This window comes from Microbacterium sp. GXS0129 (assembly GCF_044769785.1).
Classification (GTDB): Bacteria; Actinomycetota; Actinomycetes; order Actinomycetales; family Microbacteriaceae; genus Microbacterium; species Microbacterium nymphoidis.
This window is the reverse complement of the sequence record NZ_JBIZVZ010000003.1, coordinates 335,564-450,644: the sequence shown is the minus strand read 5'-3', so window position 1 is coordinate 450,644 and position 115,081 is coordinate 335,564. Positions and strand designations below refer to the sequence as shown.

The 115,081-nt window shown below is 68.6% G+C and carries 96 protein-coding genes and 4 tRNA genes (2 of these 100 cut by a window edge); 70 read left to right on the top strand and 30 right to left on the bottom strand.

Annotated features, from left to right (window positions below):
- Positions 1–116 carry the 3' end of a PPK2 family polyphosphate kinase gene (locus tag ACIQJ5_RS12330; RefSeq protein WP_402844311.1) on the top strand. It extends 748 nt beyond the left edge of the window, so the window shows 116 of its 864 coding nt (coding positions 749–864); its start codon lies beyond the left edge, outside the window; the stop codon is at positions 114–116.
- Positions 117–132: 16 nt separating this feature from the next.
- Here ACIQJ5_RS12330 and ACIQJ5_RS12325 read toward each other — a convergent pair whose 3' ends face one another.
- The 3 genes from ACIQJ5_RS12325 to ACIQJ5_RS12315 form a co-directional block, all read right to left on the bottom strand.
- Positions 133–1,368 carry an MFS transporter gene (locus ACIQJ5_RS12325; RefSeq protein ID WP_402844308.1) on the bottom strand — a complete coding sequence of 412 codons (1,236 nt, stop codon included), beginning with the start codon at positions 1,366–1,368 and terminating at the stop codon, positions 133–135.
- Between the two features lies 1 nt (position 1,369).
- The gene (locus ACIQJ5_RS12320) at positions 1,370–1,939 is read right to left on the bottom strand and encodes an ArsR/SmtB family transcription factor (RefSeq protein ID WP_402844305.1); all 570 of its coding nucleotides are present in this window, start codon (positions 1,937–1,939) and stop codon (positions 1,370–1,372) included.
- A gap of 147 nt (positions 1,940–2,086) precedes the next feature.
- Positions 2,087–3,325: an isochorismate synthase MenF gene (locus ACIQJ5_RS12315; protein ID WP_402844302.1), complete on the bottom strand. Its 1,239-nt coding sequence runs from the start codon at positions 3,323–3,325 to the stop codon at positions 2,087–2,089.
- 59 nt (positions 3,326–3,384) lie between these two features.
- On the opposite strand from ACIQJ5_RS12315, the gene ACIQJ5_RS12310 reads away from it, so the two are divergent.
- Complete coding sequence (locus ACIQJ5_RS12310) at positions 3,385–3,921, top strand: DUF402 domain-containing protein (RefSeq protein WP_402844299.1); 537 nt, start codon at positions 3,385–3,387, stop codon at positions 3,919–3,921.
- Positions 3,922–3,997: 76 nt separating this feature from the next.
- On the top strand, positions 3,998–5,233 hold the full coding sequence (locus ACIQJ5_RS12305) for an MFS transporter (RefSeq protein WP_402844295.1): 1,236 nt from the start codon (positions 3,998–4,000) through the stop codon (positions 5,231–5,233).
- Here ACIQJ5_RS12305 and ACIQJ5_RS12300 read toward each other — a convergent pair.
- On the bottom strand, positions 5,119–6,036 hold the full coding sequence (locus ACIQJ5_RS12300) for an AraC family transcriptional regulator (protein ID WP_231091673.1): 918 nt from the start codon (positions 6,034–6,036) through the stop codon (positions 5,119–5,121). The genes ACIQJ5_RS12305 and ACIQJ5_RS12300 overlap by 115 nt on opposite strands.
- Positions 6,037–6,112: 76 nt before the next feature.
- On the opposite strand from ACIQJ5_RS12300, the gene ACIQJ5_RS12295 reads away from it, so the two are divergent.
- The 4 genes from ACIQJ5_RS12295 to ACIQJ5_RS12280 all read left to right on the top strand — a co-directional run bounded on the left by ACIQJ5_RS12295 (position 6,113) and on the right by ACIQJ5_RS12280 (position 10,442).
- Entirely contained in the window at positions 6,113–6,844 is a 732-nt protein-coding gene (locus tag ACIQJ5_RS12295; RefSeq protein WP_308070839.1) for a class I SAM-dependent methyltransferase, read from the top strand.
- Positions 6,845–6,853: 9 nt separating this feature from the next.
- A complete protein-coding gene (locus tag ACIQJ5_RS12290) occupies positions 6,854–7,915 on the top strand; it encodes a polyprenyl synthetase family protein (RefSeq protein ID WP_231091674.1) in 1,062 nt (353 codons plus the stop codon).
- A gap of 49 nt (positions 7,916–7,964) precedes the next feature.
- Positions 7,965–9,341, top strand: a complete 1,377-nt coding sequence (locus ACIQJ5_RS12285) for an FAD-dependent oxidoreductase (protein WP_231091675.1) — start codon at positions 7,965–7,967, stop codon at positions 9,339–9,341.
- A gap of 63 nt (positions 9,342–9,404) precedes the next feature.
- Positions 9,405–10,442 (top strand): alpha/beta hydrolase, encoded by a 1,038-nt coding sequence (locus ACIQJ5_RS12280; protein ID WP_231091677.1) that lies wholly within the window; start codon positions 9,405–9,407, stop codon positions 10,440–10,442.
- A 141-nt stretch (positions 10,443–10,583) separates the two neighbouring features.
- On the opposite strand, the gene ACIQJ5_RS12275 is transcribed toward ACIQJ5_RS12280, so the two are convergent.
- The gene (locus ACIQJ5_RS12275) at positions 10,584–12,647 is read right to left on the bottom strand and encodes an LPXTG cell wall anchor domain-containing protein (protein WP_402844288.1); all 2,064 of its coding nucleotides are present in this window, start codon (positions 12,645–12,647) and stop codon (positions 10,584–10,586) included.
- Positions 12,648–12,905: 258 nt separating this feature from the next.
- Between ACIQJ5_RS12275 and ACIQJ5_RS12270 the strand changes: the two genes are divergently transcribed.
- Complete coding sequence (locus tag ACIQJ5_RS12270; RefSeq protein ID WP_231091680.1) at positions 12,906–13,379, top strand: META domain-containing protein; 474 nt, start codon at positions 12,906–12,908, stop codon at positions 13,377–13,379.
- 63 nt (positions 13,380–13,442) lie between these two features.
- On the opposite strand, the gene ACIQJ5_RS12265 is transcribed toward ACIQJ5_RS12270, so the two are convergent.
- On the bottom strand, positions 13,443–13,934 hold the full coding sequence (locus ACIQJ5_RS12265) for a YajQ family cyclic di-GMP-binding protein (protein WP_231091682.1): 492 nt from the start codon (positions 13,932–13,934) through the stop codon (positions 13,443–13,445).
- Between the two features lie 75 nt (positions 13,935–14,009).
- On the opposite strand from ACIQJ5_RS12265, the gene ACIQJ5_RS12260 reads away from it, so the two are divergent.
- The 7 genes from ACIQJ5_RS12260 to ACIQJ5_RS12230 all read left to right on the top strand — a co-directional run bounded on the left by ACIQJ5_RS12260 (position 14,010) and on the right by ACIQJ5_RS12230 (position 20,684).
- On the top strand, positions 14,010–14,528 hold the full coding sequence (locus ACIQJ5_RS12260; RefSeq protein ID WP_402844284.1) for a PadR family transcriptional regulator: 519 nt from the start codon (positions 14,010–14,012) through the stop codon (positions 14,526–14,528).
- On the top strand, positions 14,525–15,547 hold the full coding sequence (locus tag ACIQJ5_RS12255) for a BtrH N-terminal domain-containing protein (protein ID WP_402844281.1): 1,023 nt from the start codon (positions 14,525–14,527) through the stop codon (positions 15,545–15,547). The genes ACIQJ5_RS12260 and ACIQJ5_RS12255 overlap by 4 nt, the downstream gene beginning before the upstream one ends.
- A gap of 65 nt (positions 15,548–15,612) precedes the next feature.
- Complete coding sequence (locus ACIQJ5_RS12250) at positions 15,613–17,502, top strand: glycoside hydrolase family 13 protein (RefSeq protein WP_402844278.1); 1,890 nt, start codon at positions 15,613–15,615, stop codon at positions 17,500–17,502.
- A gap of 39 nt (positions 17,503–17,541) precedes the next feature.
- Complete coding sequence (locus ACIQJ5_RS12245) at positions 17,542–18,021, top strand: FBP domain-containing protein (protein WP_402844276.1); 480 nt, start codon at positions 17,542–17,544, stop codon at positions 18,019–18,021.
- Positions 18,018–18,938, top strand: coding sequence for a carbohydrate kinase family protein (locus ACIQJ5_RS12240; protein WP_402844273.1), 921 nt, complete (start codon positions 18,018–18,020; stop codon positions 18,936–18,938). The genes ACIQJ5_RS12245 and ACIQJ5_RS12240 overlap by 4 nt, the downstream gene beginning before the upstream one ends.
- Positions 18,939–19,038: 100 nt before the next feature.
- Positions 19,039–19,122: transfer RNA gene (locus ACIQJ5_RS12235), tRNA-Tyr, on the top strand.
- Positions 19,123–19,466: 344 nt separating this feature from the next.
- On the top strand, positions 19,467–20,684 hold the full coding sequence (locus ACIQJ5_RS12230) for a hypothetical protein (RefSeq protein WP_402844270.1): 1,218 nt from the start codon (positions 19,467–19,469) through the stop codon (positions 20,682–20,684).
- Here the strand turns inward: ACIQJ5_RS12230 and ACIQJ5_RS12225 are convergent.
- Positions 20,574–21,434, bottom strand: coding sequence for a GIY-YIG nuclease family protein (locus ACIQJ5_RS12225; protein WP_402844267.1), 861 nt, complete (start codon positions 21,432–21,434; stop codon positions 20,574–20,576). The two genes, ACIQJ5_RS12230 and ACIQJ5_RS12225, sit on opposite strands and share 111 nt — an antisense overlap.
- A gap of 835 nt (positions 21,435–22,269) precedes the next feature.
- Here ACIQJ5_RS12225 and ACIQJ5_RS12220 point away from each other — a divergent pair.
- The 13 genes from ACIQJ5_RS12220 (at position 22,270) to ACIQJ5_RS12160 (ending at position 39,047) form a co-directional block, all read left to right on the top strand.
- Positions 22,270–23,892, top strand: a complete 1,623-nt coding sequence (locus ACIQJ5_RS12220) for a hypothetical protein (RefSeq protein WP_402844264.1) — start codon at positions 22,270–22,272, stop codon at positions 23,890–23,892.
- A gap of 640 nt (positions 23,893–24,532) precedes the next feature.
- The gene (locus ACIQJ5_RS12215) at positions 24,533–24,901 is read left to right on the top strand and encodes a VOC family protein (RefSeq protein WP_402844262.1); all 369 of its coding nucleotides are present in this window, start codon (positions 24,533–24,535) and stop codon (positions 24,899–24,901) included.
- 156 nt (positions 24,902–25,057) lie between these two features.
- Positions 25,058–25,849 carry an inositol monophosphatase family protein gene (locus ACIQJ5_RS12210; RefSeq protein WP_402844259.1) on the top strand — a complete coding sequence of 264 codons (792 nt, stop codon included), beginning with the start codon at positions 25,058–25,060 and terminating at the stop codon, positions 25,847–25,849.
- Between the two features lie 199 nt (positions 25,850–26,048).
- Complete coding sequence (locus tag ACIQJ5_RS12205) at positions 26,049–27,188, top strand: M23 family metallopeptidase (RefSeq protein WP_231091699.1); 1,140 nt, start codon at positions 26,049–26,051, stop codon at positions 27,186–27,188.
- Between the two features lie 63 nt (positions 27,189–27,251).
- A tRNA-Thr gene (locus tag ACIQJ5_RS12200) sits at positions 27,252–27,323 on the top strand.
- Positions 27,324–27,344: 21 nt separating this feature from the next.
- Positions 27,345–27,418 (top strand) — tRNA-Met (locus ACIQJ5_RS12195).
- 219 nt (positions 27,419–27,637) lie between these two features.
- Positions 27,638–28,273, top strand: coding sequence for a hypothetical protein (locus ACIQJ5_RS12190; RefSeq protein WP_402844256.1), 636 nt, complete (start codon positions 27,638–27,640; stop codon positions 28,271–28,273).
- Positions 28,274–28,451: 178 nt separating this feature from the next.
- Positions 28,452–29,765, top strand: a complete 1,314-nt coding sequence (locus tag ACIQJ5_RS12185; protein WP_402844253.1) for an MFS transporter — start codon at positions 28,452–28,454, stop codon at positions 29,763–29,765.
- Between the two features lie 407 nt (positions 29,766–30,172).
- On the top strand, positions 30,173–30,787 hold the full coding sequence (locus ACIQJ5_RS12180) for a TetR/AcrR family transcriptional regulator (protein WP_402844250.1): 615 nt from the start codon (positions 30,173–30,175) through the stop codon (positions 30,785–30,787).
- On the top strand, positions 30,777–32,210 hold the full coding sequence (locus ACIQJ5_RS12175; RefSeq protein ID WP_402844247.1) for an MFS transporter: 1,434 nt from the start codon (positions 30,777–30,779) through the stop codon (positions 32,208–32,210). The genes ACIQJ5_RS12180 and ACIQJ5_RS12175 overlap by 11 nt, the downstream gene beginning before the upstream one ends.
- A gap of 3 nt (positions 32,211–32,213) precedes the next feature.
- Positions 32,214–33,407: a M20 family metallopeptidase gene (locus tag ACIQJ5_RS12170; RefSeq protein WP_231091704.1), complete on the top strand. Its 1,194-nt coding sequence runs from the start codon at positions 32,214–32,216 to the stop codon at positions 33,405–33,407.
- Between the two features lie 257 nt (positions 33,408–33,664).
- Positions 33,665–34,666, top strand: coding sequence for a hypothetical protein (locus ACIQJ5_RS12165; protein WP_402844244.1), 1,002 nt, complete (start codon positions 33,665–33,667; stop codon positions 34,664–34,666).
- Between the two features lie 79 nt (positions 34,667–34,745).
- On the top strand, positions 34,746–39,047 hold the full coding sequence (locus ACIQJ5_RS12160; protein WP_402844241.1) for an Ig-like domain-containing protein: 4,302 nt from the start codon (positions 34,746–34,748) through the stop codon (positions 39,045–39,047).
- Between the two features lie 67 nt (positions 39,048–39,114).
- Here the strand turns inward: ACIQJ5_RS12160 and ACIQJ5_RS12155 are convergent, their stop codons facing one another.
- Positions 39,115–39,420: a zinc-ribbon domain-containing protein gene (locus tag ACIQJ5_RS12155; RefSeq protein ID WP_231091707.1), complete on the bottom strand. Its 306-nt coding sequence runs from the start codon at positions 39,418–39,420 to the stop codon at positions 39,115–39,117.
- 172 nt (positions 39,421–39,592) lie between these two features.
- On the opposite strand from ACIQJ5_RS12155, the gene ACIQJ5_RS12150 reads away from it, so the two are divergent.
- The 7 genes from ACIQJ5_RS12150 (at position 39,593) to ACIQJ5_RS12120 (ending at position 47,619) form a co-directional block, all read left to right on the top strand.
- Entirely contained in the window at positions 39,593–40,903 is a 1,311-nt protein-coding gene (locus tag ACIQJ5_RS12150) for an ABC transporter substrate-binding protein (RefSeq protein ID WP_231091708.1), read from the top strand.
- Positions 40,903–41,811: a carbohydrate ABC transporter permease gene (locus ACIQJ5_RS12145; protein WP_402844238.1), complete on the top strand. Its 909-nt coding sequence runs from the start codon at positions 40,903–40,905 to the stop codon at positions 41,809–41,811. The genes ACIQJ5_RS12150 and ACIQJ5_RS12145 overlap by 1 nt, the downstream gene beginning before the upstream one ends.
- Positions 41,808–42,707 carry a carbohydrate ABC transporter permease gene (locus ACIQJ5_RS12140; RefSeq protein ID WP_402844235.1) on the top strand — a complete coding sequence of 300 codons (900 nt, stop codon included), beginning with the start codon at positions 41,808–41,810 and terminating at the stop codon, positions 42,705–42,707. The genes ACIQJ5_RS12145 and ACIQJ5_RS12140 overlap by 4 nt, the downstream gene beginning before the upstream one ends.
- Positions 42,708–42,801: 94 nt before the next feature.
- Positions 42,802–44,100: a sugar ABC transporter substrate-binding protein gene (locus tag ACIQJ5_RS12135; protein ID WP_231091711.1), complete on the top strand. Its 1,299-nt coding sequence runs from the start codon at positions 42,802–42,804 to the stop codon at positions 44,098–44,100.
- A complete protein-coding gene (locus ACIQJ5_RS12130; RefSeq protein WP_231091712.1) occupies positions 44,100–45,056 on the top strand; it encodes a carbohydrate ABC transporter permease in 957 nt (318 codons plus the stop codon). Before ACIQJ5_RS12135 ends, ACIQJ5_RS12130 begins: the two co-directional genes overlap by 1 nt.
- Positions 45,053–45,988, top strand: coding sequence for a carbohydrate ABC transporter permease (locus ACIQJ5_RS12125; protein ID WP_402844231.1), 936 nt, complete (start codon positions 45,053–45,055; stop codon positions 45,986–45,988). The genes ACIQJ5_RS12130 and ACIQJ5_RS12125 overlap by 4 nt, the downstream gene beginning before the upstream one ends.
- Positions 45,985–47,619, top strand: coding sequence for an amylo-alpha-1,6-glucosidase (locus ACIQJ5_RS12120; protein WP_402844228.1), 1,635 nt, complete (start codon positions 45,985–45,987; stop codon positions 47,617–47,619). Before ACIQJ5_RS12125 ends, ACIQJ5_RS12120 begins: the two co-directional genes overlap by 4 nt.
- Before the next feature lie 61 nt (positions 47,620–47,680).
- On the opposite strand, the gene ACIQJ5_RS12115 is transcribed toward ACIQJ5_RS12120, so the two are convergent.
- A complete protein-coding gene (locus tag ACIQJ5_RS12115; protein WP_231091715.1) occupies positions 47,681–48,337 on the bottom strand; it encodes a GntR family transcriptional regulator in 657 nt (218 codons plus the stop codon).
- Positions 48,338–48,468: 131 nt separating this feature from the next.
- On the opposite strand from ACIQJ5_RS12115, the gene ACIQJ5_RS12110 reads away from it, so the two are divergent.
- From ACIQJ5_RS12110 to ACIQJ5_RS12090, 5 genes are all read left to right on the top strand, one after another.
- A complete protein-coding gene (locus tag ACIQJ5_RS12110) occupies positions 48,469–50,526 on the top strand; it encodes a beta-galactosidase (RefSeq protein WP_402844224.1) in 2,058 nt (685 codons plus the stop codon).
- Between the two features lie 72 nt (positions 50,527–50,598).
- On the top strand, positions 50,599–51,969 hold the full coding sequence (gene gcvPA / locus ACIQJ5_RS12105) for an aminomethyl-transferring glycine dehydrogenase subunit GcvPA (protein ID WP_402844221.1): 1,371 nt from the start codon (positions 50,599–50,601) through the stop codon (positions 51,967–51,969).
- Positions 51,970–51,982: 13 nt separating this feature from the next.
- Positions 51,983–53,575 (top strand): aminomethyl-transferring glycine dehydrogenase subunit GcvPB, encoded by a 1,593-nt coding sequence (gene gcvPB / locus ACIQJ5_RS12100; protein ID WP_402844219.1) that lies wholly within the window; start codon positions 51,983–51,985, stop codon positions 53,573–53,575.
- Positions 53,575–54,771: an ATP-NAD kinase family protein gene (locus ACIQJ5_RS12095; RefSeq protein ID WP_402844217.1), complete on the top strand. Its 1,197-nt coding sequence runs from the start codon at positions 53,575–53,577 to the stop codon at positions 54,769–54,771. The genes gcvPB and ACIQJ5_RS12095 overlap by 1 nt, the downstream gene beginning before the upstream one ends.
- A gap of 25 nt (positions 54,772–54,796) precedes the next feature.
- Positions 54,797–55,555 (top strand): SDR family NAD(P)-dependent oxidoreductase, encoded by a 759-nt coding sequence (locus tag ACIQJ5_RS12090; RefSeq protein ID WP_402844214.1) that lies wholly within the window; start codon positions 54,797–54,799, stop codon positions 55,553–55,555.
- Between the two features lie 80 nt (positions 55,556–55,635).
- Here ACIQJ5_RS12090 and ACIQJ5_RS12085 read toward each other — a convergent pair whose 3' ends face one another.
- The 3 genes from ACIQJ5_RS12085 to ACIQJ5_RS12075 form a co-directional block, all read right to left on the bottom strand.
- Positions 55,636–58,848, bottom strand: a complete 3,213-nt coding sequence (locus ACIQJ5_RS12085; RefSeq protein ID WP_402844211.1) for a LamG-like jellyroll fold domain-containing protein — start codon at positions 58,846–58,848, stop codon at positions 55,636–55,638.
- Between the two features lie 21 nt (positions 58,849–58,869).
- Positions 58,870–61,062, bottom strand: a complete 2,193-nt coding sequence (locus ACIQJ5_RS12080; RefSeq protein WP_402844209.1) for an alkaline phosphatase family protein — start codon at positions 61,060–61,062, stop codon at positions 58,870–58,872.
- A 149-nt stretch (positions 61,063–61,211) separates the two neighbouring features.
- On the bottom strand, positions 61,212–61,976 hold the full coding sequence (locus tag ACIQJ5_RS12075; protein WP_402844206.1) for a GntR family transcriptional regulator: 765 nt from the start codon (positions 61,974–61,976) through the stop codon (positions 61,212–61,214).
- Positions 61,977–62,059: 83 nt separating this feature from the next.
- On the opposite strand from ACIQJ5_RS12075, the gene ACIQJ5_RS12070 reads away from it, so the two are divergent.
- The 5 genes from ACIQJ5_RS12070 to ACIQJ5_RS12050 all read left to right on the top strand — a co-directional run bounded on the left by ACIQJ5_RS12070 (position 62,060) and on the right by ACIQJ5_RS12050 (position 65,723).
- Positions 62,060–62,854 (top strand): sulfite exporter TauE/SafE family protein, encoded by a 795-nt coding sequence (locus tag ACIQJ5_RS12070; RefSeq protein ID WP_231091884.1) that lies wholly within the window; start codon positions 62,060–62,062, stop codon positions 62,852–62,854.
- Positions 62,855–62,950: 96 nt separating this feature from the next.
- Complete coding sequence (locus tag ACIQJ5_RS12065) at positions 62,951–63,667, top strand: HAD family hydrolase (RefSeq protein WP_402844203.1); 717 nt, start codon at positions 62,951–62,953, stop codon at positions 63,665–63,667.
- Between the two features lie 57 nt (positions 63,668–63,724).
- A complete protein-coding gene (locus ACIQJ5_RS12060) occupies positions 63,725–64,174 on the top strand; it encodes a MaoC family dehydratase N-terminal domain-containing protein (protein ID WP_231091725.1) in 450 nt (149 codons plus the stop codon).
- Entirely contained in the window at positions 64,171–64,578 is a 408-nt protein-coding gene (locus ACIQJ5_RS12055; protein ID WP_402844198.1) for a MaoC/PaaZ C-terminal domain-containing protein, read from the top strand. Before ACIQJ5_RS12060 ends, ACIQJ5_RS12055 begins: the two co-directional genes overlap by 4 nt.
- 2 nt (positions 64,579–64,580) lie before the next feature.
- Positions 64,581–65,723, top strand: a complete 1,143-nt coding sequence (locus ACIQJ5_RS12050; RefSeq protein WP_402844195.1) for a UDP-N-acetylmuramate dehydrogenase — start codon at positions 64,581–64,583, stop codon at positions 65,721–65,723.
- A gap of 64 nt (positions 65,724–65,787) precedes the next feature.
- Here ACIQJ5_RS12050 and ACIQJ5_RS12045 read toward each other — a convergent pair whose 3' ends face one another.
- The 8 genes from ACIQJ5_RS12045 to ACIQJ5_RS12010 all read right to left on the bottom strand — a co-directional run bounded on the left by ACIQJ5_RS12045 (position 65,788) and on the right by ACIQJ5_RS12010 (position 74,816).
- Positions 65,788–66,558: an ATP-binding cassette domain-containing protein gene (locus ACIQJ5_RS12045; protein WP_402844193.1), complete on the bottom strand. Its 771-nt coding sequence runs from the start codon at positions 66,556–66,558 to the stop codon at positions 65,788–65,790.
- Positions 66,555–67,733 (bottom strand): ROK family transcriptional regulator, encoded by a 1,179-nt coding sequence (locus tag ACIQJ5_RS12040; protein WP_231091729.1) that lies wholly within the window; start codon positions 67,731–67,733, stop codon positions 66,555–66,557. The genes ACIQJ5_RS12045 and ACIQJ5_RS12040 overlap by 4 nt, the downstream gene beginning before the upstream one ends.
- 37 nt (positions 67,734–67,770) lie before the next feature.
- Positions 67,771–68,949, bottom strand: coding sequence for a multiple monosaccharide ABC transporter permease (mmsB, locus tag ACIQJ5_RS12035; RefSeq protein WP_402844190.1), 1,179 nt, complete (start codon positions 68,947–68,949; stop codon positions 67,771–67,773).
- Complete coding sequence (gene mmsA / locus ACIQJ5_RS12030; RefSeq protein WP_231091731.1) at positions 68,946–70,487, bottom strand: multiple monosaccharide ABC transporter ATP-binding protein; 1,542 nt, start codon at positions 70,485–70,487, stop codon at positions 68,946–68,948. Before mmsA ends, mmsB begins: the two co-directional genes overlap by 4 nt.
- Positions 70,488–70,572: 85 nt before the next feature.
- Complete coding sequence (chvE, locus tag ACIQJ5_RS12025; RefSeq protein WP_231091732.1) at positions 70,573–71,751, bottom strand: multiple monosaccharide ABC transporter substrate-binding protein; 1,179 nt, start codon at positions 71,749–71,751, stop codon at positions 70,573–70,575.
- A 216-nt stretch (positions 71,752–71,967) separates the two neighbouring features.
- A complete protein-coding gene (locus ACIQJ5_RS12020; RefSeq protein ID WP_402844185.1) occupies positions 71,968–73,170 on the bottom strand; it encodes a pyridoxal phosphate-dependent aminotransferase in 1,203 nt (400 codons plus the stop codon).
- Between the two features lie 138 nt (positions 73,171–73,308).
- Entirely contained in the window at positions 73,309–74,070 is a 762-nt protein-coding gene (locus ACIQJ5_RS12015) for a TIGR00645 family protein (RefSeq protein WP_231091734.1), read from the bottom strand.
- A 35-nt stretch (positions 74,071–74,105) separates the two neighbouring features.
- A complete protein-coding gene (locus ACIQJ5_RS12010) occupies positions 74,106–74,816 on the bottom strand; it encodes an amino acid deaminase (protein ID WP_402844183.1) in 711 nt (236 codons plus the stop codon).
- 122 nt (positions 74,817–74,938) lie between these two features.
- Here ACIQJ5_RS12010 and ACIQJ5_RS12005 point away from each other — a divergent pair, with 122 nt between their 5' ends.
- From ACIQJ5_RS12005 to ACIQJ5_RS11960, 10 genes are all read left to right on the top strand, one after another.
- Complete coding sequence (locus ACIQJ5_RS12005) at positions 74,939–75,616, top strand: HAD family hydrolase (protein WP_402844180.1); 678 nt, start codon at positions 74,939–74,941, stop codon at positions 75,614–75,616.
- 23 nt (positions 75,617–75,639) lie between these two features.
- Positions 75,640–76,629: a phosphate/phosphite/phosphonate ABC transporter substrate-binding protein gene (locus ACIQJ5_RS12000; RefSeq protein ID WP_402844177.1), complete on the top strand. Its 990-nt coding sequence runs from the start codon at positions 75,640–75,642 to the stop codon at positions 76,627–76,629.
- Complete coding sequence (gene phnC / locus ACIQJ5_RS11995; protein WP_231091738.1) at positions 76,630–77,454, top strand: phosphonate ABC transporter ATP-binding protein; 825 nt, start codon at positions 76,630–76,632, stop codon at positions 77,452–77,454.
- Positions 77,451–78,269: a phosphonate ABC transporter, permease protein PhnE gene (phnE, locus tag ACIQJ5_RS11990; protein WP_402844174.1), complete on the top strand. Its 819-nt coding sequence runs from the start codon at positions 77,451–77,453 to the stop codon at positions 78,267–78,269. Before phnC ends, phnE (ACIQJ5_RS11990) begins: the two co-directional genes overlap by 4 nt.
- Positions 78,266–79,093 carry a phosphonate ABC transporter, permease protein PhnE gene (gene phnE, locus ACIQJ5_RS11985; RefSeq protein ID WP_402844171.1) on the top strand — a complete coding sequence of 276 codons (828 nt, stop codon included), beginning with the start codon at positions 78,266–78,268 and terminating at the stop codon, positions 79,091–79,093. Before phnE (ACIQJ5_RS11990) ends, phnE (ACIQJ5_RS11985) begins: the two co-directional genes overlap by 4 nt.
- Entirely contained in the window at positions 79,077–79,952 is an 876-nt protein-coding gene (locus ACIQJ5_RS11980) for a MurR/RpiR family transcriptional regulator (protein WP_402844168.1), read from the top strand. The genes phnE (ACIQJ5_RS11985) and ACIQJ5_RS11980 overlap by 17 nt, the downstream gene beginning before the upstream one ends.
- Before the next feature lie 170 nt (positions 79,953–80,122).
- Positions 80,123–81,232 (top strand): ABC transporter substrate-binding protein, encoded by a 1,110-nt coding sequence (locus ACIQJ5_RS11975; protein ID WP_402844165.1) that lies wholly within the window; start codon positions 80,123–80,125, stop codon positions 81,230–81,232.
- Positions 81,229–82,023: an ABC transporter ATP-binding protein gene (locus ACIQJ5_RS11970; RefSeq protein ID WP_231091743.1), complete on the top strand. Its 795-nt coding sequence runs from the start codon at positions 81,229–81,231 to the stop codon at positions 82,021–82,023. Before ACIQJ5_RS11975 ends, ACIQJ5_RS11970 begins: the two co-directional genes overlap by 4 nt.
- A 62-nt stretch (positions 82,024–82,085) precedes the next feature.
- Positions 82,086–82,937 (top strand): ABC transporter permease, encoded by an 852-nt coding sequence (locus ACIQJ5_RS11965; protein WP_231091744.1) that lies wholly within the window; start codon positions 82,086–82,088, stop codon positions 82,935–82,937.
- 33 nt (positions 82,938–82,970) lie between these two features.
- A complete protein-coding gene (locus ACIQJ5_RS11960) occupies positions 82,971–84,326 on the top strand; it encodes an NtaA/DmoA family FMN-dependent monooxygenase (protein ID WP_402844161.1) in 1,356 nt (451 codons plus the stop codon).
- Positions 84,327–84,658: 332 nt separating this feature from the next.
- Here the strand turns inward: ACIQJ5_RS11960 and ACIQJ5_RS11955 are convergent, their stop codons facing one another.
- Entirely contained in the window at positions 84,659–85,252 is a 594-nt protein-coding gene (locus ACIQJ5_RS11955) for a PadR family transcriptional regulator (RefSeq protein ID WP_231091746.1), read from the bottom strand.
- A gap of 98 nt (positions 85,253–85,350) precedes the next feature.
- Here ACIQJ5_RS11955 and ACIQJ5_RS11950 point away from each other — a divergent pair, with 98 nt between their 5' ends.
- Both ACIQJ5_RS11950 and ACIQJ5_RS11945 read left to right on the top strand, forming a co-directional pair.
- Positions 85,351–85,869 (top strand): flavin reductase family protein, encoded by a 519-nt coding sequence (locus tag ACIQJ5_RS11950; protein WP_231091747.1) that lies wholly within the window; start codon positions 85,351–85,353, stop codon positions 85,867–85,869.
- Positions 85,866–87,464 carry a PfkB family carbohydrate kinase gene (locus tag ACIQJ5_RS11945; RefSeq protein WP_402844158.1) on the top strand — a complete coding sequence of 533 codons (1,599 nt, stop codon included), beginning with the start codon at positions 85,866–85,868 and terminating at the stop codon, positions 87,462–87,464. Before ACIQJ5_RS11950 ends, ACIQJ5_RS11945 begins: the two co-directional genes overlap by 4 nt.
- Before the next feature lie 136 nt (positions 87,465–87,600).
- On the opposite strand, the gene ACIQJ5_RS11940 is transcribed toward ACIQJ5_RS11945, so the two are convergent.
- From ACIQJ5_RS11940 to ACIQJ5_RS11925, 4 genes are all read right to left on the bottom strand, one after another.
- Positions 87,601–89,625: a fructose-specific PTS transporter subunit EIIC gene (locus ACIQJ5_RS11940; protein ID WP_402844155.1), complete on the bottom strand. Its 2,025-nt coding sequence runs from the start codon at positions 89,623–89,625 to the stop codon at positions 87,601–87,603.
- A gap of 28 nt (positions 89,626–89,653) precedes the next feature.
- The gene (locus tag ACIQJ5_RS11935) at positions 89,654–90,598 is read right to left on the bottom strand and encodes a 1-phosphofructokinase family hexose kinase (RefSeq protein WP_402844153.1); all 945 of its coding nucleotides are present in this window, start codon (positions 90,596–90,598) and stop codon (positions 89,654–89,656) included.
- Positions 90,595–91,380 (bottom strand): DeoR/GlpR family DNA-binding transcription regulator, encoded by a 786-nt coding sequence (locus tag ACIQJ5_RS11930; RefSeq protein ID WP_402844150.1) that lies wholly within the window; start codon positions 91,378–91,380, stop codon positions 90,595–90,597. The genes ACIQJ5_RS11935 and ACIQJ5_RS11930 overlap by 4 nt, the downstream gene beginning before the upstream one ends.
- Before the next feature lie 192 nt (positions 91,381–91,572).
- Complete coding sequence (locus tag ACIQJ5_RS11925; RefSeq protein WP_402844147.1) at positions 91,573–93,102, bottom strand: PucR family transcriptional regulator; 1,530 nt, start codon at positions 93,100–93,102, stop codon at positions 91,573–91,575.
- 136 nt (positions 93,103–93,238) lie between these two features.
- Here ACIQJ5_RS11925 and gabT point away from each other — a divergent pair, with 136 nt between their 5' ends.
- The 6 genes from gabT (at position 93,239) to ACIQJ5_RS11895 (ending at position 101,393) form a co-directional block, all read left to right on the top strand.
- Entirely contained in the window at positions 93,239–94,597 is a 1,359-nt protein-coding gene (gene gabT, locus ACIQJ5_RS11920; protein ID WP_402844144.1) for a 4-aminobutyrate--2-oxoglutarate transaminase, read from the top strand.
- A 100-nt stretch (positions 94,598–94,697) separates the two neighbouring features.
- On the top strand, positions 94,698–96,056 hold the full coding sequence (locus ACIQJ5_RS11915; protein ID WP_402844141.1) for a flavin monoamine oxidase family protein: 1,359 nt from the start codon (positions 94,698–94,700) through the stop codon (positions 96,054–96,056).
- Positions 96,053–96,928, top strand: a complete 876-nt coding sequence (locus ACIQJ5_RS11910) for a universal stress protein (protein ID WP_231091756.1) — start codon at positions 96,053–96,055, stop codon at positions 96,926–96,928. The genes ACIQJ5_RS11915 and ACIQJ5_RS11910 overlap by 4 nt, the downstream gene beginning before the upstream one ends.
- Before the next feature lie 3 nt (positions 96,929–96,931).
- Positions 96,932–98,515: an APC family permease gene (locus ACIQJ5_RS11905; protein ID WP_231091757.1), complete on the top strand. Its 1,584-nt coding sequence runs from the start codon at positions 96,932–96,934 to the stop codon at positions 98,513–98,515.
- 27 nt (positions 98,516–98,542) lie between these two features.
- A complete protein-coding gene (locus ACIQJ5_RS11900) occupies positions 98,543–100,006 on the top strand; it encodes an NAD-dependent succinate-semialdehyde dehydrogenase (protein WP_402844136.1) in 1,464 nt (487 codons plus the stop codon).
- Between the two features lie 16 nt (positions 100,007–100,022).
- Positions 100,023–101,393, top strand: coding sequence for an NAD-dependent succinate-semialdehyde dehydrogenase (locus tag ACIQJ5_RS11895; protein WP_402844133.1), 1,371 nt, complete (start codon positions 100,023–100,025; stop codon positions 101,391–101,393).
- A gap of 388 nt (positions 101,394–101,781) precedes the next feature.
- Here the strand turns inward: ACIQJ5_RS11895 and ACIQJ5_RS11890 are convergent, their stop codons facing one another.
- A complete protein-coding gene (locus ACIQJ5_RS11890; RefSeq protein ID WP_402844130.1) occupies positions 101,782–104,568 on the bottom strand; it encodes a hypothetical protein in 2,787 nt (928 codons plus the stop codon).
- Positions 104,569–104,586: 18 nt separating this feature from the next.
- Entirely contained in the window at positions 104,587–106,386 is a 1,800-nt protein-coding gene (locus ACIQJ5_RS11885) for an HSP90 family protein (RefSeq protein WP_402844128.1), read from the bottom strand.
- Positions 106,387–106,681: 295 nt separating this feature from the next.
- Here ACIQJ5_RS11885 and ACIQJ5_RS11880 point away from each other — a divergent pair.
- The 5 genes from ACIQJ5_RS11880 (at position 106,682) to rplA (ending at position 109,665) form a co-directional block, all read left to right on the top strand.
- Positions 106,682–106,754: transfer RNA gene (locus ACIQJ5_RS11880), tRNA-Trp, on the top strand.
- A gap of 37 nt (positions 106,755–106,791) precedes the next feature.
- Positions 106,792–107,055 carry a preprotein translocase subunit SecE gene (gene secE / locus ACIQJ5_RS11875; protein ID WP_231091762.1) on the top strand — a complete coding sequence of 88 codons (264 nt, stop codon included), beginning with the start codon at positions 106,792–106,794 and terminating at the stop codon, positions 107,053–107,055.
- A 64-nt stretch (positions 107,056–107,119) separates the two neighbouring features.
- Positions 107,120–108,184: a transcription termination/antitermination protein NusG gene (gene nusG, locus ACIQJ5_RS11870; protein ID WP_231091763.1), complete on the top strand. Its 1,065-nt coding sequence runs from the start codon at positions 107,120–107,122 to the stop codon at positions 108,182–108,184.
- A gap of 349 nt (positions 108,185–108,533) precedes the next feature.
- Positions 108,534–108,965 (top strand): 50S ribosomal protein L11, encoded by a 432-nt coding sequence (gene rplK / locus ACIQJ5_RS11865; protein WP_231091764.1) that lies wholly within the window; start codon positions 108,534–108,536, stop codon positions 108,963–108,965.
- 13 nt (positions 108,966–108,978) lie between these two features.
- Entirely contained in the window at positions 108,979–109,665 is a 687-nt protein-coding gene (gene rplA, locus ACIQJ5_RS11860; RefSeq protein WP_231091765.1) for a 50S ribosomal protein L1, read from the top strand.
- A gap of 500 nt (positions 109,666–110,165) precedes the next feature.
- Here the strand turns inward: rplA and ACIQJ5_RS11855 are convergent, their stop codons facing one another.
- On the bottom strand, positions 110,166–110,834 hold the full coding sequence (locus ACIQJ5_RS11855) for a LysE/ArgO family amino acid transporter (RefSeq protein WP_231091766.1): 669 nt from the start codon (positions 110,832–110,834) through the stop codon (positions 110,166–110,168).
- Between the two features lie 70 nt (positions 110,835–110,904).
- Here ACIQJ5_RS11855 and ACIQJ5_RS11850 point away from each other — a divergent pair, with 70 nt between their 5' ends.
- Positions 110,905–111,828 carry a LysR family transcriptional regulator ArgP gene (locus ACIQJ5_RS11850; RefSeq protein WP_231091767.1) on the top strand — a complete coding sequence of 308 codons (924 nt, stop codon included), beginning with the start codon at positions 110,905–110,907 and terminating at the stop codon, positions 111,826–111,828.
- 59 nt (positions 111,829–111,887) lie between these two features.
- Positions 111,888–113,597, top strand: coding sequence for an AMP-binding protein (locus ACIQJ5_RS11845; protein ID WP_231091768.1), 1,710 nt, complete (start codon positions 111,888–111,890; stop codon positions 113,595–113,597).
- A 62-nt stretch (positions 113,598–113,659) separates the two neighbouring features.
- Here the strand turns inward: ACIQJ5_RS11845 and ACIQJ5_RS11840 are convergent, their stop codons facing one another.
- Together ACIQJ5_RS11840 and ACIQJ5_RS11835 are read right to left on the bottom strand one after the other, a co-directional pair.
- Positions 113,660–114,148, bottom strand: a complete 489-nt coding sequence (locus tag ACIQJ5_RS11840) for a MarR family winged helix-turn-helix transcriptional regulator (RefSeq protein WP_231091769.1) — start codon at positions 114,146–114,148, stop codon at positions 113,660–113,662.
- A gap of 9 nt (positions 114,149–114,157) precedes the next feature.
- Positions 114,158–115,081, bottom strand: the 3' portion of a protein-coding gene (locus tag ACIQJ5_RS11835) for an MDR family MFS transporter (RefSeq protein ID WP_231091770.1). It continues 804 nt past the right edge of the window; 924 of the gene's 1,728 nt are visible here — the last part of the coding sequence; the start codon falls outside the window, past its right edge; the stop codon is at positions 114,158–114,160.

The following is a 115,081-nucleotide window of genomic DNA, read 5'->3' as shown; positions in this document are numbered from 1 at the left end:
TCGCTCGCCTGGCCGTGCAGGAACTGCTGGTCGCCACGCTCACGGACATCGCGCCGGCGTGGCCGAAGGCGGACTACGACGTCGACGCTGAGATGGCGCGCCTCGCAGCGAGCTGATCAGCGGGCGGTGTGATCAGCGGACGGTGTCGATCGATCGCCAGCGCCGGCCTGAGCCCAGCGCGAGGATCGTGACGAGGTATGCGGCGCCGCCCACGGCATAGGCCCCGGTCAGCCCCAGCAGATCGACGCCGGCTCCCGCGAGCAGGGTGCCGATCGGCATGCCGGCGGCGACGCCGGTGCTCACCGCGCCGAGGGTGCGGGCACGGATCGCGGACGGGATCACCCGCAGCAGCGCTGTGTCCAGGATCGGGTTGAGGGGACCGGCCAGGAGCCCCGCCATGGCGGTTCCGGCGAGCAGGACGGGAAGGGGCGGACGCAGGGCGAACAGCCCGAACATCCCGGGTCCCACGACCAGGAAGAGCACGAGGATGACCGTGCGTCGGGGCCACCGCGCCGGGATCAGCGTCGACAGGGCCGCTCCCGTGAGCGCCCCACCGGCAAAGAAGGCGGTCATCGCGCCGTACGCTGCGCCATCGGGGGTATAGGCCGTTGCGGTGATCGGGTTCAGCACCGAGAAGGCGGCGATGTCGAGCAGGTTGGTGATGATCAGCAATCCCACGATCGCGCGCACCACCGGCGTGGTCCAGACGAACCGGATGCCGGCGGTGACCCCGCGCCAGCCGAGCCCGGAATCCTCCGGCACCGAGTCCAGCCGATCCAGCGCCATCACCGGGACGCACAGGATCGTCACCGTCACCGCCGCCGCGAAGAGTGCGGTGGTGACGAGCAAGGTGGGGCCGGCGCCGGCGAGCGCGACGAGACCACCCGCCGCCGCAGCTCCGATCATCATGCTCATGCGGGACACCGTCGCGTCGATCGCCGTCGCCTTCTCCAGGCCGAGTCCGGCAAGCGCGCTCAGCTCCGGCACCTGGCTCGCGCGTGCCGCACGACCGGGGGCATCCAGCAGGTTGGAGAGGAACACCAGTGCCAGAAGCAGTCCGAAGGGCAGCGCGTCGAGGGCGAGCAGTGCGGGAATGGCGGCGATCGTCGCTCCGCTGGCGGTGTCGGCGATGATGCTCGCCCGGCGGAAGCCGAGTCGATCCACCACGATCCCCCCGAGCGCCCCGCCGATGAGCAGCGGCGCCGTCGCCGCCGTGCCTGCCAGACCCGTGGCCCAGGCGGATCCGGTGGTCTGCAGCACAATCAGGGGGATCGCGATCGTCGTGATCGCGTTGCCGAGCTGGGACAGCGCACCGGCCGCGAAAAGGGCGACCAGGGGGCCGCGACGCCGGACGGCGGTGCCGGTCACGTCATCGCCGCCCGAAGCTGGCGTAGATGAAGCGCACGGGGCGGACGTCGGCGTCGTCGCGTCGTTCGTATCCTCGTCGGGACCAGCGTGCGGCGAGCTCCTCCACCTCCCGGCGCAGCTCGTCCGCCTCGTCGGCGGTGAGCCAGGAGATGATGTCGCCCAGCGTAGCCGCCTCGATCCACTCCGGTGCGTCACCGTCTTCCCGGTCGAGGTGCTCGAGGAGTTCGGCCTCGTAGGACTGCACGATGGTGCGGCGAAACGCCCAGCTCGCCTCCCGCTGCTCCTGGTCCTCTTGCAGTTCGGCGGGCACGTAGTGCGTGGTGTCCGCGGTGGCACGCCACCAGCGTTCGCGTCCGTCACGGGCGAGGTCGGGTGCCGGTGCCACGAAGCCGTGCGTCGCCAGGGTGGCCAGGTGATAGCTCACAGAGCCGGGCGCGGCGGACAGGGCCGCAGCGAGCTGACCCACCGTCATGGCTCCCCGGGTGCGGAGCTCGCCGATGATCTTCAGCCGCAGCGGATGGGCCAGCGCGCGCAGAGCGGAGGGATCGTTCACCCGGATCGCATCGGTCATGGTCCGAGTGTAGGTATACAAGAGTTATTGCACAAGAAATCTTGTCTAATCTGACGTGCGAGCAGTTCAGAAGTCCGTCTGGCGAGGTGGGCTACTGCCCTCGCGGAGCTGAAATCGGCGTTCGCGCCTGAAGACTGACGACCCTCGTCAGGCAAGCGCCTCCACGATCGGGCGGAACTTCACCCGTGTCTCCAGCATCTCCTTCTCCGGGTCCGATTCCGCAACGATGCCGGCGCCGGCGTGGGCGGTGAGGGCGAACGATCCGTCCTCGTTCGCCGAGACCTGGACGCAGCGCAGAGCGATGGCCCACTCTCCGTCCCCCTGCGCGTCGATCCAGCCGACCGGGCCCGCATAACGACCGCGATCCGACGGTTCCAGCCGTGCGATCAGGTCCATCGCCGTCGGCGTGGGCGTTCCGGCCACCGCGGCCGTCGGGTGGACGGCGCCGACGAGATCCAGGCTTGACGCCGCGTCCGACAGCGTGCCCTCCACGTCCGTCGCCAGGTGCCAGACGTTGGGCAGCTTCAGCGTGAACGGTTCCTCACCTGCCACCAGCGCGGTGGTGTGCGGCTCCAGCGCGCTCAGCAGGCTGCGCACGGCGTATCCGTGCTCGTCCTGGTCCTTCGTGCTGGTGCGGAGGGCGATCGCCGCGGCGTTGTCGGCATCGGCATCGGCGCCGCGGGCGATGGTGCCGGCGAGCACCCGTGCGGTCACGGTGCCGCGGGAGACGGTGACGAGCGTCTCGGGGCTTGCGCCGATGATGCCGTCGACGGCATACGTCCACGTGTCGGGATAGGCATCATGCAGTTCGCGCGCCAGGCGGCGAAGATCCGCGCCCGGGGGAGCGGATCCCACGAGGTCGCGCGCGAGGACGACCTTCTCCACCTGGCCGGCGGCGATCGCCTCCAGTCCCGCGGTCACCGCGAGCTGGTAGCCGGCCGGATCCAGTGCGCCCGGGCCCAGGGTGGCGGACCAGTATGGTCCCCATGGCGACGGTGCTGGGGTATCCGCCGTGCCGACGGTGGTGAGCCACGCGTCCGGGCCGCGCCGGCCGATCACAGCCTGCGGCACGGTCAGCGTGGACGGCGAGGCGGAGCGGTCGTCGAAGGCGAGCGCTCCGAAAGCCACGAGTCCCGTACCGGCCACGCCGATCGGGTCATCGACGATCGCCGCCGCGGAGAGCTCCCGCCATCGGGAGGCCAGTCGCGCCGCGCGGTCTCCGCCGCTCTCGGAGAGCACCGCGACGGGGGAGCCCGCACCGATCAGAGCATCACCGCGGCGCATCCACACCAGGGGTGCAGCGGGGTCGGTGACAGCGAGGAGATCGTCGGGAGAATCGATGCGCCGGGTGGTGACCACCAGGCGCGGAACGGGCGATTCGATCACCCCTCCAGCCTAGATCGTGCGGGCGGGATCGACGTCTGAGCCGTGTCTAGACTGCGGTGATGGAGCGAATCGCGGGAATGCCGGTGCGAATGCTGTGGCAGAAGTGGAACGGGACGCCGCACTGGGAGCATGACTGCATCTACCTGGGCTCTGACCAGTGGGGTCACTGGGTCGGTCAGGAGATCGGCTGGCGCAGCGAGCGGCCCGGCGCATCCATGCCCGCCCGATCGCGGACGCTCAGCCTGATCCCGCCGTCAGCGGACCACGTTCCCACCTTCAACGCCCGCCCGCTCGACTATGCCGTCTATGTCGACATCGCCTGGGACGTGCGGTGGGACGGCGCCGATGTGGTTCGCGGCATCGACATGGACCTGGACGTCATCCGCGCGCGCGACGAGCGTGGCACCTGGATCGACGATGAAGACGAGTGGGCGGACCATCGCGTGCGATACGGCTATCCCGAAGACATCGTCCGCGAACTCGAGGAGCGGACCAGCGTCATCGCCGCGGATGTGCGAGCCGGACGAGCGCCCTATGACGAGGCGACGGTGGAGTTCTGGAACCAGCGGCTGGACGAGGTGCTCGCACAACGCTGATCGTTCGCGGACGATCGGCTCGGCGGTCCGGACGCTCTGCCCGGTGCGGTGCGGGGCGCCGGATGAGACTCAGAACATGACAACCCAGACCAGCCCGGTCCCGACGGCTCCCGGCATCGCCTCACCCGCATCGACTCGATCGATCGGCCGTGGGCGCGGACTGGCCGCGCTCGTCGCGATGGCCGTCACCAGCTTCATCCTCATCACCGCGGAGTTCCTCCCCGGCGGCCTGCTCACCCTCATCGCAGCGGACCTCGGCGTCACCGCGGGTCAGGCGGGTCAGGCCGTCACGGTCACCGCCCTCGCGGGTCTGCTGATCGCCCCGACCATCACGCTGATCGTTCCAGGACTGGATCGACGGGTCGTGATGACCGCGCTCGCGGCGCTCGCTGCGGTGTCCGACCTGGCCGTGGCATTGGCGCCGAACCTTCTCACCCTGCTCCTGTCGCGCCTGCTCATCGGTGCGGCCATCGGCGGATTCTGGTCGCTCTCGCTCGCTGTGGTGGCCCGGATCACATCGCCGAGCGGCGTCGCTCGCGGAATGATGATCGTCAATGTCGGCAACACGCTGGCGTCCGTGATCGGGGTGCCTCTCGGCATCTGGGCAAGCGGCACGCTGCCCTGGCGAGACGTCTTCGTGATTGCGGCCGGACTGTCCCTGGCCGTCGCCATCGCCCTCCTGTTCCTGCTGCCGGTCACCCCGGCGGGCCCCCACGCCGGCCTCGGCATCTTCACGCGCATGCTGCGTCGTCCCGGCATCACTCCGGGACTCATCGGGCATGTGCTCGTGGTGCTCGGGCACATGGGTGCCTACGCCTTCATCCGGGTGGGTCTGGAGCGCATCCCGGATCTGGACGCCGCTGGCGTCGGTGTGCTGCTGACCGCCTTCGGGGTCGGCGGGTTCCTGGGGAACCTGCTGTGCGGACTCGTGGCCGCACGCTCGCTCCGGCTGCTGTCCGCTGTGGTTCCCGTCGTGATGGGCATGATGATCGGCGCGCTTGCGCTCTTCCCGAGCTTCGGTCTGGGACTTGCCGCGACGGCGCTGTGGGGCGCGTCGTTCGGTGGCTGGCTGGTGGTCGTCAACGTCTGGATCGCGCGGGTCATGCCCGACGAGCTCGAGACCGGAGGGAGCCTAGTGGTGGTCGGCTTCCAGCTCGCCATCGTGATCGGTGCCGCAGCGGGCGGCTGGATCGTCGATCAGAGCGGCGCGTTCACACTCTTCCTCGCCGCGGGGGCCGCGGCGATCGTGGGAGGCATCGTGTTCGCGGCGTCCGCACGCTCGCGCCATTCGGACGGAGCCACACCGGTGTGACGACGGAAGGCGCGGCGGAAGCCCTCGTCGGAGTCGTACCCCACCGCGCGCGCCGCCAGGGACACCGGCTCTCCGATGCGCAGCCGCTGCGCCGCCGCCGTCATCCGTACGGTGGTGACGTATTCGGCGGGCGAGACGCCGAGGCAGGCACGGAACCGCTCGGCGAACGCGGAGCGCCCCATGGCGCTGCGGGCCGCAAGCTCTGCCACCGACCACGGATGGGCGAGGTCGGCGTGCACGGCATCGATCGCCTGTTGCAGGTACGGGTCGATGGCCGGTGCGGGCCACCCCTGCGGTGCGCACCCCTGAACCGCCCAGCGCCGGAGCGCCACGGTCAGCAGGGTGGTCACGATGCGGGCGCACACGAGCCCGTCCACTGGGGAGGGGGCGGCGTCGCAGCCGAGCATCGCGACGAGGGCCGACGCCGACGGCTCGCGCTCGGGCAGATCGGCGATGGAGATCGTCGTGGGCAGCTGCGCCGCACGTTCCGGCGCGCGGACGCGGACCACCTCGGCGACCAGCGCCGACACCGGTGAGAGCGCGTGCAGGCGGATGGCGCCGGACGAATCCAGCAGCAGGTGACCGGCATGCAGCCGGTCATGGGGGTGGCTGCCGGGGGCGGCCACCGTTCCCTCGTGCACGTACACCAGCGTGGTGGTGGGCCACGTCGGGAGGGGGTCGCCGTCGTCGAGGCGCACGCGTGTGGCCGTGCGGATCTCCCACTCGGAGTCGCTGAGGAACCGGTCCAGCGCCCGAAGGTCCACTCCCGGATCCGTCGAGCTGGCGATGGCGGTGGGCGTCATGACCTCTGCCAACGACCGCCATCACGCGCGTATTCCACCCGGACGACGCGCAGGTGCGGCCACGTAGACTCGTGGGGTGAGCACACCATCCCGGAACCGCGCAGATCTGCACAAGGACCCGGCACGCGTCAGCGGCATGTTCGATCAGGTCGCGGCGGCATACGATCGCACGAACTTCCTGCTCACGTTCGGGCTGGAGAAGTGGTGGCGCATCGCCACCACGAAGGCGATCGCTCCACGGCGCGGGCAGCGCATCCTCGATCTCGCGGCGGGGACCGGCGCCTCTTCCGTGGTGCTCGCCAACGCGGGCGCCGAGGTCGTCGCCGGTGATTTCTCCGCCGGCATGATCGCCGAGGGGCGTCGGCGCCACGGCACGGTGCCCAACCTCACCTTCCAGGAGGCGGACGCGCTGGATCTGCCGTTCGAGGACGACACCTTCGATACGGTGACGATCTCGTATGGCCTGCGCAACGTGAACGATCCGAAGAAGGCGCTGGCGGAGATGCTGCGCGTCACGCGCCCGGGCGGGCGCGTGGTCATCGCGGAGTTCTCCCAGCCGCCGTTCGCTCCGTTCCGCGCGCTCTACCGGTTCTACAACGCACGCATCCTGCCTGTCGTGGCGCGGCTGGTGTCCTCGAATGTCGAGGCTTACGACTACCTGAACGAGTCGATCGTCGACTGGCCTGATCAGCGCACTCTCGCCGGATGGATGCGCGAGGCGGGCTGGAGTGCGGTCGCCCACCGCAATCTCACCCTCGGTATCGTCGCTCTGCACCGGGCACGCAAGCCCGCAGCCGAGTCACGGTAGGCTGATCAGGTGACTTCGAGCCGTCCAGCCCCGGGCGCGCGGATCGCGAGCCGACTGGGCATCAGCGACCGCGTGTTCGCCGGTCCCCGCTCGCGGCGGCTGCTGGCCGCGGTCGATGCGGGCCTCGATCGCGTGGAGGCGGAGCTGGCGGACGACCTGCGCGTCACCTCGCCCGTGGCGGACTCGGCCAGCCGCTATCTGCTGGAAGCCGGTGGCAAGCGCATCCGCCCGATGCTGACGCTCCTGGTGGCGCAGCTGGGCGACGGCGGCACGGATCGCGTGATCGATGCCGCCAAGGCGCTGGAGATGACGCACCTCGGCTCGCTGTACCACGACGACGTCATGGACGGTGCAGACCGCCGCCGCGGTGTTCCGAGTGCGCACGCGGTGTGGGGGAACAACGTCGCGATCCTCACCGGAGACCTGTTGTTCGCCCGTGCCAGCCAGTTGATGGCCGGGGCGGGGGAGCGCGCCATCCGCCTGCAGGCCGACACGTTCGAGCGCCTCGTGCTCGGTCAGATGAATGAGACGGTCGGTGCCGGCGAGGACGATGACCCGATCGACTTCTACATCCAGGTGCTCGCCGACAAGACCGGTTCGCTGATCGCGGCGGCCGCGGCCAGTGGCATCCTCTTCTCGGGGGCTGATCTGGCACTGGAAGATGCGGTGCGCGAGTACGGCGAGAAGGTCGGCGTGGCCTTCCAGCTCCAGGACGACGTCATAGACCTCTCGGCCGATGCCGAGAAGACCGGCAAGGTCCCGGGAACCGACCTGCGCGCGGGCGTTCCGACCATGCCGTCGCTGCTCCTGGACCGGTCGGAGGATCCCGCCGACCGCGATCTCGCCGACCGCATCCGGGCGGGTCAGGCCCGCGTCATCGCGGGTGAGGACCCGAGAATCCTGGATGAGGAGATCGAGCAGCTGCGCGACAGCGCCGTGACCCGCCAGACGCAGGCACTCGCCGCGCGGTGGGCGGGGGAGGCGAAGTCCGCACTGGACGCACTTCCCAGCGGTGCCGTGCACGAGGCGCTCATCCGCTTCGCGGACGCGGTCGTCGACCGCTCCGCCTGACGCTTTTCACAGAACCTCGACGCCGCCTGGCAACGAGACGGAGGACATCATGAGCAAGCTGCGCCTGGCGATCGTCGGTGCCGGACCCGCGGGGATCTACGCCGCGGACATCCTGCTGAAGGCAGAACGCGACTTCGACGTGTCGATCGACCTGTTCGAGAGCCTGCCCGCGCCTTATGGGCTGGTCCGCTACGGTGTGGCCCCCGACCACCCCCGCATCAAGGGGATCATCAACGCCCTGCGGGACGTGCTGGATCGCGGTGACATCCGCATCTTCGGCAACGTCCACTTCGGCACCGACATCACGCTGGAAGACCTCAAGAAGCACTACAACGCGGTGATCTTCGCCACCGGCGGCCAGCGCGACGCCTCGCTGGACATCCCGGGCATCGACGCCGTGGGCTCGTACGGTGCCGCGGACTTCGTGAGCTGGTACGACGGTCACCCCGACGTCTCGCGGGAATGGCCGCTGGATGCCACCTCGGTCGCTGTGATCGGTAACGGCAACGTGGCGCTGGATGTGGCCCGCGTGCTCGCCAAGCACGCCGACGACCTGCACGTCACCGAGATCCCTGACAACGTGTACGCGGGGCTGAAGGCGAGCCCCGTGACCGACGTCCACGTCTTCGGCCGCCGTGGCCCCACCGCCGTGAAGTTCACGCCGCTGGAGCTTCGCGAGCTGGGCGAGCTGAACGATGTCGACATGGTCGTCTACGACGAGGACTTCGATTACGACGAGGCCGCCGAGGCCGCGGTGAAGTCCAACAAGCAGATCATGGTGATGGACCGCGTCCTCCAGTCGTGGCGGCAGCGTCCCGGTGTCAACAACGCCGGCGGTGAGGCCTCGCGCCGACTGCACCTGCACTTCTACGCCAAGCCGCACGAGGTGCTCAGCGATGAGGACGGACGCGTGCGTGCACTCGTCGTCGAGCGCACGGCCTCCGACGGCGCGGGTGGCGTCGTGGGCACCGGGGAGTACCGCGAGATCCCGGTACAGGCCCTGTACCGCGCCATCGGATACTTCGGCTCTCCGCTGTCGGACATCCCGTTCGACGAGAAGCGCGGCGTGATCCCGAACCACGAGGGACAGGCGATCGATCCGGCGTCGGGCGAGCAGATCCCCGGCATCTACGCGACCGGCTGGATCAAGCGCGGACCGATCGGCCTGATCGGCCACACGAAGTCCGACGCGATGGAGACCGTCACCCACCTCATCGCCGACCAGAGCACCTGGTGGCAGCCGGAGGATCCCTCCGAGGAAGCGATGCCGGCGCTGCTGGCCGAGCGGAACGTGCAGTGGACCGACCTTGAGGGGTGGCACCTGCTGGACGCGCACGAGATCGCGCTCGGCCAGGACTCCGGGCGGGCGCGCGTCAAGGTGGTGCCGCGCGAGGAAATGGTGCGGATCTCCCGCGCCGACGGCTGACACGACGACCAGCGCCTTCCCGCCTTCGGCGGGGAGGCGCTGTCTGTTGCCTAGGCTGAGGTCATGAGCGAGCAGACGTGGATCCCCGACGTTCTCGGTGACGGGTTCGAACAGCTCACGATTCCCCTCGGGGCCGATGATGAGGGTGAGGTGGTGGCGACGCTGGTGCGGTTGCTGCCGGACTCCCCGACGTTCTGGGATCGCCTCCGAGGCCGCAGGCCCCTGTTCCACGACGTGGACGTGCTGTACGTGCACGGGTGGTCGGACTACTTCTTCCAGAAACGCCTGGCGCGCTACTGGGCGGGCCTCGGAGCCCGCTTCTTCGCCCTGGACCTGCGCAAGTACGGGCGCAGCCTTCGCGCCGGACAGACCGCGGGCTACGTGACGGATCTCGCGACCTACGACGAGGACATCGCCGCGGCCCTCGCAGCGATGGGGTGGGATGCCGCGCGAGGCCGGGCCGACCGGCGTCTCGTGCTGCTCGGGCATTCGACCGGGGGACTCACCCTTTCCCTGTGGGCTGCGCGCCATCCCGGCGTAGCGACCGGGGTCATCCTGAACAGCCCGTGGCTGACGCTACAGCTTCCCGCGACCACCCGTGCGCTGGTGGCATCGGTGCTGAACTGGTCTTCCCAGCACTGGCCCACGGAGCCGGGTCCGCAGTTGGACGGCGGCTTCTACACGCGTGCGCAGCGAGAGGTGGCCGAGCCCGATGATGAGCCCGTCAACCTGAACTGGCGGCCCGAGCAGACGATGCCCGTGTACGCCGGCTGGCTGCACGCCGTGGTGCAGGGGCAGACCCGGGTGCAGGCCGGACTCGACATCGACGTGCCGGTGTGCGTGATGACCTCCCGTCGCAGCGCGGTTCCCCTGCGGTGGAGTGAGGAGCTCACCTCGGTGGACAGCGTGCTGGTCGTAGCCGACATCGTGCAGGCCGCCACGCACCTCGGCCGTACGGTCTGGCTGGAGCGCATCGAGGGTGCATTGCACGACGTCTTCCTGTCGCGGCACGATGCTCGCGAGGACGCGTACCGGCGGCTGGATCTCACCGCGCGCCGGATGCTGACCGCGTCGCTGCCCGGGCCGGCAGCGAACGTGTGACGATCTTCTCGTGCATGTGAGGATTCTCATGCACGATTCGACGGAGCTGCGTCGACCGGCTATTCTTCTCGCCCCGTCGGGCAAAAGCCGAGGGGGCCGCGATGCTCTCGCATCGCGACCCCCTCGGGCCGATCAGTCAGCTCAGCTGTTCTTCGCTGCGCGGATCCGGCGCGAAGCCATGATCACGCCACCGGCGACGAACAGGAACAGTGCGCCGAGCGCCAGCGGGGTGGCGTCGCCCTGACCCGTGGTGGGCAGGGTCGGCTTCGGAGCCGGTCCCGTGGTGGGCGGCGTGGTCGGAGCCACGACGGCCTCCACCGTGAAGGCGACCTCGGCCGCGTTGCTGGAGATGCTGTCGATCGCCTGCGTTGCGGTCACCGTGTAGGTGCCGGCGGCGAGGCCGGCCGGGAGGGCGATGACCCAGGTGCCGGTCTCCTCAGCGGCGTTCGCCTCGGCGGCGAGAGCAGCAGCACCGGCGGAAGCCGACGGGGCGGGAGTCTGCGTCGCAGCGACGACCTCGGTGGTGCCGACCTTCTCGCCGTTCAGCGAGACGGTGACGGTGGCGCCGACGATGCCGGTACCGGTGACCGCGGCGGGCGTGGTTCCCTCCGTGAAGGTCGCGCCGTTCTCCGGTGCCGTGATGACCGGAGCGGTCGGGATCACGTCGAAGCGGAGGTCGGCGGCAGCGGAGGTCTGACCGCCGATGATCTGCGTGGCCGAGACGTTGTACTTGCCGTAGGTGGCGGCCGGGTCGACCGTGATGACCCAGGTGCCGTCATCCTTGACCGTGGCGGTTCCCTCGATGTCACCGGTGAGGGTGACGGTGGCGCCCTTCACACCGGTACCGGTGATCTTCGAGACCGAGGTCTCGGTGGGGTTGGCCGGAGCGGTGAAGGTCGGAGCGGCGGGAACGATCGTCACGGCGCCGGTGACGGCGTCGGACTTGTTGTAGCCGCCGTCCTTGGCGATGACCGAGAACTTGTACTCGCCCCATGCGGCCGGAGCCGGGAACGACCAGTTGCCCGCGTCGTCAGCGGTGACCGTGATGGGGTCGCCGGTCTCCGGGGTGACCACGACGGTCAGACCGGGGGTCGCGGTGCCGGAGATCGTGGTGCCCGGGGTGACCTTGCCGGAGGTGGCAACGGTGGGCTCAGCGATGTCGAGCAGCACCGAGTAGCCGCCGGTGAGGGCGAGGCCGTCGATCAGGTCGGCGCCGAGGGTGATCTCGGAACCGTCGGTGAGCGTGCCACCAGCGGAGAGGACGCCGACAGCCGTGGTGCCCTGCACCATCGCGCCGCCCGAGTCGCCGTGGTCCGAGTGGGCGTCGGTGCCGAAGCCGTGGACGTAGCGCGTGCCGTCGACCAGGAACCAGAGGTTCGTGTAGGTCACGTCACCGGTGGTGTAGCCGGTGGTGCGGCCGGAGCGCGCGATCGGGCCGAAGTCGGCCGTGCCCACCGCGGTGACCTTGCTGACGATCGAGGCGGCGAGGTCGTCCGAGTCCGCGGAGGACCAGTCGGTGACGCCCGGGATCAGGTTCAGGTCGGGGTTGAGCACGTCGTACACGGAGATGTCGACAGACTTGACGTCGTTCTCCGCGCCCTGCGTGTTGTTCGGGCCGCCGAACTGGCTGAAGCCGAGCTCGCCGATGACGGCGCCGGGCTCGAAGCCGGGTCCGCCGTTGGCCTCTGCGGTGGAGGGGACCTCCACGGCCGCGATGGTCGAGGCGCCGTCGTCGGTGCAGTGACCGGCGGAGATGAAGGCGGGCTTGCCGTCCGGCGTCCAGCCCGGGAAGCCGACGGAGCAGGCGCCCTTGATCGTGCCGTCACCGGTAGCGGCCAGGTAGCCGGCTCCAGCGACGAGGTCGTTGGTGCTCAGCGAGGTGATCTCGCCCTTGAGGTAGCGCACCTCGACGTTGCTGTGCTTGTCGGCGAACTCGTCCGCGGCGCTCGGAGCGCTGGAGCGGAGGTTCTTGTCCTTCTCGGTGGCCAGGATGACGACCTTGCCGTCGGCGTCGACACCGACGGCCTGGACGGCGCTGTCGCTGGCGAGCAGCGACTGGGCGTTGGCGTCGAATTCGGCGCCGGACGTCGGTGCGGGTGTGGCGTCATCGGCCTGCGCCGCCAGCGGCGCAATGCCACCGACAAGAGCGAGCGCGAGACCGGCAGTGGTACCCACCGCGGCGATGCGTCGTTTGCTGTTGTTCATCGTTTCTCTCTGCGTTGTGTGTTGATTAGCCATCAGGCAGAAGGTCACGAAGCCGCGCGCATGCGGCAGAGTTCCCCTTGAGGCGTCGTCGGAGGAGACGCCCCGTTCAGGCTACGGGGGGATCGCCGTTTGGCAAAGTCATCGGAGACACTCACCCCGTTCTCAGCATGAGAAAGTTCTCATCTTTCTCATCGGGTGTTTCTCCGTTCTGCGGGGAGGGCACTGGCAATTGCCAGCCGGAGTCGTGAGACTGACGGCATGGCCCGCACACTCGGAAAGCTCCTCCTCGTCGCGGCACTCGCCGCGCCGCTGGTCGCGTGCGCGACGAACTCGTCTGCCGGGGCGGGAGGGTCCTCCTCTCCCTCGTCCTCTCCGACCCCGAGTCGTCCCGCGTTCGCGAACCCGACACCCACGCCGCTGTCGGCCGCGCCCCAGGGTGATCGCGCGCTGCTGGAGTCCGCGCTCGGAACCTGGGGCGATGAGGGTGGTGCCTACCTCACGTTCACTGCGGATGGCATGGTTCTGGGCTCGGACGGCTGTAACGGCATCGGCGCAACGTTTGCCGCTGACGGAGACACCATCTCCCTCTCGCGCATGCCGTCCACGATGAAGGCCTGTCCGGATGTGGATACCTGGCTCAGCGCCGTCCGCGCGGTGAAGGTCGACGCCGACCAGCTCATCATCCTCGACCGCAGTGCTGCCGAGATCGGCACGCTTGCCCGCACCGCCTAGTCCTCCGTACGCAGAAACCCCGCCGCTCCAGGGGAGCAGGCGGGGTTTCGCGCGTCTGGGCGATCAGCGGTAGTTGATGAACTGCAGATCGACGTCGAGATCGGACGCCTTCAGCAGGCGGATGACCTCCTGAAGGTCGTCGCGGCTCTTGGACTGCACGCGCAGCTCATCGCCCTGGATCTGGCTCTTGACGCCCTTCGGGCCCTCATCGCGGATGATCTTGCCGATCTTCTTCGCGTTCTCCTGGGAGATGCCGTTCTTGATCGTCGAAACGATGCGCACCTCCTTGCCGCTCGGCGTCGGGTCGCCCGACTCCAGGCTCTTCAGGGAGATGCCGCGCTTGATCAGCTTGGACTGGAACACGTCGAGGACGGCGAGTGCGCGCTCCTCGGTGTTGGCCTTGATCAGGATGCTCTCACCGCTCCAGTCGATGGAGGCATCGGTGCCCTTGAAGTCGTAGCGCTGCTCGACTTCCTTCTTCGCCTGGTTGAGTGCGTTGTCGGCCTCTTGGTGGTCGACCTTGGAAACGATGTCGAAACTACTGTCGCTTGGCATGTCGCCAGTGTATCCGCGGGGACCGCGAAAAGGCGGAAGAGAGAGGCGTTGCTATTCTAGTGCTAGAATAGTAACATGACTCTGACCTCCGCCGAGCTCACGATCCTCGGACTCGTCATCGAGCAGCCGCGTCACGGCTACGACCTGGAGCGTGTCATCGAGCAGCGCGGCATCCGCCAGTGGACCGACATCGGCTTCTCCTCGATCTACTACCTGCTGTCCAAGCTGGAGAAGCGGGGGTTGCTGGCATCCGATGCGGCCGCCACGGGGCCGACCACACGCCGCGTGATGCATGCCACCGCCGCGGGGCGGGAGGAAGCCTTCACGGCGGTCGGTGAACTTCTGGAGCATGCACAGCCCGCGGCCAATCCCTTCCTTGTCGCTCTCGCGAACCTCGACCTCGTCGGTCCGGACTATGCGCGTGTCCTTCGCGCGCGACTGGCCGAGGTGGAGGAGCGGATCGCGGCGATCCGTGCCGCCGAGCGGAGTCAGCAGCCGCTCCCGCTCGCCGCCCGCGAGGTGTTCTCATACTCCCTCCACCAGTGGGAGGCTGAGCGCGCCTGGCTCCACGAGCGCGTGGGGGAAAGCCGATGAGCGGGGGTCCCGCGCTGGCGGGCGGCGTTCACTGCGAGACCTCGACGCTCCGCGTGCTGTTCGCGGACGCGGGTATCTCCCTGTCCGAGCCGATGCTGTTCGGGCTCGGGAGCGGGCTGTCGTTCGTCTACTGGGACTCTCGTCGGCAGCCGCTTCCGTTCATCGGCGGGCGGGTGAAGCCGTTCGAGATCGTCCGAGCGGTGACCGAGCGGTGCGGCGTGACCCTGAACGTGCACGAGACCGCGTCCCCGCGGCTGGCGTGGGAGCAGGTGCGAGGGGCCCTCGACAGCGGTTCGGCGGTGGGGCTGCAACTCGACAGCTTCTACCTGCCGTACTTCACGTCCCGGGTGCACTTCGCCGGACACGTGGTGGCGATGACCGGGTACGAGGGGGAGCGTGCGCACCTGGTCGACACGGCGCAGCAGGGCGGCCAGGTGTCCACGGACCTCGACAGCCTGGCGGCGGCGCGTTCAGCCCGCGGCCCGATGTCCGCACGGAACCGCTCGTTCACGATCCGGGCCGGAGCTTCCCTCGATCTGTCGCCCGCGATCCTCGACGCGATCGTCGCGGCCGCTGACGCATACCTCAATCCGCCCATCGCCAACGTCGGCGGCCGCGGTGTGCGCACGGCGGCGCGGAAGGTGCCGGCCTGGTTGGAGCGCGTCGCCGACCCGCCCCAGGACCTGCGACAGATCGCGGCTCTGATGGAGCGCGGCGGGACTGGCGGCGGACTCTTCCGCGCGCTCTATCGGGACTTTCTCATCGAGGCTCGCGATATCGTCGCGGCCGATCTCGCTCCGGCACAGGCTTCGGCGCTGGAGCGCGGCGTCGACCTCTTCGCGGACGCCGCCCGCCGGTGGACGCGCGCAGCGGAGCTGATCGACGCCGCCGGATCCGGGCGGGAGCCCCGCCTTCTCGCAGAGGCGGGTGCGCTGCTCTCCGCGATCGCCGACGTCGAAACCGCCGCCATGGAAGGGCTTCGCATCCTCGAACAGCGCGGTGTCCGAAGCCGCCCCTAGACTGACCGCACGAGGGGACAACGGCCGGGGACGAGGCCGCCGCCCTCGCTGAGGGAGGACCACGGATGACGCTCACACCGCACCACGACGGCTCCGCGCTGTATGTCTCGGACGATGCGCCCGCCCTCGGGGACACCGTGCGCGTGCGCGTGCGGGTGCCGGTCGATTTCGGACCGCTCGCCGCGGTTCGTACCCGTTCCAATCCTGATCACGAGCCGGCCTGGACCGAGGCGGAGCGGATCGGGGTGGCCGGCGGATGGGAGTGGTGGGAAGCGCCCATCACGGTGGCGAACCCGAGGCACGGCTACCGCTTTGTCTTCATCCACGACGACGGCCGGGTTCAGTGGTTGAATCAATCCGGGCTGCACACCGGGGAGACCCTGGACAGCGAGGATTTCGCGCTGGTGACCACCGCGGCGCCCCCGGCGTGGCTACATCGGTCGGTGATGTACCAGATCTTCCCCGACCGCTTCGCTCGCTCGGCTGCGGCCGACACGCGCCCGACACCGGCCTGGGCGATCCCGGCGGCCTGGGATGATCCGGTGGACCCGGTGATGCCCGGCCGCACCCAGCAGTTCTACGGCGGCGACCTGGACGGCATCATCGAGCACCTCGATCACCTGGAGGACCTGGGCGTCGATCTGGTCTATCTCACCCCGGTGTTCCCCGCCGAATCCAATCATCGCTACGACGCTTCCACCTTCCGTCACGTGGACGAGCTCCTGGGCGGTGATGAGGCCTACGCCCGCCTGATCGCTGCTGTCCATGCACGCGGCATGCGGATCATCGGCGACCTCACCAGCAACCACTCCGGTGACAGCCACGAGTGGTTCCGCGCTGCGAAAGGTCATCCGGAGGCAGCGGAGGCCGGGTTCTATTACTTCACCGATCCGGAGTGCACGCGCTACGAGTCCTGGCTCGGCTACGACACGTTGCCGAAGTTCGACTGGTCCGATGCGGAGTTGCGTCGCCGGTTCTACGAGGATGAGGACTCCGTCGTGGCGCACTGGCTGCGCGAGCCGTTCGGCATCGACGGCTGGCGCGTGGATGTGGCCAACATGACCGGACGGCTCGGCGCCATCGACCTGAACGCCGACGTGCGGCGAGGGCTGCTGCGTGCGATCACCTCGGTCCCCGGGGAGCGCATCCTGCTGGGCGAGTCGACCAACGACGCACAGAGCGATCTTCAGGGTGATGCGTGGCACGGAGCGATGACCTACCCCTCGTTCACCCGGCCGGTCTGGGGGTGGCTGAGCGGGCCCACGCACGCTCCCTACCTCGAGGCCGACGGCACCACCTCCACCGATCCGTGGTTCTTCACGCAGCCGGTCGGCGGCATCCCCCGGTACTCGGGCCGCGATGTCGCCGAGGCGATCACGCGTTTCACCGCGGGCATCCCCTGGCGGGTCCGGCTCGGGAACATGCAGCCACTCGACACCCATGACACGGCGCGGTTCGCCACCAACGCTGCGCCCGGCACCGTGCCCGTGGCCGTCGGGCTCTCCATGACGCTGCCGGGTCTGCCTGTCGTCTTCGCCGGTGACGAGTACGCCCTCACCGGCGCGGACGGCGAATCGAGCCGTACGCCGATGCCCTGGGGCACGGAGGGCGAGGGTCGGGTGGCCGAGCGCATCACGCTGTATCGCGATCTGATCGCGCTGCGCCGGGGTCATGCGGCACTGGCCACCGGGGGAATGCGATGGCTGCATGTGTCCGACGAACTGCTGGTGTTCGTGCGGGAGAGCGCCGAGGAGACCCTGCTGATCGCGGCGGCGCGCTCTGCTGCTGCCGCGGACATTCCGGATCAGGCCGTGGAGGGCCTCGGCGCCGCTGCGCCGCTGTTCGGTGAGGTCACGCTTGCCTGTGCGGAAGGCGCGACTCGAATCGTCTGCGACGGCCCGGGCTTCGGCGTGTGGTCGTTGCCCGGTGTGGCGGTTCCGGCCCGCGCGGCGTGAGAGGCTCCTAGACTCGCCGACGGAGGCTTCATGCGAGGAATGACCGAAGATGACGCGCGCGCAGCGCTCGCGAACGCGTCCGACGGCGAGCGCGAGCTGATGGCGGTGCCGACGGCCTTTCTGATCCTGGACTGGGATCACATGGACTTCGTCGCCTGGCGGGACCCGCGCACGCGGGATCGTGCGTATCTGATCGTCGAACTCGATGGCCATCCCACGGGGATCATGCTCCGCGCGGCGTCCGGGTCCAGTCATGCGCGAGCGGGCGTGTGCAACATCTGTCACACCATGCAGCCCGCGGACCAGGTGACGATGTTCACGGCGCGACGAGGGGGCACGGCGGGGGAGCGCGGTGACGGCATCGGCACGTACATGTGCGCGGATCTCACGTGCCATGACGCGGTCCGCCTGGCGGCTCCCCTGGCACCGGGCGAGATCCGTGGCGATGTGAACCATCGCCTGGACGGAACGCGACGCCGCGCAGAGGACTTCGTGCGCCGCGTGCTGGAGGACGCATGAGCGAGGACCGGGTGGTGGTCATCGGTGACGCACTCATCGACGAGCTCAGGGACCCGCATGGCGTTCGCGAGTTCATCGGTGGCGCCGCACTCAACGTCGCCGTCGGACTGAGCGTGCTCGGCGTGCCGACCACGCTCATCGCGATGGTGGGCGATGACGAGCCGGGCGATCGCATCCGCGAGCTCCTCGACGCATATCGCGTCGAACTGCTGGCGACGCCCTCGCCGCTCGGCACTGCCCGCGCCGTCAGCGAGCGGGGCCCGTCGGGGGAGCCGGTGTACGTGTTCTCCGAGGCCGCCCGACAGCGGAGGATCCGCTACGGCGAAGCCGAACGCGCCGCGATCGGCGCGGCACCCGTCACCGTGGTCAGTTGCGTGGCATTCGACGACGAAGCCCAGGCGAACGACCTGACCGACGCCGTCGGCGGTACGCCCACGCGGCTGGTCATCGACCCGAATCCGCGTGCCGGGATGATGCACGATCGCGATCGCTTCATCGCCGGCTTCGAGGCGCTGGTGCCCGCGGCCGCGCTCGTGAAGATCGGTGATGACGACGCGCGTCTGCTGTACCGGTCGAGCCTCACCGAGATGCGGGAGCGCATGCTGGCGCTCGGGGCTGCCGCGGTGCTCTCGACGGCCGGAGCGGACGGGGCGCGGCTGGACGCGAGCGGCGTCAGCGTCTCCCGTGGGATCTCGGTCCTGCCGGGGCGCATCGTCGACACGATGGGTGCCGGGGACGCCACGCTGGCGACGGTGGTGCAGGCGCTCGTGCGCAGCCCGCAGCTCGACGAGGCGGCATGGGAGCAGGCTCTCGCCGAGGCGATGGACGTGGCGGCGGCGACGTGCCGGGCCGAGGGCGCGCTGCTGCGCGTTCCGCGTGACGACGCGGGCGATGAGGCTCACCGCATCGACACCTGAGACCCGCCCCTGATCAGCCGATTTCTGGTCACGCCGAAGCTCCGGTAGTATCGATATCCGCGCCTCTGGTCGGCTGTACAAGTCGGTCGGGTGCGCACCTGGCGGGTTTCCCAAGCGGCCAAAGGGATCTGACTGTAAATCAGACGCGTAAGCTACGGGGGTTCGAATCCCTCACCCGCCACCATGGATTGTTCGCGAAGCTCCTGAGTTTTGTTCAGGGAACTCGAACAGCAATGAGAAACGCCCCCGATCTCGGGGGCGTTTCTCGTTTCGGTCAGGCGTGAGTGGGCGGTTTCGCAGAGTTTCGGTCACTTCATGGCGTTCGTAGGCCGATCGTCGCGTTTTCGGGCAGGCTGGCGCCTTCGTTCTTGCGGGTGATGGAGTGTGAAGCGGCTGCCGGCGTAGCTATGTGCGCTGGCTGGCGCGTGTTTGTGATCTTCGGCGGTTGTTGCGCAGGAGGAGTCGGGTGTCGGGTGCGGTGCGTCGGCTGCGTCGCGTTCGTGCCGCGGGTGGTGTGATGCCGTCTTCGTGTTCGCTGGCGCGTTCTTCTCGTTCGAGGAGGGCATGCAGGTCACCGTCAGTCACGACTACCGCACTCGCACAGCGAGCGTCAGGCTGCACCCGCTGCCCGAGTGGCGGACCCGCGTGCTGGAGCCGATCCCAGTTCCTGGATCCCTCCGCGGCGCGTCCGACCTAGTGAAGCACTTGCCGGAGCGGGAGGACTTCGAGGTCCGGCCGGGCGAGAGGAGCAGGGCGCTGCGGCTCGTCCAGGCGCTCGCGTCGGAGGCCGAGCGTCGAGAGTACAAGGTGTCGAAGACTAGGGGGAGGCGTAAGAACCAGTGGGGGTTCTTCGACCGGAACGAGGAGGACCCCGGGCACTTCAAGCTCGTGATCGGCACCGACGAGTTCAAGCTCGGCGTACACCAGCTCACGGAGAAGCGGGAGCATGTCGCCTCCAAGAGCGAGCTCGCGCGCGCCGGCCGGGGGTATGCCGTGCCCAAGTGGGACGTGGTGCCGACCGAGCGGCTGGCGATCAAGATCCTCGCTCTAGGGAGCGGCTTCTGGGGCAGCTCCTGGGAGGACCGCCCGGAGCGCCCGTTGGAAGTCGTGCTCGCGCAGGTGCTCCAGGAGCTTGAGCTCCGCCACCAGGCCGCGGTCGAGCGCCGCGCGCAGGAGGAGCTCGACCAAATCGAGCGGAAGCGCCAGTGGGAGATCGCCCGGGAGAAAGCGGTCCAAGCGCTCACGGACAGCCACCGCGCGGAGCTGCTCACGGGCCAGGTCGCCAAGTGGCGCGAGGTAGCTGCGATACGTGAATACGCAGCTGAGCTGGAGGCGAAGGCGCTGTCGGACCCCGACGAGTCGCGGAGCGCATCGGCTCTCGAATGGGTCGAGTGGGCGCGCGGCTACGCGGACCGCGCCGACCCGCTGCTGCGCCCGATCCGGGTTCCGGCCGCACCCGAGCTGACACACGCGGCGCTACAGCCGTTCATGGGCTCCTGTGCGCGTACGGCCGGAGTCCGCGCACAGGAGATGAGACGGTCGTCAAACGGGGCCACGCCTGATTTCGAGCCACGACCCAACCGCGAAAGCGATGTTGATACCGTCGTGGCTTGTTCTCCGATCGATTCCGACTCGTCAGTTGAGATTCATGCCATGCCGACGGCTATCGAGCGCCAGCTTCCAGAACGACTCCCGCTGAAGTATCGTCTCCGCCTTGGTCTTCGGGTCGAAGATCTCCAAGATTGAGTACTGGAAGTTCTCGACGATGTGTGCGTCGCCGAGCTCCTCGCGCATCCGGTTCAGCTCCTTGTTTCCGCCGGTGAGGTTCTTCAGGTGCGCGTAGCCCGACCAGCGCTGCCAGAGGCCGTTGGCCTCTCCAGACGCTGAGCCGACGTACTGCCGCCCGTCGCTCAGGTCGGTGATGACGTAGACGCCCTTGACGCTGGAGAGGGCGTCCTTCCAGCTCGGCTCGTCGTTGGCGATGATCCGCTGCATCTCGGCATGCCTGAGCCGGACGTTCTGGTAGCCCGGGAACGTGCCCAGCTTCGTGTCCGGCGCGAGCTCGTAGACCTCCGGGTTGAGCTTGCTGTCCTGGATCCGGTCGTAGCGGCGCAGGTAGAGGTCTCGCCCCACCGGCTGCTCTAGCTTGATGATGAGGCGCTTGATGTACTCGGAGAACTCGTCGAGGAGCTCCAGGTGGTAGCCGGCCCCGCCGATGAGCTCCGGCACCACCGGGGTGACTCGGAAGAAGCCGCCGAAGATGAAGTACTGCGGGCCGTAGGGGTAGTACTGCGCGAACGCGAGCACGTACTCGGCGTCGCCCATGTTGTTGTTCTGGTGCAGCTCGCGGTGGCGGGTCATGTTCAGCCACTCCTCGGGGTCCTCCGCGAGCAGCAGGTCCCAGGCCGCGGCGCCTCCGATGCCCGCGCGGATGTTGAGCTTGACCTTCGTCGCGCTCGGTTCCGACACTCTTATGAAGTCCGTGAATCGGATCATGTCCACCCCTCAGTTGTTTTTTTGATCCCACTTGTCGACGTCGGCGACGAACCGGCTGCGAACTCCGACACTATCGCTCGCCCTCGAAGGGATCGATGACTGAGTGCACGCCGTGAGCCGAGCACACGAACGCGACCCTGAAGCCGTCGCACTCGCCGGCATCGAACGGTTCAGCCGCGCAGTCGCTGCCGCACTCCGCGCAGGTGCGGTACTCGTCGGAGTCCGACGTGTCCTAGCTGCTAGACGTTGAGAGGCTGCCAGTTTTCTACGGCCGCCGAGGTTTCCATGTCTACGAGCCTGGGCATGACACTGCCATCCACCTTCCCTACACCGGTTCGAAACTGGTCATTCCAACGGCGGATCATGCTCGCACGGTCGTCCTGGCTCTCGAGCCAGTGACGCAGCGGCACCGTCCAGGTTGATGCCGTGTGGCCGGCAACGGTGAATCTGGTTGGTGGAGCTTGGCGGTCGCGAGCTGGATCTTGCACTGACGTTACTTCCCATGTGAAACGAGCGGAACGGTGATTGGGGAGGCTCCCCGTCTCACTGTGTGCAGGCTTCATGTAGCCCGCCGCTCACAGCGAGGGCTACGCACCCTGCACCCGCGACCAGATAGGTGACGCTGCCACATCCGCAGGGCCACAGTGACGGACTTTGTTCACAACGCGGGCCCCGCGAATCCAGGGTGTCGAGTGAACCGAGAAAGCAGAGGTCAGAGCAGATTGCAAGACTGCTCAGTCCCGAAGGTTGCCCGCTGCGGAGCATGCGTCTCGCGATGACAGCGGGGGAATCCGCCTCGTGCGAGGTCGATATGCTGCGGTGGCTAGGGGGAGACATGGGCGCAGATGATGTGTGGGGCCTTGCAGGCGTGGTGGGGCATCTGCCACCGGAATTCGTGCGCGCCCCGGTGGCGCGCGTGGCGAAAGAGGCGATCTTTGCCAGGGAGCGGCTACTTCGGACTCCGAACGCGCATCTTCAGAGACTGCCAGCGGCCCTGGACCCGGAACTGATGAGAGATGTCGAGCGCGAGCTTTCGGGATGGGTAGACCGCGCAGATCAGCGAGCGACCGAGCATCTCGGGGTCGTAAGCCCGAAGAACGTGCTCAATCTGGTGTTCTTCTACGCCGCTGTGTCGAAGCTGCGGGGTTCGCCGAATCCGATCGAGGTTCCCTTGAAGCGATGGCTGTGGGTTGTTGCCGCCGGTGGCGCTGGGACTAAGCTCGGTCATGGCATCGTGGAGTTCTTGCAAGCTGCACAGGATTGGCGGAATCTGCTCACTCTGCAGCATTCGCTGAGGCCGGTGGACTCATTCGATGTTGCGGCTCTGTCTCCGCTTGACCATGATGTGCTGACCGGTGTGCGCACACGCTTCGGGTGGAGCGCCGCGGAAGTCGCTCGACAGATTGTGCTGGCGGCGGAGCCCCGCATTGCGCGCGGCGAGTTCGAGAGCCTCGTTGACTATCTTGATGAGCTCGCGCACTCGAGTAACTGGTTCCGTGGCGCTCCGGAGACGATGCCTGGACCCGCGCGCGCACTCGCAGCGAAGATGGCGATTCGAGCGGGGGAGTATCACGGCCGCAGTTTTAGTTCGCTGAGCATGATGCGCGGGTCGGTCACGCACCCCTTCGTGAATGTTGACGGCACGATTATCCCCGCAAACCTTGAAGCCGCGACCACCCGGCTCCACCTTCCAGTGCTCGAGCTGGCGCGAGCCGATCTGCGCCCGAAACAGTCTGCCGCACTGGTAGAGGACATCGTGGGCCGGATCCTGGCGCGCTGCGACGGCGTGCGCGTTCATGGGGGCGATGCTCGCATTGCCATTTCCCCAACCGACATCGGCGAGCTCGACATCCTCGCCACTGATCGCTCATGCACACACGTCCTCAACGTAGAAGTGAAAGCGCACTACGAGGGGCAGGACGTTCCAACAACCGCGAAAGGGCACGCCAACGGGATCGGAGGAGTTCAGCGCCAACTTGCTCGTCGCAAGAAGGCTTTCGCCGGCGGCGAGTCTGTGACCATCGGTGGCACACCGCTCGCTCTTTCCAAGGACGCCCGATTCATCGGCTTGGCTGTGCTTCTGCACGAATACTCGGGGCTCATATGGCGGCCGGAGCGGCTTGGAGAGAGGTTAGGCGCCAACATGATCACTATCGCTGACCTTGCTGTCGTCACTACGGCACTCAATGACGACCGAGAGTTGTTCTCTTACCTCGACTTTAGAGATGATCTTCTCGGCGATGGACGTGGGTATGCTTCAGATGAGACCGACATCCTCGCACTATTCCTCAGTCATTCCCGCGCAACCCTGCAACGAATGCTGAGGAAGCGCCCTCGCAAATCGGTGGCCATGGTGCCCTCGCGCGAAGTGCCTTCTGACCTAGTGACAAGCATGCGTGCGCCAACGCGAGAGAAAGTACGCACGATGCTTCGTGATCTGCCATTGGTCCGAATCTAAGGCCAGACTCGCCCGTTGATGGAGACTCGTTGGCCCGCTCTTCAGAACCGTTCGGGCTCGCGCCGAGCACTTGCATGCCAACCGTGCGGCATCGCGCGGGTCACGAACAAAGCCGACCACACGGCACTTGACGGAGCTCACAGGCGTGCCCAGTTATGTCCGGCTCGGAAGTCGCGGGAGCTTGATGCGGTTGCGACCCATGTCCGACGAAGCTCTCGCATAGAAGTACCAACCTGCGGGATCACGGGCGTTGGCCAACTATCCGGAGGATTAACCCCGCGGAGGCGGAGGATCGGCGGAATCACGCGGCAGAAAGAGGCTCGGAAACATGCAGCAGAACGAGTTCCGCGAACAACCCACCATGAAATGTTCGCGAAACTCTTGAGTTTGTCCCGAGATCTCGAACAGCGAAGAGAAACGCCCCCGATTTCGGGGGCGCTTCTCGTTTCAGTCAGGCGCGAGGGACCGGTTTGCGGGTCTGGGGTCGTCTCAGAGGGATCGCGGCGTTGATCGCCTCGTTTTCGGGCAGGCTGCCCCCTTCGTTCTTGCGGGTGACGGTGTGCGAAGCGGCTGCCGGCTGACGCTGGTCGTTCCCGGAGGGAGCCTGCGCGAGGTCTATCAGTGTGATAGACCTACGAACGTGGAGATTCGTCGTGCGATGCCGGTGATGACGACGGACCGGCCCGGTGAAATGCGTGCGTTCTACGAAGGAGTTCTGGGCTTTCGAGTCGCGATGGATGAGGACGGGATGCTCATGCTCGCGTCACGGAGTACTCCGACCACGCAGGTCATCATCGCGTGGAAGAGTGAGACGGCTGTGGATCCCGAGCTGACTCAGATCGATGTGTCCATTGAGGTCGCCGACGTTGACGCCGCGTTCGAGCAGGCCGTTGCGGCAGAGCAACACATCGTTCGTGAACTGCGCGATGAGCCCTGGGGGATTCGGCGGTTCTTCGTCCGAGACCCGAGCGGTCGTATTCTCAACGTGGCAAGCCACGTCGACCCCTGACGTGATCGTGGGCACGAGTGCCATTCGGATGACGACCCATGTATTGCCAAAAGGCGGAGAATCCCGCAGGTGACCACCCTCGCAGCGCGCCCTCCGCAACCTGCGCGTCGCCTGACGGCCGTCCGCCCACCGGGCCTGGACGCCTAGGCTGGCGGCATGAGTGCGGAGCTTCGGGACCTGGCCATCGACATCGCACGGGAGGCGGGGGAGCTCGCCGCTCGCCGACGTGCGGAGGGTGTGCGGATCGCAGCCACGAAGTCCACGCTCGCCGACATCGTCACCGAAGCCGACCGCGAGGTGGAACGGCTCATCCGTGATCGGCTGGCGAGTGAGCGACCGGGTGACGGCATCATCGGCGAGGAGTACGACCCGGTCCCCACGGATGGGCTGACCTGGATCGTCGATCCGATCGACGGCACCGTCAACTATGCGCAGGGTCTGCCGTTCTGGGCGGTGAGCGTCGCGGTGGTCTCGGGTCCCGCCCGTGTGGGGGAGTGGACGGCGGTCGCAGGTGCGATCTTCGCTCCCGCGACAAACGAGATGTTCAGTGCAGCGGTCGGCGAGGGTGCGCGATTGGACGGCGTGGGCACGAGCGAGCGACTGCGGGTGGCGGAGCCGAGTGCGGCGGGCGAGCTGGTGGCCACCGGCTTCGGTTACGACCGGACGACTCATGCCGCTGACCTCGCCGAGATCGCGCGTGTGCTGCCCTTCGCCCGCGATCTGCGCCGGTTCGGTGCCGCGTCGCTGGATCTCGCCTCTGTGGCGGCCGGCCGCGTCGACGCCTATTCCGAACGGGATCTGAAGGCCTGGGATCACGCCGCCGGTGCCCTGCTGGTGATCGAGGCCGGAGGAACGGTGTCGTTTCTCGACGCGGAAGGCTCACGCCCGCGGATCGTCGCAGGATCTCCCGCCGCCCATGATCGCGTGATCGCGGCGCTGGCCGGCTGAGGTCCTGGATTGCTAACAGAGTTCGCTCTTCGGATGGCTTTTTCAGCGGAGCGGGGGTAGCCTTTACCTGATCGTTACTTTTGCTGACCCGCAGCGGAGTTCGGTCCGCCCCCTGAATCTGTTCGTGTCGCGGTTGTGCGGCCAACCCTGAGGTAACGAGTTCTTGTCGATAGATCACACCCGAGCCGGTGACGGCGCTGTGTCTGAAGCTGACCGCGACGAATCCGCTCCCGCCGACTCCGGTGCGCGCCTGACGCGCCGTGCCCTGCGCGCTCGCGCTGCCGCCGTCACGATCGCCGCCGCTGGCGTCGCTCCCGCCGACAATGCTGTCGCGCCCGCCGAGCCCGCCGCCGAGACCGTCGCACAGCGCCCACAGCCCTCGCGTCGGAGCGACGCGCGTCGCGCCCAGCAGAGCACAGCCGCGGAGGCGGCCCCCGGGCCGACTGTTCCCGTCGCGCACATCTCCGACGTCATCGCCGATCCCGAAGGCGACGCGTTCGCCGAGGCATCGCGCGTCTTTGCCGAGGCCGGTCACACGCAGGTGACGTCGATCATCGAGGAGAAGAGCGCGCCCGCTGACGCAACGCTTCCCGTATCGGACCTTCCCGTCTACCTGCACGTCGCGCCCCGCAAGCGTCGCAACGTCCGTCGTATCGCGACCGCAGGCGCCTCCATCGGCGTTATGGGCGCTGCCGCGGCCCTGGTGTTCGCGATGGCGCTGCCGCCGTCGATCGGAAGCAGCTCGGCGGTCGCCTCGGTCGCCAGCACCGGACCGTCCACCGCCAAGGCCGACATCCAGGCGTTCGTCGCCTCCGGTGATGCCCTCACCGACGACCTCGCCCGCAGCGAGAACTACTCGACGATCTCGGGCGCTGAGCTCGCCCAGGAGAGCGGCATCCGCAACTACTCGTCGTCGGTCTTCGTGAACAACGTCTCCGCACCGATCCAGTGGCCCTTCGCCGTCGGCGTTCCCGTGGGCGATGGCTTCGGCATGCGCGATGGGCGTATGCACGAGGGAGCCGACTTCCAGCCGGGTGACGGGTCGCCGGTCCAGGCGATCGCCGACGGCACCGTTCGCATCGCCACCGAGAACGGCGGCGCATACGGCGTGAACGTGTACATCGATCACGAGATCGACGGCCAGATCGTCACGAGCCATTACGCGCACATGCAGTACGGCTCGCTGCGCGTGAAGGCCGGGGACCAGGTCACGGTGGGCACCGTCGTCGGGCTCACGGGCAACACCGGTCGCTCGTTCGGTGCACACATGCACTTCGAGATCATCATCGACGGAAAGACCGTCGATCCGATCGCCTGGTTGCGCGCTCACACGGAGTGAGTGGTCAATCGCCACCTCGATCATCTGGTACGCTGGATGAGTTGCCCCGGTGAGGGTGACAACGCCCCGATAGCTCAGTGGCAGAGCACTTCCATGGTAAGGAAGGGGTCGTCAGTTCAATCCTGACTCGGGGCTCAAGGCATGAAAATGCCGTGCGGCAGGGTAGCTCAGTTGGTGAGAGCGCACGACTCATAATCGTGAGGTCGCGGGTTCAAGCCCCGCTCCTGCTACAGATGACAACCCCCGGTTCTTCCGGGGGTTTTGTCGTATCGGGGCTGGCGGACCGGAATGGTGGCTGATCGCTCACCGGGCGATCGGCCACGCGTGCAGTTCCTGCGCTCCGCGAGGCGGGGGAGGCCGGGCAACGACCGCTCGGGACGCCCACGACGTGCGGGCTGTTTCCTCTCACGTCCTGGAGCGCGGCCGCACTCCATGGCTACGATCGTGTCGTGCGCCTCCATGCCTCGCTCCGGCCCGTGATCGCCCTCGCGATCGCGGCCTCTGTCGCCCTGACAGTTTCGGCGTGCGCGACCGGCGCGGGTGGAAACACGCCCGCGGACCCCGAGCGGATCGCCGAGAGCGCGAGCTCTCTCGGCATCACGCCCGAACTCGTCTACACGACCGATGTCGACGGCTACGATCTTGCGGTGCAGTCGGTCGGCTCGACCGGCTCCCGCGGCATGTCGGCGTCGTGGTTCAGCGAGGCGCGCGGCGGGATACTGACGATCCGCACCGACTTCGGAGAGGTGACCGCCGAGAACTGCGCCGCAACTCCGCTCTTCGAGGCGCACGATGTGGCCGTGGCATGCGAAGAGGACGATGACGGACTCTGGCACCGGACTGCGGGAGACGCACACGAGTACGTCGCGACGCGTGACGATGTGCTCATCCGCGTGAGCGGCCGAGGCGCTTCGGAGGAGGACCTGCGGGCGGCCGCACAGGCAGTGCACGTGCCGTCGGTCGCGGAACTCGAACTGCTCTTCTCCGATGCGCCCGAGCCGCCTGCGGGGATGCCGGTCGAGCGCGGCGACCTCCCCGAGCATGGCGACGGCGCCCCGATCGATCCGTCGGGCCCGGGTGGCTGATCGCTGATCCTCCGGCGTGGCGGCGATGATCCTCCGGCAGAGCAGCGCTGATTTGTGTTCCCCATCAACGCGCCGTTCGTGTTCGCGTGCTCCGAGCCCGGCGGTGAGCGTCCGGTAGCGACGTGCTTGCTCCGCCGCCGCGTCATGACAAGAACCGCGCACGTGCGAGGATCGAGTGGTGAGCTCTGCAGGTCCCGCCCCCGTTCGTGAGGGGCTGTGGCGCAGGCTCACCGCCTCGATGAATGACCCGGTGCTTCGCGCCCTCGTCACCTCGACAGCGGTGTCCCGGGTGGGTCGCGGGGTGTTCCTCACGGTCACCGTGCTCTTCTTCACGCAGATCCTCGGGCTCGGCGCGGGGGAGGCGGCGCTCGTGCTGGCCGTGTCCAGCGCGTGCGGGGTGGTCGCATCACTGGTGGGTGGATGGCTGTCCGATCGGCGCAGCGCGCGACGCATCGCATTCGCGTGCGAGGCCCTGGGTGGTCTGCTGCTGGCGGGATACGCGTTTGCCGGCGACTTCCTCTCCGCTCTGATCCTCGCCAGCCTCTCCGGATTCTTCGACTCCGTGGGGCACTCGGCTCGCTCCGCGATCATCGCCCGAGGGCTGGCTCCCGAGCGCCGCGTGCACGCCCGCGCGGTGCTGCGCACCGTCACGAACCTGTCGATCGCTCTCGGCTCCGGCATCGCGGCGATTGCGCTCGCGCTCGGCACCGCGCCCGCCTACCGCGTGGTGATCCTCGCGGCGGGACTGCTGTGCGCGATCGGCTCCATCCCGCTGCTGCGGCTCCCCTCAGGCGTCGACGCCCCTGCCCGCAGCACGACTGCGCTGCGCACCGACACGGGGTCGATCAACACCGTCGCCCAGGCGGAGCGCAGCGACTGGCGGCGTCGCTCGCCCTGGCGGGATCCGCGCTACCTGCTGCTGACCGTCCTCTCGGCGGTGTTCGGCATGCAGTTCGGCGTGGCCGAGCTCGGCGTGCCGCTGTGGATCACGCAGGAGACCGAAGCACCGACCGTGATCGTGTCGGTGCTACTTGTCCTGAACACCGCGCTGGTGGTGCTCTTCCAAGTGCGCGCCTCGCGCGGCACCCACGACATCCGCGTGGCGGGACGCGTGACGATGATTGCGGGCTGGCTCATGGCCGGGGCCTGCTTCATCTACGCGCTCGCAGCTGGCCTTCCCACCTGGGCCGCCATCGCGGTGCTCGTCCTCGGCATGGTCGCCCACACCTTCGCGGAGATCCTCTCCCAGGCGGGAGCGTGGGGACTCAGCTTCGAGCTGGCGGATCCCGTGCGCGCGGGCGCGTACCAGGGAGTCTTCGGCATGGGCTTCTCGCTCGGCGCACTGGCATCGCCGATGGTCGTCAACGCCACTGCGCTCACCTACGGGCTCGCGGGGTGGGGGATGCTCGCCCTGATCTTCCTCCTCGCCGCCGCCGGCATCATGCTGATCGCCCGCCGTGCCGCATCGGTGGCGCCCCCCGCGGCGGTCTGAGCGCGAGGAGTCAGAGCGCGCGGGGTTCTCCTCGCGAGCCGGGGTCACCCCGAGCGTCCCCGCTCTTGCTCTGCGTGGCGTCTCGTGTTCGTCCGGGGCGCGTTCGGCCTGCTCTGCGCTCTGTCCTCGGCACCGGCTGGCGCCGCGCTGTCTTCCGCACCGGCTGGCGCGGCGCTGTATTCGGTACCGGCTGGCGCGGCGCGGTATTCGGTACCAGCTGGCGGGGCGCGGTATTCGGTACCGGCTGGCGGGGCGCGGTATTCGGTACCGGCTGGGGCCGCGCTGTATCCGGCGCCGGGTGACGCCATGCCGGGCACTCGCCTGCCGCATGCCTCTTCGCGCTCCGTGATTCTCATCGTGATCCATCTGTAACACTTACGAAACACGTCGTACCGTATCGTTTCGGTGTGACCGCGACCCCCGCTGAGCGCACTGGCCGTCCCACCGACGAGGACCTCACCAGGCGCATCCTCGAGAGCGCGGCCCGGCTCCTGGGCGAGCGAGGTTATGCCGCACTGAGCGTGGAGCAGGTCGCGAAGGCGGCGGGGTGCGGCAAGACTGCGATCTACCGCCGGTACGCCGACAAGGGCGCGCTGGTCGCGGCCGTCCTGCAGTCTCAGGTGCGCATCGGCGAGGTTCCCGACTCCGGCGATGTCCGCGCCGATCTCCTGGAGCACGCGCTGCAGAACCAGCGCAATCAGGAGCTCTCGCCCGAGCAGGGACACGGCCTGCGCGCCATGTTCGAGCCCGACGTCTTCCCGGCCCTCTGGGACGGGTTCTTCCAGCACCGCAGAGCGCAGGGGATCGAGATCATCGACCGCGCCATCGCCCGAGGCGAGCTCCCCGCCGACGTCCACCATGACGTCCTCCTCGACACGATCGCCGGACTCACCCTGTACCGGCAGTCGGTCAAACGCATTCGCATCGCCGAGCACTCCTACGTCGACATCATCGACGCGCTCGTCTCACGCCCGCCGCGTCGCTCCGGCGACTCCGACGAACAGGTCCACCATGTCCATTGACGCCCCCGTCACCCAATCCCTGCCCAAGGTCAGCGCTCGCGCCGTCGTGGGCTTCCTCATCTTCTGCGAGCTCGCGAGCGGTTTCGTTCAGGGCTTCTACGCCCCGCTGCTCGGCGAGATCGCCGGCCACCTGAAGGTGTCCGACGCCGACATCACCTGGTTCCTCACCGTGCAGACGCTCGCCGCGGCGGTCTGTGTGCCGCTGCTGTCCAAGCTCGGCGACATCTTCGGTCATCGCCGCATGCTGCGCATCGCCGTGATCTCCGTGCTGATCGGAACCCTCGTCACCGCTCTGCTGCCGAACTATCCGCTGGTGCTCGCCGCCCGCATCCTGGTGGGGCCGCTCGCCGTCTGGCTGCCTCTGGAGATCGCCCTGGTGCACAACCGCATCAAGGGCGAGACCGCCCGCACGTCGATCGGTCTGCTGGTCTCCTGCCTCACCGGCGGCGCGATCCTCGGTACCATCTCCGCCGGGGTGTTCTCGGCGCTGCTGCCGAGCCTCACCCTCACGCTCCTCATTCCCGTGCTCTTCGTCGCGGTGAGCGTGTACGCGGTCTTCTTCAAGGTGCCGGAGTCCACCTCCCGCACCGGCGCCAAGGTGGACGTGCTCGGCTTCATCGGCATCGGACTGGCCATGATCGTCCTGCTGTTCGGCCTCCGGCTCGCCTCCAGCGAGGGCTTCGGATCGGCCGCCACGATCGGCACCCTCGCGGCCGCGGTCGTGATCTTCGCGCTCTGGGTGCTGTGGGAGCTGCGATCGTCATCGCCCGCGATCGATGTGCGCCTGATCGTCTCGCGCCGGATGGGGCCGGTGTATCTCACCGCCTTCCTCTTCGGCATGGTGATGTTCGGCGCGCAGTCGCCGTCCACCACCTTCCTCACCGCAGATCCCGCCCAGACCGGATACGGTTTCGCCGCCAGTGCGGGCACGGCCTCCGCCGTCACGGCCGTCGTCACCATCCTCGCGACGATCGGCGCCGCCACCTTCGCACCCATCGCACGCCGGGTCGGCATCCGGACCGTGCTGGTGACCGGCGCAATCCTGGCCGCAAGCGGCTCGCTCGTACAGATCGCGTTCCACGACCAGCTGTGGCAGATCTTCCTGGTCTCGGCCATCAACGGCATCGGCATGGGCCTGCTGCTCGGTGCGCTGCCCGCGCTCGTCGCGGAGGTGGCTCCGAGCGACCAGACCGGCATCGCGACCGGTGTGTACAACTCCCTCCGCACCCTCGGCGGCTCCGCTGCCGGCGCCGTGTTCGCCGTGATCCTCGCCGGCTTCACCGCCTCCGGTTCGCTGTCCTCCTCGATCGGCGGCTACGTCACGATCTGGGCCGTCTGCGCCGGAGCCTTCCTCATCGCCGCCGTGGCACTGGCGTTCATGCGCATGCCGAGCCCGGCCGACACCACCACCACGAAAGGCTGAACCATGACAGCACCCGACTTCACCGCGGACGCGGCCGGCATCCTTCCCGAGCTCGTCGCCCTGCGCCGCGCCCTGCATGCCGACCCGGAACTCGGACTCGACCTCCCCCGGACCCAGCAGAAGGTGCTCGACGCCCTCGCCGGCTTGCCGCTGGAGATCAGCACCGGAACGGCCACCACATCCGTCGTCGCGGTGCTGCGCGGTGCACACCCCGGGCCCGCCGTCCTGCTCCGTGGCGACATGGACGCGCTGCCGATCGATGAGGCGACCGGTCTCGACTTCGCTTCGGCCAACGGCAACATGCACGCCTGCGGTCACGATCTGCACACCGCCGGCCTGGTGGGTGCTGCGAAGCTCCTCTCCGCTCGCCAGGACGAGCTCCACGGATCGGTGATCTTCATGTTCCAGCCGGGCGAGGAAGGACACGGCGGAGCGAAGGTCATGCTCGACGAGGGTCTTCTCGACGCTGCAGGCGAGCGTCCCGTCGCCGCCTACGCGATCCATGTCGCACCCGGCCCCCGAGGCGTCTTCGCCACGCGAGCCGGCGCCGTGGCCGCCGGCTCCAACCAGCTCCACGTGACCGTGAAGGGTCGCGGCGGACACGGGTCGCAGCCGCAGCAGACCCTGGATCCGGTGCCCGCGGCCGCGGAGATCGTGCTCGCGCTGCAGAGCTTCGTGACCCGCCGGTTCGACGCGTTCGACCCGATCGTGCTCTCGGTCACGCGGCTGTCCACGGGCGACGGTGCCGTGAACGTGATCCCGGAGCAGGTGGAGCTGGCCGCGACCGTCCGCAACATGTCGCCGGCGTCGCTGAAGACACTGCAGGAGGGGCTGCCGCGCGTGATCGAGGGTGTGGTGAGCGCGCACGGCCTCACCGCCGACATCAGCTTCGAGACGATGTATCCCGTCACGGTCAACGACCCGGCGGAGACGGCGGAGACCGTGGACGTGCTGCGCGACACCTTCGGTGAGCAGCGCGTGACGATCATGCCGACGCCCATGATGGGCTCGGAGGACTTCGCTTTCGTGCTCAACGAGGTGCCCGGAACCTTCATCGCTCTGATGACCTCGCCGCCGGAGACCGACCTGGCGACGGTCGAGTGGAACCACTCGCCGCGCGTCATCTTCGACGACGGGGTTCTCGGAGACCAGGCCGCCGCGCTCGCCGCAGTGGCGTTCGCCCGCACCGCCCGCTGATCACGTCGGGGGCGTGGTGTCGGTCACCGCGCCACGTCCCCGACGTTTCCGTGACGTGTCGCGGTGAGAGATCGAAAACGCACCTCTGAGGTCGCTCGGAGGTGCGTTTTCGATCTCTCACGCTCGTCAGGGACCTGTGTTGGCTCCGAAGTGATCAATAGTGAACACAAACTTTCGCTAATGTTCCTCTCCGTTTAAGACTGTGTCTAAGTGAACAAGAATGTTCACGTCTCGAGTGCAGTCCCGGAGGAACAGGAATGCAGAGGGCACGTCAAGGACGACGGACGATGATCGGTGCGGTCGTCGCGGTGCTGCTGATCGGCGGAGTCTCCGCCGGGGCATGGGCGATCACGCGCGAGGCGGACGGCGCCGCCGCGGTCTGCGGCGACGTGACTGTGCCTGCCTCCACCGCCGTCACCTACGGGCTCGGCTTGCAGAGTGCCGTGGGCACAGACTTCGCGGCCCAGCATGACATCGCCTCCTACGGCTCGGACTTCTGGGGTCAGGAGTACGGCGGCACTCGACCCGTCGACGCTCTCGCGTCCGCCGTGAAGTCCGCTCTCACCGCGGACTGTGCGCTGATTCTCCTTGCTGACGACTGGGGGGTCGACAGCTCGGCGTTTCGGGCGGCCACCGAGGAACCGGGCGGCGTCGACGCGTACGAGCGCATCCGCTCCCGCGCCGAAGAGCTGAAGGACGCGGTGCGCGCTGCGCTGCTGGAGCAGTCCCCGCCCGACGATGCGGACCTGCGTTCCGCGTTCGAACGACTGGGCGACGTCTCCAAGGAGTCCGATCTCGCCGTCACCGTCTGGCGCGTCCACGGCGCTGAGGAGGTGATCGCCGCGAGTATGGCGCCCGCTTCGCCGACCTCCGCCGGGGTGACTGGCAGCTCCGCGACGGTCGACACCACGAACGCCGCCGCCCTTCGTGACCGCCTCATCGCCGCGGGCGCGAGCGTCGAGGAGCTGCGCATCGACTCTCAGGAGATCTCGAAAGAGGATCTGTACTCCTCGCAGATCCTCGATGCGATGCAGCACGCCGAGCCGGGGGCGGTCATCGACGGATTCACGGAGGGGGAGCGGCTCATCCTCGTCGACAAGCTCGGGGGCGGACTGCTCACGTTCGAACAGGCACCCCAGCTCGCCCGCAACGCCTACGTGAACGAACTGCTTGAGGAGCAGCTGGAGCAGGGAATCGATGCAGATCCCCTCCGCATGACCGCCGACCTCGCGACGCTACTGCTGGACGCGACCCCCTGACCGGTCGCCGATCCGCTGCGCAGCACACCGCGCGCGGATCCCGACTCGAACATCCCCACACAGAAAGGACTGCGTTGGAATGAGATTCTCCCGCGTGGCTCTCGCCGCGGCCCTGTCCGCGGCGCTCTTCCTCCCAGGCGTGGCCGCTCCGCCGGCAGCGTCCGCCGCCGAACCGGAACCGGCGGCGTACACCTCGATCGGCCCCTCGACAACCGGGACCACCTACTACGTCGACGGTGCGTCCGGTGACGACAGCGCCGCCGGCACCAGTCCCGCCACCGCGTGGAAGAGCCTGACCAAGGTTTCCGCCACCACCTTCGAGCCGGGGGATCACATCCTCCTCGAATCCGACAGCACCTGGAACGGCCAGATGCTGCACCCGAAGGGCAGTGGCACGGCCGAGGCCCCGATCGCGGTCGACCTCTACACCGACGAGGGCGGCACGGCGTCGTTCACGGCACAGCGGCGCCCGGTCATCAACGGTGGCGGCACGTACGGCACCGGGACTTTCAAGCGCTACATCACCGGTGCCGTGCAGCTGGTCAACCAGGAGAACTGGCAGATCCAGAACCTGGAGGTGACGAACAGCCCCGAGGCCTCCAACCCGGAGGGGTACAAGAAGCCGGGCGACGCGCAGCGCGCGGGCATCCTCGTGATGGGTTACGAGCAGGATCGCACCTTCACCTCCATCCGCATCGCGAACAACTACGTCCACGACGTGCAGTCGGAGTACTTCCAGCAGCCGGGCCTGCCGCCCGCCTCGCAGGGGCCGGCCCTCAAGGCCACCGGAGGCATCATCATCCTCGGCCATTGGGTGGATCCCGACGGCACGGTGCTCCTGCCTGCGGGCGAGTGGCGCTCGTCCACCGGCTTCCACGATGTGACCGTGGAGAACAACGTGGTCAAGCGCGTGGGCCTGGAGGGTATCCGCACCAAGGCTGACGCGAACACGGCGGTGAGCAACTCGTTCAAGAAGACGATGTCCGACATCCGCATCAAGAACAACTACCTGGAGGACGTCTCCGGCGACGCGATCGTGCTGAGCGAGGTGGCCTCCGGCGGTCTCGTGGAGGGCAACATCGCCGTCCGGCCCGCCAACGCCGACTACGGCGCACGCAACTTCGCCGGCGTCTGGTCGATGTCCAACAACGACGCCCTGTTCCAGTACAACGAGGTCTACGGAACCACGTTCGGCTACAACGACGCAGAGGCGTACGACATCGACCTCGGCTGCGTGAACGTGGTCTATCAGTACAACTACAGCCACCACAACGCGGGCGGCTTCATGCTGCTCATGTCGGACCAGAAGGACTCCATCGTCCGCTACAACATCTCCGCGAACGATGGTGGCGGCAACCGCGGGACGAACGCGGACAAGGGCGGTGGCGGCGGCTACACCTACAAGGAGCAGAGCATCTTCCACTACTGGGTGAAGAACGAGGGCTCCGCGATGCCCCAGATCTACAACAACACCCTGTACGTGGGCGACGGCATCTCCACGGCGCTGTTCGGCGAGGGGAACTCGGGCGACAACTCCGGGACCAACGCCTATTTCTGGAACAACATCCTGCTGAAGGAGGGTGCCGGGTCGCTCAAGTTCCTCACGGCGCATCCGTCGGACGGCAAGGACGCGATCGAGCGCGCACTCGGTTCACCCGACAAGCTCATGAAGAACAACATCTTCTGGCCGCAGAGTCTGGCCAGCGCCGCGAGCGGTGTCGACGTCGCCAAGATGGAGGCCGCGGGCAACATCTTCGCCCGCCCGCAGCTCGCCATCGAGGGCGACCCGCAGCTCGTCGCCCGCCTGGCGTCCCAGGCGACCACGACGTTCGACGACGCCACCGACCGCATCGCCGACTTCACCTCGCGCGAGCGGCTCCGCGAGCGGGCATCGCTCTTCCAGATCGCGTCGACCAGCCCCGCCGTCACGGCGGGAACCGCGATCACAGGCGGTCCGTCCGAGGACTTCTTCGGTGCGAACACCGCCGGCGTCGGTCTCGACATCGGCGCACACCAGGTGTCGCAGGTGAAGACGGTCGCGACGCTCGTGCTTCCTGAGGTCTCCGTGCGCACCGCCGCCGGCGTGTACCCGACCCTGCCCGACGTGCTCCAGGTGACGGTGCGCGAGACCGCCGGCGCCAACACCACCGAGCGCACCGAGAAGCGGCCCGTGACCTGGGATCTGATCCCGGGCGAGAGCTATCGTGCGGCCGGCACCATCACAGCGACCGGAACCGTGGGCGGCACGCCCAGCGCCGCGATCGAGGCCACCGTCACGGTCGTGGGCGAGCTCGGCGCTGGTACCGCACAGGGCGATTCCGTTGCCCTGGACGCGAGCTTCGTGCAGCGCGGATCGGGAACCACGGCGATGGGAACGCAGGCGGGTACGAGCACCGCTCCGGCGGCCGGCGACAAGTACAAGTTCCCGTTCGGCGTCTCGATGTCCAACAACCTGGTGCTGAAGCTGAAGAACGCGGCCTCGGCGGGATTCACCCGTCGGATCTACGTGCAGTTCGACCCGTCTTCCTACGAGGGCGATCTGGCCGCTGTGAAGTCCGCATCGATCCGCCTCTACGTCTCGCGGTACGACGCGTGGACCGGAGCGGGCGGCAGCGACGCGGAGCGCCTGCGCAACACCGCCTTCACCGCGGACGTGTACGCCACCGAGCCCACCTGGACCTCGTCGACGCTCACGTGGAACAACGCGCCCCTGGGTGCGGAGATCTCGCGCTACGCGCACGCCGACTACTCCGCGAACGAGGGAATCCCGTCCTACGACGAGCTCGTCCCGGTGTCGCACCAGGCGTTCACCAACGGCCAGATCATCGACAACGGCAACGCCATCGACCTGGACGTCGCGGACTACATCCGCTCCCTCCCGGCTGATTCCGGCCCGATCAGCTTCGCGATCGACATCCCGGCGAGCGCCATCCCCAACTACAACCGCGACAACGCCGGATTCGATGCGTTCTCGATCCTCGGCGCCAAGCAGGCGTTCGCCGATTACGGCGCGGGCAAGCTCACGCTGCCGGCGAACCTGCCGGCGGGGTTCACGATGTCCGAGACGGCGCTCGCACCTTCGCTGCATCTGTCCGAGGTGTTCGTGTCCTCGATCAGCCCGGTGGCGGTCGATGTGGCGCCCGGTGAGGTTCCGGTGCTTCCCGAGACGGTCACCGTGACCTACTCGAACGGCGAGACCGCCGAGGTCCCGGTGACGTGGCCGGAGATCACGGCGGATCAGGTGCAGAGCGAGGGGGAGCACTCCTTCCTCGGTCGCGCCGCGGGGATCTCCGCCCCCGTGGTCGCCGTGGTGCGCGTGGTCGCACTCCACGTGGTGAGCCTCGTGGATCTCGCTCCGATGGACGTCCCCGTGGGGCTGTCCCGCAGCGAGCTCGGCATGCCCGGTGTCGTCACAGCCACACTCGACGACGGGTCGAGCGTGGACCTGGTGGTCACCGGCTGGGATGACGACCCCCGCAACTACGGTCCCACCAGCCCGCCCGACACGTACCGGTTCCCCGGCGGCATCCAGCTGCCGAGCGGTATCACGAACCCGAACGAACTGCGGCCCGAGCAGGTGGTGACCACGCATCCGCGTCCGGAATCGATCGCGCTGACGATGACGGAATCGGAGCTCGCCCCGGGAGCCACCGCGCCCATCACCGTGGACGTCACCGGTGCCGCGCCGTATCCGGTGACCGACGACTGGGGTCGTGACGTGGCGTGGAGCGTCGCCGAGGTCAGCACGGCAGTGGCCCGCTCCGCCCTCCGGGCAGCGGCTGAATCTGCGCTGACCATCGACGAGTCGGGCGTGCTGCACGTGGCTGCCGACGCCGCCGTGGGCGAGTACCGGATCACCGCCAGCAGCACGCGGGTGGAAGGGGTGTCCGACAGCATCACCGTCACGGTGGCGCTCGCGAGCACGCCGACGCCGAGCACGACCCCGACGGAGACGCCGACGCCGACGGAGACGCCGGACCCGACGGAGACGCCGGACCCGACGGAGACGCCGGACCCGACGGAGACGCCGGCACCGACGGAAACGCCGGACCCGACGGAAACGCCGAACCCGACGGAGACGCCAGACCCGACCGAAACGCCGGCACCCACGGAAACCCCCGCACCGACCGAAACCTCGGCACCTACGGAAACCCCGGAGCCGACGGGAACCGCGACGTCGACCCCCGGTGCGACCGTGACCGCGGGCCCGGGCGTCACCCCGGGCGGCAGCGTCCCGGCCGCGACGCCGCCCGCGGGAGGACTTCCCTCCACCGGCATCGACGGATCGCCCTGGACGGCAGCGGGAGTGATCTCCCTGCTGCTGGCCGCGGCCGGCGTCGTGTTGCTGGCCCGCCTTCGGGCACGGACCGTGCGCGACTGATCGCGCGCGCGGACTGATCGACGACACCGGCCGCAGCGTCCTCACGGATGCTGCGGCCGGTGTCGTGTCAGGAGGCGTCGGAGGAGGGTGCGGGCGCGATCGTCGACTCCGCCGCCTGCCGTGCCGCCTGCTGCTGCGCGGCGTCGACCTGGAAGCGCTCCGCGACGTCACGAGGCAGCTCGGACTGCTCACCGCAGTTGGCGCACTGCAGCACGTACTTCCCATGCCCGAACGGGAAGATCGGGATGAAGAAGAGGGTGAACCACGTGCGCCGGCGGTATAGGCGCTGCGCGGCTGTCGCGCGGCAGAAGCCGCACATGGTGAACAGTGCAGCGAGGAACTTCGCGGTGCCCCGCGTGCCGAAGATGATCATGATGCCCCCGGTGTCGTGAAAGAGCCAGACTACCGGCCGTCTTGTGAACCGGGTCGACGATCTCGGAGGGAGCCTTGCGCGATCGTCGCGTATTCTGTATACAGAATACGCGACGATGAAGCCGCGGGAAGCGGATGACGGCGTCGCGTTTCGTCGACAAAGGAGTCCCCCCATGAAGATGCGGTCCGCGATCGCTCTCGGAGCAGCGCTCACCCTGTCCCTGTCCGGATGTGCCATGGGCGGTGGTGGCGGCAGCGCCGGTGCCACCCTGAACGCCGACGCGGAGGTGTCCGGCGAAATCACCGTCTGGTCGTGGGACGTCGGCGCCACCGCGCTCACGCGGATCGCCGAGTCCTTCCAGGCGGAGCACCCGGGCACCACGGTGAAGGTGGTGGACGTGGGCTATGACAACGCCTACGACAAGATCTCCGTCGGGCTGCAGGCGGGCACCGGTCTTCCGGACGTGATCACCATCGAATCGGATGCCGCCCCGGGATACATCACCCAGTTCCCGAAGGGGCTCACCGACCTGACCCCCGTGCTGGGGGAGCAGAAGGCCGACTTCGACCCCTTCAAGTGGAGTGTCGGATCGAACGACGAGGGGTCGCTGCGCATCGCGCCGTGGGACTCCGGCACCGTCGCGCTGTTCTACCGCACTGACTACGCCGAGGCCGCCGGTGTCGACCTGTCCACGGCCGAGACCTGGGATGATCTGATCGCCCTGGGTAAGACCATCAAGGACAAGACCGGACACACGCTCCTGTCCACGGACCTGTCCACCGGTGGCGGATTCCAGATGTACCTGCAGCAGTTGGGCCAGGGGCTTTTCAATGCCGAGGGCGAGATCACGATCGACTCGCCGGAGGCCGTCCGCGTGCTCACGATGATGACGGAGATGAACGCCGCCGGGCTCATCAAGAACGTCCGCGGCTGGGATGGACGCGTGACCAGCGCCAAGGACGGCGATTCCGCGGTCACGCCCGAGGCGGTGTGGTGGATCGGCACGCTGCAGGGCGATGCCCCGGAGCTCGCCGGATCCTACGGAGTGCTGCCCCTCCCGGCGTTCGACGCGGGAGGCGTGCGCACCTCGAACAGCGGGGGATCGGGCCTCGCCATCCCGACGCAGGCGAAGAATCCCGACCTGGCCGCTGCCTTCGTGAAGTACGCACTCGCCGACACCGACAACCAGGTGTCGATGATGAAGGAGGAGGGGCTGTTCCCCGCCTACCTGCCCGCCCTGCAGTCCGACTACTTCCAGCAGCCGGTGGAGTACTTCGGCGGTGCGCCCGTGTACGAGACCTTCGCCGAGCTGACGGCCCAGATCCCGCCGATCGTCTACACCTCCGACAGCGCGCAGGCAACGGACATCGTCGCCAACGCCGTGACGGCCGCCGTGCTGAACGGAGCGGACCCGAAGAGCGTGCTCGCCGATGCGGCACAGCAGCTGGCCACGGCCACCGGACGCGAGATCGCGCAGCCGTGATGGCGAGCATCCCGGCCCCCGTTTCGCGCCGGGGGCGCGGAGCGGGGCGCCGCTGGCGCCCCCAGCGCGCGGGTGTCTGGTTCGTCCTGCCGGCGGCCGCTCTGCTCGGCATCTTCTTCGCCTATCCGCTGATCGCGTCACTCTGGCAGAGCTTCTTCCAGACGGCCGGAGGAGAGTCCACCTTCGTCGGCGTCGAGCAGTACGTGCGCCTCTTCCGCGATCCGCTCGTGGGTAAGAGCCTGCTGAACGCCGGCATCATCCTGGTGCTCCAGGTGCCCGTCATGATCGCGCTCGCGGTCGGTCTGGCGTACCTGCTCAACCAGTCGTGGCTGCGGTTCCGCTCCGGCTTCCGCCTCCTCACCTTCCTGCCGGCCGTCACCACACTCGTCGCCTACTCGGTGGTGTTCCGGGTGCTGCTGACGACCGACGGCGGCGCCGTCAACCAGATCATCGGAGTGTTCGGCATCGCTCCGGTGGACTGGCTGAACAACGAGTGGTGGGCCAAGGTCGCCGTGATCGCGGCGATCACCTGGCGGTGGACCGGCTACAACATGGTCATCATCCTCGCCGGACTGCAGGCGGTGCCCGCCGAGCTGTACGAGGCTGCCCGGATCGACGGCGCGGGCAAGTGGCAGACGTTCTGGCACGTGGTGCTGCCGCAGCTGCGGCCGGTCCTCATCTTCACCTCGGTGACCTCGACGATCGGCGCGCTGCAGCTGTTCGACGAGAACTACATCCTCACCCAGGGAGGTCCGAACGATGCCACCCTCACGCCGGTGCTCTACCTCTACAAGGTCGGTTTCCGTCAGTTCGACTTCGGTTACGCGTCCGCGATCGCGTGGATGCTCGTGCTCCTCACCGCGATCATCGCCGTCATCCAGTTCCGCATCATGAGGGAGAAGCCGTGACCCATCTCGTCACACAGCGCATCGTCACCGGCGGGCGCACACCGCGCACGCGGCCGGCGGGAAGCGGCTCCCGGCTGGCCCGCGCGCTCGCGCATGTGCCCGGATATGTGCTGCTGATCATCGCGTCGGTGATCTCGATCATCCCGTTCCTCTGGATGATCATCGCCTCCACCCATCCCACCTCGGCCCTTTTCGGGACACCGCTGCCCGTACTGCCCGGCGGGGATCTCTGGGAGAACCTGGCGCGCCTGGAGAGCGAGGTGCACTTCAGTCGCGTGATGGTCAACAGCCTGGGCATCGCCATCGTCTACACGGTGTTCAGCTCTCTGATCTCCATCATGTGCGGCTACGGGCTGGCGACCTATCGGTTCCGGGGGCGCGGCGTGCTGCTCGGCGTCATCCTCGTGACGATGATGATCCCGATGCAGGTGCTGCTCGTTCCGCTGTTCCAGATCATGGCGTCGGCGGGACTGATCGATACCTATCAGGCGGTGATCCTGCCGTTCCTGGCCAACGCGTTCGGCATCTTCCTGATGCGGCAGGGGTTCCTCGACTTCCCGGCCTCGCTCATCGAGGCCGCACGTATCGACGGCGCCGGCGAACTGAAGACGTTCTACCGGATCGTGCTGCCGATCGCGAAGCCCCAGATCGCCGCGCTGGTGATCTACACCTTCATCAGCCAGTGGAACTCGTTCATCTGGCCGCTGCTCATGCTGAACACGGAGGACAACTACACCGTGCCGGTGGCGCTGAACACGATGATCGGCATGTCGCGGGTGGACTACTCCGGACTGATGCTCGGCTCACTCCTGGCCACGATCCCGCTGATGCTGCTGTTCCTCATCTTCCAGAAGCAGTTCGTCGCGGGACTGCTGGGCGGGGCGGTCAAGGGCTGATCGCCATTGACATCGGCGCATTCTGTATACAAAATACGATATGGACGTTCATCCGACGCGTCGCCTTTCGCAACGAAGAGAAAGAGGTAGGGCCATGGCCCGATTCACCACGACAACGCGCCGCATCGGCGCCATCGCCGCCGTCGCCGCGGTCGTGTTCGGCGTCACCGCATGCTCGGGCGGCAACGCCGGCGGAGCGTCCGACGGCAAGACGGTGGTCTGGTCCACGTGGGGCACCCCGGAGGAGCTCACGCGCTACGAGGAATTCAACAAGGAGTTCATGGAGCGCCACCCCGACATCACGGTGAAGCTGCAGCCGGTGGCTGGATACGGCGACTACCACTCCAAGCTGCTGGCACAGCTCACCAGCCGCACAGCTCCGGACGTCTTCTACATCGGGGACGACAAGATCGGCCAGTTCGTGAGTTCCGACGTGCTCATGCCGCTCACGGACCTCATGAACAGCGCGGACAGCAAGACCAAGCCCGACGACTTCTTCCCCGGACTGTTCGGCGCCGCAGAGCGCGACGGTGAGTACTACGCCGCGCCCAACGACTCCAACCCGGACGTGCTCTGGTACGACAAGGAAGCCCTCCGCGCCGCCGGTATCACCGAGGACCCGGCTGAACTCGCCGCAGCCGACAAGTGGACCACGGAGACCTTCCTCGCCATGAACGACAAGCTCAAGGCGGCAGGGCTCACGGGGTCGATGTTCTGGAACTACTGGGCGACCCACTACAGCTGGATCTCCGCGCAGGGCGGCACGGCGTTCGACGATTCCGGTGCGTTCGTGGCGAACAGCGACAAGAAGACGGTCGACGCGGTCCAGACGCTCGGCGACTACTTCCAGGACGGCCGCTTCGTCGTGGCCGACACCCTTCCGGAGGGTGCGGGTGCGGACAGCGTGTTCGTCAGCCACAAGTCCGGCTTCTTCGTGCAGGGGCGGTACACGATCGGAACCGTGAAGTCCGCCGGGGATACCGAGGCGTACGACATCGTTCGCTGGCCGACTCCGGACGGCAAGGCCGCGCCCACCGGCGTCGCGGTGAGCTACCTGGCCATCAATAAGGCCACCAAGAACAAGGACGCCGCCTTCACCTTCTGGACGGAGTTCCTCTCCGCCGAGGGTCAGGTCTTCCGCCTGCAGGGCGGCGGCAACGCGGTTCCTTCGATCAAGGGCGCCGACGAGGTGGTGCTCGAAGGTGACTACCCCGCGCACGCCCAGACCTTCCTCGACATGCGCGACATCGGCTTCGAGGACTATCCGACCGAGGCGACGGTGCCGGGTCTGTCCACCGAGGTCTCGGACATCTTCCTGAAGCTTTACCAGGGCAAGCAGTCTGCGCAGGAGACGCTCGACGAGGTCGCCGCCAAGGTGGAAGCCGCGAAGTGATGAGCAGCATCGGGCAGGTCGCACCGGGAGCCGTCGCTTCCGGTGCGACCCCCGCCCCGCGGCGCGAGCCGCGGTGGCGGCGTCGTGATCGGCGATGGGGATACGTCTTCATCGCGCCGCAGGTGGCGGGCATGGCGCTGTTCATCCTGCTGCCGTTCCTGGCGAGCCTGGTGCTCGCCTTCGCGAAGTGGGACGGCCTCACCGCCCTGGAGTGGGTGGGACTGGACAACTTCACCACCCAGCTCGCCGACCCGCTCCTCGGCAAGGCAATCGTCAACACGCTGCTGATCGCGATCATCACGGTCCCGATCGGCCTGCTGCTGGCGGTGATCGTCGCGGTGGCGCTGGAGAAGCTGCGCACGCGCACCCTCTACCTGGTGATGTTCTTCGCGCCGGTGGTCACCTCGACGGTGGCGGTCGCGATGATCTGGCAGCAGATCTTCCGCGCCGACGGGATGCTCTCCAGCGCGATCGGCGCCGTCTTCGGCATCACCCCGCCGGATTGGCTGGGCGACCCCCGCCTGGCGCTCATCGCGGTGTGCATCGTGACCATCTGGTCGTCGCTCGGTCTCAACGTGATCATCTTCCTGGCGGGCCTCCAGAACATCTCGCCTTCGGTGATCGAAGCCGCCAAGCTCGACGGTGCCGGACCCGTGCGACTGTTCCTCAACATCCGCCTGCCGCTGCTGTCGCCGATCGTCTTCTTCTCCTCGATCATCGCGTTCATCTCGTCGCTGCAGACCTTCGACACCGTCTTCATCCTGACCTCCGATGCGGGGCCGGACAACGCGACGCGGACGATCGTGTACCACATCTACGACCTCGGCTTCGGGAAGTTCCAGTTCGGGCTGTCCAGCGCGGCATCGGTGATCCTGCTGATTCTGACGCTGATCATCACGGCGCTGCAGTTCGCCGCCCAGAAGAAGTTCGTGCACTACGAGGACGAGGCATCATGACCGAGACCGCGCCCACCCTCGCGCGCCCCACCCGCCCCGAGGACGCCACGATGACCATCACGGCGCCCGGTTTCGCGCGCCGCGCCCGCAAGGGAAGCGGCACCCGCCGACGCGCCTCCACGATCATCCTGCACACGCTGCTCGCCCTCGGCGGCATCGCGATGGTGGCGCCGTTCCTGTGGATGCTGCTGACCTCGTTCAAGACGCTGCCGCAACTGCTGCGGCGTCCGCTTGAGCTCCTTCCGGACCCGTGGACGTTCAGCAACTACGCCGAGTCGTGGAACGCCATGCCGTTCGCACAGGCGTACCTCAACAGCATCTACATCTGCGTGCTGTCGGTGATCGGGACGCTGCTCACCGCCTCGATGGCCGGCTACGCGTTCGCACGCATCCGGTTCCGGGGCTCGAAGGTGATCTTCGTGCTGTTCCTGGCCACGCAGATGATCCCCAAGCAGGTCACGCTCATTCCGTTCTACCTGCTGATGGCTCAGCTGGGGTGGGTGGACTCCCATCTGGCGCTGCTGGTGCCGGCGATGCTCGTCAACCCGTTCGCGGTGTTCCTGATGCGTCAGTTCGTGCTCGCGCTGCCGAAGGAGCTGGAAGAGGCGGCGGTGGTCGACGGCGCCGGTCGGTGGCGGACCTTCTGGAGCGTGATCCTGCCCAACCTCAAGCCGGGCCTCGGTGCACTCAGCATCATCGTGGCGCTGGACGTCTGGAACAGCTTCCTGTTCCCGCTCGTGCTGGTGAACACCCCGGACCTGTTCACGGTGCCGCTGCTGCTCTCCAGCTTCCGCGGTCAGTTCGGGTCGGTGAACTACGGACTCGTGATGGCGGCGTCGGCGATCGCCACGGTGCCTATGCTGATCGCGTTCGTCATCGGTCAGCGCCGGATCCTCAACAGCATGGCCGCGTCCGGGCTGGGTGGGCGATGAGCGCCGCCGATCTCGCGGCGCGTCTGCTGGATCTGGATCGCGCACCGTTCACGCTGCCCTCGTCGCGGATCATGGTGTTCCGTCGTGGCGAGGACGCCGTGAGTGTGCACACCTCGGAGTACGAGCGCAGTCGCGACGAGTGCCGTGTCCTCCAGAGCCTCTCGGTGCACGACGGGGCAGGCGCCGCGCTGCCGATCACCGCGGTTCGCGTGGATCGCATCGAGTTCGGCGGCGGGGCGGCCACACTGACGTTCGACGGCGCCGGTGCCCTGTCGCTGCGCGGCGGCGCCGGCATCGTGGCGGTGACCGAGGCGGGGGAGAGGGTCGAACACGACGGCTCCGCCGGTCTGCGCATCGCGATCGGCACGGATCGCTCGCTGCGGCTGTCCGCCGCCGATGCCCACGACGCTGCGCTCGCCGCCACGCAGGCGGCGTGGGACGGCTGGTTCGCAAAGCTTCCGGTCGTGCGCGACGACCTGCAGGAGATGGCCGCGTTCTGCTGGTGGGTGCTGGGAGCGAACATCGTGGAGATCCCGAGCATGCCGGGCTCGCGTGCCGTCGTGCCGTCGAAGATCGGCTACGTCGGCGCCTGGCAGTGGGACGCCTACTTCATCGCTCGCGGGCTGCGACACGGCGATCCGGTTCTCGCGCGCGAACAGCTGGACATCGTGTTCGCCTTTCCGACGCCCACCGGCCAGCTGCCGGACGTGGTCCACGAGCACGGCGTGCTGGCCTCCAGCGACGACCTGCCCGAAGGCGATCGTGAGAACCTGCGTCGTGCGGGCTCCGCGATCGCCGATCCCACCGCACCGGTGCCGCTCACCAAGCCGCCGCTGGCGGCATGGGCGGTACGCGCGGTGCTGGAGGCCGAGGACGATCCGCAGTGGGCGCGACGTGTCCTTCCCGTGGTGGCGGCCAGTCAGGAGTGGTGGCTGCGCGACAGCGACCTGGACCACGACGGGCTCCCGGAGTACGGCCACCCGTACTCCTCCGGCCTGGACGACAGCCCGGTGTTCGACGGGCCCATCCCCACCACGGCCCCGGACCTCGCGGCGTACCTGGTCCAGCAGGATCGGGAGCTCGCAGACCTCTGGGATCGATACGCGCCGGAAGCCGCGGACACCGAGGAACTGCGCCGGCGCGCCGATCGCACGGCGGAACGCCTGCTGCGGCTGTGGGACCCCCAGCTGCGCCGGTTCGTGGCCTGGGGCGCGGGTGAGCCGATCGTCAGTGACACCGTGGTGGGGCTGATCCCGCTGTTCACCGGAACGCTGCCGGAGGCGGTGGTGTCCGAACTGGTGGCCGCGATCGAGGACCCCGCGCGGTATGCCGCGCCGTGGGTCATCCCGACCGTGGCGCTGTCGGATCCGGACTATTCGCCCACGCGCATGTGGCGAGGGCCGGTGTGGGTGAACACCACGCTGCTGGTCGCGGAGGGCCTGGAACGATCCGGTCGTGCCGAGCTCGCGCGGGAGATCCGTGAGCGTATCGCCGCACTCGTCATCCACGCCGGCGGCCCGCACGAGTACTTCAATCCCGAGACGGGGGAGAAGGCTCCACGAGCGACCACGGCTTTCGCCTGGTCCGCCGCGCTGTTCATCGACAATGCGGTGGCCCTCACCGGTCGCTGAGCTCTCTCCCGCCGGCTCCGTTTCGGAGCCGGCGGGAGAGCCGTGTGCGTGCGAATCCTCGTCAGGCGCTGAAGTAGGGGCTGGATGCGTTGTCGGCGATGCGCCGGTTCCCGTTCATCCAGTTGGTGCGCAGCGCCGCGGTGGCCTGGGCCACGTCACCCGCGATCAGATGACGCGCGATGTCGGCGTGCTCCGACGCCACGCGGCCGACGAGCTCCCCTTCGGGCACCAGCAGCGACTCATAGCGGTGGATGGATGCCCGCACGCTCTCGATCACATCGAGCAGCGGACGGTTGGGGCAGGCCGAGAGCATCACCTCGTGCCACTGGTCGTCGTTCTTGATGATCAGCCCGTGCTCGGCCACGTCGGCGTCGAACTCCGCCGCCAGGGCGGCGAGTCGCTCGCCGAGGGCCGGCAGGGCCTCGGCGGGGGTCAGCTCCAGTGCGAGGCTCTCCAACGCGGCCATCACCGGTGCGAGATCCTGGAACTCCTGAACGCTGAACGGCGCGAAGCGGAAACCCTTGCCGTTCTCGCTGGTGATCTGCCCCTCGCTCTCCAGCGCGATCAGCGCCTCCCGCAAGGGGGTGCGGCTCACGCCGAGCTCCGTGGCCAGCTGGACCTCGTTGATCCCCTCACCGGGGGCGACCGCGCCGGAGCGCATGCGCTCGAGCAGTTCGTCACGCACCTGCGAGCGCAGGTTCTTCCGTTCGATGGCCATATTCCTCCTCCGGCATGACCCCGTTTCGCTCGCCAGCCTACGGGCAGGCGGGCGATCTCGGAGTAAAAATATCTTGTATACAGAATACAGTGCACGGTAGGATGAGCACAGGACATCAGAGAGGAGCCCTCGTGAGCACGCAGCACACCGCCCGTGGATTGCGGCTGGACGGCCTCGCCTACGGCGGCGATTACAACCCCGATCAGTGGGATGAGGCCACCTGGCACGAAGACATCCGTCTCATGCGTGACGCGGGCGTCAACATCGTGAGCCTGCCGATCTTCAGCTGGCCGCAGCTGGAGGTCCGCTCGGGGGAGTTCGAGTGGGGCTGGCTGGATCGGATCATCGAGCTGCTGTGGCAGGGGGGCATCGCGATCGATCTCGCCACGGCGACGGCCACGCCTCCGGCCTGGCTGCTGCGCGCCCACCCCGAGATGATGCCGTCGGACGACCGCGGTCTGCCGCTGGCTTTCGGCTCCCGTCAGGTGTACTGCCCCTCGTCGCCGATCTGGCGCGCGCACGTCGCCCGGATGGCACGCGCGATGGCCGAGCGCTACGGCACTCACCCGGCCGTCGTGATGTGGCATGTGTCCAATGAGTACGGCGATCACACCGCACGGTGCTGGTGCCCGGAATCCGACCGGCACTTCCGGCGATGGCTGGCCGAGCGCTACGGCTCCATCGAGGCACTGAACCAGGCCTGGGGTGTGGGCGTGTGGGGCCAGCGCTATCCGGACTTCGAGCACATCGAGACTCCCAAGCGGGCTCCGGGACCGATCAACCCCACGCAGCTGCTGGACTTCGAGCGGTTCTCCTCGGATGCGCTGCTGGAGCTGTTCCGCGCCGAGGTGGACGTGCTGCGGGAGGTCACGCCCGATATCCCGGTGACCACCAACTTCATGAGCATGTTCCGGGAGCTCGACTACTGGCGCTTCGCAGAGGCCGAGGACATCGTCACGGACGACGCCTACCCCGACCCCGCCGATCCCACCTCCCACCGGGGCGCCGCCCTGAACTACGGACTGATGCGCTCGCTCAAGGACGGGGCTCCCTGGCTGCTGCTGGAGCAGTCGGCCAGCGCCGTCAGCTGGCGGGACGTGAATGTTCCCAAGGCACCGGGCAAGATGCGCTCGGACAGCCTGCAGGCCATCGCCCACGGATCCGACGGGGCGATGTTCTTCCAGTGGCGTCAGGCGCAGTACGGCCAGGAGAAGTTCCACTCCGCGATGCTCGGGCATCGCGGAGAGCGCTCGCGGACTTTCCGCGAGACGCGCGCACTCGGACGCGAGCTCCGTGCGCTCGCGGAGATTCGCGGATCGCGGGTGCGCGCCCGGGTCGCGGTCGTCGTGGACTGGGACTCCTGGTGGGGCGAGACGGCGATCGAATCGCTGCCGTCCCAGCGGCTCAGCTGGGCGAGCCAGGTGCGCGCGTGGGCGGCGGCGAGCTTCGTACTCGGCCAGCCGGTCGATGCGGTTCGCGCCACGGGGCCGTTCGACCGCTACGACGTGGTGCTCGTGCCCAACCTCTACGTGGCCACGGACGAGCAGGCCAGGGCATTGGAGGCCTTCGTCGCCGCCGGCGGGACCGTGGCCGTCGGGCCGTTCTCCGGAGTCGTCGATCCGAACGAGGCCGTCCACCCCGGCGGGGCTCCCGGCCCGCTCCGGGATCTGCTGGGTATCGAGGTGGACGAAGTCTGGCCCATCGCCGACGGGCTCACCGAGCAGGTGCAGTTCGACGCGGTACCGCTCGGCGTCGCGCACTGGAGCGAGTGGATCGAGGCCGGCGAAGCCACGCAGGTGCGCGCACAGTACGGCACCGGGGAACTCGCGGGACGCCCCGCCATCACCCGCAACTCCCACGGCTCGGGTTCTGCCTGGTACGTGTCGGCGATGCTTGACGATGACGGGCTGAGTGCGGTGATGCGCGCCGTGCTGTCCGACGCGGAGCTCCCCGTGCGCGAACGCACGGCCGGTGACCTGGATGTGGTCACTCGCTCTGACCAGGACACCGACTGGACCTTCGCGATCAACCACGGTACGACGCCCCTGCGCGTGAACGTCCCGGCCGCAGCCGTGGATCTGCTGGGTGGTGAAATTCGCGAGGGCGCCATCACCCTCGAGCGGTACGGCGTCGCAGTGCTGCGCACCCCTCGAACCGGGCCCGTTCCCTTCCTGACCCTCGCGGACTGACCGCGTCCCTCCCGTCCGTTCGCGGACTCAGAACCGACGTCCGCTCCGGACGCACGATGAATGAAGGACCTGATGACGACACCGTTCGTGCACCCCTACATTCCGAATACGGCTCCGGCCACGAAAGCGGCGATGCTCGCCGCGGTCGGGGCCGAATCCGTCGAGGACTTCTACGCCGACATCCCCGCTGCGCTGCGGTTGGACCGTCCGCTGGACCTGCCGGAGGCGTTGCCGGCCGAGCAGGACCTCGTCCGTCACGCCCGCACCCTGCTCGGCCGCAACCGGACGCTGGGAGAGCGACGCAGCTTCCTCGGCCACGGCACCTACGCGCATTTCGTCCCGGCCGTCGTGGACGAGGTGATCGGACGCAGCGAGTTCCTCACCGCGTACGCGGGGGAGCCGTACGAGGACCATGGCCGGTTCCAGGCGCTGTTCCAGTACCAGTCGCTGATGGCTGAGCTGCTCGCGATGGATGTCGTGAACGTGCCGACCTACGACGGGTTCCAGGCCACCGCCACCGCCATCGCGATGGCGGGGCGCATCACCGGACGTTCGCGTGTTCTCGTGGCGAGCGACGTCCTGCCCGAGAAGCTCGGCAAGGTCGCCGACTTCGTCTCGGCCCACCTGGAGCTCGTCGACGTGGCGCGCGCCGACGGCACGGCTGACGTCGCAGCGATCACGGCCGCGCTCGATGCCGACACGGCGGCCGTGTGGGTCGAGACCCCCAGCGTGACCGGTGCCGTCGAGGCCGCGCTCCCGGAACTCGCGCGTGCGGCTCATGCAGCCGGTGCCCTCCTGGTGGTCGGGACGGATCCGATCGGATACGGCGTGCTCACCCCGCCCGCGGAGCAGGGCGCGGACATCGTCGCCGGAGACATCCAGTCGCTCGGGCTGCACGCGTGGTTCGGAGGGGCGCACGGCGGCTTCATCGCCGTGCACGACGACGAGCGCTTCGTCATGGAGATGCCGTCGCGGTTGTTCGGGCTGGCCTCCACCGATGTTGCGGGGGAGTACGGCTTCGGCGACGTGGCCTACGACCGCACCTCCTTCGCGCTGCGCGAAGAGGGCAAGGAATGGGTGGGCACCGCTGCCGCCCTCTGGGGGATCGCCGCGGGGGTGTACCTGGCGCTGATGGGTCCGCTGGGCATGGCCGAGCTCGGTGAGTCCCTGCTGGCGCGCACCCGCTACGCGCAGGACATGCTGTCCGCCATCCCCGGCATCGAACTCGGCGACGGGGCCCTGCACCTGCGCGAGTTCACGCTCGACCTGTCGGGCACGGGACTGACCGCCCGGGGAGTGATCGACGCCCTGCGCCGTGACGGATTCGAACCCGGCGTCGCCGTCGGCGAGCACCTCCTGCTGGTGTGCGTCACCGAACTCACCCCGCAGTCCGACATCGACCACCTGGCCGCGGCGCTCGAGCGCCTGGCCACCACAGAGTGAAGGAGCAGCGAGCATGAGTCTGCCGATCGCACCGAAGCCGGCGCTGCGCCGCTTCCACCAGGCCCGCTGGGACGAGCCGATCATCTTCGAGCTGTCGACCCCCGGAGAGCGGGGTGTGCTCGTCTCCCCGATCGAGCCGGGCATCCGTGAGCGCGTGGGCGATGTCCTCGCCGACCTTCCCGACGGGCTGCGCCGTGCCACGCCTCCCGCCCTCCCCGAGATGGGGCAGATGCGCGTCCTCAAGCACTACCTGCGTCTGTCCCAGGAGAACCTGGGTGCCGATCTGAACGTGGACATCGGTCAGGGCACCTGCACGATGAAATACGCGCCGAAGGTCAACGACCAGCTGATCGCGGTGCCTCAGCTCCAGGATCTGCATCCGCGGCAGGACCCCGCTGACGTGCAGGGAGCGCTGGCCGTCGTCCACGGTCTTCAGGAGGCGCTCGCCGAGGTGAGCGGGATGGACGCGGTCTCGCTGAACACCCAGGGAGGATCTGCGGCGATCTGGGCGAACATCGCGATGATCCGGGCCTATCACGCCTCTCGTGGCGAGGGCGAGCAGCGCCGTGAGGTGATCACCACGATCTTCAGCCATCCCTCCAACGCAGCGGCGGCGAAGGCCGCGGGGTACGACGTCATCACGCTGTACCCCGATGCCGACGGCTATCCGGACCTGGCGGCCCTGCGCGCTGCGCTCTCGGAGCGCACCGCGGCCATCATGGTCACGAACCCCGAGGACACCGGCATCTACAACCCGCAGATCGCGGAGTGGGTGGCCGCCGCGCACGAGGTGGGCGCGCTCGCGTCCTACGACCAGGCCAACGCCAACGGCATCCTCGGCATCACCCGGGCCCGCGAGGCGGGCTTCGACGTCTGCCACTTCAACCTGCACAAGACCTTCGGCGCTCCGCACGGCTGCGGAGGGCCCGGTGGCGGTGCGAACGCCGTGACCGCGGCGCTGGCGCCGTTCCTGCCCGGGTCGCGCGTGGTGAAGGAGGGCGACCGGTTCGTGATCGTGGAGCCCGGAGAACAGTCGATCGGTCACACCGGTCCGTCCTTCGGCCCGATCCCCACCATCGCGCGCGCCTACCTGTGGATCCGGGCGCTGGGGGCCGAGGGGCTGCGGGCGGTCGCGGAGATCGCGGTACTGAACAACAACTACCTGCTGGAGAAGGTGCGCCGCATTCCCGGCGCTTCGGCTCCGTACGCGACGGGCCGGCGCCGGATCGAGCAGGTCCGCTACTCCTGGCAGGAGCTGTTCGAGCAGACCGGTGTCACCTCCGAGGAGATCGGCATCCGTCTCGCCGACTTCGGCATGCATTACTGGACCAGCCACCACCCCTACGTGGTGCCGCAGCCGTTCACCCTCGAGCCGACGGAGTCGTACTCGATGGCGGAGCTCGACGAGTACGTCGCTGTGCTGGCCGAGGTCGCCCGTGAAGCGCGTGAAGCGACGGAGACCGTGCGCACCGCGCCGCACAACCAGAGCGTGCACCACACGCATCACGACGAGCTCGACGACCCGTCCCGCTGGGCCATCACCTGGCGTGCGTACCTGCGGAAGTACCCCGAGGCGAACCGCTCCGCGTCCGCGCAGCCGGCCTGATGATCGGTCTGCTCGTCAACCCCATCGCCGGCGTCGGCGGGCCCGCCGGGTTCGCCGGCTCCGACGGGGTCGGCGTGCAGCAGGCGGCGCTCGCGGTGGGCTCGCTCCCGCGGGCAGGCTCGCGGGCGGTCGCCGCATTGCGCGTGCTCGCGGCCGCGGCACCCGACACCCGAGTGCTCACGATCGGCGGGGCGATGGGGGAGGACGCGGTCCGCGAAGCCGGGCTCACTCCCGTGGTGGTCGTCCCCGCCGGATCCCCGTCCACGGCCGCCGACACCGTCTCGGCGGTGGGCGCGCTGCGCGACGCCGGCGTCACGCTGCTGCTGTTCGCCGGGGGCGACGGCACGGCGCGGGACATCGCGACCGCCCTCGGCCCGCCGATCTCTTCGCGAGAAGCCCCTGCCCGCCGGAGCAACCCCGCGACGCGGGGCCTCTCCGCCGCTGAGGGGGTTCTCGCGGTGCTCGGGATTCCCGCGGGCGTGAAGATGTACTCCGCCGCCTTCGCGGTCTCGCCGGCCGCGGCCGGGGCCATCGCGGCCGAGTGGGTCGCATCGGGCGGACTCCCCGTGTCCGAGGCCGATGTGCTGGATGCGGACGAAGAAGAGCTGCGCCGCGGCGAGACCCGGCCGCGCCTGTTCGCGACCCTGCCGATTCCGGTACGGCCGGGGCGGACCCAAGCCCGCAAGGCGGCGAGTCCGGCCGATGAGCATGCGGCCGTGCGAGCGGCCGCCGCCGGCGCGGTTTCCCGGATGCGCCCGGGCGTCAGCTACCTGCTGGGCCCGGGCAGCACCATGAGGGAGGTCGCGCGCCAGCTCGGCATCGTCGGCACACCGGTCGGCGTCGATGTGGTGCGCGACGGCGCGCTCGTGCTGGCCGGGGCGAGCGAACGGGACCTGCTCGAGATCGTCGCGGCGGGGCCCGCACAGGCCGTCGTCACCGTGATCGGCGGCCAGGGCTTCCTGCTCGGCCGCGGCAACCAGCAGTTGTCCGCCGCCGTCCTCCGCGGTCTCGGGCCGGATCCTCTCCTCGTGGTCGCCGCGGAGCAGAAACTCATCGATCTGCACGGCGCACCGTTCATCGTCGACACCGGGGATGCCACGCTGGATGCGAGCCTCGCCGGCTTCGTCCCGGTCGTCACCGGTGCAGCGTCCACCAGCATCTACCCCGTCTCGGCGCCCGAGGGCGCCCGAACCTGACCAGGAACCACCAGAAAGGAACGCCATGCGTCTGGAGAACAAGAAGGCCATCGTCACCGGTGGCGCCGGCGGCATCGGCCGAGCCACCTGTCTCGCGCTCGCGGCGGAGGGGGCCGACGTCGCCGTCGTCGACCTCAACACTGAGGCGGCGGAAGCCGTGGCGGCAGAGATCCGCGCGGCGGGCGGCATCGCGATCGCGATCGGCGCCGACGTGTCGCAGGAAGCGGACATCCGCCGCGTGGTCGAGACCGTCGTTGCGGAGTTCGGGACCGTGAACGTGGCGTTCAACAACGCCGGCATCATCCGCCGCTCCACGGCGGAGGAGATCGACGTCGACGAATGGGACCTGGTGTTCGGGGTCAACGTGCGAGCGATCTACCTGATGTGCAAGCACGTGGTGCCGATCATGCGCGCCGCGGGCGGTGGCTCGATCGTGAACACCGGCTCCGGATGGGGCCTCAAGGGCGGCGGTCGTGCGCTGTCGTACTGCGCCTCCAAGGGCGCGGTCGTGAACATGACGCGTGCGCTCGCGATCGACCACGGGCCTGACGGCATCCGCGTCAACTCGGTGAACCCGGGCGACGTGAACACGGGGATGCTGCGCGATGAGGCTCGCCAGCTGGGCGAGGACACCGACGCGTTCCTCGCCGAGGCGGCGGATCGCCCGCTTCGCCGCATGGGGGAGCCGCGCGAGATCGCGCAGGCCGTGGTCTGGCTCGCGAGCGATGATTCGAGCTACGTGACCGGCTCCGCCCTGGTGGTGGATGGCGGCGGCATCGCCTGATCGCCCCCGGCCGGTGCGGCAAGACGAAGGTCCGGGACACCCGCGTGCGGATGTCCCGGACCTTCGCGGTTGACCGCTGCTCAGCCGCGGCGCGTGCGCGCCCGAGCGCGCACCGCCAGGGCTCCGATCAGGAGCAGGAGCGCGGCCAGCGCGGTGGGAAACGCGAGAGACGACGCGTCCGTGCCCGTCGACGGCAGATCGGGTGTCGCGCTCGGTCCCACCGGACCCGTGGACCCGGGAACGGGCGGGGTGCTGCTCGGCGCATCCGTGGGCTGCGTTGTGGGTGCCGTGGTCGGAACGCCCGTGGGCTCGCCGGTGGGTTCCGTGGTGGGTTCCCCGGTCGGTTGCGTCGTGGGCTCTCCGGTCGGTTCCGTGGTCGGCTCCGTTGTCGGTTCCGTGGTGGGTTCCGTCGTCGGTTCCTCCGTCGGTGTCCCCGTCGGCGTCGGCGACAGGGATCCGACGGTCACCGTGGCCGTGTTCGACGCGGTCGTCCCGTTGGAGGACGACACCGTGAACACGGCTGTCGCGATCGCGTCCGCCACACCCGCGGCCGGGGTGAACACGACGATCCGCGAGCGCACATCGGGTCCACCGGCCCGCGCGACGAGCGCAAGCAGTCGTGCGAACGGCCCCGGCTCGTCGGTATCGGCGAGGTCCCAGCGGCCAAGCGCCGGATCATCCGGCTGGATCGCCACGGTGGCGGTCGCGGGTGCGCCACCGGTGAGTGTGCCGGCGGAGTAGGTCAGGACGAGCTCGACCGCGCGACCCGGTTCGGTGTCCGCCGCGCTCGCGCTCGCGGTGGCCGGCGTCGCGGGCGAGGTCACCGTGACCGTGAGGTTCGCTTCAGCGGTCGTGCCGTTGCTGGAGGTCACGAGGTAGGTCGCCGTGACCGTGGCGTCCGTGATCGCTGCCGCGGGGATGAACGTGATGTCGGAGCCCGACACCGTCCACGTCCCCGCCGCGGGATCGGCGGGCGTCACGGTGAGCTCAGCCGTGGCGGGCAGCCCGCCCAGCTCGGTTCCGGCCGAGAACACCGGCGACAGCGTGACCGCTGCGCCTGCGTCGGTGGCGGCCTGTGCATCCTCTGCGGTCGCGGCGACCGCAGAGGCGGGTGCGCCGAGGCGGAACGACGCCACCACCGCGCGATGATTGCTCGCCCACGCGTTGCCGATCACGTTCGTCTTCGAGGGCCAGCCGGCCACCACGGTGTTGGCGCCGTCGAGGGTGAGGGGTGCGCCGGCGAAATGCACGTAGTCGATCCGATCCTGCGGCTGCGGCGAGCCGTTCGGCCGGGTGTCGATGATCGGCGACCACGTGTCGCCGCGCTCGGCCGCGTCGGGGTGTGCGAGACGGAACGCGTCGGTCAGCCCAGCCGCGGCGAAGGCCGCCGGCACCGGCCAGTCCACGCCACCGGTGACACAGTGCGCGTCCGCGGTGGCATCCGTCCAGTCGGCGCCGGACGAGGACTGCAGATCGCCGAGGACGATCACCGGAGTGCGCGCGGCAACGGCGAGGTCGTCCCGCAGCGAGCGGGACACCGCCTCCGTCTGTGCGAAGCGGAGCGTGGCACGCTCTGCGGCGATGAGCGCGCCGGGATCGGCGGGGGACGCGTCACAGGCGGCATCCGGTCCGTACCCGCCGGCATCCAGAGCCACGCTCCAGACGCGGACGTCCTGTCCGAGCACGTCGGCGGTGGCGCCGAAGGCGGGGGCGTCCTCCTCGGCCGCCGTGTCGGCCGTCAGCGGATACGGGGAGAGGATGCCGGTGTCACCCGGGCCCTCCAGGGCGTGCCATCCGAGGGCTGCGGCCAGCTGTGACGCACCGGAGCCGCCGTCGTGCTGCACCCCGATCACATCGAAGCCGTTCTCGGCGATGACCGCGAGGTTCTTCAGACGGGCATCATCCACGTGTGACCCGCCGTCCCACAGATTCCAGGTGACGGCATCCAGCGCCACCGGAGCACCCGCCTCGACGCCGGGCACCTCCACGCTGATCAGCGAGGTGGTGGTTCCGTCGCTCGCGGACACGAGGATCCAGCCCGGGACGTCGACCGCCGCCGCCGGCACCGTTCCGGTCACGGTTCCGTCGGCACTCACGTTCAGCCAGTCGTCCCCGTCCGCCTTCGTGAACGTCGGCGCTCGGCCGTTCCACAGCCCGGCCACGGACTGGGAGATGGATTCGCCGACGCGGCCGGTCGGTGCGCGGAACACACCCGAGACGAAGCCCTTCGCGAGCGTCGAACCGTCGGTCGTCGCGGGGCGCGCGGCCCAGACCGCGTAAAGGGTGACGACGGCGTCCGGGGTGACGGCAAGGTCTGTGACGCTGTCGGCATCGGCGTACACGATCGGGCCGGTGGGGGTTGCCGCCCACCCCTGGAACAGGAACCCGTTGCGCGTGAAACCGTTCTTGTTCAGCGACGCGGTCTGTCCGCCCACCAGCTGCTGGGACGCGGTCGAGCCGCCGGTCGCGCCGTTGCCGTCGAAGGCGATCGTGTACTGCAGCGGCTTCTGCGCGGCGTAGTCCGCGGCCACCTGAGAGGCGGGGACGACGTCGTTGTAGAAGCTCAGCGTGTCGATGAGGGCGTTCGTGTACCCGTCGGCGGAGTCGGTCTCGCTGCCGCTGAAGCCGCCGATGTTGAACGCCAGCCCGCTGGCGAACCTGGTGTTCGCGGTGACGTATCCCGCGGGAGAGGTCGCCGTGAGAGCGCCGTCGGTGTAGACCTTCACCTGGTTCGCCGTGCGATCCACCGTGACGGCGACGTGGTGCCAGGTGCCCTTCAGATTGGGCGTCGCACCGTTCAGGTACTCCTTCGTGCCGCCCGGAGTCTGTCCCCAGCACGCCTGCAGTACGCCCGGTGTGGTCTGGTTGTAGAGCGTGATCCCCGCGTTGTTGCACGAGACGAAGTTCTGGTTGCTCATCAGGGTGCCGTAGGACGTGCGGCTCTGCAGCTGCATCCAGAACGTGTACGAGAAGCTCGCCGAGGCGTCGGTCTTGCCGGCCACCAGCGGCAGCTTCACATAGTTCTTGCCGGACGAGACCGCCACAGCTGTGCCGCTCACGCCCGAGGTGTAAGCAGGAGTCCCGACCCAGCTGGCATCCAGTCCATTGCCGGAGACGTCCGTGATGGCCGCGCCTTGGTCTTCGTCGAAGGTGTAGGTGGCAACAGGGGTCACCGTGGCGGCGGCCTGGACGGGCGATGCCGCGGGCCCCGTCACCGCCAGCACGGTGGCGATCGCCGTCGCCGCCAGTGCACCGAGCACGCGGCGTCGCGTGCCGTGGAGTGTCACGCTCATCTCTGTTCTCTCCGATCCGTCTCAGAAGCCGAGCTGGGCGACGCGGCCGGCATAGCGGTGCACCCACCCGGTGCTGGTGTCGGCGGTGATGACCACGTCGTAGTAACCGTTGTCGGTCGGCCAGACGAGCTCGGCGCTCTCGCCGGGCTTGACCCACACGCGCCGCGCTTCGCCGGCGAAGTCGTTCGGCACCACGTTGTAGTGCACCGGCTGGCGGCCGTCGTTGTGCAGCTGCACCGTCACCGTGGGCTCGGATCCTCCGACGAGGTCGACGTCCACACGGGGTACCCCGGCGTTGTTCTGTCCCGCCGGGATGACGGTTCCTGCGTGGGAGCGGACGAATCCGTCCGGTCCGTACACCGAGAACGCGTAGCGGCCCTCGGTGGCCGTGGCGTCCCAGGTGTGCGTGCGTGGGTTCGCCGCCGAGACGGTGTAGGGCGTGTTGCTGAACGGCAGGTGGCGGTCGGGGAAGGCCTGCAGGCTCACGGCCTTGCCGTCGGGTCCTCCCGCGAGGCTCAGCGTCGCCGTAACCGTTCCCGCCGCGCGGTCTTCGGTGAATGTGCCGTGCGGGTGGTATGACAGCGGGCGTGCCGTCAGCGTGCCGCCGTCCCACTTGTCCGCCTCGGGAACCTGTGTGCTGATGGTGCCGCCGGCGCGGGCGATCTGGACGAGCGCATCGGTGTCCGGGAGCGACGGGACATCGAAGATCGGGTTCTGGAAGTCCATCGCGCTCGTCAGGTCGCCGCTGATGGCGCGGCGCCAGTCGGTGATGGTCGTCGAGCGCGCGGGGGTTCCGATGGCGGCCGTCCACGTCTCCAGGAACCGGATGATCGAGGTGTGATCGAACGTCTCGGTCCCCACCCAGCCGCCGCGCGTCCACGGGGAGACGAGGATGGTGGGGATGCGGGCGCCGTAGCCGAGCGGCGTGGAACCGGAGTACTCGCCCTCGGTGCCCGGCTCGGCGAACGGCGGGAGCACGTGGTCGAAGTAGCCGTCGTTCTCGTCGAAGGTCATGATCAGCAGGGTGCTGTTCCAGATCTCCTCGTTGCTCTGCAGCGTGGAGATGACCCGGTTGCAGAAGTGCGCGCCGTGCTCCGGGTTGGCCGAGGGATGCTCCGACCAGCTGTAGGGCGCAACCACCCAGCTCACCTGGGGGAGGGGGAACTCCGCTCCGGGGCGGCATGCCGCGATGAAGTCGCGGAGCACGCCGTCCAGGTTGGTATCGCTGTCATTGTTCGGCACGCCGGTGCTCTTGTAGGGCGCCGAACCTGCGCGCCACACCAGTCCCGTTCCCGGTGCGTTCTTGACGGGATCGTTGCGATTGGCGATGTCGGTGGCCGTCGACCCCGATGTCGTGAACGATGCGAAGCCGCGGATGGGGTTGTCGGTGTAGTCGCCGACCCAGCTCGAGCCGTTGTTGGTGTTGTCCACGTAGATCCGCCAGGAGACGCCGGCGTCCTGGAGCGCTTCGGGGTAGGTCTGCCAGGCGCGCATGCCGTTGGATTCACCGCCGTTGCCCGTGCCGCCGCCGGATGTCCCCGTCCACGCGTAGAGCCGGTTGGGCGTGGTGGGACCCATGACGGAGCAGTGCCAGTTGTCGCAGATCGTGTATGCGCTGGCCAGTGAATACTGCCAGGGCAGCTCTTCGCCGCTCAGGTAGTTCATCGTGCTCGCACCCTTGGCCCCGATCCAGTTGTTGTAGCGGCCACCCGCCCAGGCGCCCGTGCCGCCGGAGTAGGAGTGGTCGAGCCCCGTGGTGGAACCGGCCACCGTGGTGACCCGGTTCGGCCGGACGAACGAGGTGCCGGAGGGCTGCGAGAAGACGTCGGTGCCGTTCTGGAAGCGCAGCGCCTGCTTGTCGTTGTGGCCGCGCACCCCCGGGAGAGCGCCGTAGTAGTGGTCGAACGACCGGTTCTCCTGCATCAGCACGACCACGTGCTTGATGTCGGTGATGTCCCCCGCGAAGCCGTCGGGGAGCACCGCGCGAACGCGGGATGCCGCCGCGGGAGCGGCGTTCGCGGCGGCTGCCTGCGCGGCGGACGCCGGCGTGCTGGAGGCCGTGACACCCGCGACCCCCGCCGCAGCGGCGGCGCCCATGAGGCCGAGCGCCTTCAGCATGCCGCGACGAGAGAGACCGGAGCGCAGGATCTGGTCGGGAACGGTCTTCGCGCGCTCGTAGGGATCGGGGGTGAAGGGGGTGGGCTCGCTGGACATCCGAACTCCTGAATCGGGGCGTGAAGGGGGACCTCACGACACCAGCAACCGAATCCGAACGCCGGGTGAACGCCGGTCGTCATCCGTATGGCGTGCGCGCAGTCCACGCGCCGAGTGCGCACACTGGGCTGCCTCGGTGCCGGCGACGGTCAGATGGCGCTGCGGATCGGGGCGCCGGCGTCGATTTCGAAGGCGATCACGCCGGCGCGATAGCGATCCACCCCGATCTCCACCAGGCGCCCGTCTGCGGTGACCGTGGTTCGTGACACCTGCAGCAGCGGACTCGAGCGGCGGACGCCGAGGAGGGCGGCCTCGTCCGTGGATGCCGCGGACACCTCGATGCGATGGTTCGTGGCGGCGACCACGATGCCCGCGTCGGCGAGTGCCTGGGTGGTGGAGACCACGTCGTCGGCGAACTCGGCCACCACGGGAGCCAACCACGGCGCCCAGGTCGATCGTTCGACCATGACGGGGCGCTCGTCCAGAGTCCGTACTCTGACGAAGCGTTCCAGCGGCTCGCCCAACCGGATTCCGAAGCGCTGAGCCTCGCGCGCTGTGGCTGCGCCCGTCTCCCGGCTGGCGATCCGGCCGCCGGGCACGCGGCCGCCGGCGAGTGCCCATTCCGCGAACGACTGCATGCGGGCGAATCCCTGCGTGCGGCGGGCGTCGAGCACGATCCAGCCATCCCGCGGCCGGGCCTCGACCAGAGACAGGCGCGCGAGGCGCGCCAGCGCGCCCCGGATGACGCTGCGCGTCGCGCCGTACTGGCCTCCGAGCGCGGCCTCGCTCGGCAGCCGCTCGCCCATCGGGAACTCTCCCGCAACGATGCGCCGCCGGAGGTCCGCGCTGATGCGCGCCGTCTGCGTCGGCGCTTCGCCGTCGCGTCGGGTGCTCGCGCCCTCCTGAGATGCCACGCTCGGATGCTACCCGCCTCGTCGGCGCCTCGACGACGGAGGCGGCCGGAAGGCGCAGCGCCGGACGATAGGCTCGAGCAGTGATGACCCCCGACGCCGCCCCGCGCTCCGCGCGATCGATCATCCTGTACCTCGTGATCGGCCTGGCGGCGGGATTGCTATCGGGCCTGTTCGGGGTGGGCGGTGGCACGGTGATCGTCCCGCTGCTGGTGATGCTCCTCGCCTTCGACCAGCGCATCGCCGCGGGCACATCGCTCGCCGCCATCGTCCCCACCGCCACCGTCGGGGTGATCTCCTACGCTGTCGGCGGCAACGTCGCCTGGATCCCCGCGCTCATCCTGGCTGCCGGGTCCGTCGTGGGGGCGCAGATCGGCACCGCCCTGCTGCCGCGCATCTCCCAGACCGCGTTGCGCTGGGGCTTCGTCGCCTTCGTGGTGCTGGTGATCATCAGCCTGTTCTTCGTGGTGCCCTCGCGCGATGCGGAACTCCACGTCACCTGGCTCACCGGGCCGGGACTCGTGCTCTTGGGCCTGGTCACCGGAGTCCTTGCGGGCCTGCTGGGCGTCGGCGGTGGCGTCGTGGTGGTGCCGCTGCTCATGCTGTTGTTCGGCGCCAGCGATCTCATCGCCAAGGGCACCTCGCTGCTCATGATGATCCCGACCGCACTGTCCGGCACGATCGGAAACGTCCGGCGCGGAAACGTCGATCTGCTCGGCGGCGTGCTGATCGGCCTGGCCGCGTGCTGCACGACGGCGGTCGGGGCGTTCTTCGCGAGCCACATCGATCCGTGGCTGGGCAACATCCTGTTCGCGGTGTTCATGGTCTACATCGGTGCCCAGATGGCGATCAAGGCCATCCGCGGCCGGAACCAGGACTGACGCGGTCCGCAGCGCTGACGCCGGGCCGCCGACACCGCCACCACAGCCCCGACGCCATGACCGACCACTGACACCGCACCGGAGACCCCCGAGACCATGACCGCCAGCACCGGCACCACGCCCGCGCCCACCGCCGTCCCCACTCGCGTGGATGCCGTCATCTTCGACTGCGACGGCGTCATCGCCGACTCCGAGGGGCTCACCAACGAGGTGCTGCGGGGGATGCTGGCGGAGCTCGGCTGGCAGCTCACTCGCGAGGAGTGCCTGGCGGAGTTCGCGGGGCATGCCCTGATCGACCGCGCTGACGTGATCGAGCAGCACACAGGTGTGCGCATCGACCACGACTGGATCGTCCGGTTCCGGGCCGGCCGCGACGAGGCGCTGCGCGCACACCTGCAGCCGATCTCCGGCGCCGCCGAGGCCGTGCGTGCCGCGGCCCGACGTTTTCCGCGCGGGATCGCGCTGGCCAGCGGTGCGGATCGGGCGAAGATCGAGCTGCAGCTGGACATGCTGGGCCTGGCCGATGCGTTCGGAGCCCAGGTGTTCTCGGGGCTCGAACAGCCGCGCACGAAGCCTGCGCCGGATGTCTATCTTTCGGCGATGGCCGCGCTGGGGGTGGAGCCCGCGTGCACCGTGGTGGTGGAGGACACGGTCGCCGGGGTGACAGCGGGTGTGGCGGCCGGGGCACGCGTGTGGGGCTATGCCCCGGGCGATGCCACCCACACCCCGGCCGAGCGCCTGCTCGCGGCCGGGGCGGACGTCATCATCACCGATATGGCCGATCTCGTCGCATCGATCCTCGACCGGGGCTGAGCCGTTTTCCCCGGCCCGCGCGGAGGGCGCCGGAGAGCGGGTCGGTAGGATGGCGGGGTGAGTGTGAATCCGGATCTGGTCGGGCGTGTGTTCCCGCCGACCGCCCCCTATCTCGTCGGTCGTGAGAAGGTGCGCGAGTTCGCGCGCGCCACGTTCGCCACCGCAGCGCAGCACGTTGACCCCGAGGCCGCGCGTGCGCTGGGTTACGCGGATGTCGTCGCACCGCCGACCTTCGCCATGGTGATCCAGGACCGCACCATGCAGCAGTTGCTCGAGCTGGAGGACTCCGGCATCGAGCTGCACCGTCTCGTGCACGCCGAACAGCGCTTCAGCTACTCGCGCCCGATCGTCGCCGGCGACGAGCTGGTGGCACAGCTGGCCGTCACCGGAATCCGCACTCTCGGCGGCAACGCCATGGTCACGAGCGAAGCCACGATCACCGATGCGCAGGGCGCGCACGTCGTTACCGCCACATCCGTGCTGCTGGTGGGAGGAGGAGCCGAATGACCGCGTTCGAGAAGGGCGATGTGATCGCTCAGCGCAGCGTGCACCTCACTCGCGACAGCCTGGTGAAGTACGCCGGGGCGTCCGGGGACTTCAACCCGATCCACTACCGTGACGACATCGCCGCCGAGGTGGGCCTTCCCGGCGTGCTCGCGCACGGCATGCTCACCATGGGCATCGCCGTGAACACCGTGGCCGAGGCGATCGGCGACACCGGCCGGATCACCGACTACGGCGTGCGGTTCACTCGTCCTGTGGTCGTGGACGCCGCCGAGGGCGCGCACCTGGACATCACCGCCGTGGTCGGTGCGGTGCTGGAGGGCGCCGTGCGCATCGATCTCACGGTCAAGCACGGCGAGACCACCGTGCTGGGCAAGGCGCAGCTCACGGTCCGCACGGACGCGTGAGCATGGCGGAGATCACCCCGATCCCGCTCAGCGAGCTCACCACCCTGCGTTCGGGCGGCGTGCCCGCCCGGATGATCGACGCGCACACGCGCCAGGAGCTCGTCGACGCGCTCCGCGAGACCTGGGCATCGGGCGAGCCGTGGCTGGTGCTGGGCGGCGGCTCGAACCTGTTCGCCGGTGACGGCGAACTCGATCACACCGTGATCCGTGTGCGCACCACGGGCATCGAGCGATTGGACGACCCCGCCGACGGCGTCGCCCGCATCCGCGTGCAGGCCGGCCACGGCTGGGACGATCTCGTGGGCTGGACGGTGGAGCACGGGCTCGCCGGCATCGAGGCGCTCTCCGGCGTCCCGGGAACCGTGGGCGCGGCGCCGGTGCAGAACATCGGGGCGTACGGGCAGGAGATCGTCCAGACCCTGGTCGGCGTGGAACTCATCGACGAGTCCACCGGCGAGGTGTCGGAAGTTCCCGCCGCGGAGCTGGGGCTGGGTTTTCGGACCTCGGTGCTCAAGAGCCACTACGGCTCGGTGGCTGAGCGCGACGCGGTGATCCTGAGCGTCACCCTGGATCTCGGCGTGGTCGGGGACGCCGCGCTGTCCATCCCGCCCGGCCAGCTGCGCACTGCGCTGGGGCTGGGGGACCACGAGTCGATGACGCTGGCGGAGGTGCGCCGTGCCATCCTGTCGATCCGGGCGCGCAAGGGCATGGTGCTCGATCCCGCCGATCCCGATACGAACAGCGCCGGGTCGTTCTTCCAGAACGCCATCGTTCCGGAGGATTTCGCCCGGACGCTGCCGGCTGACTGCCCGCGCTGGCCCGTGGCCGCCGACAGCGGCACGGCGACGGCGACGGCCATTCCGCTGGCGGCATATGACGGAACGGTGCCCCCGATCGTCGCTGCGACTCAGGACGTCAAGGTCAGCGCGGGATGGCTCATCGAGCACGCCGGGGTGGCCAAGGGATTCCGGCTTCCGGGATCGCGAGCCGGTCTGTCCACCAAGCACACGCTCGCCCTCACCAACCGGGGCGGTGCCTCTGCCGAGGAGATCGCGGAGCTGGCGCGGTTCGTCCGTGCCCGCGTCCAGTCCGAGTTCGGCCTCACGCTGCAGCCCGAGCCGATCCTCGTCGGCGTGGAGCTCTAGCTTTCATAGCGCGCGAATGGCTCCTATCCCGCCCGGATAGGAGCCATTCGCGCACTACGAAGGCTTATCCCCGCCGAGTGGCCCCGACGATCGCGGCGATGAGATCGGCCTGCGGCACATCGGCGCTGAAGCTGCCGTTGTTGCGACCGTGGCGTAGCACCTCGACACGGTCGGAGATCGCCTGCACGTCGGCGAGGTTGTGGCTGATGAACACGACACCGAGGCCCAGTTCGCGCAGTCGCTCGATGTGGGTCAGCACCTCGGCCGTCTGCGCCACGCTGAGCGACGCCGTCGGCTCGTCCAGGATGACCAGGCGCGGCTGACCGATGAGCGTGCGGGCGATCGCCACGGCCTGGCGCTGTCCGCCGGAGAGGTCACGCAGCGGGCTGCGGATGGAGGGGATGTGCGCGGCCAGGTCGTTGAGCGCGGCGCGCGTGGCGACCTCCATCTCGCCCTGTTGCATCCAGCCGCCGCTGCCGCGCAGCTCCCGGCCCAGGAACACGTTCGCCGTGACATCGAGGTTCTCGCAGACGGCGAGATCCTGGAACACGGTGGCAATTCCCAGGGCGTGCGCGTCGGAGGGGGAGGAGATCTCCCGTACCTCTCCGTCCACCCTGATCTCGCCCGCGGTGGGGATGAGCGCGCCCGCGATGATCTTCGCCAGGGTGGACTTGCCGGCCGCGTTGTCGCCGACGAGTCCGACCACTTCACGGGCGTGGACGGTGAAATCGACGTCCTTCAACGCCTCCACGGCACCGAACTGCTTGGTGACGGCGCGCATGTTCAGCAGCGGCGGTGCCGGCTGCGCTGCCGGCGTCGAGACGGGGAGACTCATGCTCGCTCCTCGAGAAGGGACGTGGAATCCGTGGACTGCAACACCATGATGGTGGCGCCGACCAGTTCGGCGTCGGTGCCGAACGCGGAGGGAACCGGGTCCTGGAAGGAGTGCAGACCCGCGGGCGTGTGCGCACGAAGCGCATTGGTGAAGGGGACCATGAAGATCGGCCCGGCCTCCGTGAGCTCCCCGCCGACGCTGACGACCGCGGGGGAGATGGCGCGACCGAGACCCGCCACCACGGTTCCGATCGCGGAGGCGGCATCGGCGATCACGCGCGCGCAGCCGGGGTCCCCAGCCGCCGCCTGGACGATGACGTCACGAAAGCTCAGCTGGCCGTAAGTGGCTCGCAGCGGCTCGAGGATGGCATCGGCGCCGGCGACGGTGTCCAGGCAGCCGCGCTGACCGCACCGGCAGATGGCTCCGGCAGGGTCCACCTGCACATGCCCGATTTCGCCCGCTGCACCGTCGTGACCTCGGTGGATGCGGCGGTTGATCATGATGCCAGCGCTGGTGGCGTGCGACGCGCGCACGAACACGCTCTCCGCGGCGTCTCGTGCCGAACCGCGAATCGACTCGGCGAGGGCCGCGAGATTCGCGTCCTTCTCGACGAACACCGGGCAGGCCAGGCGCCGGCTCATGACCTCCGCAAGCGGCTCGCCCTCCCACCGGCGCATGATGCCGCGCAGCGCGACATGACCGGTGGCCGGGTCAACGGGAACCGGGACAGCGATGCAGACGCCGATGAGGTCGTCCGCCTCTGCGGCGATCATGCCGAGCATGTCCACGATCAGCAGTGCGATGCGGTCGAGCACCGTGTCCTCGGCGTGATCGGCGGCGAGCGGCATGGAGCGCTCCGCCAGCGAGGTCTGGTTCACGTCGCTGAGGCGCACCCGCATCGACCGGGTCCCCACGTGCACGGCGCCGACCACCCCCGTGCGGCGGGCGATGGTGACCAGCTGGGCCCGGCGGCCGCTGCGCGAGGTGGGATGGGTCTCCACCATCCCCGACTGGGAGAGGTCCTTCACGATGGCCGACACCGTCGCCGCGGAAAGACCGGTCGCTTCGGCGAGCTCAACCTGCGTGAGCCCGCCGAAGCGCTTGATCGTGTCAATGATCTTCGCGGCGTTTGCCTCGCGAAGTCCTGACTGGGATCCGGCCGGCCATCTGCTCACAGCGCGAGCCTATCGCGGCCACCGGTGCGAACCCGGATCAGCGTGCGGCCCCCGCGCGACGCTTGTTCCAGACGTCGAAGGCCACGGCGATGAGGAGAACGAGGCCCTTCACCACCTGCTGCGTCGCCTGGTCCAGACCCATCAGCTGCATGCCGTTGCTCATCACGGCCATGATGAGGCCACCGATGATCGCGCCGCCCACGCGGCCGACACCGCCGGTGACCGCCGCGCCGCCGATGAAGCAGGCCGCGATGGCGTCCAGCTCGAACATGTTCCCCGCGCCGGGCTGAGCGCCGTTGGTGCGAGCGGAGAACACGATGCCGGCGATGCTGGCGAGCAGGCCCATGTTGACGAAGATCCAGAAGTTGACCTTCTTCACCTTCACACCGCTGAGCAGGGCTGCGTTGAGGTTGCCGCCGATGGCGTAGACATGACGGCCGAACACCGTCTTCTGCGTGATGATCGAGTACACGATGATCAGCACGGCGAGGATGATCAGCACGAACGGGAGTCCACGGCTGCTGGCCAGCTGGAAGCCGAACCACATCACCACGGCGGCCACCGCGACGAGTTTCAGGATGAACCACGGCAGGCCCTCGACGGTCTGCTGGTAGGCGATCTTGCCGCGACGGGCGCGGATCTGCGAGACCACGTAGCCCACCACGCCGATCCCGAAGATCACCAGCGTAAAGGTGTCGACCCCGTAGCCGCCCAGGAGACCGTTGAAGAAGCCGTTGGCGATCTGGTAGTACTCGCCGCCGAAGGGCGACAGCGACACGTTGTTGAGCACCAGGAAGGTGAGGCCGCGGAACAGCAACATGCCGGCGAGCGTCACGATGAAGGCGGGAATGCCCACATACGCCACCCAGAAGCCTTGCCAGGCGCCCACCACGATGCCGACGGCCAGGGCGGCGAGCACGCCGACCCACCACGGCTGCTGACCCTTGATCACGATCACGGCGGCCACCGCTCCGGTGAGCGCCACCACCGATCCCACCGAGAGGTCGATGTGGCCGGCGATGATGACGATCACCATGCCGATGGCGAGGATCAGGATGTAGGAGTACTGCAGGACGATGTTGGTGAGGTTGCCCGGCGAGAGGAAGGTCGGGTTCAGGATCGCGAAGAAGATCACGATCGCCACGAACGCGACGACGATGCCGCTCTGGCGGAGGTTCCGCGTCACGAGGCTCGCGAGGTTGTTGACGGCGGTCATCGCTCGTTGGTCCTTTCGAGGGTCATCAGGGTCATGAGGTTCTCCTGGTCGGCGTCCGCGATGGGAACATCACCGGTGATGCGCCCGAACGCCAGGGTGTAGATGCGGTCGCAGATGCCGAGCAGCTCGGGAAGCTCCGAGGAGATCACGAGCACACCCTTTCCTGCGGCCACGAGCCTGTTGATGATCGTATAGATCTCATACTTCGCGCCGACGTCGATTCCGCGCGTGGGTTCGTCGAGGATCAGCACATCGGGCTCCGTCTGGATCCACTTGCTCAGCACCACCTTCTGCTGGTTGCCGCCGGAGAGGTTCCCGACGGTGGCCAGCACGGTGGGCGTCTTGATGTTCATGTCCGCCCGGTAGCGCTCCGCGACGGCCAGCTCCTCGTTGCCCTCGATCCAGCCACCGCGGGAGATACGCCCGAGGGATGCGGCCGAGATGTTGTGGCGGATGTCGTCGATGAGGTTCAGGCCGAAGTGCTTGCGGTCCTCGGTGGCGTACGCGATGCCTGCCGCGATCGCCTTCGACGGAGTGGAGGTGTCCACCTCGCGCCCTCGCACGAACACCTTGCCGGTGGCGCCGCGGCCATAGGTCTGGCCGAACACGCTCATGGCGAGTTCCGTGCGCCCCGCGCCCATGAGGCCGGCGATGCCGACCACCTCGCCGGCGCGCACGGTGAGGTTCGCGCCCTCGACCACGACGCGGCCGGGCTGGGTGGGGTGGTTCACCGACCAGTCCTCGATGCGGAACACCTCGTCGCCGATGTCGGGGGTGCGCTCCGGGTAGCGGTGCTCGAGATCGCGTCCCACCATGCCGCGGATGATCCGCTCCTGGGTGGAGGCGGGGTCGTGCATGTCGAGGGTCTCGATCGTGCGACCGTCCCGGATGATCGTGGTGCTGTCCGCGATCGCAGCGATCTCGTTCAGCTTGTGCGAGATGATGATCGAGGTCATGCCGTCTTCGCGGAGCCGGCGCAGCAGATCGAGCAGCTGAGCGGAGTCGGTGTCGTTGAGGGCAGCCGTCGGCTCGTCGAGGATCAGCAGGCGCACGTTCTTGGACAGCGCCTTGGCGATCTCCACGAGCTGCTGCTTGCCCACACCGAGCTGGCCCACCGGGGTGGTCGGGTTCTCGTCCAGACCGACCTGGGCCAGCAGCTTCGCGGCCTCGGCGTTGGTGCGATCCCAGTCGATGAGCCGTCCCCGGCCGCGTCGCTCGTTGCCGAGGAAGATGTTCTCCGCGACGCTGAGGTAGGGCACCAGGGCGAGCTCCTGGTGGATGATGACGATGCCGACGTGCTCGGAGTCGTTGATCGACGAGAAGCGCGCCTCCTCGCCTTCGTAGACGATCTCGCCCTCGTAGGTGCCGTGCGGGTAGACCCCGGAGAGCACCTTCATGAGGGTCGACTTGCCGGCGCCGTTCTCACCGCAGATCGCGTGGATCTCTCCCGTCGCGACTTCGAGATCGACGCCCTGGAGCGCCTTCACGCCGGGGAACGTCTTGGTGATGTCGCGCATCTGCAGGATGGGTGCGTTCATGCCGGTTCCTCCTTTCACCTGTGCGGATGCAATCGCCTGAGCGGGGGTGCGCCGCGCGTGCGACGCACCCCCGTCGGTGGCGTGCTTACTCCGCGACGCCCTTGTCGACCTCGTCCTGGGTCCAGTACCCGGAATCGACCAGCAGCTTCTGGATGTTGTCCTTGTAGACCACGTCCGACTGCAGCAGGTAGCTCGGGACCACCTTGACGCCGTTGTCGTACGTCTTGGTGTCGTTGGCTTCGGGGTCCTTGCCGGCGAGGATGTCCTCGGCGACCACCACGGACTGCTCCGCGAGCTTGCGGGTGTCCTTGAAGATCGTCGCGAACTGGACGTCCTTGTTGATCAGGCTGACCGAGGCGATCTCGGCGTCCTGACCGGAGACGATCGGCAGGCCGTCGGCCACCGTCGGGCCCATGCCGACGCCCTGGAGCGCCGTGATGATGCCGCGCGAAATGCCGTCGTAGGGCGACAGCACGCCGTCGAGCTTGGTGCCGTTGCTGTACGTGGAGGTGAGCAGGTCCTCCATGCGCTTCTGCGCCGTCTCCTGCTGCCAGCGCAGCGTCGCCGCCTGCTCGATCTTGGTCTGACCCGACGGGACCTTGATGGTGCCCTTGTCGATGTACGGCTGCAGGGTGTCGATGGCGCCCTGCCAGAAGAAGTGGGCGTTGTTGTCGTCCAGCGAGCCGGCGAACAGCTCGATGTTGAACGGCCCGGTGGCGGTGCCCTCGGAGCCGTCCTCCTTGAGCAGGCCGAGGCCCACGAGCAGCGACGTCGCCTGCTGGACACCCACCTTGTAGTTGTCGAACGTGACGTAGAAGTCGACGTTCTCGTTGTCGCGGATGAGGCGGTCGTAGGAGACCACCGGGATGTTGGCTGCGGCCGCGGCGTCGAGCTGCGTGGACAGCGCGGTTCCGTCGATGGCGGCGATGATCAGGATGTCGGCACCCTTGGTGATCATCTGGTCGATCTGCTGACCCTGCGTGGGGATGTCATCGCCCGCGTACTGCAGCTCCACCTGGTAGCCGGCGTCCTCCAGTCCCTTCTTCACGGCATCGCCGTCGGCGATCCAGCGCTCCGAGGTCTGCGTGGGCATCGAGACGCCGACGAGGACGTCGCCCTTGTCCGCCGCGCCGCCGGTGGCGCCCGAGGTCGCGTCGCCGCCGGCACCGGCACCTGCGCCGCCGCCCGCACCGCCTCCGCCACAACCGGCGAGGGTGAGCATCGCCGCGAGGCCGAATGCGGCCACTGCGTACTTCTTCTTCATTCTCTGAGCTCCTTTGCTGTGAACGTCACGCCGGTCGGCGTCCTCCGATGAAGACTCGAAGGGTCTTCATCGACGGTGAATACTCTGTTGGGTTCGAGACTCGAAGTCAAGTCGTCGATATCGTTTCGTGACTCAAACTCAACGAAATCCCTTTCATAGCGCGCAAATGGCTCCAATCCACGGGGGATTGGAGCCATTTGCGCGCTATGAAACGGATTAGGAGCGGAACAGCTCCTGCAGGCGGTGAACGCCCTCGAGAAGTGCGTCATCGCCCAGGGCGTACGAGAGACGCAGATAGCCGGACGGACCGAACGCCTCGCCGGGAACCACGGCCACCTCGACCTCGTCGAGGATGAGGTCTGCGAGCTCGAGGCTGGTGGTGGGCGTCTTGCCGCGCCAGGTGCGGCCGAGCAGGCCCGTCACGTCCGGGTACACGTAGAACGCGCCCTGCGGGGTCGGCACGGTCATGCCGTCGATCTTCGACAGCTCCGACACGATCAGCTGACGCCGGCGGTCGAACGCCAGACGGAACTGCTCCGCCTCGTCCTGCGGGCCGGTGAGGGCCGTGGCCGCCGCGATCTGGGCGATGTTGTTGACGTTGCTGGACAGGTGCGACTGCAGGTTGCCCGCCACCTTGATCGCGTCGGCGGGGCCGACCATCCAGCCCACGCGCCAACCGGTCATCGCATAGGTCTTGGCGACGCCGTTGACGAGGATGGTCTGGCCGGCGAGCTCGGGCACGGCCTCGACGATCGAGAGAGCCTTCACGTCGTCATAGGTGAGGTTCTGGTAGATCTCGTCGGAGATGACCCAGATCCCGTGCTCCAGCGCCCACTGTCCGATGGCGCGGGTCTCCTCCGGCGTGTAGACGGCACCGGTGGGGTTGGAGGGGGAGACGAACACCAGCACGGTGGTCTTGTCGGTGCGAGCGGCCTCCAGCTGCTCCACCGTGACCTTGTACTCCTGGTCGGAGCCGGCGAACACCTCGACGGGGACGCCGTCGGCCAGCTGAATGGCCTCGGGGTAGGTGGTCCAGTACGGGGCGGGAAGCAGCACCTCATCGCCGGGGTTCACCACGGCCTGGAACGCCTGGTACACCGACTGCTTGCCGCCGTTGGTGACGATCACCTGGCTCGGTGCCACCTCCAGGCCGGAGTCGCGCAGTGTCTTCGCGGCGATCGCCTCGCGCAGCACCGGCAGACCCGCGGCAGGGGTGTAGCGGAAGTTCTTGGGGTCCTTCAGCGCCTCCGTGGCGGCGTCCACGACGAACTGCGGGGTGGCGAAATCGGGCTCGCCCGCGGCGTAGGAGATCACCGGACGGCCCGCCGCCTGCAGCGACTTGGCCTTGGCATCGACCTTGAGGGTCGCAGACTCGGCGATGGCGGAAAGTTTGCGGGAGAGGGGAGCGCGCTCAGTCACACCCCGAGCGTACCGCGCAGCGCGATTTCCGTCGTGTTGTTCGTCACAGACCACGGCGAGAATGCCGGCTGCGGGCGAGGATCGACGCATTGCGCCGGCTCTCGCCCGCAGGGGAAGGTCTCGCGGAACTGATCCGGATCAGGCGTGCAGATCCGGCGACACCACGGGCGCCGCAGGCCGGGCGTCCCGGTGCACCTCGGGTAGCGAGTTCTCCAGGACGTCGGCTTCCAGCTGCGTCTTGGTGGCCTCGGCCTCCGCCACGCGCATGCGGGCATCCGCCGTGATCTGCATCCGGTCGATCCACGCCAGCGCGAGGGCCGAGAAGATGAAGGCGATGTGGATGATGACCTGCCACATCGCGCCCTCCCAGGTGATCTCGTTGCCGTGACCGCCGTCGGCGAGGCCGGGTGCGACGCCGTCCTTCATGTTCGAGACCTCGATGAAGGTCTTCAGCAGGTGGATCGAGGAGATCCCGATGATCGCCATCGCCAGCTTGACCTTCAGCACGTTCGCGTTGACGTGGCTGAGCCACTCCGGCTGGTCGGGGTGCTGTTCCAGGTTGATCTTGGAGACGAAGGTCTCGTAGCCTCCGACGATCACCATGATCAGGAGGTTGGCGATCATGGCCACGTCGATCAGTCCCAGCACCGCGAGCATGATGGTGGACTCGTTGGGGTGATGGCCGCTGACCATCGGCGTGATGACGTCGTCACCGATCAGGCCGATGAGGTCGTAGATGAAGACGACCACATACACCAGCTGCGCGACGATGAGCCCCACGTAGATCGGGGCTTGCAGCCACCGGCTGGCGAAAATGAAGGCGCCGAGCGCTCGTGCGCTGGGCCGATCGTTGTAGGTCGTCGTGCCGTGAGCGGAGTTCGCGGACTTCTGGGCGGCCACAGGTTCCCCCTGGATCTCGTTCGTTTCGGGACGATTCAGGATACGGGGTGCGGATGACCGGCGGCCGGAAGGACCGCATTCCAGCGCAGCCGGGGTGATTCTGCCGACAGGTCGCTGCGGATCCGTTCCGGGGGAGTACTCATCGGGAAGGTCGTGATGAGCCGCCCCGCCACGCTGTATGCCACCGCGGAGATCCCGGCGTTGTGCAGGATGCCGATTCGCGATGCCACGGTGCTTTCCGATGCGGGAACGTCGATGTCCAGGTGTGGTGCGTCATCGCTCAGGGCGCTGGCCATCAGCCGTGCGGCTCGTGCCAGCAGCGTCGACCCGGGCCGCCACGGGGTGAGGGCGTCGCCGGGGAGCCCGGCGGCGCGTGCGAGTTCGGAGGACAGCCACCTCTCGCGCTTGAGTCCGTACGGGGTCCGGGCGCGCGAGAGCAGATATCCGTAGCAGTGCAGGAGTCCGGCGTTGCCCATCGGCCAGGTGGCGCTGATCCCCGCGCGGCGATGCAGCGCGGCGAACAGCTCAGTGCCGATCACCGGCTCTGCGGTGTTCTCATCGATGACCGTTGACCATCCCCAGGCCGCAAACGCGCGCGCGTCCCGGTCTGAAGTGATCGATGCATCGAGCCAGCGGAGGGACGTGATGGCACGGTCGGGATCGGTGGACGCGATGACCGCCGCCTCGTCCAGGCGATGGACGTGAGTGTCGTGAGGGTCGCTGTCGGTCGGGAGATCGGAGCGCATGAGCCCACTCTAGGACGCCTGTTTCCGGCGCCCGGTCGGGTGTTCACGCGTCGTTCATGAAGAATGGTCGAAATGTCCACCATTTGCGTGCATCATGGACGCAACGTCCACCAGGAGGATTCGTGACCAACCGACCAGCAGTGATCTTCGACTTCGACGGTACCGTCGCACTCGGCGACGGGCCGCTGCGGGCCTATGCCCGTGCGGTCGAGGAACTCGGCGGCGTGACCGGGATCGAACAGGCGCTCGCGGTGCCCTCGCCCGATCTGCTGGACGGATACGACGTGATCCGCGCGGCGGCAGAGGACCGCGGCGTCACCGCCGACGTGCTGACCGCCGCCTATCTCGCCAGCCGCGCCGTGCTCGGCACGCCGGAGGCCACGATCACCGCTCCCGCGGGTCTTGCCGAGTTCCTCCGGGCGGCAGGGGAGGCAGGCGCGTTGCGCATCCTCGCCACCAATGCGCCGGACGTGCGCATCGCCGAAGCGTTGGACGCACTGGGTATCGCGGGCGGTTTCGATCGCGTCGTCACCAGCGTCGGCAAGCCCGCAGGGCTGGAGGCCCTGCTCGATGACCTCGCTACGGAAGGCGTCACCGATGTGCTGAGCATCGGAGACATCTGGCGCAACGACCTCGCCCCGGTGCACCGCCGGGGTGGCCGCACCGCACTGGTCGGCGAGTTCGCGGACGAGTCCGCCACTCCCGATCACCGTGCACCGACTCTGCCCGAGCTGTGGGAAGACCTGCACTCGTGGCTTTCCACCTCCACTTCCCACTCTTCAGCCACCTCTGCACTCTGAGCCCCACACGAAAGCGAATGCACATGCGCACCTCCCTCATCCGCGCTGCCGGCCTCGGCGCCGCAGCCTTCATCGCCCTCGGCCTGGCCGGCTGCGCCTCCGGTGACTCCGGATCCGCCGGCGGCGACGCGACCGGCGCCGCCGCCTCCGACCCCACCTCGCTCACCCTTGCGCTGGTGCCCTCGCAGGACCAGTCGGGTCTTGTCGAGACGGCAGCTCCGCTCACCGACGCGCTGACCGAGGCGCTGGGGATCCCGGTGACCGGCGTGGTCTCCAAGGACTACCAGGCAGCCGTCGAGGCGATGGGCGCAGGCCAGGCTCAGATCGGGTTCCTGCCGTCGCTGCAGTTGTGGCAGGCCTCGGACATGTACGGCGCTCACACCGTGCTGCAGACCGAGCGCAACGGCAACATCACCTACCCGGCGCAGTTCATGACGAACAACCCCGACAAGTACTGTGCGGACAAGCCGGTCGAGCGTGACGGCAAGTTGTTCTGCAACGGCGCCGACGCGCTGCAGGGTCCGGCGGGACTCGACGCCATCGCGAAGATCGCCGGCTCCAAGGTGGCCCTGCTCGGTCCGGGCTCGCCCGCCGGCTACATTTACCCGATGCTCGCGCTGAAGGAGGCCGGGCTGGACATCGACAAGGACTTCGAGAAGCTGCCGGTCACCGCTAACGACGCCAGCGTGCTGGCCGTCTACAACGGCGACGCCGAGGTCGGCTTCAGCTTCTGGGATGCGCGTGACATCGTGAAGAAGGACACCCCTGACGTCGGTCAGAAGGTCGTCGTCTTCGCGCTCAGCGAGGAGATCCCCAACGACGGCGTCGCACTGACCGACGACCTCTCGCCCGAGCTGCGCGACAAGATCACCAAGGCCCTCGAGGACTTCTCCAACACCGAGGCCGGCTCCGAGGCGCTGCAGAGCATCTACTCCATCACCAAGCTGGCCCCGGCCGACCCGTCCTCCCTGGACGTGGTGGCCAAGGCCGCGAAGGAACTGGGGCTGCAGTAAGTGACCGCCACGCACAACAGCGCGGACGTCGCGGCTTCGGCCGTGGCGTCCGCGCCGTGGTCGATCTCGCTCGACCACGTCACGGTCCGCTATCCCAACGGCGTCGTCGGCCTCGACGATGTGAGCCTGGACATCGCCGCGGGCGACATGGTGGCCGTCGTCGGCCTGTCCGGCTCGGGGAAGTCCACGCTGATCCGAACGATCAACGGGCTGGTTCCGGTCAGCTCCGGGTCTCTCACCGTGGGCGGTCACCACGTCGATGGTGCCTCCGGTCGTGAGCTTCGGCGCCTGCGCGGCGACATCGGCATGGTCTTCCAGGGGTTCAACCTGGCCGGTCGCGCCAGCGTGCTGCAGAACGTGCTCGTGGGCCGGCTCGCCCACACGCCGCTCTGGCGCACCATGATCGGCGCCTATCGCGAGACGGACAAGGAGCTCGCGTACGACGCCCTGGATCGGGTGGGGATCCTCCCCAAGCTCTACGATCGTGCCTCGGCCCTGTCGGGCGGACAGCAGCAGCGCGTCGCGATCGCGCGCGCTCTGGCGCAGCAGCCGCGCATCGTGCTCGCCGACGAACCCGTCGCGAGCCTGGACCCGCCCACCGCCCACGGCGTGATGACGGACCTGCAGGACATCAACCGCGACCTCGGGATCACGGTGCTGGTGAACCTGCACCTGCTGGATCTCGCGCGCGAGTTCGGCACCCGGATGATCGGGATGCGGGGCGGCACGGTCGTCTACGACGGTCCCGCGGCCACGGCCACCGATGCCGATTTCGAGGAGATCTACGGTCGCTCCCTCACCACCGCGGACCGGTCCGGCGCATGAGTTCGGTGACTCTCGCCAATGGCCGCAGCGTGACGCTTCCGGAGCGTCCTCGCGGCCGGTGGAAGCTGTGGGCCATCGCCGCCGTGGTCATCGCGATCACCGTCATCATGTGCCTGCCCGGTATCGGCATCGGTTTCGATCTGCAGGCGATCGTGCGCAATTGGCAGCACGGCGCCGACAAGGTCGTCAAGCTCCTGATGCCGGACTGGGCGTTCTTCCCACGCACCGTGGCGCCCTGGGTGGAGACGCTGCAGATGGCCGTGATCGCCACCGCGGTCGCCTCGGTGATCGCGCTGCCGATGAGCTTCTGGGCGGCTCGTCCGAGCAACCCCAACGCGTGGTCGCGCGGCGTGGTGCGGACGGTCCTCAACGTCATCCGCTCCATCCCGGACCTGCTGTACGCCGCGGTGCTCGTGGCGATGGTGGGCGTCGGTGCCCTGCCCGGCATCCTCGCGCTGGTCATCTTCAATCTCGGCATCATCGTCAAGCTGGTCTCGGAGGCCATCGACATCACCGACGCCGGGCCGATCGAGGCTGGCCGGGCGGCCGGTGGCACGCAGACGCAGATCAACCGCGCCCTGGTGCTTCCCGACACCTGGCCGGCGTTCGCCAGCCAGGTGCTGTTCGTGTTCGAGCTGAACGTTCGTGCCTCCACCGTCCTGGGTCTGGTCGGGGCGGGCGGCATGGGGCTGCTGATCGACTCGGTTCGTACGTTCTACCGCTACGATCAGCTCTCGCTCATCATCCTGGAGATCCTCATCGTGGTGATCGTCATCGACGTGGTCAGCGATGCCATCCGACGGAGGCTCGTATGAGCGCCGTCGGCCTCGCGCGCCCCGCGTCCTCGTTGCCCGTCCAGCCCCGCCATCCGTGGCGGCTTCTCGTCGGCGGTGCGGTCACCGTCGTGGTGCTGGTGGCGTTCTGGTCGGTGGACATCACCTGGTCGCGCCTCGCCGATCTGCCGGCGGAGATCATCCGCTACGTCGGCCTGATGTTCGCCTCGCCCAACTGGGCGAAGCTGCCCGACGCCCTGCTGCAGACCTGGCGATCCATCGAGATGGCCTGGATCGGCACGGTGCTCGGCATCCTCCTGGCCACGCCGGTCAGCTTCTTCGCCGCGCGCGGATTCGGCCCTGCCTGGCTGCGGTGGCTGCTGCGCGGGATCTTCTCGCTGATCCGGGCCGTACCGGAGATCATCTTCGCGATCATCATCCTCTCCGTCACCGGCCTCACTCCGCTGACGGGAGCCCTGGCCCTCGCGATCAATGGTGTCGGCACCCTCGGCAAGTGGGGGTACGAGGCGGTCGAGGCGGTCACTCCGGGCCCGATCGAGGCGGCGCGCGCCGCAGGAGGCGGGACCCTGCAGGTGATCCGGTGGGGCGTGTGGCCGCAGGTCGCGCCGGCCTTCCTGTCGTTCTGGCTGTACCGCTTCGAGATCAACGTCCGCTCGTCCGCGGTGCTCGGACTGATCGGCGTCGGCGGCATCGGCGACATGCTGACCTCCTACACCCAGTACCGTGAGTGGTCGACGGTCGGCGTGCTGCTGATCGTCGTGGTGGTCGTCACGATGGCCATCGACGCCGTCTCCGGGGCGCTGCGCCGGCGGATCATGGAGGGTGCACGTGTCAAGCAGCAGTGAGCCGGGAGCGCGCAGTGCCCCGCCCAGTGTGCGCATCGCCACGGTGCTGAACTCGCTTCAGCCCACCGAGCGACGCGTGGCGGATCTGGTGCTGCAGTCGCCCGAGACCGTCGTGGAGCTGACCGCCCAGGAGCTCGCTGACCGGGTGGGGATCGGGCGCTCCAGCGTGATCCGCGCCTGTCAGAGCTTCGGCTATCGCGGCTTCCCGCAGCTGCGGGTGGCGCTGGCGGCCGAGCTCGCCTCGCACGGCGACAGCGGCACGGACTACGACGAGAGCGTCGTGGGACGTATGCGCGCGGCCATCGATCGTGTGGCGCAGTCGCTCCCGCAGGCGATCAGCATGCTGGATGACGAGGTCGTGTCGGCGGCGGTGCGTTCGGTGGCCGAGGCGCGGCGCCTGCTGGTCGTCGCCAACGGACTGTCGGCGCCGATCGCGAGTGACCTGTCGATGCGGCTCACCGCGGTGGGCCGGCCCGCGGAGTTCGTTCCGGACGCGATCGCCCAGCAGATCGCCGCGAGCGGTCTCGGCTGGCAGGACGTGTGTCTCGTGATCTCCGGGTCAGGCGCCAACGAGTCGTCGCTGCGTGCCGCTGCGGCCGCCCGGAATGCGGCGAGCATCGTCGCGCTGACCTCGTTCGCGTCGTCTGCGCTGACCGAGCTAGCGGATCGGTCACTGGTGATCGCGCCCTCGGGCGTCTCCTTCCGCGACGAGCTGGAGCACACCTCCCGCGTGGCTCACGCGGTCTTCGTGGAGGTCTTCGTCGATGCCGTCGCCCGCGAGCTCGGCTCGCGGGCCGCGGATGCGCGCGGTCGTGTGCTCGAGATCCTCTCGGAGAACCTCACCGACGCCGGCGAGTAGCCACCCGAACCTCGAGAACGCAGCCCGGACGCGGTCCGGGCTGCGTTTTTCGTCGTCCCCGAGGGGGGGACTGCTCCGGATGGGGCGAAATGGTTTGATATTGCACAGTCAAGATTGACTATGTTACTTTGATCGAGCCAATCAATGACGAAGGCCGAGAAGGGACCCCCATGGCCACTCCCTCTGCGCAGCGCGCCCGACGACGGGTAGCCGCCACTGTGACGACCGCACTCTCTCTGACACTCGTGTTCACCGGCTGCTCGACGCAGTCGAGCTCATCGACCGCAGCCCCCAGTAACGCGGCCGTCGACGCGGACACGTGCGCGCGGAACAAGGCGGTCGGCACCATCACCTACATCTCCGGTTACGGCTACTCCGCCAGCGCGGGGCAGATGGACGTGTTCCTCGCCCAGGAGCTGGGCTACTTCGACGAGCTGTGCCTGGATGTCGAGATCAACGCCTCCGGAGCCAACGGGCAGCAGCTCGTGGCAGCGGGTCAGGCGCAGTTCACGGCGCTCGGCAGCGCCAGCGACGTGATGCTCGCCGCCGCGAACTCGAAGAACCTGACCGCGATCGCCACGTACGGCACGACGCCGCCGTTCTCGATCTTCGGGAACGAGAAGCTTCAGTCCCTGAAGGATCTCGAGGGCGGGTCGCTCGGCTACTTCATCAACCTCACCCCGATCGCATCCGCGATGCTGGACAACGCGGGCGTCGACGCGTCGAAGGTCGAGATGGTGAAGATGACCAATTACGATCCGACGGTGGTCGTGCGCGACCAGGTCGACGCCATCGTGGGGTACGCCTCCAACCAGCCGCAGGCGCTGCGCGCGGCGGATCAGCCGTTCGTCGAGTTCCTTCCTGATGAGTTCGACGTGCAGGGCACCTACAACGTGATGGAGGTCAACTCGAAGTTCCTCTCGGAGCACCGCGAGGTGGCGGCGGACTTCATGCGGGCGAGCCTGCGGGCGCTGGGGGAGTGCCTGGAGCAGTCCGACATGTGCATCGACAAGCTCGCGGCCCTCGCCGAGGCGAACAACCAGGGTGCCGCGTTCCCGCGCGAACAGCTGGCGCGCACCTGGGAGGTCGAGTCCGCCTGGGTGCGTGACAGCACTGGCGGTGCCCCCGGCGTACAGACGGCGGCGATGTGGGAGCCCGAGTATGCGCTCGTGCAGAAGTACGGCGACGTGAAGAGCCTTCCCGCCATCGCGGACATGATGGATGAGGACCTCGTCGCCGACCTGTACCAGGGCGACGCTCTCGTCTGGCCGGCGAAATGATGGCGGCCGGAGCGGGCGTCGAGGTCCGCGGCGTCAGCAAGTCGTTCGGCGTGGACGGCAAGCGCGTGACGGTGCTCGACGACATCAGTCTCACGATCGGCATGGGTGAGTTCGTCTCGGTCATCGGCCCGAGCGGCAGCGGGAAATCGACGCTGCTGAAAGTGGTCGCCGGACTCCTCGACGCCGATTCCGGATCCGTCACGATCGACGGCGAGCCCGTGCGGGAGGCGTCACGCAAGAAGAACATCGGCCTGGTGCCGCAGTCGCCGGCGCTGCTGCCGTGGAAGACGGTGCTGGAGAACGTGCGCCTGCCCGTGCAGATCAATCGCGCTGCCAACGGCAAGCGCCAGCTGCGCGATCCGGAGGAGCTGCTTCGCACCTTCGGGCTGGGGCACGCGATTCACAAGCACCCCGGTCAGCTCTCCGGCGGCATGCAGCAGCGTGCGGCGATCGCCCGCGCCTTCGCCTTCGACCCCGCCATCATGCTGATGGATGAGCCGTTCTCCGCGCTGGATGAGATGAACCGTGATCTGCAGCGCATCGCGCTGCTGGATTTCTGGCAGTCCAACCGCAAAGCCGTCATGTTCGTGACGCACTCGGTGCCCGAGGCGATCATGCTCTCGGATCGAGTGGTGGTGATGTCCGCTCACCCCGGGCGCATCGCCGATGTCATCGACATCGATCTTCCCCGCCCTCGGGATGAAGACGCCTATGCCACCGACGCGTTCCGTGACATCGAAGCGGTCGTTCGCCGTTCCCTTCGCGCGCAGATGGAGCAGGTCCATGTCTGAGACGAGAACGATTCGCCGCACCGCCGTTCGCCGGTGCCCTTGCGCACAGAGGGAGCAGGTCCATGTCTGACACCGACACCATTCGCACCACAGCCACCGGCACCCTCCTCACCCGTGAGGCCCGTGCCGCAGGCAGACGCGGCGCGCCCGCCTGGCTCCGGCCCGGCGCGTGGCTGCCCACCGTGATCACCTTCGTCATCGCGGCGATCCTCTGGCAGATCGTCGCCATCGCGAACCCCTACGTGATCCCCGCGCTGAACGACATCGGGGCGAGTCTCCTCGAGGACGCGGGCATGTACTGGGCGAACTTCCTCACCACCCTGCTGGAAGTGGTGGTGGGCGCCGCGAGCGGCATCCTCGCCGGCTTCCTCGTGGCCGTCGTGATGGCGGAGTTCCGCATCATCGAGCGGGCCGTGATGCCGCTCGTGGTGATCGTGATGGTCACCCCGATCGTCGCCATCGCGCCTGCCCTGGTGGTGGCGTTCGGATTCGGCATGGTGCCGAAGTTCATCGTCACCGCACTCGTGGTGTTCTTCCCGATGCTCGTCAACGCCCTCGCTGGTCTCCGCGACGTCGACCCCCGCGCTCTGGACGTGTTTCACACGCTGCACGCCAGCCGCTGGGAGACATTCCGTGAACTGCGTCTGCCGGGCAGTCTGCCGTACGTGTTCGCGGGACTGCGGATCGCCCTGCCGATGGCCGTCGTCGGTGCCGCGGTGGCGGAGTTCGTCGCCGCCGGTCAGCAGGCCGGGCTCGGCTCGCTGGTGACGACCTCGGCCGCGCAGGCCAACCTCCCCGTCACCTGGGGCGCCATCACCCTCCTCGCGCTGCTCGGCGTGCTGCTCATCGTCCTCCTCGCCGTGGTGCGCAAGCGCGTGCTGTGGTGGAGCGATGGCGACGTCAACGCGCGCTGAGTCCACAGACCTCACAACAGAAAGGCAACACCCATGGTGAAGCAGCTGCGGCTCGGCCTGTTCGAGAACGCACAGGCCAACGACTCGGGAACGGCCACCTGGCGTCACCCGGACAACGGACGCTACCTCTTCGACAAACTCGACTACTGGCGCGACACCGCGCGCATGGTCGAGGACGCCGGGTTCGATTTCCTCTTCCTCGCCGATGCGTGGGGCTGGGCCGACGTAGCGGGCGAGCGTCCGGAGATCTGCAGCGTGGAAGGTCTCGACCTGCCGCGACTGGACCCGGCGATCATCCTCGGGGCGCTGATTCCCGAGACCACCCGCCTCGGGCTGGTCGCCACGGGATCCACGCTGCTGGAGCCGCCCTACGCGTTCGCGCGCCGGATGGCGACCCTGGACATCCTCTCCGGCGGCCGCATCGGCTGGAACGTGGTGACCACGGGGACGGCCGACACCGCCGTGCAGGGCTTCGGCGTTCCGATGGTGGGCCACGACGACCGGTACGAGATGGCGGACGACTTCATGCAGGTGGTCTACAAGCTGTGGGAGCAGGCGTGGGAAGAGGGGGCGCTGGAGCGGGACAAGTCCGGCCGGTTCGCCGACCCGGGCAAGGTGCACCGTATCTCCCACGACGGCAAGTACTTCCGTTCGCACGGTTTCGGCAACACGTCCCGCTCTCCCCAGGGCACACCGCTCCTGCTGCAGGCGGGTGCTTCGCCCGCGGGGCGCGCGTTCGGCGGCAAGCACGGAGAGGCGATGTTCGTCGGCTCCGGCACGGTCGAACAGCTCCGTGGACATTCCACCGCGATCCGCCAGGAAGCGGTGGCGAACGGCCGCCGCGCCGACGAGGTGAAGATCCTGTCGGCCTTCTCCGCCGTGATCGGCGCAACCGAGGAGGAGGCGCAGCGCAAGTACGCGTCGGTGGCGGAGGCGCAGAACCCCGACGTCACGGTGGCCTCCTACGCGTGGTTCACGGGACTGGATCTGTCCGCGTATGCGCCGGAGACGCCGATGAGCGAACTGTACACCGAGCTGTCGCAGACGCAGGTGGCGCGCTTCGCGGACAAGACGGTGGGCGATGTGCTCCGCGACTGGCACGGGCACGGCGTCGGAGCGCGTCCGGTCGTGGGAACCGCGGAGCAGGTGGCGGATCGGATGATCGAGCTCGCCGACGGCGCGGACCTCGACGGATTCCTGTTCTCGCCGGTGATCCCGCCGGCGTCGACGAAGGACTTCATCGAGCAGGTGCTGCCGATCCTCCGGGAGCGCGGCGCGATCGCCGAGCCGAGTGATGAGCCCCAGACGCTGCGCGAGCGCATCATGGGAACGTCCTCGCCCGCGCTCGCCGACTCGCACCCCGGAGCCGCGTACCGCGCGCGGCGCTGAACCGTCTCTGACGACAAGACCCCCGACGGCGTCGGGGGTCTTGTCGTATCGGTTCAGCCGGTCTTCTCCGTCCGTGCGACCTCAGCACGCTGCGGGGCTTTGCCGGTCTTCTCAGTCTGTGCGACCTCAGCACGCTGCGGGGCTTTGCCGGTCTTCTCAGTCTGTGCGACCTCAGCACGCTGCGGGGCTTTGCCGGTCTTCTCAGTCTGTGCGACCTCAGCACGCTGCGGGGCTTTGCCGGTCTTCTCAGTCTGTGCGACCTCAGCACGCTGCGGGGCTTTGCCGGTCTTCTCAGTCCGTGCGACCTCAGCACGCTGCGGGGTTCTGCCGGTTCAATCCGTGCGGGGGACCGGGTCGGGAACCGACTCGCCGGCGAACACGTACTCACCGTTGCGCAGCCGTTCCAGCAGCCGCATGGCCCACTCCTTCTCCGCGACGAGTCGCGCCGTCGAGAGATCGAAGATCTCCCGGACGTAGCGCGGTGTGGTGTCGGAGCGCAGCGTGTCCTCGACGTTGAAGCCGTTGGTGGTGATGATCGCGTCGCTCTTGATGAGGCGGTGCTCGAGGCCGGCGATGACCTCCTGGCGGCTGAGCACGAACATGAACGAGGCGATGGTCATGACCGACTGGGTGTCGAACGGCTCCACGTTCCAGAGGTTCTCGCGCAGCATGCGCTGCAGTTCTACCTCGCCGGTGGGAGTGATCTTGTACGTGGTGCGAGCGGGGCGCTTGCCGTCCGTCTCCGTGCCGGCCTCGCGGATGTACCCGTCCACTTCGAGAGCGCGCAGGGCGTTGTAGATGGAACCAGGCTGGATGTGCGCCCATTCGTCCACGTGCCAGCTCATCAGCTCGCGGCGCAGGAAGTATCCGTGCACCGGCTGGAACTGCTTCACGGCACCGAGGACGACGAGGCGTGTGGTCGACATGGACAAAGCGTACTGAATGGTCCGTCCGGCACTTGCTGGGAGCGCCGAGCATTAGTATTCTCTTCATTAGTCAATGTTGACTAATGAAAGGTTCAGACATGACGACCGCAGCCGCCGAGCCCCTTCCGCGCGATCTGGCCCTCCGCCGGGCGTTCTCCGTCTATCCCACGGGGGTCGTCGCGCTCGCCGCCCACGTCGACGGGAAACCCGTGGGCATGGCGGTGAACTCCTTCACCTCGATCTCGCTCGATCCCGCGCTCGTCGCCATCAGCGCGGCACGTTCCTCGCGCACGTGGCCGGTGCTCGCCGCGGCGCCCGAGCTCGGGATGAGCGTTCTCGCCGCCGACCACGAACCGCTCAGCAGACGGCTGTCGTCGCGTGATCAGGACCGGTTCGGCGAGCACTCCTGGCAGCGCAGCGCCGGTGGGGCGATCCTGCTGGACGGCGCAGCTCTCTGGCTCACCTGCCGCCCTCACAGCAGGTTCGACGGCGGTGATCACGAGATCGCGTTGTACGAGATCCTCGACGTCACGCTGTTCGACGATGTCGAGCCGCTCGTGTTCCATCAGAGCCGGTATCGCGCGATTCTCGCCGAGCAGGCGAGCACGCGCGCATGACGCAGGGCCTCGGAACCGTGACGGGGATCGTCGTCCCCGGTGACGGCCGCGGCCGCGTGCTCGGGTTTCCCACGGCGAACCTTGCCGTGGGCTCGGAGGAGCTGCCGTCCGACGGGGTGTATGCCGCGTGGGTGAGCGTGGACGGCGGCGATCGCATCGGGGCGAGTGCGAGCATCGGCTCCAATCCGACCTTCGCCGGGGAGCGGGCGCGGCGGATCGAGGTGCACCTTCACGACGTGGAACTCGATCTGTACGGGCGGAGCGTCTCGGTGACGCTGGTGCGCAGGCTCCGCGCCACCCTGAGGTTTCCGCACGTGGATGAACTCATCGCCCAGACTCATAGGGACATCGCCGACGCGCGCCGCGCGCTCGCGGAGGTCGGCGGGGGTGCGGTGGCGGGAGTCGAGTTCGGTGGACGCGCGGCGATGGCCGTCGACGAAGACGCCGTGGTGCAGCCCGGCGAGCGTGCGGAAACGGAATCAGGCGAGCGCGTCATGGCGGAGCTCGGTGGGAGCGCGGTGGCGGAACCTGGTCGGCGCACTCGGGCCGAATCCGAGGGGCGTACTGCGGCCGAACCCTGTCGGCGCGCTGCGACGGAATCCGGTGGGCGTGCTGTAGCGACGTTCAGAGATGACAGCGCGACTGAATCAGGCGAGCGTGCTGTGGGGGAGCCTGATGGTCACGGGGTGGCCGAAGCCGGCGAGTGCGCGGTCGTTCCTGGAGCTCGCGTCGCCGTGGTGGGGAGCGCGAATCTCGACATCGTCGTGCGCGTCGAGCGGCCGCCGGCTGTCGGCGAAACCTTGCTCGGGGCCGCGGGCGGACGATTCCCCGGCGGCAAGGGCCTGAATCAGGCGACGGCGGCGGCGCGCAGCGGTGCGCGCGTGGAGTTCTGCACGGCGGTCGGGCACGACGACGCGGGGGAGCAGCTCACGCGTGCGCTGGTCGCCGCGGGGGTCGGCGTCGATCATGTGCAGACGGTGGGCGAGCCCACCGGTGTCGCGCACATCCTGTCCTACCCCGACGGCGACAACAGCATCGCCGTCGCCGCGGGGGCGAACGGAGCTCTCACCGGCGCCGATGCGGCCGTCGCCGTCGCCGATGCGGCCGTGGTACTGGTGCAGTTGGAGGTTCCGCTTGACGTGGTCCGTGCCGCGCTCGCCGCGGGGTCCCACGCGGTGCGCATCCTCAACGCCGCGCCGGCGCACGAGGAGGCCCGCGAGCTGCTTCATCTTGTCGACATCCTCGTCGTGAACGAGACCGAGTGTGAGGCGCTGGGCGGCGTCGATGCTCTCGCTGCGGACGGTGTCACCCTCGTCGTCACGCTGGGCGGTGCGGGGGTGCGGGTTCATCCGCGGGGCGCCGAGGTCTTCCACGTGCCGGCGTTCGCCATCGATCCGGTGGACACCACCGGTGCGGGCGATGCGTTCTGCGGTGCCCTGGCTGCGAGCCTGGCGCGGGGCTTCGATCTGGAGCACGCGGTCCGGCGAGCCAATGCGGCGGGCGCCATCGCCGCCTGCAGCGTCGGTGCCGCGGCCTACCGGATCTCCGCCTCCGCGCTCGATGAGGTGCTGGCCACAGGGATCGTTCCCGCGTGAGAGACGGAAAACGCACCCCGGATGGTCGTCCGCGGTGCGTTTTCCCTCTGCGCTTGACGCATCGCACGGTGGGTGCACCCAACACACACAGCGCCGTCCGGATGTGGACCGGACGGCGCTGCACGTGTGCGGGCACTCAGGCGGCGACGGGCTCCGCGACGGCCTCAGCAACGGGGGAGCGGCGGGCCCACTTCTTCAACGCCACCACCACGAGCGCCGATACGACGGTGCCGATCGCGAGCGACAGCAGGAACGCCCAGAAGGGATCGAGTGCGAAGAACACGAACACGCCACCGTGCGGTGCGCGGGAGGTGACGCCGAACAGCATGCTCAGTACGCCGGTGATCGCCCCGCCGATCATGGACGCCGGGATCACACGGAACGGATCGGCGGCGGCGAACGGGATAGCGCCCTCGGAGATGAAGGCGAGGCCCAGCGGCCACGCGGCCTTGCCGTTCTCACGCTCCACCGGCGAGAAGAGGCGGCGTGCCAGCACGGTGGAGGCAAGAGCCATCGCGAGTGGCGGAACCATGCCGGCGCACATCACCGCCGCCATGATCAGATACGGCGTGCTGTTCGTGGTGGTGGCGGTGCCGAGTCCCGCCACAGCGAACGCGTAGGCAACCTTGTTGACCGGCCCACCGAGATCGAAGCACATCATCACGCCGACGATCAGGCCCACCACGGCGATCGCCCCGGTGCCGGCGAGGTCGTTGAGTCCGTTGGTCATCGCGTCCATCAGCGCGGCGATCGGTCGGCCCAGGAACAGGACCATGATCCCCGATGCGACGATCGAGCCGATCAGCGGGACGATCACCACCGGCATCAGTCCGCGAAGCCACCGCGGCAGATCGAGCCGGCCGAGTGACCACGCCACCCAGCCGGCGAGCAGGCCACCGGCGATCCCTCCGATGAAGCCCGCGCTCATCAGAACGGCGACGGCACCCGCGACGAAGCCGGGGGCGATGCCGGGGCGGTCGGCGATCGCATAGGCGATGTATCCGGCGAGCACCGGGACCAGGAAGTTCATGGACGTCTTCCCGATCATGAACGCCACGGAGCCGAGGTACTGCCCGAGGCCGCCTGCGGGCAGCTGCCACAGCGAGTTGTCGGTGATGACCGTCGCGGCGTCGTCGGTGACGGCGTAGCCGCCCAGAAGGAAGCCCAGCGCCATCAGCAGGCCGCCGCCGGCGACGAAGGGGATCATGTAACTGACCCCGGTGAGCAGCCACCGCTTCACGGCCGCTCCGGCGCTCTCGCCGGTCGTGTCGGCGGTGCTCGCCTGCGACGTGGCGGTCACACGCGCCGCCTGCGGGTCCCTGCTGGCAGCGACGGCCTCGGCGATCATCTGCTTCGGCTGCTCGATGCCGCGCTTCACGGCGGAGCGGATGACGGGCTTTCCCGCGAATCGCTCGGGGGAGCGGACGTCCACATCCACCGCGAAGATCACGGCGTCTGCCTCGTCGATGACGTGCTGCGGGAGCGGCTTGTATCCGCTGGAGCCCTGCGGCTCGACGACCAGGTCGATGCCGAGATCCGCGCCGGTCGCGGTGAGGGCATCGGCGGCCATGAACGTGTGGGCGATGCCGGTAGCACATGCCGTGACCGCGACGATGCGGGCCGGGCGACCGTCGATCAGGAGCGTGTCGTCCACCGGCGCGGCGGTGGAGACGGGTGCGGCTGCGGGCGCCTCCACCGGCGCCGCGTCCTCTTCTCCGACGGCGATCCGCACCAGGGAGACCACATCAGCGGGGGTCGCGGCGGCGCGCAGCGCGTCGGTGAACTCGTCGGTCATGAGGGCTCGGGCGAGACTGGACAGCATGCCCAGGTGTTCCTCGTCGGCGTCGGCGGGCGCGGCGATGAGGAACACCAGATCCGCGGGACCGTCATCGGCACCGAAGTCGACGCCCGGACTCAGCCGTGCGAAGGCGAGCGAGGGAACCGCGACGGCTGCGGTCTTGGCATGCGGGATCGCGATGCCACCGGGAAGCCCGGTCTCGTCCTGCTCTTCGCGCGCCCACGCGGCGGCATAGAGGCCCGCAGCGTCCGTCGCGCGACCGGTGTCGGCCACGCGCTGCGCGAGTGCGGTGATGACGGCGCTCTTGTCGGCGCCCAGGGGCGCATCGAGCGACACCAGCTCGGGGGTGATTGCTGAAACCATGATGACCTCCGTCGGTCGAGGGGTGCGCTCAGAGCGCGCGCACGGGAAGCGGTTCGGTGCCGAGATCGGCAGGGGAAGGGGGTTGGGTCCCGGGCAGGGTGGCGGCCGCCGACCCGTACCGGATGGCCTGGCGCAGTCGTTCTTCACGACCCGCACCGGCGATGTCGGCCAGCAGATATCCGGCCAGCGCGCTGTCGCCCGCGCCGACCGTGCTGCTCACCTGGATGCGTGGCGCGGGTGTTGCCAGCACCCCGTCTGCGTCGGCGAGGATCGCTCCGTCGCCGCCGAGCGTCACCAGCACATTCGCGATCCCGCCCCGGACGAGCTCACTCGCGGCGGCGGCGACGTCGCTCACATCGGGGAGTGCGGACGCGCCCACCAGCTCGGCGAGCTCGTCCTCGTTGGGCTTGATGAGGTCGGGCCGCCCGCTCGCCGGCGCGTTCACCGCTGCGGCGAGCGGGCGGCCCGCGGCGTCGACAGCGATCCGCGGGGCGGGGGAGAGGGCGGCGCGCACGGTCGAAGCGATCCGCGCGTAGACGTCCGCCGGCACCCCGGGCGGGACGGAGCCGGCCAGCACCAGCCACTCGGCACCGCGCGCGGCCGCGACGACCACCGCGATGATCGCGTCGAGCTCGGCGTCATCGAGGGCGCCGCCGGGGAGATTGATCTTCGTCGTCTCCCCGTTCGGCGCCGTCAGGGTGAGGTTGGTGCGCACCCGGGCGCTGACCGGTACCGCACGGATGACGAGGCCGGTGGCGCGCAGCAGCGGCCCGTAGGGGTCGTCGTCGGCGAGGGGGAGTACGGCGATGGAGGCGGCGCCGGCAGCCGAGATGGCACGCGCGACGTTCACGCCTTTGCCCGCGGCGTCGGTGCGCTGATCATCAGCACGCTGGACGTCGCCCGGCCTGAGTGCATCCGTGAGACGGATGGTCTGGTCCAGCGCCGGGTTCAGCGTGAGGGTGACGATGGTCATGCCAGCCACACCTCCACGCCGGCGGCGTCGAGTGCGTCTGCGAGGGGCTGCGGGGGAGCGGCGTCGGTCACGAGCACATCGATGTCCGAGAGCAAAGCGAAGCGCACGAGGAGGTCCTCCTCGAACTTCTCCGCGTCGGCGAGCACGATGACCCGGCGGCCCGCCGCCACGATCGCGGTCTTCACGTCCGCTTCGTCGGGGTCGGGGGTGCTGAGACCGAAGTCCGCCGACAGCCCGTTGGTGCCGAGAAAGGCGATGTCGGGGCGCAGCGCGCTGATCGAGCGGATCGTTTCGCCCCCGACAGCGGCGGCGGTGAGGCCGCGCACACGCCCGCCGATGGCGGTGAGGGCGAGGTGCTCTGCACCGGAGAGGACGGCAGCGAGCTGCATGGAGTGCGTCACCACCTCGGTGTGTCCGCCGATCGCCGCGAGATGGGTGTCGAGGTTCGCTGCCACCTGCGCGGTGGTGGATCCGGCGTCCAGGTAGAGCGATCCGCGGAAACCCGGCTCCAGTGCCTGGAGCGCGCGTGCGGCGATGCGCTGCTTCGCCTCCGGGACGCGGTGGGATCGTTCGACGAGGGGAACTTCGGCGCGACTGGTCCGCGGCCCGAGCACAGCACCGCCGTGCACGCGCTTGGCGAGCCCTTCGCTCTCGAGCAGATCCAGGTCCCGGCGGACCGTCTCCGGGGTGACGTCGAACCGCTCGGACAGCGCGAGCACGGACACGCGTCCGTCCTCTCGCAGCACCGCGCGGATCTCATCCTGCCGTTCGCTCGCGTACATCCTGCCTCCTTGCCGGTTCCCACAGAATACGAACCAAACGCAGAAAAAGCAACATAAACCCAAGAAGACACAGACGCGAGGTTCTGGCGAGGTTTTCGTTGCGCGCACCTGGCCCGAAAAGGGCGGCCGAAGGGTTCACGTGCGCACGATGAACCGGGCGATCCACGCGCAGGGCACGAGCGAAGCGCCGGCTCAGTCCTCCGCGGCGCGGAAGGCGGCCCAGAGTTCGGCGCGCACCGGGAAGGACGACAGATCCACGTCCAGCAGACGCTGCGCTGCCTGAACCCGGGCGCGCACGGTATGGCGATGCACGGACAGCGCCCTGCCCGTCGCCTCATGGGATCCGTCGTTCTCCAGGAACACCCGCAGCGTGCGTGTGAGGTCGGCACCGGCGCGCGAGTCGTGGTCCCGCAGCGGCGCGAGCGTTGCTCGCGCGACGGCCTGCGCGTCGGCGGAGGGTGAGTCCAGGACGCCTCGCCCGCGGCGGTCGCGGAACGACAGCAGGCCGTCTTCGGCGCCCTGCAGGGCGACTCGTGCCTGCTCCACGGCGGCCGGCGCGTCGGCGTACGAGCACGGCTCCGACAGCCCGACTCGCACCTCGAAGCGCGCCGCCACCTCCTGCGGTGCAGGAGAGCCTTCGGATACGACCATCAGCAGGTCGCTGCCCGCGCGCCCGGCGAACACCTCCCCGCCGTGGTCGGCGGCATAGAGCTCCAGCCATTCCGCGATGGCGAGCGTGCGCCCGGCTCCCTCCGCGAGAGCCACCTGCACCGGGCCGGGCGGCAGCGGCATCGTCAGCTCTCGTGCGACGCTGCGGGCGAGGGTGGTCTGCCCGCCGAGCAGCAGCTCCACCACTCCGGCGCGGATTCGGGAGTGGGCTCGCTGCACGCCCTCCTGCTGCTCCATGGCGAGTCCCGCCATCGCGATGACGGAGGTGACCACTCCGCGCCCCTCCTGGTCCAGCTCCGCCGACGCGATCGCGAGGACGCCGCGCAGCCGTCCCCCGCGTCCCAGCGTCTGCAGGGTGAACGGCTCGCCGTCCACGCTGATGGCCGACGCCGCACGTGCGCCGCGGCGCAGCACGGCTTCCACCTCGGCGTCCACGGCGGCGGAGACCGCGGGGGAGAGGGCGTGGGTGGGGTGCTCCCGCAGCAGGACCCCGGCAGCGTCATACAGTCCCACCCACGTGCCGAGCTGATGTCCGAGCTCCATCAGTGTGCGGGCGAGCCCGTCCGGTCGCAGCGCCGCGAGCGAGATGGCGCGCTGCGCGGACAGGGCCCACGACCGTCGTTCGTATGCCTGCGCAGCCACGGCCTCGGCATTCGCACGCGCCACCGCGATGAACGGCGTGCGGTAGGGCACCTCGAACAGCACCAGTCGATGCCGGACGCAGGCCTCGGCGAGCGGTGCGGGCACGCCGGGACGCACCACCCCGGAACCGAAGCCGAGCGCCAGCACGCCGCGGGCGACGAGACGGCGGACGTACTCGTCGACGTCGACGCTCGGACCGTCGCCCTCCTCGAACTGCTTGCCGGTGGTCAGGAGAACGACCTCGTCGGAGAGAAACGGGGTCGGATCAGCCAGATCGGAACTGTGCACCCACCGGACCGGGCGATCGAGATCGCCGTCGGGCTGCTCGTTCGCTGCTCCGACGAGAGACAACTGCAGGTCGGTGCGTCCCAGCAGGGTCCGCACCGTGGGCACCACGCTCTGTTCGGCCATCGACTCGCCCTCTCAGCCCCCGCGCGGTCCGGTGTTGCCGCCGTCGGCAGCGACCGTCCAGTGCGTATATCGGTATCACAAAGAATGTACACACTGGATAATGCACTGGCGATTCCCGCGTCGTACGCTCGGCCCCATGAGCCTCATCGACGCGACCCAGACCACCCCCCTCGGCGGACCCTCGCTCCCGCAGGAGCGTCGCCTCGTCACTGCGATCCCCGGCCCGCGCTCGCAGGAGCTCCTGGACCGCAAAGCTGCGGCCGTGCCCGCGGGCGTCGGCCACACCGTGCCGGTCGCCGCAGTGGCCGCGGGCGGTGGCGTCGTCGTCGACGCCGATGGCAACTCGCTCATCGATCTGGGTGCGGGCATCGCCGTCACCACGGTCGGCAACGCGCACCCGAAGGTGGTCGCTGCCGTTCAGGCGCAGATCGCGCAGTTCGCGCACACCTGCTTCATGATCGCGCCGTACGAGTCGTACGTGGCTGTGGCGGAGAAGCTCAACGAGCTCACGCCGGGCTCGTTCGCGAAGAAGACCGCGCTGTTCAACTCCGGCGCCGAGGCCGTCGAGAACGCGATCAAGATCGCACGCAAGCACACCGGCCGCCAGGCCGTCGTCGCCTTCGACCACGGCTACCACGGGCGCACGAACCTGACCATGGCCCTCACGGCGAAGGCGATGCCGTACAAGAGCGGCTTCGGGCCGTTCGCCCCCGAGGTGTATCGCGCTCCGGCGTCGTACCCGTTCCGTGACGGACTCACCGGCGCCGAGGCTGCTGCGAAGACCATCTCGATGATCGAGAAGCAGATCGGAGCCGACAACCTCGCCGCCGTCATCATCGAGCCCATCCAGGGTGAGGGTGGCTTCATCGTTCCGGCCGACGGCTACCTTCCCGCCGTCGTGGAGTGGTGCCGCGCGAATGGCGTCGTCTTCATCGCCGACGAGGTCCAGACCGGCTTCGCTCGCACCGGCGCGATGTTCGCCAGCGAGCACTTCGGCATCGAACCGGACCTCATCACCACGGCCAAGGGCATCGCCGGCGGGATGCCGCTGGCGGGCGTCACCGGCCGTGCCGAGATCATGGACGCCAGCCACACCGGCGGGCTCGGCGGCACCTACGGCGGCAACCCCGTCGCGTGCGCCGCGGCCCTCGCCACCATCGAGGCGTACCAGGAGGAGAACCTGGCCGAGCGTGCTGTGGAGATCGGCCGCATCCTGGTCGCCCGCATGCAGGAGGCCGCCACGAGCGACCCCCGTATCGGCGAGGTGCGCGGCCTCGGCGCCATGATCGGCGTCGAGTTCGTGGATCCGGCCACGGGCGCGCCGGACGGAGCGCTGGCCGGTGCGATCGCGAAGCAGGCGATCGCCGAGGGCGTCATCGTCCTCACCTGCGGCACCTACGGCAACGTGATCCGGTTCCTGCCGCCGCTGTCGATCGACGACGCCCTTCTTCACGAGGGACTGGACGTCGTGCTCGGCGCACTCGCCGGAGCCTGAGCCACCCCTCCCGGCGCTCTGGGGGCGCCGGGAGGGCATCCGACACCCGCGCAGCCGACATGCGCACCCCCATTCGCAGTACGAGAGCAAGGGAGCACTCATGAACGAGATCACACGCGATGTCGTCATCATCGGAGCCGGCGCCGCCGGACTCACCGCAGCGAACGAGCTGCGCAAGCAGGGCCTGTCCGTGGCCGTCCTGGAGGCGCGCGACCGCGTCGGCGGGCGTCTGTGGACCGACGTGATCGACGGCGCGATGCTGGAGATCGGCGGGCAGTGGATCAGCCCGGACCAGACCGCGTTGCAGGAGACCGTGGCGGAGCTGGGCCTGTCCACCTACGACCGTTACCGTGAGGGCGACAGCGTCTACATCGGACCGGATGGGACGCTGTCCCGCTTCACCGGCGAGCACTTCCCGGTGTCGGAGGAGACCGGCCGTGAGATCGACCGCATCACCGAGATGCTGGATGCGATGACCGCCGAGATCGACGCGGATCGTCCGTGGGCTCACCCGAAGGCCGCGGAGTGGGACGCGATCTCCTGGCTGGAGTGGCTCAAGGCGCAGACCTCGGACGACGAGGCCGTTCGCAACCTCGCCTTCCCGACGGGATCGGCGATGCTCACCAAGCCCGTTGCGACCGTGTCGCTGCTCCAGTCGCTGCACATGGCCGCGTCCGCCGGCAGCTACTCCCACCTCGTCGATGCGGACTTCATTCTCGACAAGCGCGTCGTCGGGGGCCTGCAGCAGGTGCCGATCCTGCTGGCCGAGCGCCTCGGTGAGGACGTTTTCCTGGAGCAGCCGGTGCGATTCCTGGAATGGGGCGATGACGGCGTGACCGCGCGTGCGGACGGCATGATCGTCCACGCCCGTCACGCGCTGCTCGCCCATGCCCCCGTGCTGTACGACCGGATCTCCTTCGTGCCGCCGCTGCCGCGCCGACAGCACCAGATGCACCAGCACATCTCGATGGGCTTCGTGATCAAGGTTCACGCCGTGTATGAGACCCCGTTCTGGCGCGACAAGGGCCTGTCCGGGACCGCGTTCAGCCCCTACGAGCTGTCCCACGAGGCGTACGACAACACCAACCACGGCGATGAACGAGGCACCCTCGTCGGCTTCGTCTCCGATCTGAACGCCGACGGCGTCTTCGAGCTGAGCGCCGAGGAGCGCAAGGCCCGCATCCTCGAGTCGCTGTCGCACTACTACGGCGAAGAGGCGAAGAACCCGGTGGTCTACTACGAGAGCGACTGGGGCTCGGAGGAATGGACGCGCGGAGCGTACGCGGCCAGCTTCGACCTGGGTGGCCTCAGCCGGTACGGCAAGGATCTGCGTGAAGCGGTCGGCCCGATCCACTTCGCGTGCTCCGACATGGCCGGCGCCGGGTTCCAGCACGTCGACGGCGCGATCCGCATGGGGCGCCTGGTCGCCGAGCAGATTGTCGCCCAGGTCCGCGCATGAGCGGGTCGGTGGTCGTCGGATACACCGCCACCGACGCCGGTCGTGACGCGCTGCGCCTGGGCTCCCGCCTCGCCGCGGGGCTCGGCGTGACCCTCCATCTGGTCATCGTGCTGCCGAATGAAGGCACTCGCAGCCCGATCGTGCCGCCGGAGAAGTCCTATGAGCAGTACCTGCGCTCGCAGGCCGAGAAGTGGCTGCGGGAGGCGGCGGTTCACGTTCCCGCCGGCGTCACCCGCAGCGCCCACGTGCGCTTCGGCGAGTCGTTCGGGGAGGGGCTCATCGCCGCGGCGGAGGAGTTCGCCGCGGCGATCATCGTGATCGGCGGCGCGGGCGGCGGGCGGTTCGGCCGCTACACCCTGGGGTCGGTGGCCCAGCAGCTCCTGCACTCCTCACCGGTACCGGTGGCGCTGGCCGCCTCCGGTGGCGTCGATGCGGATCACCCGATCTCCCGCGTCACATGCGCCGTGGGCAACCGCCCCGGTGCGGACTACCTGCTGGAGAGCTCCGTGGCGCTCGCCCGTGAGCTGGGGGCGGAACTGCGTCTGCTGTCGCTCGCGGCTATCGATCTGCCCGGGGGCATGTCCGCCGATGAGGCGCGCAGTGCCGCCGGCGACCTCGCCGACGAGATGCAGGCCGAGGCCACGGCTCAGCTGCCCGACGGTCAGACCGTCGCCGTCGAGGTGGCACGAGGGCGCAGCATCGAGGATGCCACCTCCCACCTCGACTGGGATGCGAACGAGATCGCGCTCGTCGGATCCAGCCGCCTGGCACAGCCGCGTCGGCTGTTCCTGGGCTCCACCGCAGCGCGGATGCTGCACGAACTCCCGGTGCCGATGATCGTCGTGCCCCGCGAACGCCCCGAAGGAGCGTGACACATGAGCGAGTCAACGAAGTCTCGGCTCTCCCCGGCTGCCGGTGAACCGGATCCGGTCACCGGCGGAATCTCCCGTAAGGGTCTCAGCGTCGGCACTGTCGGCGTGCTCGGTGCGCTCGTCATGGGCATCTCCTGCATCGCCCCCGCGTACACCTACACCGCCGGCATCGGCGGCGCCGTGGGTGCGGTCGGATTCCAGGTGCCCGCGATCCTGCTGCTCGGCTTCATCCCGATGCTGCTGGTGGCGTTCGGCTACCGCGAGCTCAACAAGGCCATGCCCGACTCCGGCACCAGCTTCACGTGGGCGACCCGTGCGTTCGGGCCGTACGTCGGCTGGATGGCGGGCTGGGGACTGATCGTGGCGACGATCCTGGTGCTGTCCAATCTCGCCGGTATCGCGGTGGATTTCCTTTTCCTCCTGATCTCTCAGATCTCCGGTAACGAGGCCATCGCCGAGATCACCCGCAACCCGTTCGTCAACGTGGGCGTCTGCCTGGTGTTCGTCGCGCTGGCCACCTGGGTGTCGTATCGCGACGTGTCCACCTCGCAGAAGCTGCAGTACGGACTCGTGGCGTTCCAGGTCGTGATCCTCGTGGTGTTCGCCGTGATGGCGATCACGCAGGCGGTCAACGGCGGCGGCTTCGAGTCGAACATGCCGGAGTTCTCCTGGTTCAACCCGTTCGCGATCGAGGGCGGGGTGTCCATGATCGTGATGGGCCTGTCCGCATCCGTCTTCATGTTCTGGGGATGGGACGTCACCCTCACCATGAACGAGGAGGCGAAGGACCCTGAGCGCACGCCGGGGCGGGCGGCTATGCTCACCGTGATCTCGATCATCGCGCTGTATCTGCTGCTCACCATCAGCAGCCTGATGTACTCGGGCATCGGCGACACCGGACTCGGACTGACCAACGAGGACATCGGCGGGAACGTGTTCTTCGCGCTGTCCGGCCCGGTGATGGGCGGTCTGGCGTTCCTGCTCTCGCTCGCGGTGCTGACCTCGTCCGCGTCCTCGCTGCAGTCCACCTTCATCTCGCCCGCCCGCACGCTGCTGGCCATGGGGCACTACGGCGCCGTGCCGAAGAAGTTCGCCGGCGTGAGCCCGCGATTCTTCACTCCGGGTTTCGCCACGATCGCGTCCGCCATCGTCGCGGGCGGCTTCTACGCCGTGATGCGCTTCCTGAGCGAGGATGCGCTCTGGGACACCATCCTCGCGCTCGGCATGATGATCTGCTTCTACTACGGGATCACCGCGCTGTCGTGCGTCTGGTACTTCCGTCACCAGTGGTTCGACTCGGGCAAGGACTTCTTCTTCAAGTTCGCGAGCCCGCTCGTGGGCGGTGTGATCCTGCTGGTGCTGTTCGTCATCACCGCGATCGACAGCCTCGCCCCCGACTACGGCTCCATCGCCATCGGCGCCAACGCCGACGGCGAGGGCGGTATCGGAATCGTGTTCTTCATCGGCGTCGGCCTGCTGGTCTTCGGCGCCGTGCTGATGCTGGTCCAGCGCGCCCTGTCTCCCGCGTTCTTCCAAGGAAAGACGCTGAGCATGGATGCACCGCCGAGCCAGCGCGCCGCCCGCTGACCTCCCCACAAGAAAGAGGACATTCACATGACTGACCGCGAAGCAGCCCTTCTGGCCGAGGTTCCTGACGGCCTGTACATCGATGGCGCCTGGGTGGCGGCGGAGGAGGGGCGCACCTTCGAGGTTCGCGATCCCGCGACCAACGCCGTCATCAAGGTCATCGCCGACGCGAGCGCTTCCGACGGCAAGCGGGCGCTCGACGCCGCCGTCGCCGCGCAGGACTCGTGGGCCGCGACCGCGCCACGCACGCGCAGCGACATCCTGCGTCGCGCCTTCGACCTGGTGCGCGAGCGCGCTGACGATCTCGCCCTGCTGATGACCCTGGAGATGGGCAAGCCCCTCACTGAGGCGAAGGGGGAGGTCACCTACGGCAACGAGTTCAACCGCTGGTTCAGCGAGGAGGCGGTCCGCATCGCCGGGCGCTACGGGCTGAACCCTGAGGGCACCGGGAACATGGTGGTCTCGCAGCGCCCGGTGGGCCCGTGCTTCTTCATCACGCCGTGGAACTTCCCGTTCGCGATGGCCACGCGCAAGATCGCTCCGGCGCTCGCGGCCGGTTGCACCGTGGTGATCAAGCCGCCGGCACTCACTCCGCTCACCACGATGTTCTTCGTGAAGCTGCTGGAGGAGGCGGGGCTCCCCGCCGGTGTCGTCAACGTCGTCCAGACCTCGCGCTCGTCGGCGCTGTCCGCTCCGATCCTCGCCGACCCGCGACTGCGCAAGCTCTCCTTCACCGGGTCCACGGAGGTGGGCCGCAAGCTCATCGCCCAGGCCGCCGACGGTGTGCTGCGCGTGTCGATGGAACTCGGCGGCAACGCGCCGTTCGTGGTGTTCGACGACGCAGATCTGGACAAGGCCGTCGAGGGTGCTCTGGCGGCGAAGTTCCGCAACATCGGCCAGGCCTGCACGGCCGCGAACCGCTTCATCGTCCACTCGTCGGTGGCGGAAGAGTTCTCGCGCCGCATCACGGAGCGGGTCACGGCCATGAAGATCGGCCGCGGCACCGAGGACGGGGTCGCGATCGGCCCGCTCATCGACGACGACGCGGTCGCGAAGGCTGTCGAGCTCGTCGACGACGCCGTCTCGCGCGGCGCCACCGTGACCACCGGTGGTCAGGCCATCGCGGGGGAGGGCTCGTTCTTCCAGCCCACCGTGGTCACCGGTGTGGTCGCCGGCTCCGACATCCTCCGCGAGGAGATCTTCGGTCCGGTGCTCGCGATCGCCACGTTCGAGGACGAAGAGGAAGCGGTGCGCCTGGCGAACGACACCGAGTACGGTCTGGTCTCCTATGTCTTCACGCAGGACCTGGCACGCGGTCAGCGCATGATCGACAAGCTGGAGACCGGGATGATGGGTCTCAACGTGGGCGTCGTCTCCAATGCGGCCGCGCCGTTCGGCGGCGTCAAGCAGTCCGGCGTGGGCCGCGAGGGCGGTCTCGAGGGCATCCACGAGTACCTGTCCACGAAGTACACCCTGATCCCCGTCAGCTGATCGAAAGGATGAACCGATGACCGACTATGCCGTCGTCAATCCCGCCACGGGGCAGACCGTGGCCGAGTACGCCACCGCCACGGCCGCAGAGGTGGACGCCGCGGTCGCGGCCGCATCCGCTGCTTTCCGCGACTGGGCCGTGAACACGTCCGCCGCGGAGCGCGCGCGTCTGCTGCGCAACGTGGCACGCCTGCACCGCGAGCGCGCCGAAGAGCTCGGCGACATCATCGTGCGCGAGATGGGCAAGGTGAAGGCCGCCGCCGTGGGCGAGGCAGAGTTCGCCGCCGACATCATCGAGTACTACGCCGACATGGCTGAGAAGCTCACCGCCGACGAGCCCATCGAGCTCATCTCGGGCGGCGAGGGCTCAGCGGTGATCCGCCGGGCGCCACTCGGCGTGATCTTCGGGATCATGCCGTGGAACTTCCCGTACTACCAGGTGGCTCGCTTCGCTGCACCGAACCTGATGAACGGGAACACCGTGATCCTGAAGCACGCGCCGCAATGCCCGGAGTCTGCGGAGGCGATCGCCCAGATCTTCCGGGACGCGGGCTTCCCTGAGGGCGCGTACGTCAACATCCGTGCCACGAACGAGCAGTCTGCGGACATCATCGCCGATCGTCGCGTCGCGGGCGTCTCCCTCACCGGCTCGGAGCGGGCGGGAGCCGCGGTGGCCGAGGTAGCCGGGCGCAACCTGAAGAAGGTGGCGCTCGAACTCGGAGGCTCCGACCCGTTCATCGTGCTCTCCGCAGATGATCTGGACGCTGTCGTCGCGGCCGGCGTCGATGCCCGACTGGACAACACCGGTCAGGCCTGCAACGGTGCCAAGCGGTTCATCGTCGTGGACGGTCTCTACGATGCGTTCCTGGAGAAGTTCACGGCGGCCATGCGGGACGCTGTGGTGGGCGATCCCACGGTGGAGGACACCGTCCTCGGACCGCTGTCCTCGCTGGCCGCCGCGGAGCGCTTGGAGGCGCAGGTGAACGAGGCGGTCTCCCAGGGAGCGACCCTCGCTCTCGGCGGCAAGCGCGACGGCGCCTACTTCCACCCGACGGTGCTCACCGACGTCACCCCGGAGATGGCCGTCTACCGCGAGGAGCTGTTCGGCCCCGCGGCAGTGGTCTACCGGGTGGCGGATGAGGATGCTGCGGTCGAGCTCGCGAACGACACACCGTTCGGTCTCGGCTCCTACGTGTTCACGACGGACGCGGAGCAGGCTGATCGCGTGGCCAACCGCCTCAACGTGGGCATGGTGTACGTGAACCTCGTGCTGGCCGACGCTCCTGAACTCCCGTTCGGCGGCGTGAAGTCCTCCGGAACCGGCCGCGAGCTGGGCACGCTGGCAGCGGACGAGTTCGTCAACAAGAAGCTCATTCGCACCGCCTGAGGACGCTCAGAGGCCCTTCGACTCGCGCAGGAGTGCTGCCGCGAGCCGAAGGGCCTTTGCGTTGCTGGTCTCGGGAGTTGAGCACTGCTGGTCTCAGGAGTTCTCCGCTGCTGGTCACGTGAGTTCAGCGCTGCTGGTCGCGGGAGTTCTCCGCTGCCAGTCTCGGGAGTTATCCGCTGCTGGTCTCAGGAGTGCTGCGCTGCTGGTCTCGTGAGTTCAGCGCTGCTGGTCTCGGGAGTTGAGCACTGCCGTGCTCGGGAGTTCTCCGCTGCTGGTCTCGGGAGTTCTCCGCTGCCGGGCTCGGGAGTTCTCCGCTGCCGTCTCGGGAGTTCTCCGCTGCCGTCTCCGGAGCTCGGCGCTGCTGGTCTCAGTCCTCCTCAGCGCCGTCTCAGGCGTCCGCGATGCCGCGGATCTCGGCGGCCTCGCCGTGGCGGCCGAGGGAGGCGAGCACCTCGCCGAACTCGATGGCAGACAGCTGACGCAGCGGACCCTGCGGATCGGCGTGCTCGAGGGCCGCGCGGAAGACGGGAACGCTGTCGGCGGCGCGGCCGTTGCCTGCCAGCACTCGGCCCGCGAACAGCTCGCTGCCCGCAGCGCCGTCCGAGTCCCCGGCCGATACGAAGGCGTCCGCGGCCTGCAGAGCAGCAGCGACCGCACCGTCCACGTCGCCGCGTGCCGCGCGGGCGCGGGCGCGGGAGTCCGTGATGTCCGCCATGGTCCAGGCGTTGCCCTCGGCCTCTGCCATCGCGTACGCCTCGTCGAGGTGGGTGTCCGACACCGGATCGCCGGCAGCACCGGTGGCCTGGCCGAGCAGGTGCAGCGAGCGCATCAGCAGCTCATCCTCATCGGGGTGGGCGCGGGCGATCGCGACGGCATCGGTGAGCTCTTCCACGGATTCCTCGTGCATGCCGAACTTGCCGAACAGCCGCCCGGCGTGCACGTGACAGTGTGCCGACATCACCTGGTCGCCGCCGGAGGCGAACAGCTCGCCGGCGTATTGCCAGGCCCCGATCGCATCCTCGAACTGCTGGTCCAGCTCCAACGCCTGCGCCAGCGCTCCCGCGGTCTGTCCGCGGGACGCGTCGGGCACGCCGAGTTCGGTCTCGCGGTTGAGCGTGTCGGCGAGGACCTCCGCCGACTCTCCCGCATCACCCGCGTTCATGAGCGAGACACCCAGCTGGTAGCGCAGCGTCAGATACTGCTGCGGGTTGCCGTCCGACTCCGCCAGCCGCGCCGCCACGCGATAGCGTGCGGCGGCTTCGGCCGGTGCTCCGGCATCGTGGAAGAGCATCGCGGCGAGCCCGTAGACGGCGTAGACGTCGGCCGTGATGCCGAGCGCAGCTGCGATGCGGCTGGCCTCGTCGGCGTCCAGAGCACCCGAGTGGTACTCGCCCGCGGCTCCCCGCAGCCGGGCGCGCAGCTCCAGGAGCCGTCCGCGGCTGCCGGCAGTGAGTGCGGGGCGCTCCAGAAGCTCGTCGATCTCCTCGAGCACCGGGGTGCCACTACCCGCGCGCAGCGACAGGAGAACCATCTCGGCGGCGGCGACGCGGTCATCGAGGCCGGCGTCGCGGAACGCGCCGATGGCGGACAGCGTGTGCGTGATCGCACCCTCCGTGTCGGCATTGTCCACACGCTCCGACGCCACGGCCAGCTCCAGGTCGCCGCGGGCCTCGTCCGGCAGATCCTGACGAGCGAGCAGGTGCGCGATGTTCTCGGCATCGCCCTCCTGCGTGCGGCCGTACAGGGCCAGCCCGGCGGCATCCTCCACATCCGCCTGCGCTTCGCGACCGGCGGCGCGCAGCGCGGCGATGCGGGCCGGGAGGGCGGCGGCCGCCGCGTCCCAGTCGTCTCGCGCCGCATGCGCGCCCACGATGATGCCGTGCAGTCGTGCCGCATCCAGTCCGTCGGCGACAGCCGCCGTGGCCGCCGCGATGGCCTCGGGCGCTGCTCCCCAGTCCGCCAGGCAGACGGCGCGATGCAGTCGCTCCTCCGGCGTGGCCGGAGCGTCCGTCGCCGTCTGCGGCGCATATCCCTCCGAACCCAACGGCACCTCGATGCGCTCGTCACGAAGCGCGCGGATCGCGTCGATGCGCTCGCTGAAGCTGGTGTTGCCGTTTCGTGCGTCGAAGAGCCGGGCGATCCGGTCCGCCCCGGCGCCCGCTGCCGCGGCCAGTTCCGCCGCCGTCCACGCGCCGGTGTGCTCGCCGAAGAAGCGGACGAGCGAGGGGGAGTCCGCACCTCGCACCACGGCATCTCCGTGGCCGTCGCGATCGACGGCCTCCAGGGCGAGCGCGATCGTTGCGAGAGCGACCGCGTGGGCGTCGTCGTTGAGCCCGTCGTGCGCCAGCCATCCGAGGTGACGCTCGACCATGGCCAGGGCGCGCGGATAGTTGCCGGTCACCACGACGAACTGCAGGTTCAGCATGACGATCGCGAGGTTGTCGGGGTCGGTGCGCGCCAGCCGGTAGCTGCGACGGTGCGCCAGCACCGCATCGTTCAGGCGTCCGGCACGCAGGTAGGAGAGCAGACCGCGGGCGAGGGCGTGCTCGGGCTCCTCCGCGCAGCTGAAGCCGCCCTCCACGAGCTCGTCGATGAGGGCGAGCGCTTCCTCCGCCCGTCCCTGATCCACGAAGAACCCGGCGAGCTGGCTGCGCGTGCAGGCATCGCAGTGGCTGTGCTCGTCGCGCGGCGTGCTGGTGAGGAGGGCGCGGTACTTCTCGGCCTCCTCGATCAGGCCCCGGGACCAGGCGCTCTCGAAGCGGGCCATCCACACGCCGCTGAGGCCCAGACCCTCACGGCGATAGTGCTCCTCCATGTCGTCCAGCACGGCGTCGATCTGTGCTTCCGTGAAAGCGGGGGAGCAGCGCAGGGATCCCGCCATCCACTTGAACTGCCACATCAGATCCGCACCGGATCCGACGTCGGTGGGAAAGCGCACCGGATCGGCATCATGACGGCCGAGGCACCAGGCGAATGAGCTCAGGGTGAGCTCGGTGTCGCCGGCCATGTTGGCCGAGGAGGTCTGGCGCATGCGGGCGCGGTACTCCAGCTCCTCATCGCCCAGCTCGACCGCCAGCTTCACCGCCTCAGCGACGAGCGATTGCTCCTCGGGACCCCACGGGGTCATGTCGATCTGTGCGAACAGTTCGCGGATGCGGGCGCTGGCCTGGGTCATGTCACTCCTGCGGTGTTCTCAGTCCGCGGATCGCGCGGACAGGTCGATCATCGCGCCGAGGGCGCGCGTCATGAGGGCGCGATCGCGCGGGGCGAGCGGGCGATGTCCGGCCAGCAGCGCCTGTACGTAGAGCAGCTGGACGGTCCGGTCGAACGGTTCGCCCGTGGTTCGCACGAGGCCCTGTACGACCGGGTTCGCCCAGTTCAGGCACAGCCGCGCGCTCGTCGCGGAGTCCTCATGCACGGCCGCGGTCTGATCGTCGATCGTATTCAGTACCGATGACCAGAGGCCGCCGGTGGCACCGCGCGCGCGTCCTCGGTCGATGCGCCGGAGCACCGCGGGGTCGGCGACGTAGACGGCCGGTACGTCTTCGAGCTCGAGGGAGCGGACGATCACGGTGCAGTCCACCTCGGACAGCGCTGCAGTGGCGCGATCCTCCAGCGAGATCGCCGAGGGGCGGTCATCGAAGGGCGGCGGGTCCAGCCGCTCGAACTCGGTGAGCACGTCCACGCGCTCTACGGTGACGGCGGGGAACAGCTCCGGAAGGAGCTCGATGATCTCCGAGTCGTACAGGTACCCGCCGTTCACCAGCGGGCCGGCGCCGCTCTCCAGGCCCGCCACCTGGCGGTACTCGTCTACCGTTGCCGCGTAGCGGACGGAGGGGTAGCGGGTGACCAGATCCCCGATCGTCATCCGGCCGATCGTGGTCTCCACGCTCAGCCAGCGGGTGATGAACCGCGCCAGCTCGTCGTCGTGGCGAACCAGTGCCTTCAGCGACACCTCGTGGACGGAGACGAACTGGGCCAGCCGCTCGGGGGCGGAGAGGCCGAGGTCGAGGATCCATCGCCGGATCGCCTGACCGAGGTCGGCACGGGTGTTCTCCAGCGCGTCGTCCTCCACGAGGGACTCACGACTGGCGGTGGGGGAGAGCGCGGTGGAATCCACGACCGCGCGGACGAAGAACGCCCACTCCGGCAGGAGATCGTCCACCCGCTCGCTGAGCAGCATGCGGTTGAGGTAGACCCGGGCGGCCTGGTGCGATCCGGGCGGCGGAGCGTAGGGGAGGACGTAGGCGAGACCGCGCGTCCCAGTGCCGGCGGCATCGATCGGCACCACGGCGAAGGGTGCGGTGCCCAGCAGTTCCGCCCCGTACTCGACCGCGGCGTCGGGGGTGCTGCGTGCATCGAGGAAGGGTGCTGCGCGGTCGATGCGGCTCTCGCCGCCCCCGGGGAGGTCCACGTCGATGCGCACGCCCAGGAACTCTGCGAACGTCTGGGCGAGCTGCATCACGGAAGCGGTACGCAGCAGGTCCTCCGACCCGAACCGCGGGCGCAGGTGCACGCTCGTGCCGATGGGCGTGTCCACCGGACCCGGCGAGACGGTGAAGGTGCCGTCGGTGCGGCCGGACCACTCGACGGGGTCCCCGCCTCGCGCGCTGCGTGAGCGGATCACGATCTCATCGGCCACCATGAAGCAGCTGAGCAGGCCGATGCCGAACTGTCCCAGGAACTCGTGACGGGGCAGATCGAAGATGTCGCGCTTGGAGCTGCGTCCCACGGTGGCGAGCAACTCGCCCACCTCGTCCGCGGTGAGACCCACGCCGTCGTCGCGCAGCACGAACTCGTCGGAGCGCTCGCTGAGCGGGGTGATGCGGATGCGTCCGCCGGCGCCGTCGATCTCGCTGCGCGCCGTGATGGCGTCACGGGCGTTCTGCAGGAGCTCTCGCAGATACACGCGCGGACCGGAGTAGATGTGCCGACTCAGCAGATCGACCACACCGCGCAGGTCGACTTGGAAATGCTGCTCGTCTGCGCTCACGCCACCCTCGGATTCGTCACGATCAGGCGGCGGGGACGGCGCCCCGCCGGAACGGCGAGCCTATCAGCGGGGGAGTCGTCCGCCCGGGTCCGCACGGGCTGTTTCGCGCTCCGCGGACAGATCGTGCCCAACGGTGTGCGGGAGACGACGACACGCGCGGGACGCAGGCGAGGCTGTTGTGGTTCGCCAGGGCCGGGCACATGCCCTATGCTGGGATACGCAGTCGATGTCTGCATTGTTTCGCTGTGCCTGGCACAGCAGATGCAGACATCTCCCGTGAGATCCCCGGATCTCTAGGGCGGTAGCTCAATTGGCAGAGCAGCGGTCTCCAAAACCGCAGGTTGCAGGTTCGATTCCTGTCCGCCCTGCGCTCAGCGCTCGCTGGCAATGAAAGGTGCATGCAGGATGGATCAGGACGCTTCGCGCGACGATGTCGCGACGACCAGCGGCGCCACCCGTGAGAAGAAGATGAATGTCTTCGCTCGCATCGCGCTCTTCATCCGCCAGGTCTTCGGCGAACTTCGCAAGGTCGTCACCCCGACGCGCCAGGAGCTGGTCAAGTACACCCTCGTGGTGCTCGGCTTCGTTGTGGTGATGATGGCCCTCGTCTACGGCCTCGACACGGTCTTCACGCTGCTCACCCAGTACGTGTTCGGCTCGCCGGAGTAAGATTCCGAGCAATCCGGCACGGTGCCACTGCGGATCACCGGCTGATGTGACCGAAGGAGAGTCCGTGTCCGAACGATTCCACGACGACGCCGACTGGGGCCCCACGGCCGAGCAGTCGAGCGAGGTCGACGAGCACCAGACCGGTGACATCGATCTGGTCGAAGACCGCGCGAGCGATGCCGCCGAGACCTCTGCGATCCACGTGATCGAGGATGAGGACGGCGATGACGAGGCGGATGCCTCGGACGATGATTTCGACAATGACAACGAGCAGGCGCTGGAGGCGGAAGCCGACGCATTCCTGGATGCGCACCCTGCTATGGAGGAGGACGAGGACGTGACCCCGTACGACGGTCCCGACATCAACGGCGAGCCGGATGAGCCCGTGCTCGACCCGGAGTTCACGGAGTCGGTGCGCGACGCATCGGCAGAGGTGGACGCCATCGCCGAGGACAGCACCGCGGTCGCCGAGGCCGAGTCCGACGCGGATGACGCGGAAACGTCGGCCGAGGACCCCTACGAGGCCTTCAAGCTGGAGCTTCGCACGCTCCCCGGCAAGTGGTACGTCATCCACTCCTACGCGGGCTTCGAGCGCAAGGTGAAGCAGAACATCGAGCAGCGCAAGGCGACGCTCGAGGTCGAGGACGACATCTACCAGATCGAGGTCCCGATGGAGGACGTCGTCGAGATCAAGAACGGTCAGCGCAAGATGGTCACGCGCGTCCGTATCCCCGGCTACGTGCTGGTGCGCATGGAGCTGAACGAGGACACCTGGTCGGTTGTCCGTCACACCCCCGGCGTCACCGGCTTCGTGGGCAACGCCCACAACCCGACCCCGCTGCGGTTTGAAGAGGCCTTCAACATGCTGAAGTCGCTCGTCGAGGTGCGCGAGTCCGCGTCGGCCAAGACCGGTGCCGCCGGCGGCTCCGCCCCGGTGCGCAGCGTCACGGCCGAGGTCGACTTCGAGATCGGCGAGACCATCACCATCAAGGAGGGCTCGTTCGCCGGCCTTCCCGGCACGATCTCCGAGATCAAGCCCGAGAGCGGCAAGCTCACGGTGCTGGTCTCCCTGTTCGAGCGCGAGACTCCCGTGGAGCTGTCGTTCGATCAGGTCACCAAGATGATCTGACACACGTCGTCAACGAACCCCCACGGCACCGCCGTGGGGGTTCGTTGTCTGTACCCACCGGTGACGCGGAGCACCCGACGGCCGGGGATTGGTCCCACATACCGCTGTCCCCGGCTCCCGATCCCGCACTTTCTGTGAGCGGCGGGGCCCACGGTCTCAGAAGTGCGGATCGATGGAGGCCAACGACGCGATCTGAGACCGAACGCGGTCAAATCCTCGCCGCGGGATGCGGTAGACTTTCATGGTTTGTGCGCGTTCTTCGATCGCGTGCAGACCTGCACCGCGCTCCGGATCCGCCGGAACCGCGGGAGAGCGGGCCGTCTGGCTCGTTCGGAGAAAGGAAGAGGAAATGGCACCGAAGAAGAAGGTGACCGGCCTGATCAAGCTTCAGATCAACGCCGGTGCAGCCAACCCGGCGCCGCCGATCGGCCCCGCGCTCGGTCAGCATGGCGTCAACATCATGGAGTTCTGCAAGGCGTACAACGCCGCGACCGAGTCGCAGCGCGGCAACGTCATCCCCGTGGAGATCACCGTCTACGAGGACCGCTCCTTCACGTTCATCCTCAAGACGCCGCCGGCGGCTGAGCTGATCAAGAAGGCCGCTGGCGTCGCCAAGGGCTCGTCGACCCCGCACACCACCAAGGTGGGCAAGCTCACGCAGGAGCAGGTTCGTCAGATCGCCGAGACCAAGCAGCCCGACCTGAACGCGAACGACATCGAGGCCGCCTCGAAGATCATCGCCGGCACCGCCCGTTCCATGGGCATCACGGTTGAGGGCTGAGGGGAAGACCAACATGGCTAAGTCCAAGGCTTACATCGCCGCCGCCGAGAAGATCGAGGCTGGCAAGTTCTACACCCCGAGCGAGGCCGTTGAGCTCGCGAAGGAGACCGGTTCGTCGAAGATGAACTCGACCGTCGAGGTCGCGCTCAAGCTTTCGGTCGACCCGCGCAAGGCGGACCAGATGGTCCGTGGCACCGTCATGCTGCCGCACGGCACGGGCAAGACCGCTCGCGTCATCGTCTTCGCCAACGGCCCGGCTGCTGAGGCCGCCATCGCCGCTGGCGCCGACGAGGTCGGTGGCACCGAGCTCATCGAGAAGGTCGCCGCAGGCTGGACCGACTTCGACTCCGCCGTCTCCACCCCGGAGCTCATGGGTCAGGTCGGACGCCTCGGTAAGGTCCTCGGTCCGCGTGGTCTCATGCCGAACCCGAAGACCGGCACGGTCACCCCGAACCCGGCCAAGGCCGTCGAGGAGATCAAGGGCGGAAAGATCGAGTTCCGCGTCGACAAGCACGCCAACATCCACTTCGTTGTGGGCAAGGCGTCGTTCTCGGCTGACGCCCTGAACGAGAACCTGCGTGCCGCGCTCGACGAGATCGTTCGTCTGAAGCCGTCCAGCTCGAAGGGCCGTTACATCCAGAAGGGTTCGGTGTCGACCACGTTCGGCCCCGGCATCCCGCTGGATGTCAACGCCATCTGATGCGCTGAATCGCACGAAGGCCCCCACCGCGAGGTGGGGGCCTTCGTCGTTCGTGCGGAGCGTGTGTCGCGGCTGCACGACCTGCGCTCTCGCTGCATCGTGCTGCTTCACGGCGCCGCGTTGCTGCGTAGCTGCGCGGTACTCCTGTGCGGCACCACGATGTTGCCACGCCATACTCCTGCGCGGCGTTGCGTCACGATCATGCTGCGCCGTGGCGGCGCTGGCTCACTGCGTTGCTGCACTGTGACTCCTTGCCGCACTGTGGCTGCGCTGGGTCACTGTATTGCTGCATGGCTGCGCTGGGTCACTGCCTTGCTGCGCTGGGTCACTGCCTTGCTGCGCTGGGTCACTGTGTTGCTGCACTGTGACAGCGCCGGGTCACTGCACTGTCACTGCATTGCCGCACTGTGACCGCCGTGCCGCGCTGCGTCACCGCCCGCCGTCGCGGCACTCGGCGTCGGTGCGCGCCGATCCTGCAGCACGTCACCCTGCGCGCTGCCTCAGTGTCCGAAGGCGAGCACGCCCGCGATGATCAGCATGAACACGGCCACGATGACATCGAGGATGCGCCAGGCACGCGGGCTGCTGAGCCAGCGACCGAGCAGGCGCGCACCGTAGGCGAGCGCGAAGAACCACAGGAAGCTGCCGGTGATGCAGCCGGCGGCGAAGATCCAGCGGGCCGGCCCCTGGGCCTGCGCGACGGAGCCGAGGAAGATCACGGTGTCCAGGTAGACGTGGGGGTTCAGCCAGGTGATGGCGAGCGTCGCGCCGACCACGGCGAGGAGTGAGGACGTCGCAGCCCGGGTGGCGAGCGCGGTTCCGCCCGTCGGGGTGCCCGGTGCCGATGCGTCCCCCGTCGGGGCGTCGGCTGCCGCGTGCAGCGCCTCGCCCGAGGGCTTGTACGCGCGACGCAGCGCCAGGAACGCGTAAGTGACCAGGAAGGCGACGCCGACCCACCGCACCACGGTCACCAGCCACGGCACGGTCTCCAGGGCGAGGCCCACGCCGACGACGCCGGCGGAGATCAGCACCGCGTCGGAGGCAGCGCAGATGAGGGCGACGATGAAGACGTGCTGTCGTCGGATTCCCTGCCGCAACACGAAGGCGTTCTGCGCGCCGATGGCGATGATGAGGGAGAGGCCGACTCCGAGTCCGGTGAGGAAGGGCATGGATCCAGGCTAGGAACGTCGCTGCACAAACACCAGGCATGAGATGTTGGGTCGCATTAGCATTGCTTATATGAGGATCCCGCCCGATCTCGCGCTCACGCTGGCCGCGGTGGTGTCGGAGGGCGGGTTCGAGCCGGCGGCGGCGGCGCTCGGCATCACGCAGCCCGCGGTGAGTCAGCGACTGCGCACGCTGGAATCTCTGCTCGGGCAGGTGCTGCTCGTCCGCTCCCGCCCCGTACGTCCCACCCAGGCCGGCGAGGCGGTCATCCGATACGCTCGCCAGCTGTCGCATCTGGAGGCCGATGCGATGTCGGCCATCGGTATCCGTGAGGAGGGAAGCCTCACCAGTCTGCCGATCGCGGTGAACTCGGATTCCCTGTCCACGTGGTTTCTCCCCGCCATCGCCGAGCTCAGCGCCCGGCTCCCGGTGGTGTTCGACCTGCATCGCGACGATCAGGACTTCACGGTGAGACTGCTCGAAGAGGGAACCGTCATCGCCGCGGTGACCTCGCGCGCCGAGCCCATCGCCGGATGTCGTGTGACGCCGCTCGGCGCGATGCGCTACGTTCCGTTCGCCACCATCGCTTTCCACGATCGCTGGTTCCCAGAGGGCGTCACCACCGCAGCGCTGGAGCGCGCCCCGCTGGTGGACTACGACCGGCGCGACGACCTGCAGACGCGGTGGCTGATTCGTCAGGGGGTGGATCCGGCGCTGCCGCCGCGCCAGCGGGTTCCCGCGTCGGCCGACTTCGCCGACGCCGTCCTGATGGGCATGGGCTGGGGACAGCTGCTGCCGTTCCAGTCCGATGAGCCGCATGCCAGCGGGCGCATCCGCCCACTGTCGCCGGTGGGGATCGACGTCCCGCTGTACTGGCAGCAGTGGCACCTGCGCTCCGCGCTGCTGGACGAGGTGGGCGAAGCCGTGGTCCGGCGGGCCCGAGCTGTGCTGATCCCCGTTCACAGCGCGCGAATCGCCCGAATTCCTGGCGAATAGGAGCACATCGCGCGCTATGAACGGAGCGTACGATCGTCAGAAACCAGAAGGAGAGTTGCATGGCCGCATCGCCCACCGACGAGTACCGGACCGCCCGGGATCAGCTCCTGGCTCTTCGCACCGATCGTGCACGGGCGATCGCCGAGTTCCGCTTCCCCGATGTGGGGGAGAGGTGGAACTGGGCGATCGACTGGTTCGATGCGTTCGCGCGGGGGAACGAGCGGCCGGGACTGGTGATCGTCGAGGCCGACGGGAGTGAAACGTCCTACACCTTCGACGCGCTCGCCGCACACTCCGACCAGGTAGCGGCCTTCCTGCGTTCCCAGGGCATCGGGCGCGGCGACTCGGTGCTGCTGATGCTCAACAACCAGGTGGAGCTATGGGTGGCGATGCTCGCGGTGATCAAGCTCGGCGCCGTGCTCATGCCGACGGCCACGGCGGCGGGACCGGCGGACCTCGCCGATCGGATCGAACGCGGCGAGGCGCGGGCGGTGATCTGCAACGACGCGGACGCCGGCAAGTTCGACACCATTGCCGGCGACTACGTCCGCATCTGCACCACAGCTCGTGACGGCTGGGTCCCGTTCGCGACGGCGTTCCAGACACCGGCGGAACCGGCGCAGCACCCCGGCACGGCGCCCGATGATCGCCTGCTGCTCTACTTCACCTCCGGCACCACGTCGCGGCCCAAGCTGGTGGAGCACACCCAGGTCTCCTACCCGGTGGGCATGATGTCGACGATGTACTGGCTCGGTCTCGAGCCCGGGGATGTGCATCTGAATGTGTCGTCGCCCGGCTGGGGAAAGCACGCGTGGTCGAGCTTCTTCGCGCCGTGGATCGCCGAGGCGACCGTGCTCGTGTACAACTACGCCCGATTCGACGCTGCCGCGTTCCTGGCCCAGCTCCGGGAGCGGCACGTGACCACGCTGTGCGCGCCGCCCACGGTCTGGCGGATGCTGATCAAAGCTGATCTCGGTGCGCGCCCCTCCTCGCTGCGAGAGCTGGTGGGAGCGGGCGAACCCCTGAACCCGGAGGTCATCGCCCAGGTCAAGAACGCCTGGGGTCTGGAGATCCGCGACGGCTATGGGATGACGGAGACCACCGCGCAGCTCGGCAACCCGCCCGGGACTCCGGTGCGTGCGGGGTCGATGGGCATGCCGCTGCCGGGCGTTCCGTCGGTGCTGGTGGACCCCGAGACCGGGCTCGTGGTGGAGGGGGTCGGCGAGGGGGAGATCTGTCTCGACCTCTCCCGCCACCCGCTCGCCCTGATGACCGGGTACGTGGGGGATGCGGAGCGCACCGCCCAGGCGTTCGCCGGCGGCTTCTTCCACAGTGGTGACATCGCCGCGCGGGATGCCGACGGGTACGTCACCTATGTGGGGCGCACGGATGACGTCTTCAAGGCATCGGACTACAAGATCTCACCGTTCGAGGTGGAGTCGGTGCTGCTGGAGTGCCCGATCGTGGCGGAGTCGGCCGTCGTCCCCGCACCCGACGCCGAGCGTCAGGCCGTTCCGAAGGCGTACGTGACGCTCGCTGGCGCAGCGGTGCCCGATCCGGCCGCGGCCGAGCAGGTGCTGCGGTACGCGCGCGAGCACCTCGCCCCGTGGACGCGCGTGCGCCGGGTGGAGTTCGTCGACGAGCTGCCCAAGACCATCTCCGGCAAGATCCGTCGCGCTGAGCTCCGCGCCCGGGAGCGAGAGCGCGCCGCCGCCGGAGAGCGCGGTCCCGAGTTCCGCGACACGGACTTCCCCGGACTTCGTCAGTAGTCCATCGTGCGCACATGGCTCCAATCCCGAGGGAATTGGAGCCATGTGCGCACGATCAACGGTCAGGGTGCGGGAGGTTTCCCCTCCCCGAGAGCGTGGAGCAGGACGGTCAGGCGACTGATGTCGGCCACGTCCCAATCTTCCAGTGCCCGCACGAGGTGGTTGTCGCCGGAATCCATCGCCGCGCGGATCCGGCGGTGGCCCTCCTCGGACGCCGACAGGAGGCTCGCCCGGCCGTCCTTCGGATCCGGCGTGCGCTCGACCAGCCCCAGTTCGGACAGCTCGCGGGTGATGCGGCTGATCTGTGCCTTGTCCATCATCAGCGTCTCGCCGACCGTCGAGGCCGTGATCGGGCCCCGCCGCGCGATGATGGAGAACACCTTGTAGGTGCCGGGCAGCATTCCCGGCGAGACCCGGTTCGCGTATTCGATGTACAGGTGTCGCATGCGGGCGATGAGCCCGCTGAACTCCGACTCCAGCGCGCGCATCGCCGCCGTTCGTGCGTCGGTCGCTGCGGACTGGTCCATCTCGCTGGTCACGTCCTCCATCATCGCGTCTGCCTACTCGCGGGGCGAGTCCGACCGCGACGAGCGGCTGGCCTCGCTGGCGCTTGCCGCGGTCGGGGTGGCACCGGTGATGACCGGGATCGGGCCGGTGGTGGCCATGCCGGTGGCGACTGCCACCATGCCGGCCTCGTCCTCGGCCAGACGTTCGGTGGTGGTCTGACGTGTCAGCGAGATGTTCGGCAGGAACACGATGGCCAGCACGGCGATCGCTGCGAGCGGGATGCCGATGATGAAGGAGTGCGAGATGGCCTGTGCGTACAGGTCCTCCAGTACGCCCCGGAAGGGGTTGGGCAGCTCATGCACGACCGGCAGCTTGCCGCTGGTCATGATGTCGCTGATCTTCTTCGCCGCCTCCGGGCCCGCGCTCTTCGCGACCTCGGTGATGGCATCGGTGAGGCGCTGCTTGTTGTCGGTGAACAGCGTGGTCACACTCGATGCGACGATGGCACCCATCACGGATACTCCGACGGTGCCGCCGAGCGAGCGGAAGAAGGCCACTCCCGAGGACGCCGCGCCCATCTCCTGTGGACGAGCGGTGTTCTGCACCACCAGTACGAGGTTCTGCATCGCCATGCCGACTCCGGCACCGGTGAGGAACATGTAGACCGACAGCAGCCAGTAGTTGGTGTCGTAGCGGATGGTGGCGAGCATCGTGATGCCCGCCAGCAGCATGATCGAGCCGAGCACCACCCAGCGCTTCCACTTGCCGGTGCGGGTGATGATCTGACCGATCACCATCGAGCTCACCAGGACTCCGGCCATCATGGGGATGCTCATCAGGCCCGCCTCGGTGGGCGTCGCGCCGCGAGACATCTGCATGTACTGGCTGAGGTACACGGACGTGCCGAACATGGCGACACCGATGGAGATCGATGCGATCACCGAGAGGGTGAAGGTGCGGTTCCTGAACAGCGACAG

Excerpts from the sequence above, each read along its gene's own strand:
- ACIQJ5_RS11840 (WP_231091769.1), bottom strand. The coding sequence starts at position 114,148 with ATGATGGAGGACGTGACCAGCGAGATGGACCAGTCCGCAGCGACCGAC.
- ACIQJ5_RS11850 (WP_231091767.1), top strand. The coding sequence starts at position 110,905 with ATGAGGATCCCGCCCGATCTCGCGCTCACGCTGGCCGCGGTGGTGTCG.
- ACIQJ5_RS12080 (WP_402844209.1), bottom strand. The coding sequence starts at position 61,062 with ATGTCCAGCGAGCCCACCCCCTTCACCCCCGATCCCTACGAGCGCGCG.
- ACIQJ5_RS12160 (WP_402844241.1), top strand. The coding sequence starts at position 34,746 with ATGAGATTCTCCCGCGTGGCTCTCGCCGCGGCCCTGTCCGCGGCGCTC.
- ACIQJ5_RS12155 (WP_231091707.1), bottom strand. The coding sequence starts at position 39,420 with ATGATCATCTTCGGCACGCGGGGCACCGCGAAGTTCCTCGCTGCACTG.
- ACIQJ5_RS11925 (WP_402844147.1), bottom strand. The coding sequence starts at position 93,102 with ATGGCCGAACAGAGCGTGGTGCCCACGGTGCGGACCCTGCTGGGACGC.
- ACIQJ5_RS11930 (WP_402844150.1), bottom strand. The coding sequence starts at position 91,380 with ATGTACGCGAGCGAACGGCAGGATGAGATCCGCGCGGTGCTGCGAGAG.
- ACIQJ5_RS11895 (WP_402844133.1), top strand. The coding sequence starts at position 100,023 with ATGACCGACTATGCCGTCGTCAATCCCGCCACGGGGCAGACCGTGGCC.
- ACIQJ5_RS12120 (WP_402844228.1), top strand. The coding sequence starts at position 45,985 with ATGAGCGCCGCCGATCTCGCGGCGCGTCTGCTGGATCTGGATCGCGCA.
- ACIQJ5_RS12285 (WP_231091675.1), top strand. The coding sequence starts at position 7,965 with ATGAGCAAGCTGCGCCTGGCGATCGTCGGTGCCGGACCCGCGGGGATC.
- ACIQJ5_RS12300 (WP_231091673.1), bottom strand. The coding sequence starts at position 6,036 with ATGACGCCCACCGCCATCGCCAGCTCGACGGATCCGGGAGTGGACCTT.
- ACIQJ5_RS11940 (WP_402844155.1), bottom strand. The coding sequence starts at position 89,625 with ATGGTTTCAGCAATCACCCCCGAGCTGGTGTCGCTCGATGCGCCCCTG.
- ACIQJ5_RS11965 (WP_231091744.1), top strand. The coding sequence starts at position 82,086 with ATGTCTGACACCGACACCATTCGCACCACAGCCACCGGCACCCTCCTC.
- ACIQJ5_RS12045 (WP_402844193.1), bottom strand. The coding sequence starts at position 66,558 with ATGAGTCTCCCCGTCTCGACGCCGGCAGCGCAGCCGGCACCGCCGCTG.
- ACIQJ5_RS12065 (WP_402844203.1), top strand. The coding sequence starts at position 62,951 with ATGACCGCCAGCACCGGCACCACGCCCGCGCCCACCGCCGTCCCCACT.
- ACIQJ5_RS12280 (WP_231091677.1), top strand. The coding sequence starts at position 9,405 with ATGAGCGAGCAGACGTGGATCCCCGACGTTCTCGGTGACGGGTTCGAA.
- ACIQJ5_RS12090 (WP_402844214.1), top strand. The coding sequence starts at position 54,797 with ATGCGTCTGGAGAACAAGAAGGCCATCGTCACCGGTGGCGCCGGCGGC.
- ACIQJ5_RS11955 (WP_231091746.1), bottom strand. The coding sequence starts at position 85,252 with ATGTCGACCACACGCCTCGTCGTCCTCGGTGCCGTGAAGCAGTTCCAG.
- ACIQJ5_RS12210 (WP_402844259.1), top strand. The coding sequence starts at position 25,058 with ATGAGTGCGGAGCTTCGGGACCTGGCCATCGACATCGCACGGGAGGCG.
- ACIQJ5_RS11845 (WP_231091768.1), top strand. The coding sequence starts at position 111,888 with ATGGCCGCATCGCCCACCGACGAGTACCGGACCGCCCGGGATCAGCTC.
- ACIQJ5_RS11950 (WP_231091747.1), top strand. The coding sequence starts at position 85,351 with ATGACGACCGCAGCCGCCGAGCCCCTTCCGCGCGATCTGGCCCTCCGC.
- ACIQJ5_RS12250 (WP_402844278.1), top strand. The coding sequence starts at position 15,613 with ATGACGCTCACACCGCACCACGACGGCTCCGCGCTGTATGTCTCGGAC.
- ACIQJ5_RS11855 (WP_231091766.1), bottom strand. The coding sequence starts at position 110,834 with ATGCCCTTCCTCACCGGACTCGGAGTCGGCCTCTCCCTCATCATCGCC.
- ACIQJ5_RS12150 (WP_231091708.1), top strand. The coding sequence starts at position 39,593 with ATGAAGATGCGGTCCGCGATCGCTCTCGGAGCAGCGCTCACCCTGTCC.
- ACIQJ5_RS12275 (WP_402844288.1), bottom strand. The coding sequence starts at position 12,647 with ATGAACAACAGCAAACGACGCATCGCCGCGGTGGGTACCACTGCCGGT.
- ACIQJ5_RS12255 (WP_402844281.1), top strand. The coding sequence starts at position 14,525 with ATGAGCGGGGGTCCCGCGCTGGCGGGCGGCGTTCACTGCGAGACCTCG.
- chvE (WP_231091732.1), bottom strand. The coding sequence starts at position 71,751 with ATGAAGAAGAAGTACGCAGTGGCCGCATTCGGCCTCGCGGCGATGCTC.
- ACIQJ5_RS12310 (WP_402844299.1), top strand. The coding sequence starts at position 3,385 with ATGGAGCGAATCGCGGGAATGCCGGTGCGAATGCTGTGGCAGAAGTGG.
- phnE (WP_402844171.1), top strand. The coding sequence starts at position 78,266 with ATGAGCGCCGTCGGCCTCGCGCGCCCCGCGTCCTCGTTGCCCGTCCAG.
- ACIQJ5_RS12220 (WP_402844264.1), top strand. The coding sequence starts at position 22,270 with ATGGGCGCAGATGATGTGTGGGGCCTTGCAGGCGTGGTGGGGCATCTG.
- ACIQJ5_RS12010 (WP_402844183.1), bottom strand. The coding sequence starts at position 74,816 with ATGCGCTCCGATCTCCCGACCGACAGCGACCCTCACGACACTCACGTC.
- ACIQJ5_RS12130 (WP_231091712.1), top strand. The coding sequence starts at position 44,100 with ATGAGCAGCATCGGGCAGGTCGCACCGGGAGCCGTCGCTTCCGGTGCG.
- ACIQJ5_RS12000 (WP_402844177.1), top strand. The coding sequence starts at position 75,640 with ATGCGCACCTCCCTCATCCGCGCTGCCGGCCTCGGCGCCGCAGCCTTC.
- ACIQJ5_RS11900 (WP_402844136.1), top strand. The coding sequence starts at position 98,543 with ATGACTGACCGCGAAGCAGCCCTTCTGGCCGAGGTTCCTGACGGCCTG.
- ACIQJ5_RS12165 (WP_402844244.1), top strand. The coding sequence starts at position 33,665 with ATGCAGAGGGCACGTCAAGGACGACGGACGATGATCGGTGCGGTCGTC.
- ACIQJ5_RS12125 (WP_402844231.1), top strand. The coding sequence starts at position 45,053 with ATGACCGAGACCGCGCCCACCCTCGCGCGCCCCACCCGCCCCGAGGAC.
- mmsB (WP_402844190.1), bottom strand. The coding sequence starts at position 68,949 with ATGACCGCCGTCAACAACCTCGCGAGCCTCGTGACGCGGAACCTCCGC.
- ACIQJ5_RS12115 (WP_231091715.1), bottom strand. The coding sequence starts at position 48,337 with ATGGCCATCGAACGGAAGAACCTGCGCTCGCAGGTGCGTGACGAACTG.
- ACIQJ5_RS12055 (WP_402844198.1), top strand. The coding sequence starts at position 64,171 with ATGACCGCGTTCGAGAAGGGCGATGTGATCGCTCAGCGCAGCGTGCAC.
- ACIQJ5_RS12095 (WP_402844217.1), top strand. The coding sequence starts at position 53,575 with ATGATCGGTCTGCTCGTCAACCCCATCGCCGGCGTCGGCGGGCCCGCC.
- ACIQJ5_RS11970 (WP_231091743.1), top strand. The coding sequence starts at position 81,229 with ATGATGGCGGCCGGAGCGGGCGTCGAGGTCCGCGGCGTCAGCAAGTCG.
- ACIQJ5_RS11975 (WP_402844165.1), top strand. The coding sequence starts at position 80,123 with ATGGCCACTCCCTCTGCGCAGCGCGCCCGACGACGGGTAGCCGCCACT.
- gcvPA (WP_402844221.1), top strand. The coding sequence starts at position 50,599 with ATGACGACACCGTTCGTGCACCCCTACATTCCGAATACGGCTCCGGCC.
- ACIQJ5_RS11890 (WP_402844130.1), bottom strand. The coding sequence starts at position 104,568 with ATGACCCAGGCCAGCGCCCGCATCCGCGAACTGTTCGCACAGATCGAC.
- ACIQJ5_RS11960 (WP_402844161.1), top strand. The coding sequence starts at position 82,971 with ATGGTGAAGCAGCTGCGGCTCGGCCTGTTCGAGAACGCACAGGCCAAC.
- ACIQJ5_RS12170 (WP_231091704.1), top strand. The coding sequence starts at position 32,214 with ATGACAGCACCCGACTTCACCGCGGACGCGGCCGGCATCCTTCCCGAG.
- gcvPB (WP_402844219.1), top strand. The coding sequence starts at position 51,983 with ATGAGTCTGCCGATCGCACCGAAGCCGGCGCTGCGCCGCTTCCACCAG.
- rplA (WP_231091765.1), top strand. The coding sequence starts at position 108,979 with ATGGCTAAGTCCAAGGCTTACATCGCCGCCGCCGAGAAGATCGAGGCT.
- gabT (WP_402844144.1), top strand. The coding sequence starts at position 93,239 with ATGAGCCTCATCGACGCGACCCAGACCACCCCCCTCGGCGGACCCTCG.
- ACIQJ5_RS12240 (WP_402844273.1), top strand. The coding sequence starts at position 18,018 with ATGAGCGAGGACCGGGTGGTGGTCATCGGTGACGCACTCATCGACGAG.
- ACIQJ5_RS12050 (WP_402844195.1), top strand. The coding sequence starts at position 64,581 with ATGGCGGAGATCACCCCGATCCCGCTCAGCGAGCTCACCACCCTGCGT.
- ACIQJ5_RS11915 (WP_402844141.1), top strand. The coding sequence starts at position 94,698 with ATGAACGAGATCACACGCGATGTCGTCATCATCGGAGCCGGCGCCGCC.
- mmsA (WP_231091731.1), bottom strand. The coding sequence starts at position 70,487 with ATGAACGCACCCATCCTGCAGATGCGCGACATCACCAAGACGTTCCCC.
- ACIQJ5_RS12270 (WP_231091680.1), top strand. The coding sequence starts at position 12,906 with ATGGCCCGCACACTCGGAAAGCTCCTCCTCGTCGCGGCACTCGCCGCG.
- ACIQJ5_RS12070 (WP_231091884.1), top strand. The coding sequence starts at position 62,060 with ATGACCCCCGACGCCGCCCCGCGCTCCGCGCGATCGATCATCCTGTAC.
- ACIQJ5_RS11945 (WP_402844158.1), top strand. The coding sequence starts at position 85,866 with ATGACGCAGGGCCTCGGAACCGTGACGGGGATCGTCGTCCCCGGTGAC.
- phnE (WP_402844174.1), top strand. The coding sequence starts at position 77,451 with ATGAGTTCGGTGACTCTCGCCAATGGCCGCAGCGTGACGCTTCCGGAG.
- ACIQJ5_RS12305 (WP_402844295.1), top strand. The coding sequence starts at position 3,998 with ATGACAACCCAGACCAGCCCGGTCCCGACGGCTCCCGGCATCGCCTCA.
- ACIQJ5_RS12265 (WP_231091682.1), bottom strand. The coding sequence starts at position 13,934 with ATGCCAAGCGACAGTAGTTTCGACATCGTTTCCAAGGTCGACCACCAA.
- ACIQJ5_RS12135 (WP_231091711.1), top strand. The coding sequence starts at position 42,802 with ATGGCCCGATTCACCACGACAACGCGCCGCATCGGCGCCATCGCCGCC.
- ACIQJ5_RS12260 (WP_402844284.1), top strand. The coding sequence starts at position 14,010 with ATGACTCTGACCTCCGCCGAGCTCACGATCCTCGGACTCGTCATCGAG.
- ACIQJ5_RS12085 (WP_402844211.1), bottom strand. The coding sequence starts at position 58,848 with ATGAGCGTGACACTCCACGGCACGCGACGCCGCGTGCTCGGTGCACTG.
- ACIQJ5_RS11935 (WP_402844153.1), bottom strand. The coding sequence starts at position 90,598 with ATGACCATCGTCACCCTCACGCTGAACCCGGCGCTGGACCAGACCATC.
- ACIQJ5_RS11905 (WP_231091757.1), top strand. The coding sequence starts at position 96,932 with ATGAGCGAGTCAACGAAGTCTCGGCTCTCCCCGGCTGCCGGTGAACCG.
- ACIQJ5_RS12320 (WP_402844305.1), bottom strand. The coding sequence starts at position 1,939 with ATGACCGATGCGATCCGGGTGAACGATCCCTCCGCTCTGCGCGCGCTG.
- ACIQJ5_RS12145 (WP_402844238.1), top strand. The coding sequence starts at position 40,903 with ATGGCGAGCATCCCGGCCCCCGTTTCGCGCCGGGGGCGCGGAGCGGGG.
- ACIQJ5_RS12245 (WP_402844276.1), top strand. The coding sequence starts at position 17,542 with ATGACCGAAGATGACGCGCGCGCAGCGCTCGCGAACGCGTCCGACGGC.
- ACIQJ5_RS11910 (WP_231091756.1), top strand. The coding sequence starts at position 96,053 with ATGAGCGGGTCGGTGGTCGTCGGATACACCGCCACCGACGCCGGTCGT.
- rplK (WP_231091764.1), top strand. The coding sequence starts at position 108,534 with ATGGCACCGAAGAAGAAGGTGACCGGCCTGATCAAGCTTCAGATCAAC.
- ACIQJ5_RS12175 (WP_402844247.1), top strand. The coding sequence starts at position 30,777 with ATGTCCATTGACGCCCCCGTCACCCAATCCCTGCCCAAGGTCAGCGCT.
- ACIQJ5_RS12225 (WP_402844267.1), bottom strand. The coding sequence starts at position 21,434 with ATGATCCGATTCACGGACTTCATAAGAGTGTCGGAACCGAGCGCGACG.
- secE (WP_231091762.1), top strand. The coding sequence starts at position 106,792 with ATGGATCAGGACGCTTCGCGCGACGATGTCGCGACGACCAGCGGCGCC.